This window comes from Pseudactinotalea sp. Z1732, from assembly GCF_049724975.1.
Taxonomy (GTDB): Bacteria; Actinomycetota; Actinomycetes; order Actinomycetales; family Beutenbergiaceae; genus CALKWS01.
The window spans coordinates 341,166-456,508 of record NZ_JBMPQC010000002.1 but is presented as its reverse complement, the minus strand read 5'-3'; the positions used below and the strand labels follow the sequence as shown (position 1 = coordinate 456,508).

94 protein-coding genes, 4 tRNA genes and 2 pseudogenes (2 of these 100 cut by a window edge) are annotated in these 115,343 nt (G+C 69.2%); 41 read left to right on the top strand and 59 right to left on the bottom strand.

All coding sequences use genetic code 11. From position 1 onward, the window contains the following. The 7 genes from ruvA to ACPL7H_RS05845 all read right to left on the bottom strand — a co-directional run. Positions 1-360, bottom strand: partial view of a Holliday junction branch migration protein RuvA gene (gene ruvA / locus ACPL7H_RS05875; RefSeq protein ID WP_424796114.1) — the 5' portion only. Its footprint begins 252 nt before the window's first position; only the first 360 of its 612 coding nucleotides appear in the window; its start codon is at positions 358-360; its stop codon lies beyond the left edge, outside the window. 33 nt (positions 361-393) lie between these two features. Further along, positions 394-1,017 (bottom strand): crossover junction endodeoxyribonuclease RuvC, encoded by a 624-nt coding sequence (ruvC, locus tag ACPL7H_RS05870; protein WP_424796113.1) that lies wholly within the window; start codon positions 1,015-1,017, stop codon positions 394-396. Positions 1,018-1,083: 66 nt separating this feature from the next. Beyond that, a complete protein-coding gene (locus tag ACPL7H_RS05865) occupies positions 1,084-1,839 on the bottom strand; it encodes a YebC/PmpR family DNA-binding transcriptional regulator (RefSeq protein ID WP_424786007.1) in 756 nt (251 codons plus the stop codon). Positions 1,840-1,856: 17 nt separating this feature from the next. Continuing rightward, complete coding sequence (gene pdxT, locus ACPL7H_RS05860; RefSeq protein ID WP_424796112.1) at positions 1,857-2,477, bottom strand: pyridoxal 5'-phosphate synthase glutaminase subunit PdxT; 621 nt, start codon at positions 2,475-2,477, stop codon at positions 1,857-1,859. Continuing rightward, entirely contained in the window at positions 2,474-3,046 is a 573-nt protein-coding gene (locus tag ACPL7H_RS05855; protein ID WP_424796111.1) for an NUDIX hydrolase, read from the bottom strand. Before ACPL7H_RS05855 ends, pdxT begins: the two co-directional genes overlap by 4 nt. Next, entirely contained in the window at positions 3,043-3,945 is a 903-nt protein-coding gene (pdxS, locus tag ACPL7H_RS05850) for a pyridoxal 5'-phosphate synthase lyase subunit PdxS (protein ID WP_424796110.1), read from the bottom strand. Before pdxS ends, ACPL7H_RS05855 begins: the two co-directional genes overlap by 4 nt. Before the next feature lie 108 nt (positions 3,946-4,053). Further along, a complete protein-coding gene (locus tag ACPL7H_RS05845; protein WP_424796109.1) occupies positions 4,054-5,442 on the bottom strand; it encodes a PrsW family intramembrane metalloprotease in 1,389 nt (462 codons plus the stop codon). A 293-nt stretch (positions 5,443-5,735) separates the two neighbouring features. Here ACPL7H_RS05845 and ACPL7H_RS05840 point away from each other — a divergent pair. Further along, a pseudogene (locus tag ACPL7H_RS05840) lies at positions 5,736-6,936 on the top strand (IS110 family transposase). A gap of 147 nt (positions 6,937-7,083) precedes the next feature. Here ACPL7H_RS05840 and ACPL7H_RS05835 read toward each other — a convergent pair. The 10 genes and pseudogenes from ACPL7H_RS05835 to ACPL7H_RS05790 form a co-directional block, all read right to left on the bottom strand. After that, a pseudogene (locus tag ACPL7H_RS05835) lies at positions 7,084-8,480 on the bottom strand (IS1380 family transposase). A 133-nt stretch (positions 8,481-8,613) separates the two neighbouring features. Further along, a complete protein-coding gene (locus tag ACPL7H_RS05830; RefSeq protein WP_424796108.1) occupies positions 8,614-9,183 on the bottom strand; it encodes a hypothetical protein in 570 nt (189 codons plus the stop codon). Beyond that, on the bottom strand, positions 9,180-10,346 hold the full coding sequence (locus ACPL7H_RS05825; protein ID WP_424796107.1) for a glycosyltransferase family 4 protein: 1,167 nt from the start codon (positions 10,344-10,346) through the stop codon (positions 9,180-9,182). The genes ACPL7H_RS05830 and ACPL7H_RS05825 overlap by 4 nt, the downstream gene beginning before the upstream one ends. Beyond that, the gene (locus tag ACPL7H_RS05820) at positions 10,346-11,443 is read right to left on the bottom strand and encodes a phosphatidylinositol mannoside acyltransferase (RefSeq protein WP_424796106.1); all 1,098 of its coding nucleotides are present in this window, start codon (positions 11,441-11,443) and stop codon (positions 10,346-10,348) included. The genes ACPL7H_RS05825 and ACPL7H_RS05820 overlap by 1 nt, the downstream gene beginning before the upstream one ends. Further along, entirely contained in the window at positions 11,440-12,057 is a 618-nt protein-coding gene (gene pgsA, locus ACPL7H_RS05815) for a phosphatidylinositol phosphate synthase (protein WP_424796105.1), read from the bottom strand. The genes ACPL7H_RS05820 and pgsA overlap by 4 nt, the downstream gene beginning before the upstream one ends. A gap of 4 nt (positions 12,058-12,061) precedes the next feature. Further along, positions 12,062-12,625, bottom strand: a complete 564-nt coding sequence (locus ACPL7H_RS05810; protein ID WP_424796104.1) for an HIT family protein — start codon at positions 12,623-12,625, stop codon at positions 12,062-12,064. A gap of 76 nt (positions 12,626-12,701) precedes the next feature. Next, entirely contained in the window at positions 12,702-14,675 is a 1,974-nt protein-coding gene (gene thrS / locus ACPL7H_RS05805; protein ID WP_424796103.1) for a threonine--tRNA ligase, read from the bottom strand. Positions 14,676-14,835: 160 nt separating this feature from the next. Next, a tRNA-Val gene (locus ACPL7H_RS05800) sits at positions 14,836-14,910 on the bottom strand. Positions 14,911-15,004: 94 nt separating this feature from the next. Then, a complete protein-coding gene (locus ACPL7H_RS05795; RefSeq protein ID WP_424796102.1) occupies positions 15,005-15,847 on the bottom strand; it encodes an aminotransferase class IV in 843 nt (280 codons plus the stop codon). Positions 15,848-15,954: 107 nt separating this feature from the next. Further along, positions 15,955-17,067 (bottom strand): chorismate-binding protein, encoded by a 1,113-nt coding sequence (locus tag ACPL7H_RS05790; protein ID WP_424796101.1) that lies wholly within the window; start codon positions 17,065-17,067, stop codon positions 15,955-15,957. A gap of 82 nt (positions 17,068-17,149) precedes the next feature. Between ACPL7H_RS05790 and ACPL7H_RS05785 the strand changes: the two genes are divergently transcribed. From ACPL7H_RS05785 to ACPL7H_RS05750, 8 genes are all read left to right on the top strand, one after another. Then, positions 17,150-17,222, top strand: a tRNA-Gly gene (locus ACPL7H_RS05785). 47 nt (positions 17,223-17,269) lie between these two features. Continuing rightward, positions 17,270-17,340, top strand: a tRNA-Cys gene (locus tag ACPL7H_RS05780). Between the two features lie 3 nt (positions 17,341-17,343). Then, a tRNA-Val gene (locus ACPL7H_RS05775) sits at positions 17,344-17,418 on the top strand. 83 nt (positions 17,419-17,501) lie between these two features. After that, entirely contained in the window at positions 17,502-19,637 is a 2,136-nt protein-coding gene (locus ACPL7H_RS05770; RefSeq protein ID WP_424796100.1) for a DEAD/DEAH box helicase, read from the top strand. Between the two features lie 19 nt (positions 19,638-19,656). Continuing rightward, entirely contained in the window at positions 19,657-21,828 is a 2,172-nt protein-coding gene (gene glgX, locus ACPL7H_RS05765) for a glycogen debranching protein GlgX (RefSeq protein WP_424796099.1), read from the top strand. After that, on the top strand, positions 21,828-24,317 hold the full coding sequence (gene treY / locus ACPL7H_RS05760; RefSeq protein WP_424796098.1) for a malto-oligosyltrehalose synthase: 2,490 nt from the start codon (positions 21,828-21,830) through the stop codon (positions 24,315-24,317). The genes glgX and treY overlap by 1 nt, the downstream gene beginning before the upstream one ends. Then, positions 24,314-26,077 (top strand): malto-oligosyltrehalose trehalohydrolase, encoded by a 1,764-nt coding sequence (gene treZ / locus ACPL7H_RS05755; protein ID WP_424796097.1) that lies wholly within the window; start codon positions 24,314-24,316, stop codon positions 26,075-26,077. The genes treY and treZ overlap by 4 nt, the downstream gene beginning before the upstream one ends. Before the next feature lie 80 nt (positions 26,078-26,157). Next, positions 26,158-26,586: an HIT family protein gene (locus ACPL7H_RS05750; RefSeq protein WP_424796096.1), complete on the top strand. Its 429-nt coding sequence runs from the start codon at positions 26,158-26,160 to the stop codon at positions 26,584-26,586. A gap of 34 nt (positions 26,587-26,620) precedes the next feature. Here the strand turns inward: ACPL7H_RS05750 and ACPL7H_RS05745 are convergent, their stop codons facing one another. Together ACPL7H_RS05745 and ACPL7H_RS05740 are read right to left on the bottom strand one after the other, a co-directional pair. Beyond that, positions 26,621-27,181, bottom strand: a complete 561-nt coding sequence (locus ACPL7H_RS05745) for a GNAT family N-acetyltransferase (protein WP_424796095.1) — start codon at positions 27,179-27,181, stop codon at positions 26,621-26,623. Beyond that, the gene (locus tag ACPL7H_RS05740) at positions 27,174-27,476 is read right to left on the bottom strand and encodes a thiamine-binding protein (protein WP_424786026.1); all 303 of its coding nucleotides are present in this window, start codon (positions 27,474-27,476) and stop codon (positions 27,174-27,176) included. The genes ACPL7H_RS05745 and ACPL7H_RS05740 overlap by 8 nt, the downstream gene beginning before the upstream one ends. Positions 27,477-27,529: 53 nt before the next feature. On the opposite strand from ACPL7H_RS05740, the gene ACPL7H_RS05735 reads away from it, so the two are divergent. Next, positions 27,530-28,012 (top strand): hypothetical protein, encoded by a 483-nt coding sequence (locus ACPL7H_RS05735; RefSeq protein ID WP_424786027.1) that lies wholly within the window; start codon positions 27,530-27,532, stop codon positions 28,010-28,012. A gap of 27 nt (positions 28,013-28,039) precedes the next feature. Here the strand turns inward: ACPL7H_RS05735 and ACPL7H_RS05730 are convergent, their stop codons facing one another. Next, complete coding sequence (locus ACPL7H_RS05730) at positions 28,040-29,350, bottom strand: carboxylate--amine ligase (RefSeq protein ID WP_424796094.1); 1,311 nt, start codon at positions 29,348-29,350, stop codon at positions 28,040-28,042. 83 nt (positions 29,351-29,433) lie between these two features. Here ACPL7H_RS05730 and ACPL7H_RS05725 point away from each other — a divergent pair, with 83 nt between their 5' ends. The 4 genes from ACPL7H_RS05725 to ACPL7H_RS05710 all read left to right on the top strand — a co-directional run bounded on the left by ACPL7H_RS05725 (position 29,434) and on the right by ACPL7H_RS05710 (position 34,615). Further along, entirely contained in the window at positions 29,434-30,009 is a 576-nt protein-coding gene (locus ACPL7H_RS05725) for a DUF3000 domain-containing protein (protein ID WP_424796093.1), read from the top strand. Continuing rightward, positions 30,006-31,304, top strand: a complete 1,299-nt coding sequence (locus ACPL7H_RS05720; RefSeq protein WP_424796092.1) for an HRDC domain-containing protein — start codon at positions 30,006-30,008, stop codon at positions 31,302-31,304. The genes ACPL7H_RS05725 and ACPL7H_RS05720 overlap by 4 nt, the downstream gene beginning before the upstream one ends. Positions 31,305-31,379: 75 nt before the next feature. Next, positions 31,380-32,585, top strand: coding sequence for a thiolase family protein (locus ACPL7H_RS05715; RefSeq protein ID WP_424786031.1), 1,206 nt, complete (start codon positions 31,380-31,382; stop codon positions 32,583-32,585). Further along, positions 32,582-34,615 (top strand): 3-hydroxyacyl-CoA dehydrogenase NAD-binding domain-containing protein, encoded by a 2,034-nt coding sequence (locus ACPL7H_RS05710; RefSeq protein WP_424796091.1) that lies wholly within the window; start codon positions 32,582-32,584, stop codon positions 34,613-34,615. The genes ACPL7H_RS05715 and ACPL7H_RS05710 overlap by 4 nt, the downstream gene beginning before the upstream one ends. Before the next feature lie 34 nt (positions 34,616-34,649). On the opposite strand, the gene ACPL7H_RS05705 is transcribed toward ACPL7H_RS05710, so the two are convergent. Both ACPL7H_RS05705 and dxs read right to left on the bottom strand, forming a co-directional pair. Further along, complete coding sequence (locus ACPL7H_RS05705; protein ID WP_424786033.1) at positions 34,650-35,627, bottom strand: ribose-phosphate diphosphokinase; 978 nt, start codon at positions 35,625-35,627, stop codon at positions 34,650-34,652. 45 nt (positions 35,628-35,672) lie between these two features. Next, positions 35,673-37,604, bottom strand: a complete 1,932-nt coding sequence (gene dxs / locus ACPL7H_RS05700) for a 1-deoxy-D-xylulose-5-phosphate synthase (RefSeq protein ID WP_424796090.1) — start codon at positions 37,602-37,604, stop codon at positions 35,673-35,675. A 109-nt stretch (positions 37,605-37,713) separates the two neighbouring features. Here dxs and ACPL7H_RS05695 point away from each other — a divergent pair, with 109 nt between their 5' ends. Then, on the top strand, positions 37,714-39,171 hold the full coding sequence (locus tag ACPL7H_RS05695) for a GuaB1 family IMP dehydrogenase-related protein (protein ID WP_424796089.1): 1,458 nt from the start codon (positions 37,714-37,716) through the stop codon (positions 39,169-39,171). A gap of 200 nt (positions 39,172-39,371) precedes the next feature. On the opposite strand, the gene ACPL7H_RS05690 is transcribed toward ACPL7H_RS05695, so the two are convergent. The 5 genes from ACPL7H_RS05690 to dut form a co-directional block, all read right to left on the bottom strand. Next, positions 39,372-42,215, bottom strand: coding sequence for an aconitate hydratase (locus ACPL7H_RS05690; RefSeq protein WP_424796088.1), 2,844 nt, complete (start codon positions 42,213-42,215; stop codon positions 39,372-39,374). Positions 42,216-42,338: 123 nt separating this feature from the next. Continuing rightward, positions 42,339-43,613 (bottom strand): class I SAM-dependent RNA methyltransferase, encoded by a 1,275-nt coding sequence (locus tag ACPL7H_RS05685; RefSeq protein WP_424796087.1) that lies wholly within the window; start codon positions 43,611-43,613, stop codon positions 42,339-42,341. Between the two features lie 78 nt (positions 43,614-43,691). Beyond that, positions 43,692-44,555 (bottom strand): DUF3159 domain-containing protein, encoded by an 864-nt coding sequence (locus ACPL7H_RS05680; RefSeq protein ID WP_424796086.1) that lies wholly within the window; start codon positions 44,553-44,555, stop codon positions 43,692-43,694. Continuing rightward, on the bottom strand, positions 44,552-45,349 hold the full coding sequence (locus ACPL7H_RS05675; RefSeq protein WP_424786039.1) for a DUF3710 domain-containing protein: 798 nt from the start codon (positions 45,347-45,349) through the stop codon (positions 44,552-44,554). Before ACPL7H_RS05675 ends, ACPL7H_RS05680 begins: the two co-directional genes overlap by 4 nt. Beyond that, positions 45,346-45,855: a dUTP diphosphatase gene (dut, locus tag ACPL7H_RS05670; RefSeq protein WP_424796085.1), complete on the bottom strand. Its 510-nt coding sequence runs from the start codon at positions 45,853-45,855 to the stop codon at positions 45,346-45,348. The genes ACPL7H_RS05675 and dut overlap by 4 nt, the downstream gene beginning before the upstream one ends. A gap of 89 nt (positions 45,856-45,944) precedes the next feature. On the opposite strand from dut, the gene ACPL7H_RS05665 reads away from it, so the two are divergent. Beyond that, a complete protein-coding gene (locus ACPL7H_RS05665) occupies positions 45,945-46,451 on the top strand; it encodes a DUF3093 domain-containing protein (protein WP_424796084.1) in 507 nt (168 codons plus the stop codon). Positions 46,452-46,482: 31 nt separating this feature from the next. Here the strand turns inward: ACPL7H_RS05665 and ACPL7H_RS05660 are convergent, their stop codons facing one another. Then, positions 46,483-46,782 (bottom strand): DUF4193 domain-containing protein, encoded by a 300-nt coding sequence (locus tag ACPL7H_RS05660; RefSeq protein ID WP_424786042.1) that lies wholly within the window; start codon positions 46,780-46,782, stop codon positions 46,483-46,485. A 323-nt stretch (positions 46,783-47,105) separates the two neighbouring features. On the opposite strand from ACPL7H_RS05660, the gene sepH reads away from it, so the two are divergent. Next, positions 47,106-48,308: a septation protein SepH gene (sepH, locus tag ACPL7H_RS05655; RefSeq protein WP_424796083.1), complete on the top strand. Its 1,203-nt coding sequence runs from the start codon at positions 47,106-47,108 to the stop codon at positions 48,306-48,308. A gap of 4 nt (positions 48,309-48,312) precedes the next feature. Here sepH and ACPL7H_RS05650 read toward each other — a convergent pair whose 3' ends face one another. The 4 genes from ACPL7H_RS05650 to ACPL7H_RS05635 all read right to left on the bottom strand — a co-directional run bounded on the left by ACPL7H_RS05650 (position 48,313) and on the right by ACPL7H_RS05635 (position 53,474). Next, complete coding sequence (locus ACPL7H_RS05650) at positions 48,313-49,005, bottom strand: thymidine kinase (protein WP_424796082.1); 693 nt, start codon at positions 49,003-49,005, stop codon at positions 48,313-48,315. Continuing rightward, a complete protein-coding gene (locus tag ACPL7H_RS05645) occupies positions 49,005-50,153 on the bottom strand; it encodes an alkaline phosphatase family protein (protein WP_424796081.1) in 1,149 nt (382 codons plus the stop codon). The genes ACPL7H_RS05650 and ACPL7H_RS05645 overlap by 1 nt, the downstream gene beginning before the upstream one ends. Beyond that, the gene (locus tag ACPL7H_RS05640; protein ID WP_424786046.1) at positions 50,150-50,731 is read right to left on the bottom strand and encodes a DUF5998 family protein; all 582 of its coding nucleotides are present in this window, start codon (positions 50,729-50,731) and stop codon (positions 50,150-50,152) included. The genes ACPL7H_RS05645 and ACPL7H_RS05640 overlap by 4 nt, the downstream gene beginning before the upstream one ends. Positions 50,732-50,810: 79 nt before the next feature. Continuing rightward, positions 50,811-53,474 carry a GNAT family N-acetyltransferase gene (locus tag ACPL7H_RS05635; RefSeq protein WP_424796080.1) on the bottom strand — a complete coding sequence of 888 codons (2,664 nt, stop codon included), beginning with the start codon at positions 53,472-53,474 and terminating at the stop codon, positions 50,811-50,813. Between the two features lie 72 nt (positions 53,475-53,546). Here ACPL7H_RS05635 and ACPL7H_RS05630 point away from each other — a divergent pair, with 72 nt between their 5' ends. After that, the gene (locus ACPL7H_RS05630) at positions 53,547-55,997 is read left to right on the top strand and encodes a DNA gyrase/topoisomerase IV subunit A (protein ID WP_424796079.1); all 2,451 of its coding nucleotides are present in this window, start codon (positions 53,547-53,549) and stop codon (positions 55,995-55,997) included. Positions 55,998-56,244: 247 nt separating this feature from the next. Here ACPL7H_RS05630 and ACPL7H_RS05625 read toward each other — a convergent pair whose 3' ends face one another. Beyond that, a complete protein-coding gene (locus ACPL7H_RS05625; RefSeq protein WP_424796078.1) occupies positions 56,245-57,279 on the bottom strand; it encodes a GNAT family N-acetyltransferase in 1,035 nt (344 codons plus the stop codon). Between the two features lie 109 nt (positions 57,280-57,388). Next, on the bottom strand, positions 57,389-59,563 hold the full coding sequence (locus tag ACPL7H_RS05620) for a DNA gyrase/topoisomerase IV subunit B (RefSeq protein ID WP_424796077.1): 2,175 nt from the start codon (positions 59,561-59,563) through the stop codon (positions 57,389-57,391). Positions 59,564-59,685: 122 nt separating this feature from the next. Between ACPL7H_RS05620 and ACPL7H_RS05615 the strand changes: the two genes are divergently transcribed. Continuing rightward, on the top strand, positions 59,686-59,910 hold the full coding sequence (locus ACPL7H_RS05615) for a DUF7455 domain-containing protein (RefSeq protein ID WP_424786051.1): 225 nt from the start codon (positions 59,686-59,688) through the stop codon (positions 59,908-59,910). Between the two features lie 147 nt (positions 59,911-60,057). Here ACPL7H_RS05615 and ACPL7H_RS05610 read toward each other — a convergent pair whose 3' ends face one another. The 6 genes from ACPL7H_RS05610 to ACPL7H_RS05585 all read right to left on the bottom strand — a co-directional run bounded on the left by ACPL7H_RS05610 (position 60,058) and on the right by ACPL7H_RS05585 (position 67,696). Further along, a complete protein-coding gene (locus tag ACPL7H_RS05610; protein WP_424796076.1) occupies positions 60,058-61,446 on the bottom strand; it encodes an RNA polymerase sigma factor in 1,389 nt (462 codons plus the stop codon). A 239-nt stretch (positions 61,447-61,685) separates the two neighbouring features. Next, positions 61,686-64,550: an aminomethyl-transferring glycine dehydrogenase gene (gcvP, locus tag ACPL7H_RS05605; protein WP_424796075.1), complete on the bottom strand. Its 2,865-nt coding sequence runs from the start codon at positions 64,548-64,550 to the stop codon at positions 61,686-61,688. A gap of 14 nt (positions 64,551-64,564) precedes the next feature. Beyond that, positions 64,565-64,936, bottom strand: coding sequence for a glycine cleavage system protein GcvH (gcvH, locus tag ACPL7H_RS05600; RefSeq protein ID WP_424786054.1), 372 nt, complete (start codon positions 64,934-64,936; stop codon positions 64,565-64,567). A gap of 19 nt (positions 64,937-64,955) precedes the next feature. Further along, a complete protein-coding gene (gene gcvT, locus ACPL7H_RS05595; RefSeq protein WP_424796074.1) occupies positions 64,956-66,050 on the bottom strand; it encodes a glycine cleavage system aminomethyltransferase GcvT in 1,095 nt (364 codons plus the stop codon). Between the two features lie 20 nt (positions 66,051-66,070). After that, positions 66,071-66,457 (bottom strand): universal stress protein, encoded by a 387-nt coding sequence (locus ACPL7H_RS05590; protein WP_424796073.1) that lies wholly within the window; start codon positions 66,455-66,457, stop codon positions 66,071-66,073. A 93-nt stretch (positions 66,458-66,550) separates the two neighbouring features. After that, complete coding sequence (locus ACPL7H_RS05585; protein WP_424796072.1) at positions 66,551-67,696, bottom strand: DUF4192 domain-containing protein; 1,146 nt, start codon at positions 67,694-67,696, stop codon at positions 66,551-66,553. Between the two features lie 226 nt (positions 67,697-67,922). Here ACPL7H_RS05585 and ACPL7H_RS05580 point away from each other — a divergent pair, with 226 nt between their 5' ends. Next, the gene (locus ACPL7H_RS05580; protein ID WP_424796071.1) at positions 67,923-69,035 is read left to right on the top strand and encodes a polyprenyl synthetase family protein; all 1,113 of its coding nucleotides are present in this window, start codon (positions 67,923-67,925) and stop codon (positions 69,033-69,035) included. A gap of 83 nt (positions 69,036-69,118) precedes the next feature. Here the strand turns inward: ACPL7H_RS05580 and ACPL7H_RS05575 are convergent, their stop codons facing one another. Further along, positions 69,119-69,511: an Rv2175c family DNA-binding protein gene (locus ACPL7H_RS05575; protein WP_424796070.1), complete on the bottom strand. Its 393-nt coding sequence runs from the start codon at positions 69,509-69,511 to the stop codon at positions 69,119-69,121. Positions 69,512-70,078: 567 nt separating this feature from the next. Next, positions 70,079-70,450 carry a hypothetical protein gene (locus ACPL7H_RS05570; RefSeq protein WP_424796069.1) on the bottom strand — a complete coding sequence of 124 codons (372 nt, stop codon included), beginning with the start codon at positions 70,448-70,450 and terminating at the stop codon, positions 70,079-70,081. A 7-nt stretch (positions 70,451-70,457) separates the two neighbouring features. On the opposite strand from ACPL7H_RS05570, the gene ACPL7H_RS05565 reads away from it, so the two are divergent. Together ACPL7H_RS05565 and pknB are read left to right on the top strand one after the other, a co-directional pair. After that, a complete protein-coding gene (locus ACPL7H_RS05565; protein ID WP_424796068.1) occupies positions 70,458-71,336 on the top strand; it encodes a lytic transglycosylase in 879 nt (292 codons plus the stop codon). A 38-nt stretch (positions 71,337-71,374) separates the two neighbouring features. After that, a complete protein-coding gene (gene pknB, locus ACPL7H_RS05560) occupies positions 71,375-73,318 on the top strand; it encodes a Stk1 family PASTA domain-containing Ser/Thr kinase (protein WP_424796067.1) in 1,944 nt (647 codons plus the stop codon). A gap of 43 nt (positions 73,319-73,361) precedes the next feature. Here the strand turns inward: pknB and ACPL7H_RS05555 are convergent, their stop codons facing one another. Then, on the bottom strand, positions 73,362-74,714 hold the full coding sequence (locus tag ACPL7H_RS05555; RefSeq protein WP_424796066.1) for a class II 3-deoxy-7-phosphoheptulonate synthase: 1,353 nt from the start codon (positions 74,712-74,714) through the stop codon (positions 73,362-73,364). A 42-nt stretch (positions 74,715-74,756) separates the two neighbouring features. After that, positions 74,757-75,992, bottom strand: coding sequence for a pyrophosphate--fructose-6-phosphate 1-phosphotransferase (locus ACPL7H_RS05550; RefSeq protein WP_424796065.1), 1,236 nt, complete (start codon positions 75,990-75,992; stop codon positions 74,757-74,759). A gap of 89 nt (positions 75,993-76,081) precedes the next feature. Here ACPL7H_RS05550 and ACPL7H_RS05545 point away from each other — a divergent pair, with 89 nt between their 5' ends. The 4 genes from ACPL7H_RS05545 to ACPL7H_RS05530 all read left to right on the top strand — a co-directional run bounded on the left by ACPL7H_RS05545 (position 76,082) and on the right by ACPL7H_RS05530 (position 80,828). After that, complete coding sequence (locus ACPL7H_RS05545; protein WP_424796064.1) at positions 76,082-76,564, top strand: hypothetical protein; 483 nt, start codon at positions 76,082-76,084, stop codon at positions 76,562-76,564. A 146-nt stretch (positions 76,565-76,710) separates the two neighbouring features. Beyond that, entirely contained in the window at positions 76,711-78,528 is a 1,818-nt protein-coding gene (locus tag ACPL7H_RS05540; protein WP_424786066.1) for an AMP-dependent synthetase/ligase, read from the top strand. Positions 78,529-78,657: 129 nt separating this feature from the next. Next, entirely contained in the window at positions 78,658-80,553 is a 1,896-nt protein-coding gene (locus ACPL7H_RS05535) for a DEDD exonuclease domain-containing protein (protein WP_424796063.1), read from the top strand. Further along, positions 80,547-80,828, top strand: a complete 282-nt coding sequence (locus ACPL7H_RS05530; RefSeq protein WP_424786068.1) for an Lrp/AsnC ligand binding domain-containing protein — start codon at positions 80,547-80,549, stop codon at positions 80,826-80,828. The genes ACPL7H_RS05535 and ACPL7H_RS05530 overlap by 7 nt, the downstream gene beginning before the upstream one ends. A 42-nt stretch (positions 80,829-80,870) precedes the next feature. Here ACPL7H_RS05530 and trpD read toward each other — a convergent pair whose 3' ends face one another. Together trpD and ACPL7H_RS05520 are read right to left on the bottom strand one after the other, a co-directional pair. Then, entirely contained in the window at positions 80,871-81,941 is a 1,071-nt protein-coding gene (trpD, locus tag ACPL7H_RS05525) for an anthranilate phosphoribosyltransferase (RefSeq protein ID WP_424796334.1), read from the bottom strand. Then, on the bottom strand, positions 81,938-82,378 hold the full coding sequence (locus ACPL7H_RS05520) for a hypothetical protein (RefSeq protein ID WP_424786069.1): 441 nt from the start codon (positions 82,376-82,378) through the stop codon (positions 81,938-81,940). The genes trpD and ACPL7H_RS05520 overlap by 4 nt, the downstream gene beginning before the upstream one ends. A gap of 254 nt (positions 82,379-82,632) precedes the next feature. Between ACPL7H_RS05520 and ACPL7H_RS05515 the strand changes: the two genes are divergently transcribed. The 5 genes from ACPL7H_RS05515 (at position 82,633) to ACPL7H_RS05495 (ending at position 87,780) form a co-directional block, all read left to right on the top strand. After that, positions 82,633-83,271: a cytochrome c oxidase subunit 3 gene (locus ACPL7H_RS05515; RefSeq protein ID WP_424786070.1), complete on the top strand. Its 639-nt coding sequence runs from the start codon at positions 82,633-82,635 to the stop codon at positions 83,269-83,271. A 46-nt stretch (positions 83,272-83,317) separates the two neighbouring features. Beyond that, positions 83,318-84,097: a c-type cytochrome gene (locus ACPL7H_RS05510; protein WP_424786071.1), complete on the top strand. Its 780-nt coding sequence runs from the start codon at positions 83,318-83,320 to the stop codon at positions 84,095-84,097. Further along, positions 84,094-85,164, top strand: a complete 1,071-nt coding sequence (locus ACPL7H_RS05505; protein ID WP_424796062.1) for a Rieske 2Fe-2S domain-containing protein — start codon at positions 84,094-84,096, stop codon at positions 85,162-85,164. Before ACPL7H_RS05510 ends, ACPL7H_RS05505 begins: the two co-directional genes overlap by 4 nt. Beyond that, on the top strand, positions 85,161-86,936 hold the full coding sequence (locus tag ACPL7H_RS05500) for a cytochrome b (protein ID WP_424796061.1): 1,776 nt from the start codon (positions 85,161-85,163) through the stop codon (positions 86,934-86,936). Before ACPL7H_RS05505 ends, ACPL7H_RS05500 begins: the two co-directional genes overlap by 4 nt. A gap of 223 nt (positions 86,937-87,159) precedes the next feature. Next, on the top strand, positions 87,160-87,780 hold the full coding sequence (locus ACPL7H_RS05495) for a superoxide dismutase (protein WP_424796060.1): 621 nt from the start codon (positions 87,160-87,162) through the stop codon (positions 87,778-87,780). Between the two features lie 174 nt (positions 87,781-87,954). Here the strand turns inward: ACPL7H_RS05495 and ACPL7H_RS05490 are convergent, their stop codons facing one another. The 6 genes from ACPL7H_RS05490 to ACPL7H_RS05465 all read right to left on the bottom strand — a co-directional run bounded on the left by ACPL7H_RS05490 (position 87,955) and on the right by ACPL7H_RS05465 (position 93,950). Then, complete coding sequence (locus ACPL7H_RS05490; RefSeq protein ID WP_424796059.1) at positions 87,955-88,422, bottom strand: cytochrome c oxidase subunit 4; 468 nt, start codon at positions 88,420-88,422, stop codon at positions 87,955-87,957. Continuing rightward, positions 88,419-90,185: a cytochrome c oxidase subunit I gene (gene ctaD / locus ACPL7H_RS05485; protein WP_424796058.1), complete on the bottom strand. Its 1,767-nt coding sequence runs from the start codon at positions 90,183-90,185 to the stop codon at positions 88,419-88,421. The genes ACPL7H_RS05490 and ctaD overlap by 4 nt, the downstream gene beginning before the upstream one ends. Then, entirely contained in the window at positions 90,185-90,946 is a 762-nt protein-coding gene (gene coxB / locus ACPL7H_RS05480) for a cytochrome c oxidase subunit II (protein WP_424796057.1), read from the bottom strand. The genes ctaD and coxB overlap by 1 nt, the downstream gene beginning before the upstream one ends. Positions 90,947-91,259: 313 nt before the next feature. After that, positions 91,260-92,180, bottom strand: a complete 921-nt coding sequence (locus ACPL7H_RS05475) for an FKBP-type peptidyl-prolyl cis-trans isomerase (protein ID WP_424796056.1) — start codon at positions 92,178-92,180, stop codon at positions 91,260-91,262. Positions 92,181-92,233: 53 nt separating this feature from the next. Then, positions 92,234-92,587, bottom strand: a complete 354-nt coding sequence (locus tag ACPL7H_RS05470; RefSeq protein WP_424786079.1) for a HesB/IscA family protein — start codon at positions 92,585-92,587, stop codon at positions 92,234-92,236. A 196-nt stretch (positions 92,588-92,783) separates the two neighbouring features. Continuing rightward, the gene (locus ACPL7H_RS05465) at positions 92,784-93,950 is read right to left on the bottom strand and encodes a glycerate kinase (protein ID WP_424796055.1); all 1,167 of its coding nucleotides are present in this window, start codon (positions 93,948-93,950) and stop codon (positions 92,784-92,786) included. Positions 93,951-94,077: 127 nt separating this feature from the next. Here ACPL7H_RS05465 and ACPL7H_RS05460 point away from each other — a divergent pair, with 127 nt between their 5' ends. Continuing rightward, entirely contained in the window at positions 94,078-94,677 is a 600-nt protein-coding gene (locus tag ACPL7H_RS05460; RefSeq protein WP_424786081.1) for a DUF3043 domain-containing protein, read from the top strand. A gap of 79 nt (positions 94,678-94,756) precedes the next feature. On the opposite strand, the gene ACPL7H_RS05455 is transcribed toward ACPL7H_RS05460, so the two are convergent. Genes ACPL7H_RS05455 through ACPL7H_RS05445 form a run of 3 tightly spaced genes read right to left on the bottom strand, consistent with a single transcriptional unit; the run spans position 94,757 to position 96,745 of the window. Beyond that, positions 94,757-95,932 (bottom strand): quinone-dependent dihydroorotate dehydrogenase, encoded by a 1,176-nt coding sequence (locus ACPL7H_RS05455; RefSeq protein WP_424796054.1) that lies wholly within the window; start codon positions 95,930-95,932, stop codon positions 94,757-94,759. A 25-nt stretch (positions 95,933-95,957) separates the two neighbouring features. Next, the gene (locus tag ACPL7H_RS05450; protein WP_424786083.1) at positions 95,958-96,392 is read right to left on the bottom strand and encodes a hypothetical protein; all 435 of its coding nucleotides are present in this window, start codon (positions 96,390-96,392) and stop codon (positions 95,958-95,960) included. Further along, complete coding sequence (locus ACPL7H_RS05445; protein WP_424796053.1) at positions 96,389-96,745, bottom strand: hypothetical protein; 357 nt, start codon at positions 96,743-96,745, stop codon at positions 96,389-96,391. Before ACPL7H_RS05445 ends, ACPL7H_RS05450 begins: the two co-directional genes overlap by 4 nt. 29 nt (positions 96,746-96,774) lie before the next feature. On the opposite strand from ACPL7H_RS05445, the gene ACPL7H_RS05440 reads away from it, so the two are divergent. The 4 genes from ACPL7H_RS05440 (at position 96,775) to ACPL7H_RS05425 (ending at position 102,663) form a co-directional block, all read left to right on the top strand. Further along, positions 96,775-98,256, top strand: coding sequence for a leucyl aminopeptidase (locus ACPL7H_RS05440; RefSeq protein ID WP_424796052.1), 1,482 nt, complete (start codon positions 96,775-96,777; stop codon positions 98,254-98,256). 121 nt (positions 98,257-98,377) lie between these two features. Next, entirely contained in the window at positions 98,378-99,763 is a 1,386-nt protein-coding gene (gene lpdA, locus ACPL7H_RS05435) for a dihydrolipoyl dehydrogenase (RefSeq protein ID WP_424796051.1), read from the top strand. A gap of 25 nt (positions 99,764-99,788) precedes the next feature. After that, complete coding sequence (sucB, locus tag ACPL7H_RS05430; protein WP_424796050.1) at positions 99,789-101,702, top strand: 2-oxoglutarate dehydrogenase, E2 component, dihydrolipoamide succinyltransferase; 1,914 nt, start codon at positions 99,789-99,791, stop codon at positions 101,700-101,702. A 64-nt stretch (positions 101,703-101,766) separates the two neighbouring features. Continuing rightward, complete coding sequence (locus tag ACPL7H_RS05425) at positions 101,767-102,663, top strand: TIGR01777 family oxidoreductase (RefSeq protein ID WP_424796049.1); 897 nt, start codon at positions 101,767-101,769, stop codon at positions 102,661-102,663. On the opposite strand, the gene ACPL7H_RS05420 is transcribed toward ACPL7H_RS05425, so the two are convergent. Beyond that, positions 102,664-104,085, bottom strand: a complete 1,422-nt coding sequence (locus tag ACPL7H_RS05420) for a serine/threonine-protein kinase (protein ID WP_424796048.1) — start codon at positions 104,083-104,085, stop codon at positions 102,664-102,666. 116 nt (positions 104,086-104,201) lie between these two features. Between ACPL7H_RS05420 and ACPL7H_RS05415 the strand changes: the two genes are divergently transcribed. Then, positions 104,202-104,912, top strand: coding sequence for a DUF4191 domain-containing protein (locus ACPL7H_RS05415; protein WP_424786090.1), 711 nt, complete (start codon positions 104,202-104,204; stop codon positions 104,910-104,912). A gap of 130 nt (positions 104,913-105,042) precedes the next feature. On the opposite strand, the gene ACPL7H_RS05410 is transcribed toward ACPL7H_RS05415, so the two are convergent. Continuing rightward, positions 105,043-105,423, bottom strand: a complete 381-nt coding sequence (locus ACPL7H_RS05410; protein ID WP_424796047.1) for an RDD family protein — start codon at positions 105,421-105,423, stop codon at positions 105,043-105,045. Positions 105,424-105,614: 191 nt separating this feature from the next. Between ACPL7H_RS05410 and glnA (ACPL7H_RS05405) the strand changes: the two genes are divergently transcribed. Both glnA (ACPL7H_RS05405) and ACPL7H_RS05400 read left to right on the top strand, forming a co-directional pair. After that, a complete protein-coding gene (gene glnA, locus ACPL7H_RS05405; RefSeq protein ID WP_424796046.1) occupies positions 105,615-107,039 on the top strand; it encodes a type I glutamate--ammonia ligase in 1,425 nt (474 codons plus the stop codon). A 142-nt stretch (positions 107,040-107,181) separates the two neighbouring features. Next, on the top strand, positions 107,182-108,645 hold the full coding sequence (locus ACPL7H_RS05400) for a dihydrolipoyl dehydrogenase family protein (RefSeq protein WP_424796045.1): 1,464 nt from the start codon (positions 107,182-107,184) through the stop codon (positions 108,643-108,645). A gap of 17 nt (positions 108,646-108,662) precedes the next feature. Here the strand turns inward: ACPL7H_RS05400 and ACPL7H_RS05395 are convergent, their stop codons facing one another. Next, on the bottom strand, positions 108,663-111,704 hold the full coding sequence (locus ACPL7H_RS05395) for a bifunctional [glutamine synthetase] adenylyltransferase/[glutamine synthetase]-adenylyl-L-tyrosine phosphorylase (RefSeq protein ID WP_424796044.1): 3,042 nt from the start codon (positions 111,702-111,704) through the stop codon (positions 108,663-108,665). A gap of 73 nt (positions 111,705-111,777) precedes the next feature. Beyond that, positions 111,778-113,112 (bottom strand): type I glutamate--ammonia ligase, encoded by a 1,335-nt coding sequence (gene glnA / locus ACPL7H_RS05390; protein WP_424786095.1) that lies wholly within the window; start codon positions 113,110-113,112, stop codon positions 111,778-111,780. Positions 113,113-113,218: 106 nt separating this feature from the next. Between glnA (ACPL7H_RS05390) and ACPL7H_RS05385 the strand changes: the two genes are divergently transcribed. After that, complete coding sequence (locus ACPL7H_RS05385) at positions 113,219-114,862, top strand: NAD+ synthase (RefSeq protein ID WP_424796043.1); 1,644 nt, start codon at positions 113,219-113,221, stop codon at positions 114,860-114,862. Between the two features lie 9 nt (positions 114,863-114,871). Next, a protein-coding gene (gene panB, locus ACPL7H_RS05380; RefSeq protein ID WP_424796042.1) for a 3-methyl-2-oxobutanoate hydroxymethyltransferase crosses the window boundary here: on the top strand, positions 114,872-115,343 show its 5' portion. The gene runs 383 nt beyond the window's last position; only the first 472 of its 855 coding nucleotides appear in the window; it begins with the start codon at positions 114,872-114,874; its stop codon lies off the right edge, out of view.

Sequence of the window (115,343 nt, the reverse complement as noted above, 5' to 3'; positions counted from 1 at the left end):
GGCACCCTTCTCCCCGATCCCGGGGACCTTCGTCAGGGCCTTGACGTCCTCGGTGGCCAGTGCGCCGCGCAGGCCATCGGGTGTGTGCACCGCGAGCATCGCCAGCGCCAACCGCGGACCCACGCCGCTCACGCTCTGCAGCCGCTCGAAGATATCCCGCTCGTCCGGCTCGGCAAACCCGTACAGCGTCATCGAGTCCTCCCGGACCACCATCGAGGTGGCCAGTTCGGTCTCGGCGCCGGTACGCAGGGTGGCCAACGTCCCGGGGGTGGCGTGCACCCGGTAGCCGACTCCCCCGGTATCCAGGACGCAGGACTCCAGCCCGATGTGGCGGACCGGCCCCCGCAGAGAGGCGATCATGAGGAACTTCCAGCGACGAACATGCGTACGAGGCTAACCGATCGCACCGCCGGCGGGTAGCCGACCCGCCGCACCGGCGCCGGTGCGCGGTGCGGCCGGTGTGCGACGGCTGCGTGCGGCGGCCTCGGTCCAGGAACGTTGGGCCGGGGTCATCGTGACAGCGGGCCGCGGCCCGGCGGCGCCCGCTCGCCATGCATGGGTGATCGCCAGTGCCAGGGCATCGGCGGCGTCGGCCGGGCGGGGTTTGTCGGCCAGGCGCAGGATCCGCCGAACCATCTCCTGGACCTGGTCCTTGCCGGCTCGTCCGCTGCCGGTGACCGCGGCCTTGATCTCACTGGGCGTGTGCGTGGCCACGGGAATGTCGGCGCGGGTGGCGGCCACCATCGCCAGACCGGCCACCTGCGCGGTCCCGGTAACCGTGCGCACGTTGTGCTGGGCGAAGACCTGCTCCACCGCCACCGCGTCCGGCCGTAGCCGGGTCAGCCACTGGGTCAGCGCCCGGTCCAGCGCGGTCAGACGGTGGGCCAGCGGGTCGGCGGCGTCGGTGCGTAGCACCTCGACCTCGACCAGTTGCACGCTGCGGCCCGGGCCCACGCTGATCACCCCGATCCCGCACCGGGTCAGGCCCGGATCCACGCCCAGGATGCGATAGGTCATGTCTGCACTGTGTCACCGCGCGCCCACACCGGGCCGCAGCGACACGGGTGCATTCCCGCCGCGGTCTCAGAGTTCGACGGCGGCGAGCACCTCATCGGAGGCGTCGAAGTTGGCGTAGACGTTCTGCACGTCGTCGGAGTCATCCAGCGCCTCGATCAGGCTGAGCACCTTCTTGGCGCCGTCGGCGTCGACCTCGATCTGGGTGGTCGGCACGAAGGACGCCTCGGCCGAGTCGTAGTCGATCCCGGCCTCCTGCAGCGCGGAGCGCACCGACACGAAGTCGGTGGCCTCGCTGAGCACCTCGAAGGCCTCTCCCAGATCGTTGACCTCCTCGGCGCCGGCCTCCAGGACCGCCAGCAGCACGTCGTCCTCGGTCAGGCCGTCCGCCTTGGGAACGATCACCACACCTTTGCGGTTGAACAGATAGGACACGCTGCCGGGGTCGGCGAGGGAGCCGCCGTTGCGGGTGAAGGCGACCCGCACATCGGAGGCCGCACGATTGCGGTTATCGGTCAGGCACTCCACCAGTACCGCGACACCACCGGGCGCGTACCCCTCGTACATGATGGTCTCGTAGTCGGCGGCGCCGGCCTCCAGGCCGGACCCTCGCTTGACCGCCCGGTCGATGTTGTCGTTGGGGACCGAGGTCTTCTTGGCCTTCTGGATCGCGTCGTACAGGGTGGGGTTCGCGGCCGGGTCACCACCCCCGGTGCGAGCAGCCACCTCGATGTTCTTGACCAGCTTGGCGAACAACTTGCCACGCTTGGCGTCGTTGGCTGCCTTCTTGTGCTTGGTGGTGGCCCATTTCGAGTGACCGGCCATATCTTCCTCTCCTGCGCTCAACCCAGGTGCGTGGCGACCATGTCGACGAATGCGCGGTGGATGCGAAGGTCCGATCCGATCTCCGGATGGAATGCCGTCGCCATCAACACACCCTGGCGGACGGCCACGATTCTACCGCCAGCAGGGCCGGCACCCACACGGGCAAGCACCTGCACCTCCGGACCGGCACGCTCGACCCAGGGCGCGCGGATGAACACCGCCCGCAGCGGTTCGTCGCTGTGCCCTCCGAGGACCTCCGGCGCGAGCAGCTCGGTCTCGAAGGAGTGCACCTGCGAGCCGAAGGCATTGCGGCGCACCGTGATGTCCAGGCCACCGATACCGTGCTGGCCGGCAACCCCGTCCAGGACCTCATCGGCCAGCAGGATCATGCCGGCGCAGGACCCGTACACCGGCATCCCGGCGGCGATCGCCTCGCGGATCGGCTGCATCATCTGCCGGTGCACCAGGAGCGTGGCGATCGCGGTGGATTCCCCGCCCGGCAGCACCAGCGCGTCGATGGTCCCCAGGTCGGCGCGGTGGCGCACCGTGCCCGCACGTGCGCCCACCGCCTCCAGGGCACGCAGGTGCTCGGGCACGTCCCCCTGGACGGCGAGCACCCCCACCCGTGGCGTGCTCACCGGCGGGGCGTGGTGGCGGCGTCGTCGGTCCCGGTGGCCAGGCCGAGGTGACGCACCCGGCCGTCCCACCCGCCCAACAGTTGCGCGGTCAACTCGGCGAGGTTCTCCGGAAACACCTCCACCTGCACCCGAGCCAGTTCGGCCAGACCCCACCAACGCGCCTCGTCCATGAAACTCCGCTCGACGGCGGTCCAGCCGTCCGTGCGGACGGCGCCGGCCCGCTCGATCCGGGCCAGGAAGAACTCCTCGTCCTGACGCACGTGCTCTCGTTGGAAGTCGAAGATCGCCGAGCGGGTCAGGACCGGGCCCACCAGGTCCGCTGCGCTCACGGCCAGTCCGGATTCCTCCCTGACCTCGCGCACCGCCGCCTCCCGCGCGCTCTCCCCCGGGTCGATGCCGCCGCCGACGGTGAACCACCAGGTGCGCTCGGGCTGGTCCACGTCATGGCCGCGCACCAGCAGTAACCGGTCGTGCTCATCAACCAGCAGCACCCGCGCGGCCCGGCGCCGGAACAGCCCGTCCTCGCCCAGGCTCCAGCCGGGGCCGAGGTTGGTTGCCCGGGGCCTCACCAGCCGCGTTCGGCCAGCCGGTGCGGGGCCGGGATGTCGTCGACGTTGAGCCCGACCATGGCCTCCCCCAGCCCGCGGGAGACCTTCGCCAACTCGTCGGGGTCGTCGTAGGCGGCGGTGGCCTTGACGATCGCCCCTGCGCGCTCGGCGGGATTACCGGACTTGAAGATTCCCGAGCCCACGAAGACGCCCTCGGCCCCGAGTTGCATCATCAGGGCCGCGTCGGCCGGGGTTGCGATACCCCCGGCGGTGAACAGCACCACCGGCAACCGACCGGCCTCGGCGACGTCGCGGACCAGGGGGTAGGGCGCCTGGAGCTCCTTGGCGGCCACGTATAGTTCATCGGCCGGCAGGGAGGCCAGGCGGGCAACCTCGGTGCGGATGGTGCGCATGTGCTGCACGGCGTTGGACACGTCCCCGGTGCCGGCCTCCCCCTTGGAACGGATCATCGCCGCGCCCTCGTTGATGCGCCGTAGTGCCTCACCCAGGTTGGTGGCCCCGCACACGAACGGCACGGTGAAGTTGAACTTGTCGATGTGGTGGGTGTAGTCGGCCGGGCTGAGCACCTCGGACTCGTCGATGTAGTCCACGCCGAGGGCCTGCAGCACCTGCGCCTCGACGAAGTGACCGATCCGGGCCTTGGCCATCACCGGGATGGAGACCGCCTCGATGATCCCGTCGATCATGTCCGGGTCGCTCATCCGGGAGACGCCGCCCTGAGCCCGGATGTCGGCGGGTACCCGTTCCAGTGCCATCACCGCCACCGCACCGGCGTCCTCAGCGATCTTGGCCTGCTCGGGGGTGACCACGTCCATGATCACACCCCCCTTGAGCATGTCCGCCATGCCGCGCTTGACGCGCGCGGTGCCGGTGGTGGGGGAAACAGGGACGTCTGCCACGGGTGTGAACCTCCGCGTGAGTTGATGTGGGGTCAGGTGACCACCTACTACTCTACTGCGCCCCGCCCGGGGCTCGCCGGGCGGGGCCGATCAGCGGTGGCGGACCGATCAGCGTTGGGCGCGGGAGACGAACGTGTGCCGGTCCTGCTGGAGTTGGTTGAGGATCTCGTGCTCGCTGCGGTGGGCTCGCTTCATTCCGCGCCCGGTGAGCACGTGCTGACGCAGATAGGCCAGTTGGGTGGCGTCGCGTTGGAAGGCCTTCATCGCCTGCTTGGCCGACTCACCGAAGGTCCCTGCCCACTGCCGGGCCTGGCTGCGGGTGCGCAGCGAGGCGAGCATGTCCACCTCGTGCCAGGCGAACCAACCGGCGTGGGCGTACTCGGACAACCGGGCCCGGACCACATCCGATTCCTGCCGTCGCAGCCACACCATGAGCACGATGGTCGCGATGAACAGCGGCACCTGCACCACGAAGTACAACAGCAGGAAGGTGTTGCCCAGGCTGGCGCTGCCGTTCCACAGTGCATGCAGGCCCATCGCGGCCACCAGACCGGCGGGGAAGGCGAGCCCGACCGCAACCGCGGTGGACCGGCGGGCCGCCAGTCCCAGGGCGATACCCACGCACGCGGAGAACAGCGCGTGCGCGAACGGCGAAGCCAGGCCCCGCATCACGAACACGAGCCAGACCACGTCCTCGCTCTGGGCGAAGTACAGGATGTTCTCGGTGAAGGCGAAGCCGGCACCGACGGTCGCAGCGTAGACCACACCGTCCACTGGGCCGTCGAAGTGTTCGCGGCGGAGCAGGAAGATCAGCAGGATGCCCAGGCCCTTGGTGATCTCCTCGACCACCGGGGCAACGACCACCGCACCCATGAGGGTGGCCTGCTCCGGATCGCCGGTAGCCTCGAAGATCCGGATGACCACTGCGGTGTTCAGCCAGTAAGAGGTCAGCGTGGATACGCCCGCACCCCACAACAGGGCCACCAGCAGCAGCGACTTGGGCTCTGGTTCCCAACGGTCCAGCCACACCACACCGGCGAGCACGATCGTCAGGGGAACCAACGCCAGCAGGAAGCCGGCCAGGGTGGCCGAGGTGCCGGTGTTGTACATGATGATCCCGATCAGGATCAGCATCATCAACCCACCGGCGGCGTAGGCCACCCAGTTGAAGACCCACCGGTTGCTCTCCGGCTGCCCGGACCACCACACCTGCTCCAGTTCCCCGGTGGTGTTCTGCGGCGGTGCGTGGCCGGCGGCCATGCTGCCGTACTGGGCCGGAGATGGGGCGAACCCACCGGGGCGTACCGCTCGGGGATAGGTGTGCCCGGTAGCGGCCGACCGTACCCCGCCCTGTTGTTGTGGCTGGGGAGTCTGCTGGACCGGCGGCGGCGGGTACTGCTGGCCGGTGGGCCCGGGCGCGGGGGCCGGTGGTGGGTAGGGCGCCCCGGCGGGCTGATCCCCGTGCTGATGCGCGGCCCCCGGGCGTGCCTCATGCATGCTCGGCGCATCATTCCGCGCCCCCAAGCCGTTCTGCCGGGGCGGCAGGTTCTCCGACATGGGGAATACCTTAGCCTCGATCCGTAAGTTGTTGGGTGGCCCGGGAGGGTCGGGTGTGGCTGAGCCTTGATCGCCTTTGGGGTGGCTCCGGTGGAATGGGCCGCCCGGCTCCTCCGGGGTGCCTTGGCTGCTGATTGAGATGCGCGTTTCGGTCGCTGTTTACGGATCTGCCAGCGAGGAGCCCCCTTCGGGCCGATGATGAAGTTGAGTCGGCGAAGGAGGGGTTGGTAAGGATGGAAGAGTCAGTTTCTCAGGGCTGGGCTGGAGTCGATGTCGGCAAGGGGCATCACTGGGTGTCTCTGAACGATGAGTCCGGTGAGATGTTGTGGTCGAGCAAGGTGATCAACGACGAGACCACGATCTGTGAGGTGATCAACGAGGTCCGCTCTCGTGCTGCTCATGTGACGTGGGCTGTGGACGTCACCGGAACGATGTCGGGCCTGTTGCTGGCATTGCTGGCCGCCCATGACCAGACGGTGAAGTATGTGCCGGGCCGGATCGTGAACAGGATGTCTGAGACCTACCGCGGTGAGGCGAAGACCGATGCCCGCGACGCCTACGTGATCGCTGAGTCTGTGCGCCAACGTGGTGATCTGAGCGAGGTGGAGGTGTCGGCGACGTTGGTGGCCCAGTTGCGGCTGCTGGTCACTCACCGCACCGATCTGGTTGCTGACCGAGTCCGCATGGTCAACCGGCTCCGTGACGTGCTCAGTGGCTACTTCCCTGCGCTGGAGCGGGCTTTCGACTATGCCCACAGCCGTGGTGCGCTGACCTTGTTGACCCGCTACCAGACTCCTGCGGCGATCCGGAAGATGGGTAAGTCACGGCTGCAGGCCTGGCTGGGCAAGCGCAAGGTCCGCAGCGCTGCGCAGATCGCTGCCGATGCCGTCGCCGCCGCAACTACCCAGCACACGGTGGTCCCCGGCCAAGACGTGGCCGCGACAGTCGTGGCCGACCTGGCCACCCAGTTGCTGGCGCTCGATGAGCGGCTCAAGGACCTTGATGCCCGGGTCACCGATACGTTCCGAGCCCATCCCCAGGCCGAGATCATTGGAGTCGTTGCCCGGCATGGGGCCGATCCTGGGCGCCGAACTCATCGCTGCAGCGGGCGATCTCAACGGCTATGCCAACGCTGGCCGTCTCGCTTCAGCCGCTGGGCTGGTCCCGGTGCCACGGGACTCGGGTCGGCGGACTCAGAACATGCACCGCCCGATGCGCTACTCCCGCAAGCTGCGGCGCGTGTTCTACCTCTCCGCCAACGCAGCGATGATGCGAGAAGGACCCAACCGGGACTACTACCTGAAGAAACGCAGCGAGGGCGACAAGCACGTCCAGGCACTCATCTGCCTGGCCCGTCGCCGGGTCGACGTGCTCTGGGCGCTACTGCGCGACAACCGCGTCTTCACGTCGAATCCACCGCTACGAACCGCTTGACAACTTCATTGAGATTCCACCGATGGGCCGATAAGGCGAGTTGATGCGGGTTGAGGTGCTCGAAACGCTGCAAGGGCAGGGGGAAGCCGCCGGTCTTTCCGGCTTTTCCACTTGGAATTCCTTGGTCGTCGGTGCAGGAGTTGGCGCTCAGGTGGATGGTGCTCGGGCCGGCAGGACGTGGTCGTAAAGGTTCGTCCAGGCCTGGTGCCAGGGCCAGTTCGTTGGCAGATGTAGCCGCAGGCGCCGGGCTGAGGAAGCCACCCGGGCGGGGATGTTGATCAACTTGCGCCGGATCGTGGCGGTGTGGGCCCGGGCCAGGTCGCTGTTCTTGGTGGTCGTGGCGGCGGCGCGGGTGAGGTTGAAGGCCATCACCGCGCAGACCAGCCAGGCGGCGTTGGCGTTGAACACCCCTGAGGGCAGGTGCGCCAGCGGCCCGGCCTTCAGATCGGCGTGGACGTTTTCGATGATCGCGTGGGCCCGGTGGACCTGATCAGCAACGACGGTATCGCGCTGGTCGGTGCTGCTGGTGGTGAAGAAGGCGTGGAAGCGCCAGGTATCGAACAACGTGCCCTGCCCGGTGTTCTTCTTCGGGTTCAATTCTGAGATGCGGCGCACCACAAGCGCCCGGGGATGTGCTGGGCCTTCTTCTTGGAAGTGAAAGCGGTGTAGTCGATCTCAGCAACTTCGGCCCGTGAGATCCACTTGCCGGTAGCTTCATCGAAGATCGCCTCGGTGTACTTGATCGTCTCCCACTCCTCGATGGCGGCGATGGCGCGCTTGATCGCAGGGTCCATCCGCACCGTGATCGACACCTGCGCTCCGGCCTTTTGGCAGGCGGCCACCAAAGATCGGGAGTAGAACGCCGCATCAGCACGCACCAGCACCGCCCGCCCGGCCAGATGGGTGCGGCCGATCAGCGCCAACGTATCGGTAGCCAGCCGTTTGGCCCCGCGGGGTGAGCCGGTTGAGCCTTTGCGTAGCCGCTGGGCGCCGATCACCGGGGCGAAGGACTCACCCGAGACGGTGGCCAGCAGTGCGTTCAGCCCCCGCACCCCGGAGTAGCCGAACCCCGCTCCCTGCTTGGCATAGCCATGGACTTCGATAATGGTGTCATCGATATCGACCATCACCGGTCCGGTATCGGCGCCATCGCCGAGCAGGTCGGTGTGCTGGGCCAAGTTGCCCAGAAACCGCGAGGCGATGGCATCGCCTTGGCGTACGTGTCCGAAGGTGAAGGACCGCAAGAACGAGCCCAACGTCGACGGCGCATAAGGGCGAGTGAAGATCTTGCCCATCGCCCCATGCCGTAACAGGGCCATGTCATCGATACTGTCCGCCCCGGCGGCCATCCCAGCCACCAGCGAGGACATCTTCGCCCCGGCGTTGGCGCCCTTGTCACCAGCGATACTCAACCGCTCCTGCGCCAGGGCGCCCAGGTCGGCTTTACGGGCCAGGGCCATCAACGGCACCAACCCAGCGGCCGACACGAGATTGGGATCATCGAACCTCGCCGAAACTACCGGCGACCTATGAGACAGTTGCATCTACGAGATGCCCTTCTTGCGTGGGATACGTACCTTGAACAAGTCGTATTTTCCCAGGTCAGGAGGGCATTCTCGCTCTTACGCGCCGCACCTGCGCCAACTCAATCGGTGGATCCAGGCTTAGAGGCAGAACTCACACACGCGCGTCATCCATCTCGAAGGTGACCGGCATCGGTGCGTGCCCGGGCAATCGGAAGATCCGGACCAGCGCCAACCGTCGGATCTGCTGGATCTGCACCACCGCGTCATTGTGGAACCGGCGCGCCAGTTGCACCCGGTTCTGCACCTGACGCATCCTGCCGACCAGGTCGGACTCATCCCCCGGCTGGGGTGGCACTTGCCGGGCGCCCTCTCCCTCGGTATCCAGGGCCGCCCGCAGCGTACGACTCAGGTCGCTCTCGATCAGCCCCCGTTCGGCTGCGGTGACCGCCCCACTGGCCTCCTCCTCCCCGACCAGGCGCACCGCCCCCATCGAGGCCAGCGCGGCGTCGGCCACCAGCACCGAACTCGCCGGATCCAACAGCCCGCTGGAAGCCAGTTCCGCGGCGGTATCGGCGCGGTGCACCAGTTGTGCCTCCAGGGTGGCGCGGGTCTGGAACTCACGGCGGTGCAGCCGATCCAGGCGCTGGGCCACGCTCCAGAGCAGGAGGGCGAGCAGGGCCGCGACCGCGAGGGCGACCAGGACGATCTCGGCGGCGCTCATCGGTTCCGGCCCAGCCAGTCGCGCAGGTTCGGGCGTCGGGAGGTGGCCTGGACCTGTGCGGCCTCGGCGACCATCTGATAGACCTCCCGGATCTGGGCGGTGACGGTGTCCCAGTCGTACCGGCGCACCGCCTCGCGCGCGTACTCGTGCCGCTGGAGGCGTCCGTCGGTGTCGGTGAGCGCCTCATCGATGACCTCGGACAGATGCGCGGCGTCCCCGGTTCGGAACAGGTACCCGCTGCGGCCACCATCGAGGACCCGCTGGAAAGCCAACAGATCGGAGGCGATCACCCCGGCGCCGGCACTGAGTGCCTCGATGATCACGATCCCGAAACTCTCCCCTCCGGTCTGCGGCGCGATGTAGAGGTCCACCGAGGACAGCAGCGCCGTCTTGTCCCGCTCGCTGATGCCCCCGAGGAACTGCACCGCGGACCCGTGGTGCGCCAGTTCGGCACGCACCGGTGTGGCATCGCCCTGCCCGGCGATCAGGAACCGGGCTCCCGGATGGCGCTGCAGCACCGTGGGTACCGCGGTGGCGAGCACCTGCAGGCCCTTGCGTGGCTCGTCCAACCGTCCCAGGAAGGCGATCGTGGGCTCCTGGGCCGTCCCCACCCACTCCTGCGCGCCGCGGGCCTGGGCGAACCGCCTGGTGAACACTCCGTTGGGGATGATCACCGCGTCCCCGCCGAGGTGGTCCACCACGGTGCTGCGGGCATCCTCGCTGACGGCGATCCGGGCCCGGATACGCTCCAGACCCGGGCGCACCAGGGGGTAGGCCGCCTGCAGTGCCCGGGACCGGGTCTGGGCGGAGTGGAAGGTGGCCACCACCGGGGCCTCCGCCTGGCGCAGTGCGATCAGGGAGACCGAGGGAGCGAACGGCTCATGGATGTGCACGACGTCGAAGTCGCCGCCGGCCAGCCACCGCTGCGTGCGGGCGGCGGCGACCGGCCCGAAACTCAAACGGGCCACCGAACCGTTGTAGCGCACCGGCAACGCCCCGCCGGAGGAGGTGACGTAGTCCGGGATCTCGGTCTTCTCATCCGCGGGGGCCAGCACCTGCACCGACTCGCCCTGCTCGAGCAACTTCTCGGCAAGGTCACGCACGTGGAACTGCACACCGCCTGGCATGTCGAAGGAGTAGGGGCAGACCAGACCGATACGCATCAGCGGCCATCCTCGCGGGATTCGGGCCGCTGCTGCGCCGGCCCGTCCTCCTCGGGCCTCGTGGCCGCCCCGGGCTCGCCGCCGTCGTCGGTGACCGTCGTCGCCCCCCGGCCGCTGACGTCGTCGTCCGCCACGACGCCGGCGAGCACGTCGTCGTCGGCCCCGGCGCGCGCGCGGGCCAGGCGCTGCGGGTCGAGATCAGCGGTGAAGACAGGCGCGAGCATGTGCCACTGGTCCGGATAGGCCTGGATGCGCTCGACGAGCACATCCACCCAGGCCTGGCTGATCGCAACCAGTTGCTCGCTCCCGCTGAGGTGGTGTGGAATCTCGATCGGAACGAACTCGATCACGGTCCCCCACGGTGAGCCTGCTGCCTTCCGGCGGCGCCCGCGCAACCGTTCGTGCCGGACGAAGGCCTGCACCAGCGGTGCTTTCAGCGCCAGCGCCAACGCCGCCGGGCCGGGGGCCACCCGCATCGGGTGCCCGGCGGCCCGGACCTCCACGCTGCGCCGGCTCAGGTCCCGGTCTGCCAGCAACGGCACCAGGTACGTGCGCTCGCGGGATCTGCGGATCAGGGTGCGCAGCACCGAGCCGTCCTTGGTCAGTCCGATCACGTCCATCCCCAGATCGGCCCGGAAGCGGAGGAACTCCTCGAACAATCCCCTCGGTTCCAGTACCTCGGCCACGGTCAGCACCCGGGCCAGGTGCTGTCCGCTCCAGGCTCCGGCCAGATCCCAGTTGCCGGTGTGCCCCAACGCCGCGACGACGCTCCGGCCCTGGTCGAGGTGGCGCCGGGCCACCTGGTCATCGACGGCGCGAACCCGGGCCGCGATCTGCTCGGGGCGCAATCCCCGCAGGGTGAAGACCTCACCGAAGTAACGAAGGTAGGAGCGCATCCCGGCCCGGCTCACCCGGCGCAGCGCGCGCCGGTCCAGGTCCGGGCGCAGCCGGGACAGGTTGGCCTCCAGCTGACGCACCGCCGGTATCCGCAGGACGTGGACCACCCGGGCCGCGACGTCGAACAACGTCCGGGTGCATACCTCCGGCAAGTACGGCAGCACCCGCCAGGCCAGGGCGAACAGACGTGCTGAGTTCACCTGGCCTCCCCCTGACGCCACACCGCCACGATTCGTTGGGTCACCGTGACCGCGCTGGCCAGCGCCAACAGGCCCAGCACCACCACGAGTAGCCACGGACTCAGTCCCAGCCCGACGGCGAGAGCGGCCGCCAGCGCTACCACGAGCCGGTCGGCCCGCTCGGCCAACCCCACACCGGCGGTCCGTCCCAACGATTCGGCCTTCGCCCGGGCGTAGGAGACGGTCATCGCCAGCGCCATGCACACCGTCGCGGCGACCACCCCGTAGCCGCTCACGGGTCCTTCGGTGAACCGTACGAAGTAGATCACCAGACCCAGGAACACCGCGGCGTCGGCCAGGCGGTCCAGGGTGGAGTCCAGGAAGGAACCGAAGTCGGTGGGTCCGGGGCCCTGACGGGCCATGATGCCGTCGAGCGAGTCGGTCAACAGGATCAGGCCGATCGCGATCGGCCCGATCACCAACCGGCCCGTTCCGAGCAGGGCCAGCGCGGCGACGATCGCTGCAACGGTGCCGGTGATGGACACGGTGTTGGGTCCGATCCCCCGGCGCAACAACCACTGCGCGACCGGTCCGAAGATCCGGCCACTCACTCCCCTGCCGTGTTTGCCCAGCACCGGCTCACCCGGTCCACGCCGCGGCCAGCGCCGCTCGGGTGTCGGCCAGCAGTTCGGGTACCGCCTTGGTGCGGGCGATGATCGGCAGGAAGTTCGCATCCCCCGCCCATCGCGGCACGATGTGTTGGTGGGCGTGTGCGGCGACCCCCGCCCCGGCGCTGTGACCGGAGTTCATGCCCAGGTTGAACCCGTCGGGCCGTTTCGCGGCGCGGAGCACCCGCATGGCGGTCTCGCTCAGATCCATCATCTCGTGTCGCTCACCGGTGTCCATCTCAGTCAGGTCCGGTACGTGCCGGTAGGGACAGATCAGCAGGTGTCCGGGGTTGTACGGGAACAGGTTCAGCACCACGTAGCAACGGTCACCGCGGTGCACGATCAGGGCGTCGGCATCCTCGCCCTCCGGTGCCCGGCAGAACGGGCAGTCCGCACCGGCGTCGGAACTACGGGGCTTGGCCTCACCGTCGATGTAGGCCATCCGATGCGGGGTCCACAGTCGCTCGAAACCGTCCGGGGTCCCCGGTAGCGGCGCACCGTCCTGCATCGGTGGCTGGTCTGGTCCGATCGGCATACCGGTGATCCTACGGACTGCGGGCGGGTTAGCCGGGTCCTCCGGCGCGTTCACGCCCGCGCCCGGGCGCGGGCGGTCAGACCTGGACCCGGTCCCGCACCGCTGCGGTGATCAGCGCGACCGCTTCGGCCACCGGCACCGTGTTGCGCTGAGAGCCGTCCCGGAACCGGAAGGACACCGCCCCGGCTTCCACGTCCTCGCCACCGGCGATCAGTTGGAAGGGGACCTTGGCCTTGGTGTGGGTCCGGATCTTCTTGGCGAACCGGTCATCGCCGGTGTCCACCTCCACCCGGATGCCCTCGGTGCGCAACGTTTCGGCCACTTGCTCCAGGTAGTCGTTGAACACTTCCGCCACCGGGATCGCGACCACCTGCACCGGCGCCAACCAGGGCGGGAACGCCCCGGCGTAGTGCTCGGTGAGGACACCGATGAACCGCTCGATGGAGCCGAACTTGGCCGAATGGATCATCACCGGCTGCTTCCGGGTGCCGTCGGCGGCCTGGTACTCCAAGTCGAAGCCCTCGGGCTGGTTGAAGTCCAACTGCACGGTCGACATCTGCCAACTGCGCCCGATCGCATCGCGGGCCTGCACCGAGATCTTCGGTCCGTAGAAGGCTGCACCACCGGGGTCGGGCACCAGTTCCAGCCCGGACTCCTCGGCCACCTGCTGCAGCACCGCAGTGGCCTCCTCCCACTGCTCGGAGGTACCCATGAACTTGTCCCCCTCGCCGCGGGTGGACAGTTCCAGGTAGTAGTCGGTCAGTCCGAAGTCGCGCAGCAGCCCGAGGATGAAGTCCAGCAGGTGGCGGATCTCACCGGGCACCTGCTCGGCGGTGACGTAGGAGTGGGAGTCGTCCATGGTCAGCCCACGCACCCGGGTCAGGCCGTGTACCACCCCGGACTTCTCGTACCGGTAGACCGACCCGAACTCGAACAGCCGCAGCGGCAGCTCCCGGTAGGAGCGGCCGCGCGAGCGATAGATGAGGTTGTGCATCGGGCAGTTCATCGCCTTGAGGTAGTAGTTCGAGCCCTCGAACTCCATCGCCGGGAACATGGTGTCGGCGTAGTAGGGCAGATGGCCGGAGGTGTGGAACAGGCCCTCCTTGCTCACATGCGGGGTGGCGACGTACTCGAAACCCTCCTCGATGTGGCGGCGCCGGACGTAGTCCTCCATCTCACGGCGCAGCACGCCCCCCTTGGGGTGGAACACCGGAAGGCCCGAGCCCAACTCTTCCGGGAAGGAGAACAGGTCCAACTCCACGCCCAGTCGGCGGTGATCGCGGCGCTCCGCCTCGGCGATGCGGTCCAGGTGTCCGCGCAGTTCGGCCTTGCTCGGCCACGCGGTGCCGTAGATGCGCTGCAGTTGCGGGTTCTTCTCACTGCCCCGCCAGTACGCGGCCGCGCTGCGCATGAGGGTGAAGGCGTTGCCGATGATCTTGGTGCTGGGCAGGTGCGGGCCGCGGCACAGGTCGCCCCAGACCACCTCGCCGGTGCGGTCGAGGTTGTCGTAGATGGTCAGTTCACCGCCACCGACCTCCACCGAGGCACCCTCGGCGTCGTCGGCGGCGCTGCTGCCCTTCAGCCCGATGAGTTCCAGTTTGTACGGCTCGGTCCCGAGTTCGGCGCGTGCCTCGTCCTCATCGACCACCCGGCGGGCGAAGGTCTGCCCGGAGTTGATGATGCGCTGCATCGCCTTCTCCAGCTTCTTCAGGTCCTCCGGGGTGAACGGCTCGGCGACGTCGAAGTCGTAGTAGAAGCCGTCCTTGATCGGCGGCCCGATACCCAGCTTCGCCTGCGGGTCCGCCTGCTGCACGGCTTGGGCCAGCACGTGCGCAGCGGAGTGGCGCAGGATGTCCAGGCCGTCGGGGCTGTCGATGAGCACCGGTTCGACGTCGGCGCCGGCGGGCACGCTGCGGAAGAGGTCCTGCAGCTCCCCGTTCACCCGCATCGCGACTACCTCGCGGCGATCGCCGTACAGGTCGGTTCCCGTGGTGCCCGGCTCGCCCCCGGTGTGCTGCTGGGACGGGGCGTGCACTGCGTCATCGGACACGGCGAACTCCTGGTTCAGGTGGGGTGCAGGGACCGGTTGATCCTACCCAGGGACGCCCAGGTCCTCACACGGCAAATGCCGGTACCCCCGGCTCGGAACCGTCGGTACATACCTGAAAAGGCTCCGTCCGCGGATTCCACCGGCCCGGAGCCTTTCGGTGTGGTGGGCGATACTGGGATCGAACCAGTGACCTCCTCGGTGTGAACGAGGCGCTCTACCGCTGAGCCAATCGCCCGGGGCGTCGTGTGGACGCAGTAAAGGATATTACCAGCACCGCGCTCGGGTTCTGCACACCGCGAGCGTGATCCGGACCGCAGTTGCCGCGCGTGCTACGGATCGATCTGCTGAACCGAGCGAGCGGTGAACTCCCGCCCGAGCATCGATGTGGCCGGGCCGGGGTGGAGTTCCCGTCGGTCCACCGCCACGACCGGCACCAAGCCTCGCGTGGAGGACGTCAGAGCCGCATGCTGCGCCTCGTGCAGCGCCGAGAGCGGCAACGTCTCCTCGCGCACCTCGATGCCGTAATCCCCGGCCCACTCCAGCACCAACGCTCGGGTGATCCCGGCCAGGCAGCCCGACTCCAACCGCGGGGTGATCAGCACCCCGTCGGACTCGAGGAAGATGTTCGTACCGGTGCCCTCGCACAACTCTCCCCGGGTATTGGCGAAGATCGCCTCCCCATCGCCCTGCTCGGCGGCGTAGGCGAGCGCGCGGGCGTTCTCGGCGTAGGACGTGGTCTTCAGCCCGGCGACGGCGGAGCGTTCGTTGCGGGTCCACGGCACCACCCGTACCCGCACGGGCCCGGGAGCCTTGCCGGGGGCAGCGGCGACCACCAGCGTGCCGGGGGTCTCCAAACGCTCCGAACCTAGCGGCCCGGGCCCGTCGGTCCAGGTGATCCGCAGCCGGCCCAACTCCTCCTCGCCCCGGGTGCGCCGCCACTCCTGGGCGACTGCCTCCACGGCCTCGCGCACCTGCTGCTCCTGCGGCGCCTTCAGACCCAACCCGGTGGCCGAACGGTGGAGCCTGTGCAGGTGCCGAGTCAGGGCGAAGACCTGTCCCTGGCGGAGCTCGCAGGTCTCGAACACCCCGTCACCCACGGTCAGTCCGTGGTCGAGGGCGTCAACGAGGCCGGCGCTGGAGGGGCGGATGGATCCGTCGAACCACACGATCATGGTCACCACTCTGCCAGAGGTGGTGGCGGCGCACCGCCACCCCGCTCCTCCCCGGTGGCCGCCACCCCGTACCCGGCGGCCGCCACCGTCTCGTCCCCGCGCTGGGGTCAGGACGAGGCCAGGCCCACCAATCGCGCGGCCTTGAGCTCGGTCTCGGCCCACTCTCCCTGCGGGTCCGACCCGTAGGTGATCCCAGCCCCGGTGCCGAAGCGCAGGATGCCCGACTCCCACCAGAAGGTCCGGATGCCCACCGCCAGGCACGCGGTGCCCGCATCGGCGTCGATCCAGCCGATCTGCCCGCAGTAGGGTCCGCGACGGGCCGGTTCCAGTTCCCCGATGATCTCCAGCGCGGCCGCCTTCGGCGCACCGGAGACCGATCCGGGGGGCTGGGTCGCCGCGAGCAGGTCCGACCAGCCGGCACCGCCGACGCTCAGATCCGTGGCCGAGAGCCGGCCCTGGACCCGGGACACCAGGTGCACCAGGCCCGGATGGTGTTCCAGTGCGAGCAGGTCGGTGACCGCCACCGTTCCCGGATCGCACACCTGGTGCAGGTCGTTGCGCACCAGGTCGGTGATCATCAGGTTCTCCGCGCGATCCTTCGCCGCGAGGAGTTCCGGCGCGGGTGCGGTGCCCTTGATCGGACCGGAGGTGACCATCCCCGCAGAGACTCCGAGACCCAGCTCCGGGGACGCGGTGACCACCCACGCGGGCGGAAGGCCCACTGCGCCGTCGGCGCCCGCACCGCCCGGGACGTCGATGTAGCCGGCGTACGGCGCAGGGTTGCCCTCGGCGAGCATCGCGGCCAGGGCGCCGGCGTCGGGACGTGCTGCCATGGAGGCTGCGAGTATCCGGCAGATGTTCGCCTGGTAGACCGCGCCGTCCCGGATGTAGCGACGCACCCGGACCACCGCATCCACATAGTTCTGCTGTGACATTGATGACACCCAGGACGACCCCGCCGGGCCGTGCCAGGCACCCGCGTCCGCCGTATCACCGTCGTCGGCCTCGCGAGCCCGGGCCGGCTCGCCGGAGCGGGCATGCCCGGGGGGTGCGTCCCGCCGCACATCGGCGAAGCGCCAGGCGTGCCAGGGCCCGTCGAACTCTGCCACCACGGCCCACCAGCCCCCACCGGCCAGGGCGCGGGCATCGGTGCGAAGATCGGCGTAGTCGACGGCCCGCCGAGCCACCACCCCGGCGAATTCCGCCCGACCGTGATTCATGCCTCAACCGTAACGGCGAGCCCGGTTGGACTCAGCCGAGGCCGGTGGGTTAAAGTTCTGGACGCACGCACAAGCGTGGCACGCGGACGTGGCTCAGTTGGTAGAGCATCACCTTGCCAAGGTGAGGGTCGCGGGTTCGAGTCCCGTCGTCCGCTCGGTGGCCCGGCCCACACGGGACTCATCGGGTCCCAGAAGCAGCACTGGTGGGTTGGCCGAGAGGCGAGGCAGCGGCCTGCAAAGCCGTATACACGGGTTCGAATCCCGTACCCACCTCACGGGCGATTGGCGCAGCGGTAGCGCGCTTCCCTGACACGGAAGAGGTCACTGGTTCGATCCCAGTATCGCCCACCAACGCACATCCGCACTCGACCAGCGGATGGGGCGTTCGGTGTACGCATTCCCAGATCCGCGCGCACCCATGCACTGGAGGACATGTGGCGACCACTACTCGGCGGCGCCCGTCGGGCCGTATCCGACCCGACGAGGACGCACCCCTGCTGCCGATCCTGGCGCGCCGCGTTCGGGAGGTGGAGGCCAAGGCCGCCAAGAGCGGCCGGGTGGGTCCGACCAACCGCACCAAGTTCCAGGTGATCGCCCTGTTGGTGCGCGAGGAACGCGCCCGGATCAAGGCCGATGAGGACCTCTCCTCAGCCACCCGCACCGAGTTGCTCAAGCGGCTGGATGGGGTGGCCACCATCCTGGCCCGCACCGCCGCCCAGGACACCAGCCTGCTGAATGTCCTCAAGGACGACGCCACCCCCTCCCCGGCCGCCCAGCGGATGCGTCGGGACTGGTTGCTGGACTCGGGCAAGGCACTCAGTGCCGACGAGATGGAGATCAAGGCCCCGCAGGTCCCCGAGCGGGAGACCGTGCCGGCCCAACTGGCGGAGAAGCAGGTGGTGCCGGCCTCGGTGAAGGCCCGGATCAGGGCGAACCCGTTCCTGGCCCCGGACCTGCAGCAGTTGCGCGCCGACTCCAGCCCCGGGTACCTGTCCGGATGGGACCTGATGGATCCCCTGTACCGGGCCTTCGAGCAGGGCTCCGGGGGCGGGGTGGCCACCATGGACCTGCCGCCGATGCCTCGTTTCGACCGGTTCTCCCCGCCCGGGATGGAACTGATGCCGCACCAGATCCGGCTCCTGGAGGCGGTGCGTCGCGGGCACCGCTCGTTCCTGCTCGCCGACGAGCCGGGGCTGGGTAAGACCGCCCAGTCGGTGCTGGCCGCCTCCGTCGCGGACACCTATCCGATGCTGGCGGTGGTGCCCAACGTGGTGAAGATCAACTGGGCGCGGGAGGTGCAGCGGTGGACGCCGCAGCGCCGGGTCACGGTGATCCACGGCGACGGTGATGACATGGACGCCTTCGCCGACGTGTTCGTGGTCAACTACACGGTGCTGGACCGGCACCTGTCCTGGTTGTCCACCCTCGGCTTCCGCTCGATGGTGGTCGATGAGGCCCACTTCATCAAGAACCTGTCCTCCCAGCGTTCCCAGCATGTGCTCAACCTGTCCCGCCAGATCCGCGCCGGCACGCCCGGCGGCAAGCCGCTGATGATGGCGCTGACCGGTACCCCGTTGATCAACGACGTGGAGGACTTCAACGCGATCTGGCAGTTCCTGGGCTGGACCGACGGGCAACAGCCCTGCACCGAGTTGATGCAGGGCCTCGAGACCACCGGGCTCACCCCGGCCGACCGGGCGTTCTACCCAGCGGCCCGCGCCGCGGTCATCGATCTGGGCATCGTGCGCCGCACCAAGTCCGAGGTGGCCAAGGACCTGCCGGCCAAGCGCGTGGCCGACCTACCGGTGGAGCTGGACGATGAGATCGGACGTTCGATCCGAGCCGCCGAGGCCGAGGTAGGCCGCCGACTGGCCGCCCAGTACCGCCGGCTGGAGGCGGCCCAGGAGGTCTCCTACGTCCCGCCCGGTCAGCTCGACGTGGCCCTGCTGCGCAAGGTGGCCCTGGCCGAACTGGAATCCTCCCGGAACGCCAAGAGCGGCGACAACGTGTTCACCATGGTGCGCAGGATCGGCCAGGCCAAGTCCGCCCTGGCCGCCGATTACACCGCCCAGCTGGTGCGCTCGGTGGGCAAGGTGGTCTTCTTCGCCAAGCACATCGACGTCATGGATACCGCCGAGGACATGCTCGCCGAGGCCGGCCTGCGCACCGTGTCGGTGCGTGGGGACCAGTCGGCCAAGGCCCGCCAGAACGCCATCGACGCCTTCCAGAACGACCCGGAGGTGTCGGTGGCGGTGTGCTCGCTGACAGCCGCGGGCGTCGGGCTGAATCTGCACGCGGCCTCCAACGTGGTGTTGGCAGAACTGTCCTGGACGGCAGCCGAGCAGGAGCAGGCGATCGACCGGGTGCACCGGATCGGCCAGGACGACTCGGTGACCGCCTGGCGGATCCTGGCCGCGCACACCATCGACACCAAGATCGCCGAACTGATCGACGCCAAGGCCGGTCTGGCCGCCCGGGCACTCGATGGCGCCGACGTCGAGGTCGGCACCGGTGACTCGGTGCAGCTCGACGCCCTGGTCCACCTGATGCGGGGCGCGCTCGAGGGATGAGCGTGAGACGCTAGTCCTCATGCAAACCTGGCCCGGCCGTCCCTATCCACTGGGCGCCACATATGACGGCTCCGGAACGAACTTCGCGATCTTCTCCGGAGCCGCCGAGCGAGTTGAGTTATGCCTGCTGGACGACGACGGCGCCGAGGAACGTATCGAGGTCACCGAGGTCGATGCGTTCGTGTGGCACGTCTATCTGCCCTCGGTGCGACCCGGGCAACGGTACGGATACCGGGTGCACGGGCCGCACGACCCCGACGCCGGGCACCGGTGCAACCCGGCGAAACTTCTGCTGGACCCCTACGCCTACGCCATCGACGGGCAGATCGACGGGAACGAGGCGCTGTTCTCCTACACCTTCGCCCAGGGTGAAGGTGGAGAACTCAGCACCAAGGACTCGGCCCCCCACACGATGACCTCGGTGGTGACCAACCCCTACTTCGACTGGGGCCACGACCGGCCACCCAACCACGAGTACCACGAGAGCGTCATCTACGAGGCGCACGTGCGCGGGCTGACCCGGTTGCATCCGGAGGTACCCGAGGAGATCCGCGGCACCTACGCCGCCCTGGCCCACCCCGCGGTGATCGGGCACCTGCAGGACCTGGGTGTCACCGCGATCGAACTGATGCCGGTGCACCAGTACGTGCAGGACTCCCACCTGCAGGAACAGGGGATGAGCAACTACTGGGGTTACAACACCATCGGCTTCTTCGCCCCGCACAACGCCTACGCGGCCTACGGCAGCCGGGGTGAGCAGGTGCCGGAGTTCAAGTCGATGGTCAAGGCCCTGCACGAGGCAGACATCGAGGTGATCCTGGACGTGGTGTACAACCACACCGCCGAGGGCAACCACCTGGGCCCCACATTGTCCTTCCGCGGGATAGACAACGCCGAGTACTACCGGCTGGTCGATGACGACAAGCGCCACTACTTCGACACCACCGGCACCGGCAACTCCCTGCTGATGCGCTCCCCGCACGTGCTGCAACTCATCATGGACTCGCTGCGGTACTGGGTCACCGAGATGCACGTGGACGGCTTCCGGTTCGACCTGGCCGCCACCCTGGCGCGGCAGTTCCACGAGGTGGACCGCCTCTCCTCCTTCTTCGATCTGGTCCATCAGGACCCGGTGGTCTCCCAGGTCAAGCTCATCGCCGAGCCGTGGGACCTGGGTGAGGGCGGCTACCAGGTGGGTGGGTTCCCGCCGCTGTGGACGGAGTGGAACGGCAAGTACCGCGACACGGTGCGAGACTTCTGGCGCGGCGAGCCGGGCACACTCGGTGAGTTCGCCAGCCGGATCGCCGGTTCCTCCGACCTGTATGAGCACACCGGCCGCACCCCGGTGGCCTCGATCAACTTCGTCACCGCCCACGACGGGTTCACGCTGCGTGACCTGGTCTCCTACAACGACAAGCACAACGACGCCAATGGTGAGGACGGCCAGGACGGCGAGGATCACAACCGGTCCTGGAACAGCGGCGCCGAAGGACCCACCGACGATCCGCAGGTCAACGCCCTGCGGCTGCGTCGGCAGCGCAACTTCCTCACCACCCTGCTGCTGTCCCAGGGGGTGCCGATGATCTCCCACGGCGACGAGATGGGCCGCACCCAGGGCGGGAACAACAACGTCTACGCCCAGGACAACGAGATTGCCTGGATGGACTGGGACCTCGACGAGGAGCAGCGCTCCCTGTTGGAGTACACCTCGCGCTTGATCGCGCTGCGCCAGGACCATCCGGTGCTGCGCCGGCGCCGGTTCTTCGACGGGTCCCACTCGGCCTCCAACGGGCTGCCCGAACTCCCCGACCTGGCGTGGTTCAACCCCTCCGGGGCACCCATGGATCCCGAGGCGTGGGAGGACGAGGATCAGCGTGCGGTCGCGGTGTTCATGAACGGGGAAGCGATCGAGGAGCCCGACGATCGGGGCCGGCGCGTCGTGGACGACTCCTTCCTGATGCTCATCAACTCCGGCAGCGAGGACCTCACCTTCCACCTTCCCGGGCCTGACTACGGCGGCTCCTGGGTGGTGGCGGTCAGCACCGACCCGGAGAGCGACCTCACGCACCTGCACGAACCGGACGCGGCGCTGACGGTGACCTCGCGCTCGATCGTGGTGCTCTCCCGGCCGCCCTCCCAAGGCACCGACGAGGGCGATGACCAGGAACCGACGCGCCACCAGGACCGCTGATGCCGCGCACCCCGATCAGCACCTACCGGCTGCAACTCGGCCCGGACCTGAGTTTCGATGACGCCGCCGTCAGGCTCGACTACCTGAGTTCCCTGGGCGTCACCGACCTGTACCTCTCCCCGATCCTGACCGCCGCACCCGGCTCCACCCACGGCTACGACGTCGTCGACCACTCCCGGATCTCCCCTGCTCTGGGCGGGCGGGACGGATTCGAACGACTGGTCGCCGCCGCCCGCGCCCGCGAGATGGGCATCGTGGTGGACGTGGTGCCCAACCACATGGCCGCCCCCACCCCTGCGAGTGAGAACACGGCGCTGTGGTCGATGCTCACCTACGGGCCGGACTCGGACTACGCCGACTGGTTCGACGTGGACTGGGCCGAGGACGGCCAGGTCCTGATGCCGGTGCTCGGGCGGCGGTTGGGGGCGGCGATGGCGGCCGGGGAACTCACCGTGGCCCATGTGGACGAACCCGAGCACGGCCTGGACGGCACGAGCCCGGTGCTGTGCTACTACGAACACCGCTTCCCACTGCGTCCGGGCACCGAGCACCTGCCGCTGGCGGAACTGCTCGAACGCCAGCACTACCGGCTGGCGTACTGGCGGGTGGCCGATGAGGAACTGAACTACCGACGCTTCTTCGATGTGGGAACCCTGCTGGCGGTGCGGGTGGAACGACCGGCTGTCTTCGAGGCCACCCACGCCCTGCTGCTGGAGTTGATCGAACAGGGCTTGATCGACGGACTACGGATCGACCACCCGGACGGGCTGGCCGATCCGCGTGGGTACTTCCGGCGCCTGCACGAGGCCACCGGTGGTCGGTGGAGCGTGGCTGAGAAGATCCTGGAACCGCACGAGACCATCCCCGCCGATTGGCCCACGGCCGGGACCACCGGGTACGACGCTTCGTGGCGGATCGGGCAGGTGCTCATCGACCCGGCCGGCTCTGCCCCGCTGGGCGCGCTGATGCACGAACTCACCGGCGATACCCTCGGCTTGCTCCCGGAACTGATCGCGGACGCCAAACGCGAGATCGTCACCACCTCCCTGCGCGCCGAGGTGGGCCGCCTGGCCGGGGTGATCTCGGAGATCTGCCACGACGACGTTCGGCTGCGCGATCACACCCGGGCCGCGATCACCGACTGTCTCACCGAGCTGGTGGTGGCCGCAGACCGGTACCGGGCCTACGTGGTGCCGGGCGAGCCGGCCCCCGCCGCCGCCCAGGCGGTGGTGGCCCAGTGGGCCGAGCAGGCCGCGACCCGGCTGTCCCCGGAACGGCTGGAGACCCTCGACGTCGTCACCGACCTGGTGCTGGGACGCGAAACCGGCAGCGCCGGACGACGCCACGAGGCCCGCCGCGGTGAGGTGATCACACGATTCCAGCAGGTGTGTGGAGCGGTGACCGCCAAGGGTGTGGAGGACACCGCCTTCTACCGGTGGACGCACCTGACCAGCCTGTGCGAGGTCGGTGGCGCCCCCGGCACCTTCTCGGTGGGGTCGGACGAACTGCACGCGTGGGCCGGTGCCATCCAGACCGCACGGCCGGCCTCGATGACCGCCGGATCCACCCATGACAACAAGCGCGGGGAGGACGTGCGGGCCCGCATCGGGGTGATCTCCGAGCACGCCGAGGCGTGGATCCACCTGGTGCACCAGCTGCGTGAGGTCACCGCCCCGGTCCGACCGGACCTGCACGGACGCACCGAGAATCTGACCTGGCAGACCCTGGCCGGCACCTGGACCGACAAGGGCCCGATCAACGCCTCCCGGCTGGGCGACTACCTGATCAAGGCGGCCCGGGAGGCCAAGGACTGGACCACCTGGACCTCCGTGGACGCCGAGGGCGAGCAGGCCCTGGCCGACTTCGCCGAGCACCTGGTGACCGACCCGGCAGTGCACGAACTGATGCAGGCCTGGGTGGCCCGCACCACCGAATCGGTGCGGGTGGCCACCCTGGCCACCAAGGCCCTGCAACTGACGGTGCCCGGCGTGGCGGATGTGTACCAGGGCAGCGAGACCACCCGGGTTGCCCTGGTGGATCCGGACAACCGCGGCCCCGTGGATCACCACGCACTCACCGAGATGCTCGCCCGGCTGGACTCCGGGGCCGGACCCTCCGGGCCGGCGGAGGAGAAACTGCGCCTGGTCGCCGCGGTACTGCGACTGCGCCGGCGCCGTCCCGAGGTCTTCGTCGGCGCCCGCGCCGGCTATCAACCACTGGCGACCTCCACCGGCCACGCGATCGCGTTCGCCCGCTCCGCCGACGAGCGACCACAGGCGGTTACGATCGCGACCCGGCTGCCGGTTGCCCTGGGCCGCCTGGGTGGGTGGGGTGAGCACACCGTGGTGTTGCCGCCGGGCCACTGGCGTGACGTGATCAGCGGCGCCGAGCACCCCGGGGGCGCCCAACCGGTGGGCGAGGTGCTGCGACACGGCCCGGTCGCCATCCTGGAGGTGGCCGACCGGCCCGCGGACCAGGAGGAGAGTTGAGCGTCCCCGCCCGAGTCTGGGCCCCGAACGCCGAACGGGTTGAGATCGACCTGCCCGGCCCCGGTGCCCGTGCGCCGATGCATCCCGGGGGCGAGGGCTGGTGGGCCAGCGACCCGGTACTGGAGGCGGGCACCGACTACGCCTTCAGCCTCGACGGCGGCCCGCTGCGCCCCGATCCCCGCTCGCCGTGGCAGCCCCAGGGCGTGCACGCCCACTCACGCTGGTACCACCCGGCCGACTTCGACTGGACCGACCAGGGGTGGGCCGGCAAGGACGTGCACGGCGCGGTGATCTACGAACTGCACATCGGCACCTTCACCCCGGGCGGGACACTGGACGCCGCGATCGAACGGCTGGACCACCTGGTGGCCCTGGGTGTGGACATCGTGGAGCTGATGCCGGTCGCGGCCTTCCCGGGTGAACGCGGCTGGGGGTATGACGGCGTCGGGCTGTACGCCGTGCAGCACTCCTACGGTGGACCGGCCGGGCTTGCCAGGTTCGTCGACGCCGCCCACAACGCGGGGCTGGGCGTGGCGCTGGACGTCGTCTTCAACCACCTGGGGCCCTCCGGTAACTACCTGGGCGAGTTCGGCCCCTACTTCACCGACCGCCACCACACGCCCTGGGGCGCGGCGGTCAACCTCGACGGCCCCGACTGCGCACCGGTGCGCGCCTTCATCATCGAGTGCGCCCTGCGGTGGCTGGATGACTTCCACATCGACGCACTGCGCCTGGACGCGGTGCACGAACTGAAGGACGACTCCGGTGAGCACCTGCTCGCCGAACTGTCTCGCGCGGTGGCGGACCTGAGCAGCCGGGTCGGCCGGCCCCTGGGGCTGATCGCGGAGTCGGACCTCAACGACGCCGCGATGGTCGCCCCCGTCACCGCGGGCGGGCGCGGCATGGACGCGCAGTGGGCCGACGACGTCCACCACGCGATCCACGCCTACCTCACCGGAGAGCGGCACGGGTACTACGCCGACTTCGGCGACGCCGCCACCTTGGCGAAGGCGCTCACGCGGGTGTTCGTGCACGACGGCACCTACTCATCCTTCCGCGGCCGCCACTGGGGTGCACCGGTGCCGCCCGAGGTCAGCGGGCATGCCTTCGTGGCCTCCCTCAACACCCACGACCAGGTCGGCAACCGGGGCCTGGGCGACCGTCCCAGTGCCACCCTGAGCCCCGGGCGACTGGCGATCGGGGCGGCGCTCCTGCTGGCCGGCCCCTACACCCCGATGCTGTTCATGGGCGAGGAGTGGGGTGCCACCACCCCCTGGCTCTTCTTCACCGACCACGCCGAGGAGGAGTTGGCCGAGGCGATCCGTGCGGGCCGCCAGGCCGAGTTCGGCGATCACGGATGGGCCCGGCTCTACGGCCGTGCCGACCTGACGGTGCCCGACCCCCAGGATCGGCGTACGTTCACCGCCTCGGTGCTGGACTGGTCCGAACCCGCCGGGGCAGACCACGCCCGGCTGCTCGCCTTCTACACCGACCTGGTCGCGCTACGCCGAGACCACCCGGACCTGGCCGGAGGCGACCGCACCGTGACCACGGTGGACTTCGACGACGACGCCGGCTGGTTGACGATGCGGCGCGGCTCCTCCGTCGTCGCGCTCAACACCGGCACCGCCCAGCAGGTCCCGCTTCCCGCCGGCACCGGGCGTGGTGTGCTGGCCGCCTGGGATCCGGACGGTACCTTCCTGACCGACGACGGCGCCCGGGTGCACCTGGGTGCGGATTGCGTCGTCGTCCTCGGCTGAGCCCTTCCGTCCGCTCACGGCCCTGCTGGGCGGATCCCTTCGGCAGGACCGGCCCCGGCCAGGACCGGTACCGTGGCGGAATGAGCAGCGTCTTCACCAAGATCATCGACGGGCAGATCCCGGGCCGGTTCGTCTGGTCCGATCCGGAGTGCGTGGCGTTCCTGACCGTGGAGCCCCTACGGCCCGGGCACACCATGGTGGTTCCCCGTGCCGAGATCGATCACTGGCTGGACGTACCCGACGACCTGGCCCAGCACCTGTTCACCGTGGCCCGGCACATCGGCCGGGCGCAGCGGAACGCGTTCGACCCGCGCCGGGTGGGCCTGCTCGTGGAGGGCTACGGGGTGGCGCACGTGCACCTGCACGTCTGGCCGAGCGTCTCCCCCGAGGACTTCGACCCGGGCAACGCCGAGCGCGACCCGGACCCGGCCGCCATGGACGCAGCCGCCGAACAGCTGCGGTCCCGGTTACGCGCCCACGGCCACGGCGAGTTCGTCCCGCAGGGGTGAGGTCACCTCCCGGTGGAGATGACCGGGGTGCGGGTCAGCCCGCGGGGCGGCGGAGCATGCGGACCTCGGTCATGCCGTCCCGGCGCTCCCGGCTGGCGCCGTCGGTGGTGAACCCCTGGCGGCGGTAGAACGCCACCGCGCGGTCGTTGCCACGGGCCACCCACAGGTAGGCCTCCCGGTCCCCCAGCCCCCTGCGCATCATCTCCTGCGCCAGTCCGGTCCCGTGGTGTTCGGGAAGCAGGTTCAGCGCCCACACCTGACGGGGGGCCGGGGCCTCGTCCTCGCGCGGATCACCGACGCTGATGAACCCCACCGGCACTCCCCCGTGCCTGGCGATCAGGATCTGCTCCCCGCCCGGGAGCGGTTCGTCCTGGGCCAGGAGTCGGGCACGCTCGGTCCAGGGGTGCACGAACGCCTCCGGCCTCAGTCGTGCCAGCGACTGTGCGGTCATCAACCCCGCGTAGGTGCTCTGCCAGGTACGGCGGTGCGCGGCCGCCAGTTCCTCCACCTCGGCCGGGCGCAACGGGCCGATCTCGTAGTCGCCCCAGGTGGTGGTGGCGGCCCGCTCCCCGGCGGCCGCCCCGGGATCACTCATCGAGCAGCTCCTCGACCCTGGTCACCTTGCCGGTCAACTCCCCTCGACGTCCCGGGCGCAGATCCGCCTTGAGCACCAGTGAGATCCGGTCGGAGTGGGCGGCGACGGCGTCACAGGCGGCCTTGATCACCGGCATGACCTCCTCCCACTCCCCCTCGATGGTGGTGAACATCGACGTCAGTTCATGCGGCAGCCCGCTGTCGCGGACCACCCGGACGGCGTCGGCCACCGCGGCGCTGACCGAGCCGTCCGGTGCGTCGGTGGTGGCTGGTGCGATCGAGAAGGCGAACAACATGCAGCCACGGTACTGCGGTGGCAACGTGCCGTCCCGTCCGTAGACTCGGAGCCATGCCAAGCACCGCCGTCCTGACCGCGCAAGCCCTGCGACCCCGGGATGTGCACCGGATCCTGCAACTGCACGCCGGAACCGAGCAGATGCAGTACCTGGTGCTGGTCCCCGTGGGGTCCGATGCCTCCACGGTGACCGAGGTGATCAACCATCTGAGCCTGGGAGACCTGCGCGAGGCATGGGACAGGATCACCGGCACCGAGGACGCCGGGGCGGACCGGGCGGCGGCCAGGGACGCGTTGGCCTCCTCCCTGGACCTGTTCGAACAGGCCGGGGCGACCGCCACCGGGGCACTGACGAGCGCCGATCCGATGGCCCAGCTGACAGCCGCCGCACGGGATCGCAGCATCACCGAGGTGATCGTGGTGACCGAGCCCCAGGCGGTGCAGGAGATCTTCAGTTCCGACTGGGCCAGTACGGCCAAGGACACGCTCGAGGTGCCGGTGCTGCACTTCTACTCCGGTACCGACCACGTCGGCTGACGGTCGCGGACACCGGGCCGCAGACTCTCAGACCCCCGGATGGTGCCGGGCCAGTTTCCGGGCGTAGTTCACCATCGCCATCGCGACGTAGAGCAGCCGCCGGGGGTGACGCTCGGCCCGGTAGTACAGCGGGTTCGTCACCGCCCCGCTGCGCCGTATCCGGTTCACCTGCCCGCGCCCGGGCGCGGGCAGGTAGCGGCGCAGCACCGGCCAGGGCACCACGGCGAAGAGGTGTTGGGCCGTCGCCACCGGAATGGGTTCGCCGCCGCCGGCCTGCGCCGTCATCTGGCGCACCGGGCCCGCGCGCTCATCCTCGCCCGGACCGAGGCCCAGGAAGGCCTGGCCGTACATGGCTGCGACGTTGTACCCGGAGGCGGTCACCGCGTACCCGCTGCGACCCACCCGTGGGTTGATCTCCAGCAGCTGGTAGTGCCCCTCCGGGCTCCGCTTCAGATCCGCGTTGGCGAATCCCCGCCATCCGATGGCCTGCAGCAGGTTCACCACCTGTGCCACCGCTCGGGCCTGAGCGCCCACCGGGTCTCCGGTGAGTTGTGCCACGGAGTTGCCGACCGCGCTGGGCGCATGTTCCTCCAGCAGCACCTGACCGAACTGGGCCAGGCGCACCCGCCCACCGGGATCGATGAAGACGTTCACGGCCGCCATCGCACTGTCCGGACCGTCGATGTACTCCTGCACCAGCATCGGCACCGCCACCCCGGCGGTGGCCATCGTGTGCCACAGTGCGCGCAGGTGCCCGGCGTCGGCGACGGTGTGCACCTTCGCCTTGCCCGGGTAGTCCACGCCCTTTGCAGCGGCGGTGCTGGCGGGTTTGACCACGACCGGGAAGTCCAGATCCCCGCCCGGTGGCTCCTCCTCGGCGGGCACACCCCGGGCGGTGCGGGGATGGGGCACGCCGGTCTCCTCGGCCATGGCCATCAGCACCGCCTTGTCCGCGACCTGCTCCAGCAGGTGGGCTCCGGGGTAGGGCACGACCGCGCCGGCGTCCTCGAGCCGGTCCCGGACCGCCACGATCGCGGTCACCAGCCAGTCCGCGCTGCCCAGCACCAGGTGGGTGGAATCCGGTTGCTCGGCCATCACCTCCAGGATCGTCTGGGCCAGGGTGTCGGTGTTGCTCAACCCGGCGCGGATCCGCAGGTCCACGATCGCGCTGTGGGCGACCGCGCCCACCTGCACCCCGGCCAGCACCACGCTGGAGACGCCATAGGCCTCATGGAAGGCCCTCGCGGTGGCATAGGCACCGATATCACCACCCACCAGGATGGGCCGGACCGCTGGGGCGCCCGGCGTATCGGAGGGTCGGGAGTCCTTGGTGCGCACCTGGCTACGTTACCCAACGGGCGGTGTCGTCGGGAGCGGCGCGCCCTACCGGCGCCACGTGCCACCCGGCATAACCTGGACGGGTGAACGCACCAGGTCCGGTCGCGCCCGAGGAGTTCGAGGCGGCGCTGTTGAGTCTGCGTGGGCACCGGCTGCGCCCGGAACTGCGCCTGGAGGAGGTGCCTCCGCCCACGCGGATCGCTCCCTATGCCCTCGCCCTGACCGGTGAGATCAACCCGAGCACCGACCCGGATGACTTCCTGGGCAACGGCCGCTTCGTGGTCCTGTACGACCCGGAGGGTCAGGAGGCCTGGAACGGCACCTTCCGGGTGATCGTCATGGCCAGGGCCCGCCTGGAGGACGAACTGGGCGCCGATGCGATGCTCGGGGAGGTCGGTTGGAGCTGGCTCACCGACGCCCTGGCCACCGAGGAGGCGGGTTACCACTCCCTGTCCGGTACTGTCACCCGGGTGCTCTCGGAGACCTTCGGGGGCTTGGAACTGCGGGGAGGCGAGGTGGAGATCGAGGTGCGTGCATCCTGGACACCCACCAGCACCGACCTGGCCCCGCACCTGCGCGCCTGGGCGCTCCTGGCCTGCCAGGCGGCCGGGCTGCCTCCGATGCCGGATAACGTCTCATCGCTGAACCGGCGCCGATGAACCAGCCGCAGCCCCTCACCGAGCCGTCCGGCGGCGTACCCGAGGTGGTCGCCACCGACGCGCAGTTGCGCGAGGTCATCAAGCGTCTGGCGCAGGGAACCGGACCCGTCGCCATCGATGCCGAGCGGGCTTCGGGGTACCGGTACGGTCAGCGCGCCTATCTGGTCCAGGTGCGCCGGGCCGGCGCCGGCACCGCCCTGATCGACCCGCTCGGGGTGCCCGACCTGGGCGAGTTGTCACGGGCCCTCGGCGGTACCGAGTGGGTGCTGCACGCCGCGAACCAGGACCTGCCGAGCCTGGCCGAGGTCGCCCTTCGCCCCGATTCGCTCTTCGACACCGAACTGGCGGGCCGACTGCTGGGACGGGCCCGGGTGGGCCTGGGTACCATGGTGGAGGCCGAACTCGGCCTTTCCATGGCCAAGGAGCATTCCGCAGCCGACTGGTCCACCCGTCCGCTTCCGCACGACTGGTTGCGCTACGCGGCTCTCGACGTGGAAGTGCTCATCGAGTTGCGCCAGATCCTGTCCCGCCAGTTGGACGAGGCGGGCAAGTTGGAGTGGGCCCTGGAGGAGTTCGAGTACGTCCGCACCGCGCCCCCGCCTCCCCCGAGGGTGGACCCCTGGCGGCGCACCTCCGGGACCCACCAGATCCGGGACCGGCGCGGTCTGGCGGTGGTCCGGGAGTTGTGGATCGCTCGTGATGCCGCGGCCGCGCAGGCCGACCTGGCGCCGGGCCGGGTGCTGCCGGACCGAGCGATCATCGCCGCCGCCCAGGCGCTGCCGAAGAACACCGATGACCTTCTGGCACTGCGTCCGTTCACCAACCGTGGTGCGCGCCGCCGGCTGCGCACCTGGGCGGGCGCCATCGAGACGGCTCTGGAACTGCCCGAGAACGAACTTCCCGCGCACCGGGCCCCGCACTCCCCCGACGCCCTGCCCCAGCCACGCTCGTGGAAGGACCGCAACCCCGAGGCCGCCGTCCGGCTCGATGCGGTGCGGCCCACGATCCGGGCCCTGGCGGACGAACTGGAACTTCCGCAGGAGAACCTGCTCTCCCCCGATACCCAGCGCCGCATTGCCTGGCGACCGCCGTCGTCGGCCACCGAGGAACTCGTCGCCCAGGCACTCCGCGACCTGGGTGCCCGACGCTGGCAGGTGGAGCAGGTCACCGAGCGCCTCACCCAGGCGCTGGCCACCGGAACGCCGGTCGGGGTGCCCGAGGTCGCTGACACCGCGGACGAGGCCACCGAAACGGCGGGCAAGGTCACCGAAACAGCAGGCGAGAACGCCTCCTGAGCGCTACCGCGCCGTCGTGAGATAAGGTGCGCATCAGTATCTAGTACTGACAGTCTCCCGCTTTGGAGGTAGACGATGACGTTGCACGGTCGTGATGTCGTCCTGGTCGATGCCGCGCGGTCCCCGTTCGGGCGTGCCCGCGAGGACGGCCTGTACGCCCACACCCGCGCCGATGACCTCGCGGTGGCGGTGGTGCGGGACCTACTGCGCCGCAACGCGGAGCTGCCGCCGGAGCGTCTCGGGGAGGTGGCCTTCGCCGCAACCACCCAGTCCGGGGACCAGGGCCTGACCCTGGGCCGGACCGTAGGCTTGCTCGCCGGGCTGCCCCAGCACGTGCCCGGGTACGCGATCGACCGGATGTGTGCCGGGGCGATGACCGCGGTCACCCAGGTGGCGGCCTCGATCGCCGTGGGGGCGATCGATGCGGCCCTGGCCGGTGGGGTGGAGCACATGGGCCGCCACCCCCTCGGCGGCGACGCGGACCCGAATCCGCGCTTCATGACCGAGCGACTGGTCTCCTCCGACGCCCTGGTGATGGGTGCCACCGCCGAGAACCTGCACGACCGCTACCCCGAACTGACCAGGGAGCGTGCCGACGCCTACGGCGCCGCCTCCCAGGCCAAGTACGCCCAGGCGCTCGCCGACGGGCACATCGGGGCCGATCTGGTGCCGATCGGGATTCCCGACCCCGAACGCGGGTGGGGTCTGGCCACTGCGGACGAACCCCCGCGCCCGGGCACCACCGTGGCCGCAATGGCAGACCTGCGCACCCCGTTCCGTCCCGGCGGACGCGTGACGGCGGCCACCTCCTCCCCGTTGACCGATGGCGCCACCGGGGCGGTGCTGATGGCCGCTGACACCGCAGCCGAACTGGGCCTGGCGCCACGGATGCGGATGGTCTCCTACGCCTATGCCGGCGTTGCCCCGGAGGTGATGGGAGTGGGCCCGGTGCCCGCGACGCAGCGTGCCCTCGAACTGGCCGGGCTGAGCATCGAGGACATCGGCCTGTTCGAGATCAACGAGGCGTTCGCCGTGCAGGTGCTGGCCTTCCTGGATGCCTTCGGGATCGACGACGACGACCCCCGCGTGAACCCTTACGGCGGTGCGATCGCCGTGGGTCACCCGTTGGCGGCTTCCGGAGTGCGCCTGATGGCCCAGCTGGCCCGGGCCTTCGAAACCCGCCCCGAGGTGCGCTACGGCATCACCACCATGTGTGTCGGTCTCGGCCAGGGCGGCACCGTGATCTGGGAGAACCCCCACCACATCGAGGAGAGCCGATGAGCGAACGCATCACCCGCGCCCTGGTGCGCGACATCGAACTGGAGGGTGTGGGCACCCTGGCCCTGGTCACCCTGGACAACCAGGCCGGTCCCACCAAGCCGAACACGCTCGGGCCCGGCGGGATGGCCGAACTGCGCACCGCGCTGGAGGGCATCACCGCCCGGGCCCGTGCGGGCGAGATCGTGGCGGCTGCGGTGACCGGCAAGATGTTCCACTTCGCCGCGGGTGCCGACCTGCACGGCGCCGCCGCCATCACCACCGAGGCCGATGCGCGCGGTATCGCCGAGACCGGGCACGAGGTGTACGCCCTGCTCACCGACATGCCGGTGCCCACGTTCGCCTACATCGGTGGCGCCGCCCTGGGTGGCGGGCTGGAACTGGCGCTGCACGCCACCTACCGCACGGTGGCCGCGCCGGTGCGCAACATCGGGCTCCCGGAGACCTTCCTGGGCCTGATCCCCGGATGGGGTGGCACGTTCCTGGTGCCGCACCTGGTGGGGATCGAGAACGCGGTGAAGGTGATCATCGAGAACCCGCTTCGCAACAACCGTCAGCTCGATGCCACCCAGGCGGTGCAGATGGGGCTGGCTGATGCGGTGCTGGACTCGGCGGACTTCCTGGCCCAGTCCCTGCGCTGGAGCGCGGCGATCCTGCGCGAGGAGGTACAGGTGAACCGGCCCGACCCGGTGGACCCGCAGGTGTGGCAGCAGGTGATCGAGGGCGCCAGGGCCAAAGTGGACCAGCGTCTGCACGGCGCCGCACCGGCCCCCTATCGGGCCCTGGACCTGCTCGAGGTGGCGTCCCGGGGTGACCGGGAGGTCTCCTATGAAGCCGAGAACGACGCACTAGCCGAACTCATCCTGTCGCCGGAGTTCTCCGCCGGGGTGTACGCCTTCGGGCTGACCACCGGACGGGCGAAGAAACCTGCCGGTGCACCCGATTCCGCACTGGCCCGCCCGGTGCGTTCGGTCGGACTCGCCGGTGCCGGGTTGATGGCCAGCCAGTTGGCGCTGTTGTTCGCCCGACGGATGAAGGTGCCGGTGGTCATGCGGGACCTGGACGACGAGCGTGCTCAGCGGGGCCTGTCGTTCGTGCACGCCGAGGTTGACAAACTCGCCGAGTCCGGACGTATCGGCGCCGATGAGGCCAACCGGCTGCGCTCGGCGGTCACCGTCACCACCGACCTGGCCGACCTGGCCGGGAAGGACCTGGTGATCGAGGCGGTCTTCGAGGAGTTGCAGGTGAAGAAGACGGTGTTCGCCGAACTCGAGCAGGTCATCGCCCCCGAAACGATCCTGGCGACGAACACCTCCGCGCTGTCGGTGACGGCGATGGCCGCCGGCCTGAACCATCCGGAGCGGGTGGTGGGCCTGCACTTCTTCAACCCGGTCGCGCAGATGCCGCTGGTGGAGGTCGTGCGTGCGGAGCAGACCGATGACGCCGCCTACGCGACCGCGTTCGCGGTTGCCAAGGAGTGCCGCAAGACGGCGATCGCGGTGGCCGACGCCCCCGGGTTCGTGGTCAACCGGTTGCTGGTGCGGTTGCTCGGTGAAGTCCTCGGCTCACTGGAGGACGGTACCGGCGTGCAGGTGGCCGATGCGGCGCTGCGTCCCCTCGGGCTGCCGATGGGACCCTTCCAACTGTTGCAGCTCGTGGGTCCGGCGGTGGCCGAACACGTGCTGGACACGCTGCGGGAGCAGCTGGGCGACCGGTACCCCACCTCGCCCGGCCTGCGCCGGATCGTGGAGGACCGCGCTCGCTTCGTGGAGTTCGAGGGCCGGCCCGGCGCCGGTTCCCCGGTGAACATGCAGATCGGCTCCTACTTCGGCTCCCGCGCCGAGCAGGCCGGCGCGCAGAGTGAGACCGAGTTGCTCAACCGGGTGCGCGACGCGCTGGCCCAGGAGGTGGACCTGATGCTCGCCGAGGGCGTCGTGGGAGACAGGGAGGACATCGACCTGGGCATGATCATGGGCGCCGGCTGGCCGTTCCACCTGGGCGGCATCACCCCCTACCTGGCGCGCACGGCCTGACCCCGGGCACCTCCCCAGCCCGGAGCGGCGAAAGTCAGAAAAGACCGGGCTGGGGCGGGGCGTAGGCGGGGTCCACGCCGTCAAAGAGGCTGGAGACGGACTCACCCAGGTGGATGCGATGGATCGCCTCGGCGAACAGTCCCGAGATCGAGCGCACCCGTAACCCCGGCCACCCCTCCGGCGCCGGAACGGTATCAGTGGTGACCACCTCGGAGATCATCGGATGCTGGCTCAGCCGCGGCACAGCCCGGCCGGTGAACAGCCCGTGCGTGCACGCCACCGCGGCCTCGACGCATCCCTCCTCCCGCAGCCGCTCGAGCAGTTCGACGATCGAGCCCCCGGTGGCGATCTCGTCGTCGAGCACGATGGCTCGCTTGCCGGCCACATCTCCCACGATGGCGTCGATCACCACCCGGTCATCGGTCAGGCGCTGCTTACTGCCGGCCGCCACCGGCACCCCGAGCAACCGGGCGAACACAGTGGCGGACTTCGCGTTGCCCAGGTCCGGTGAGACCACCACCGTCTCCTCGGGATTGATCCGATCCCGGAAGTGCTCGGCCAGTACCCCCAGCGCGGTGAGGTGGTCCACCGGAACGGAGAAGAACCCGTGCACCTGGGGTGCGTGCAGGGTCATCGTCAGCACCCGGTTCGCGCCGGCGGTGGTGAGCAGGTCCGCCACCAGGCGCCCACCCAGGGAGATCCGGGAGGCGTCCTTCTTGTCCGAGCGGGCGTAGGCGAAGTGCGGCATGACCGCGGTGATCTGCGCGGCCGAGGCGCCGCGGGCGGCGTCGATCATCAGCAACAGTTCCATCAGGTGCTCCTGGGTGGGCGGCACCAGGGGTTGGATGATGTAGACATCGCGCTGGCGGCAGTTCTCCCCCAGTCGGGCTTCCAGGCAGTCGTTGCTGAATCGTTTGACGCGTGAGGGTGCCACCTCCACACCCAGGTGTGCGCAGATCTGGCCGGCCAACCCCGGATGAGCGCTGCCGCTGAAGACCACGATGTTGCGCATACCCGCCCTAGAGGTTCGATCGAGGTGTGAAGGATCTTCCCGAGCCTAGCGATCCACCGCGGTGCGCGGAAACTGTTCGCGCCCCACCGTTGCCTGGTGGGTCAGTTCCACTGCCACCGAGGCCGCCTGCAACGCGACATCCTGGGCGCGCAGGCCCAGGTCCGCGACCAATTCGGCCCGGGCGGCGTGGCTCAGGAACCGCAGTGGAATCCCGTGCGCCTGCACCGGCATGTGCAGCCCGCGCTCGGCCAGGCGGTCCCGGATCGCCGAGCCGAGACCGTTGCTCACCAGACCGTCCTCGATGGTCACGACCAGGTGGTGGGCGCGGGCAAGTTCCACCAGGTCATCGGGAACCGGCAGCACCCACCTCGGGTCCACCACGGTGGCGCCGATCCCCTGGTCTGCCAACCGCTGCGACACCTCGATAGCGGTGCGTGCGAAAGCGCCGAATCCGGCCACGAGCACCCTGGCCCCGCCGTCACCGGCGGTCCTGGCGAGCACGTCCACCGTGCCCTGCTTGCCGATCTCGGGGATCGCCTCGGGCAGGGCACCCTTGGGGTAACGCAGCACCGTGGGGGCGTCGCGCACGTCGACGGCTTCACGCAGCGCACGCCGCAGAGTGTCCTCATCGCGCGGGGCGGCCAGGCGCAAGCCGGGCACACTGCGCAGCAGTGCCATGTCCCACATACCGTTGTGGCTGGCGCCGTCGTCTCCGGTCAATCCGGCGCGGTCCAGCATGAAGGTCACCCCGGCCTTGTGCAGGGCGACGTCCATCAGCACCTGGTCGAACGCACGGTTGAGGAAGGTGGCGTAGACCGCCACCACCGGATGCATCCCGGCGAACGCCAGCCCGGCGGCGGAGGTCACGGCATGTTGTTCGGCGATGCCGACGTCGAAAACCCGGTCCGGGAACTCCTCGGCCATCGGCGCCAGGCCCACCGGGCCCAGCATGGCCGCGGTGATCCCGACGACGTCGGAGCGCACCCGCGCGATCCTGCAGATCTCATCGGCGAACACCTTGGTCCACCCGAACCGGGAGGCCTGCACCGGTAGCCCGGTCTCGGGGTGGATTACCCCGACGGCGTGGAAACGGTCGGCAGCATCGGTCTCGGCCGGGGCATAACCACGGCCCTTCTGGGTGATGGTGTGCACGATGACGGGCGCACCGAAGTCCTTTGCCGCGCGCAGTGCGCGCTCCAGCGCGTGCACGTCGTGCCCGTCCACCGGGCCGAGGTACTTGATCCCCAGACCCTCGAACCAGCCCGAGGGCCGCAGCACGTCCTTGATGCCCTTCTTCATGCCGTGCAGGGCGTCGTAGGTCAACCGTCCGGGTGCACCGCCACGGTTCAGGGTGCGCTTCCCCCAGCCCAGGATGCGTTCGTAGTTGGGGTCGACGCGCATGGCGTCCAGGTGCCGGGACAGTCCCCCGATCGTGGGTGAGTAGGAGCGCCCGTTGTCATTGACAACGATCACCAGCGGTCGGTCCGGGCCGTCGGCGATGGTGTTCAAGGCCTCCCACGCCATCCCGCCGGTCAGCGCACCGTCACCGATCACGGCGACCACGTGGCGGTCGGTGCGCCCGGCGATGACGTTGCCCTTGGCGATGCCGTCAGCCCAGGAGATCGCGGTGGAGGCGTGGGAGTTCTCCACCACGTCGTGGTCGGACTCCGCCCGCGCGGGGTAGCCGGACAACCCGCCGCGTTTACGCAGCGCGGAGAAATCGGTGCGGCCGGTGAGCAGCTTGTGCACATAGGCCTGGTGGCCGGTGTCGAAGACGATCCGGTCCCGGGGCGACTCGAAGACCCGGTGCAGCGCGATGGTCAACTCCACCACGCCCAGATTCGGACCCAGATGCCCTCCGGTCTTGGACACCTCGGTGACCAGGAAGGTGCGGATCTCCGCGGCGAGGGCGCGCAGCCGCCGTGGACTCAGACCTCGCAGGGACGACGGGGAGGTGATGCGTTGAAGTTCACCCACTCGTTTCTCCTTCCCTACCCCAGCGACGCCGACTGGGGTGTCGTTGGTCCGCAGGGTAGTGGCACGCGTCGGTGCGCGCGCTTCATACTAAGCCACTTACCCTGGAACCATGAGATTCCTGCCCGGACACACCGTGCGTTCCGATCTGACCTACGGCGACGTCTTCCTGGTCCCGACCCGTTCCGACGTGGGCTCCCGGTTCGACGTCGACCTGACCCCGGTCGACCGCGCCGGCACCACGATCCCGGTGGTGGTGGCCAATATGACCGCGGTCAGCGGCCGGCGGATGTCCGAGACCGTCGCCCGACGCGGAGGCGTGGCGATCCTGCCCCAGGACCTGCCGTTGGAGGAGGTGGCACGCACGATCGCCTCGGTGAAGTCCCGGCACCCGGTGCTGGAGTCCCCGGTGGTGCTCTCCCCCACCGACACCGTGCACAACGCGGTCACCTTGATCGACAAGCGCAGCCACGGTGCGGCCGTGGTGCTCGATACCGACGACAGGCCCGTCGGTGTCCTCACCCGCGGGGACTGCCAGGGGGTGGACCAGTTCACGCAGGTGCGCGAGGTGATGACACCCGAACCCACCTGCCTCCCACTGTCGGTGCTCGACGGCGACGACGCGTTGCGGACCGCGTTCGAGACCCAGCACCGCTACCGGCGCCGGTTCTCTCCGGTCATCGACGACGACGGCGCCCTCGTCGGCGTCCTCACCCGCCTCGGAGCGCTGCGATCCTCCATCTACACCCCGGCCACCGACTCCTCGGGCCGGTTGCTCGTAGGGGCTGCGATCGGGGTGAACAGTGACGTCGTCGCGCGGGCCGAGGGGTTGCTGGCGGCGGGCGCGGACATGCTCGTGGTGGACACCGCGCATGGGCACCAGGTGAAGATGCTCACCGCGCTGCGGGCGGTGCGCGGCCTGGATCCTCAGGTGCCGGTGATCGCGGGCAACGTGGTCACCGCCGACGGCGTCAGCGACCTCGTCGAGGCAGGTGCCGACATCGTCAAGGTCGGTGTTGGTCCGGGGGCGATGTGCACCACGAGGATGATGACGGCGGTGGGCAGGCCACAGTTCTCTGCGGTGGCCGAGTGTGCGGAGCGGGCCCGCTCGCTCGGTGCCCACGTGTGGGCCGACGGCGGGGTCCGCTACCCGCGCGACATCGCCCTGGCCCTGGCGGCCGGTGCCAGCCAGGTGATGGTCGGATCCTGGTTCGCCGGTACCCACGAGTCAACGGGCGACCTGCACACCGACACCGATGGGCGCCTGTACAAGGAGTCGTTCGGGATGGCCTCGGCGCGGGCGGTCGCCGCCCGCGCGTCCGCTGCCGCCACCGCGTTCGAGCGGGCCCGCCGGGCCCTGTATGAGGAGGGCATCTCCTCCTCGCGGATGTACCTGGACCCGGACCGCCCGGGGGTGGAGGATCTGCTGGACCACATCACTTCCGGCCTGCGCAGCGCCTGCACGTATGCCGGAGCCACCACGATGGCCGAGTTCGCCGAGCGGGCGGTGGTGGGCCTGCAGTCGGCTGCAGGGTATGAGGAGGGACGTCCGCTGCCGGCGGGATGGTAGCCAGGGCCAACCGCGCTGCGGTGCCACCCCGCGGGTCGGCGATGGCGGCCGGGAAGAGGTCCAGTGGCTGAGCCGAGACAGGATCGGTGATCAGGGCATTCGAGGCCGGCGGACACGCCGCCGCGGCGGGTAGACGGGCCGACCCGCAGCCGGGTGTGTCCGGCTGCGGGTCGGAATGGTTCGGAGCGCGCTGTGTCGGTTCAGGCCGCCACGAGGGAGCGCAGCACGTACTGCAGGATGCCGCCGTTGCGGTAGTAGTCGGCCTCACCCGGGGTGTCGATCCGCACCACGGCGTCGAAGGTGACGTCCTCGCCGTCGTCCTTGGTGGCGGTGACCTTGACCGTCTTCGGGGTACGGCCCTCGTTCAGCTCGGTGATACCGCTGATGTCGAACGTCTCGGTGCCGTCCAATCCGAGGCTGTCGGCGCTCTCGCCCTCGGGGTACTCCAGGGGCAGCACGCCCATCCCGATCAGGTTCGACCGGTGGATCCGCTCGAAACTCTCGGTGATGACCGCCCGCACGCCCAGCAGCAAGGTGCCCTTGGCCGCCCAGTCCCGGGAGGAACCGGAGCCGTACTCCTTGCCACCCAGCACCACCAGCGGGATGTTCTCCTCGGCGTAAGCCTGCGCGGCGTCGTAGATGGAGGTCTGCTCGCCGGTGAGGAGGTTCTTGGTGAACCCGCCTTCGACGCCGTCCAGCAACTGGTTGCGTAGCCGGATGTTGGCGAAGGTTCCCCGAATCATCACCTCGTGGTTACCACGGCGGGAGCCGTAGGAGTTGAAGTCCCGCCGGGCCACCCCGTTCTCGGTCAGGTACCGGCCCGCCGGGGAGTCCGGCTTGATCGCACCGGCCGGCGAGATGTGGTCGGTGGTGACCGAGTCGCCGAGTTTGGCGAGCACCCGGGCCCCGGTGATGTCCTCGACCGGTGTCGCCTCGCGCTCCATGCCCTCGAAGTACGTGGGCTTGCGCACATACGTCGACTCCGGGTCCCAGGCGAAGGTGTCGCCCTCCGGGGTCTGCAGCGCGCGCCAGTGATCGTCACCGGCGAAGACGTCGGCGTAGTCGGAGGCGAACATCTCCCGGTTGATGTTCTCGTCGATGGTGCGCTGTACCTCGTCGGTGTCGGGCCAGATGTCCCGCAGGAACACCTCGTTGCCATCGCTGTCGGTACCCAGGGGCTCGTTGGCGAAGTCGAAGTCCATGGTGCCGGCCAGCGCGTAGGCGACCACCAGCGGCGGTGAGGCCAGGTAGTTCATCTTCACGTCCGGGTTGATCCGGCCCTCGAAGTTGCGGTTACCGGACAGCACCGAGACCACCGACAGGTCGTGCCGGTTCACGGCCTCGGTGACCTCCTCGTCCAGCGGACCGGAGTTGCCGATGCAGGTGGTGCAACCGTAGCCGACCAGGTGGAAGCCCAGCTTCTCCAGGTAGGGCCACAGCCCGGCCTTCTCGAAGTAGTTCGTGACCACCTGGGAGCCAGGTGCCAACGAGGTCTTCACCCAGGGCTTGGAGACCAGCCCCCGGTCCACGGCGTTGCGGGCCAGCAGGCCCGCGGCCATCATCACCGAGGGGTTGGAGGTGTTCGTGCAAGAGGTGATCGAGGCGATCGCCACGTGCCCGTGGTCCAGCTCGTACGTGGTGCCCTCCGGGGTGGTCACCTCGGTGGGGTTGGAGGCCCGGTGGTAGGACGCCGGTGGCGTCGGCGAGTGGGAAGGCGCCCCGGCCTGGGATGACTCCGCGTTGGCAGGCTGCGCCGTGGCGTCGGAGGCCGGGAACGTGTCAGCCAGGCGGCTGTCCACCGGGCTCTTCTCGATCCCCTCGCCGTTCACCGCATAGTTCTTCAGGTCCGCGAGGAACTGTTCCTTGGAGTTGCTCAGCGCGATCCGGTCCTGGGGTCGCTTCGGTCCGGCGATCGAGGGCTCCACGGTGGACAGATCCAGGGTGAGGTACTCGGAGTAGGCAGGTTCGATGTGCTCCTCGGCCGATGGATCCAGCCACATGCCCTGTTCCTTGGCGTAGGCCTCCACCAGCGCGACCTGTTCGTCGCTGCGGCCGGTCAGGCGCAGGTAGTCCAGGGTGACCTCATCGATGGGGAACATCGCCGCGGTCGAGCCGAACTCCGGGCTCATGTTCCCGATCGTGGCGCGATTGGCCAGCGGCACCTGGGCCACGCCCTCGCCGTAGAACTCGACGAACTTGCCGACCACACCGTGCTCACGCAGCATCTCGGTGATGGTCAGCACCACATCGGTCGCAGTCACGCCGGAGGGAATCTCCCCTTCGAGTTTGAACCCCACCACCCGCGGGATCAGCATCGATACCGGCTGGCCGAGCATGGCGGCCTCGGCCTCGATCCCTCCGACGCCCCAGCCCAGCACGCCCAGGCCGTTGACCATCGTGGTGTGGGAGTCGGTACCGACCAGGGTGTCGGGGTAGGCCCGCAGCACCGCGTCCTCGCCCTCACCGTGCTCGCGGGTCATCACCACGCGAGCCAGGTACTCGATATTGACCTGGTGGACGATACCGGTGCCCGGCGGCACCACCTTGAAGTCATCGAAGGCCGTCTGACCCCAACGCAGGAACTGGTAGCGCTCGTGGTTGCGCTGGTACTCGAACTCCACGTTGCGCGCGAACGCGTCCCGGGTACCGAAGACGTCGATCTGCACCGAGTGGTCGATCACCAACTCAGCCGGGGACAGCGGGTTGATCGAGGCCGGGTCCCCGCCGAGGTCGGCCACGGCCTCGCGCATCGTGGCCAGGTCCACCACGCACGGCACACCGGTGAAGTCCTGCATCACCACCCGGGCCGGGGTGAACTGGATCTCGTGCGAAGGCTGGGCCTGCGGGTCCCACTCGGCCAGGGTGCGGATGTGGTCGGCGGTGATGTTGGCACCATCCTCGGTGCGCAGCAGGTTCTCCGCGAGCACCTTGAGGCTGTACGGCAACCGCTCGGCACCGGGCACCGCGCTGAGGCGGTAGATCTCGTAATCGGTTCCCTGGACGGACAGGGTGGACTTGGACGAAAAACTGTCCACGTGGCTCACGGTGGCTCCTTGCGTCGACGGCGTGGATGTCCCTGGCACCATCCTGGCACTTCCGGGACACGAGCGTCCGATATTTATCTTGATGTCGAGATAATCCTACCGGGGTGCCGGCGGATGCGCCACTCACACGCCGGGGGCCAGCACGGCCACGCACTCCACGTGATGGGTGTGGCTGTACAGGTCGAACGCGGTCAGGCTCGCCAGTTCATACCCGACGTTCCTGGCCGCGGCAGCATCCCGGGCGAGCGCGGCCGGATCGCAGGCCACGTACACCACCCGTTCCGGGCCGGTCGCCACAAGAGCGCGCATCACCGCTTCCCCGGCTCCGGAACGCGGCGGATCCAGGACGACGACGTCGGCTCTCCCGTCGTCGCCACCCGCCTGGGCGTGGCCGGTGACGAATCTGCGCACGTCGGCATCGTGGAGATGGATCTGGTCCAGTCCGTGGGCGTTTCGGCGGGCATCGCGCACCGCCCCGGAAGCGCCCTCGACGGCGTCTACCCGCCCCTGCGCACCCACGGCCGCGGCCAGTGGCGCGGTGAATAGACCCGAGCCGGAGTACAGTTCCAGGACGCGCTGGCCCGGCCGGAGTTCTGCCGCCCGGAGCACTTCGGCCACTAACGCCGCCGGGGCTCCGGCATGGGCCTGCCAGAAGCCATCGGCACTGACCCGGTAGGTGTAGGTCTGCTCGCCGGTCCGGACCACCTCACGAACCCGGGCGGGTCTGTCCGTGTTCCCGGCGGCACGCCGTCCGCGTGATGTGGCCTCGCTCGGACGGCCGTCCACGAGAACCACCGGGGCCCCGGCGGAAGGTGCGACCGCCTGGATCCGCGCGCCGGCCGGCCAGGTGCGCCCGAGCAGGTCCAGCTCATGGATCCGCGCGTGGGCCAGCGGCAGGGAGCCCACCCCGAGCACCGCATCGCTGCGGTGACCGTGCATGCCGGCCCGGCCCTCGCCGTCGGCTATCAACGTGACCCGGGTGCGGTACCCGGTGCCCGGTACCGGGCTCGGCCCCTCGGGCAGCGGCACGTACTCGACCTGCAGCGGCGCCACCGCGGGGTGGTCGGGGCCGATATGCCCGATGCGACGCAGCGCGTCGGTGATCACGTCCCGTTTCCAGGCGCGCTGGGCCGGGAGGGCAACGTGAGCCAGTTCCCCGCCACCCACGCCACCGGGCCCGGCCTCGGGCCAGACGCTGGGGACCCGGTCCGGCGAGGGCTCCAGAACCTCGATCGCATCAGCGCGCCAGTAGCGGCTGGTGGCGTCGGTGACCCTGGCCCGGACCCGCTCGCCGGGCAGTGTGTGCCGCACGAACACCACCCGCCCGTCGTGGCGCGCCACGCAGTGGCCGCCGTGGGCCGGCGGGCCGATGGTCAGGTCCAGCAACTGATCGGGCATTGGTGCTCGCCTTCGCGGGTGTGAGTGACGTTCGAGCGTACTGGCCCTCGACCCCGGTCCTGACCCTCGAACGCAGGGCTAGCGCCGGGGGCGGGCGCCGTCCGTGCTCGGGCCACCGTCCGGGCCGGCCGCACCATCCGGGCCGGCCGCACCATCCGGGCCGGCCGCGCCGTCCGGGTTCGGCGCGCGATCGGGCCCGGCCACGGCGTCAGTGGTGGCCGGGCCGTCAACGGTGCTGTCAGCCTCGGGGGCGTCGACGATGGCCTCCTCCTGTGCCTGCCTCGAGGCCTTGATCAGCGGATGCACCAGCAACCAGGTCAGATACAGCACCACCGCCCACAGCGGCACCCCCATCACCAGCCGGGCGGTCCCCAACCAGCCAACCTGAGCATTGAGGTAGAGCGGCAACTGCACCCCCAGTCGCAGCCCGAACAAGAGCACCCACAGCGCCGTGGCCCAACTCAGGATCCGAACCGCGGCACGGTCCTGGCGCCATTGCCCGAAACCGGGCATCAACGCACCGACGAGCACTCCCACCAGTGGGCGCCGCGCAAGGATAGAGCCCAGCGACACCAGGACGCCGATCGCGTTGACGTACAGCCCCCATACGAAGAAGTCCTCGGCCTGCCCGGTCCGCCACGCCCAGACGGTCCCGATGCCGACCCCGACCAGACCGCCGAAGACGTAGTTCAACGAACTGCGAGAGACCAGGCGGCTCAATGCCGCCACCACCGCCAATGCTCCTGCGCCGATCAGCGACCAGGTCAGATCCCGGGTGGCCACGAAGACCACCACGAACACCAGGCCCGGTGCGATCGACTCCAGCAACCCGCGAACACCGCCGACAGAGGCGGTCAGGTCGAACCGCCCCTGACCCAGTTGTTGCACGCCGCGGCCGGGCACGGCCGGACCGGACCCGGCGGGGCGATCGGCGGAGGTCATCGCACCTCGGTGATCTCCGGCCCCCGCTTGGGCAGCCGGATCGTGAGCCGTTCTTCCTGGGCCGGTGCCTGGGGCTGCGCCGACTGGCCAGGCAGGTGCAGGCTGAGCAATTCACGCGGCGGACGCGGTTCATTGCCACGGTCCACCACGATCCCGGCGAAGATGTCCTCCATCACCTCGGCGGCTTGGGCCTCCACGGTCGCCTTCCCGGTGAGCACACCGCGCAGGAACCAACGAGTGCCGTCGACCCCCAGGAACCGCGCGGGTCTGGTCCCGCTGCGACCGTCCGGCATCCGCACCGGCAGGCGGGCCAGCAGTTCCCGACCGAACGCACCCGTGCGTTCGTCCGCGCTGCCGCCCTGCTTCTTGATCGACTCGGCGATCTCGGCCCGCAACTCCTCCCACAGCCCTTCGCTGCGGGGTGCAGCGAAGGGCTGCACCTGCAGCGCGGACCCCTCCAGGGCAAGGTTGACCGCCACGATTCGCCGGGTCTTCTTGTCCAGTTCCATCCGAACCTGCAGCCCGGGCCGCTTAGGGATACGAACCGCACCGAGATCGATCAGACCCTCCTCGGACGGAGCTTCGGCCACGTCCCAGGGACCATGGGCCGGTTCGCCACGGGCGTCGTCGGCCCCGGACCCGTCCTCGTCGGCATCGACGGCGCCATCGGGGTCCTCGAGGTCCGCGTCATCACGCTCGTCCTCGCTGGTGTTCCAGTGGGCGAGTTCGGACTCGTCGGGCCCGATCACGCCTCCGGCGCGGGTGCGCCGGTCCTTTCGTTTGAACCACCTCATGACTTGGCCTCTCCTCCGCTCCGGGTGGCCTGCTCCTGCGGGAGGAAACCACCGGTCGACCCGAACCCCGCGTCCCCACGCGCGGTTCCCGGCAACCGGTCCACCTGAATCAGGCGGGCCCTGCTCACCTGCTGGATGACCAGTTGGGCGACCCTGTCCCCTCGTTTCAGGTGGGCCGGTGCTCTGGTGTCCGTGTTGGCCAGGATAACGTTGATCTCCCCCCGGTAGCCCGCGTCGACGGTGCCGGGTGCGTTCACCACGGTGATCCCGTGCCGTGCGGCCAGACCCGAGCGCGGGTGCACGAACGCGGCGTACCCCTCGGGCAGGGCGATGGCGATTCCGGTCGGCACCTTCGCCCGTGCACCCGGAGGCAACTCGACGTCGGTGCGGGCGTGCAGGTCCAGACCGGCATCGCCGGGATGGGCGTAGGAGGGCAGCGGGAGGTCGGCGTCCAGTTGCTGGACCAGTACCGGTACCTGCGCGCCGGGATCATCAGGCTGTGTCACACGCTCGAGCCTACTCGGTGCATCGGCGTCCTCTCCGCGGTGTCCGTGGGGCGCGCGCCGGTGGCCGCCGGGCGTGGCAGGCTTGGAGCATGTCCGGCTCCGCTGCACCGCCGCCCGGGAACGCTCCCGCGGGCACCGATGAGGTCTACTCCGAACGTCTCCTCCCCACCCCGCTGATGTGGCTGCTCGCGCCCGCGGTGGGCCTTGCCCTGTGGTTCATCTTCTCCGCTGTGCACAACGTGGCCGGCACCGTGGTGGCGCTGTTGGGTGCCCTCGGCGTCGCCGCGGCGCTGTGGGCGGGCTCCCCGGTGGTCCGGGTCCGCGCGGCACCGGAGGGCGTGCGATGGCTGCACGCCGGCCGGGCCCGCATCGAGGCGGACCACCTGGGGCCGGCGCGCAGCCTGGACGTGGTCCAGATGCAACAGGCGATGGGGCCCCAACTGCGCAGCGACGCCTACGTGTGCCAGCGGCCCTGGGTGCGCACCGGGGTGCGGGTGCCGGTGATCGATCCGACCGATCCCACCCCGTACTGGCTGGTCGGCACCCGGTTCCCCGAGCGTCTCGTGGCCGCGCTCGGTCAGCAGCACGCGAACTGACCGAGCACTGGCTCGCTGGGACCGGCCTAACTCAGGCGGCGCACTCCGAGCAGACCGGCTGGCCACCCTCCTGGTAGGCCAACTGGCTGCGGTGGTGAACGAGGAAGCACCGGGAGCAGGTGAACTCATCGGCCTGCGGCGGCACCACGGTGACCGAGAGTTCCTCCCCGGACAGGTCGGCCCCGGGGAGTTCGAAACCCTCGGCGACCTCCGCCTCGTCCTCGTCCACCGAGGGGGAGTTCTTCTCTGCCCGACGGGCCTTCAACTCCTCCAGCGAGTCCTCGCTGAGGTCCTCTTCGGTCTTGCGCGGTGCGTCGTAGTCGGTGGCCATGGGGCGGGGACTCCCGTTCGTAAACAGTGATTCGGCAGGTCTGTAGCATGCTCAACGCACGCGGTCAGATTTTGTTCCGATCGGCTCTGGTGCGTGGAGGTGGCGATGGGATTGTGCCTGATCCGAACCGAAATTGCACGTCTGTTCGCCCATCGCGTGAACTCAAGTCCGTTCCGGCCCGGGCCCGGGCGCCCGGAGTCGGTCCGCGACGGCCGCGTGGAACGGGCGCGCGGGCCCAGAGTTCATGCGCCACACCGAGCAGAATCCGGGCGGAGCCGGACATCTGCTGGCAGGGTGAAGACCGCAGACCTTCTGGAGGTGCCATGGCTGATCTAGAACTCGTCGGGATCCACCCCGACGGGGATCACCTCATCCTGATCGACCCCGACGGCGATCGGCACCGGCTCACGATCGATGAGGCACTGCGTGCCGCCGTACGCCGGGACCGTCCGCACCTGGAGAAGGTGCGCTCCGAAGTCGCGCCGCGACCACGCCAGATCCAATCGATGATCCGGGCCGGCGCCTCGGCTGAGACCGTGGCGGCCGAAGCCGGCTTGCCGGTGGAGCAGGTGCGCCGCTACGAGGGCCCGGTACTGGCCGAGCGCGAGTACGTGGCCGGCCGGGCGCGCGCGCTGCACATCGGCCACTCCGCCGGCTCCCCCACCCTGGGTGAGGTGGTCCTGGACCGGCTGGCGGCGCGGGGCGTGAGCGAGGAGTCGCTGACCTGGGACGCGCGCCGTCAGAACACCGACCCCTGGCACGTGGTCGCCTCCTTCCATGCCGGCGACAAAGACCAGGAAGCGGCCTGGGAAGTGGATCTGACTGCGGGAACCTTCACCGCACTCGACGACGAGAGCCGCTGGCTCTCCGAGACCGACCTGGCCGGCGGCAGCCGGCACCTGAGTTCGGTACGCGGTGCCCGCCTCTACGACGTGGAGACCGACGCCGACATCGCCCCGGCGCTGCATGCGGTGGATGCGGTGATCCGGGACTCCCGGCCCCGGATCGTGCCGGACATCCGTCCCGCTGATCCCGAGGCCGACCACGACACCCCGGCCGGTTCGGCGGAGCACGGCGACGCCGACTCGCCGGCCCAGGAGGCCAGTACCGAGACCCTGCTGGCGGAGCTGAACGGCTCACGCGGGGTCCGCCAACGGGTGGAGATCGACGATGAGGCACTGGCCGAGCAGGTCCTGCGCGACGGCGAGCAGCAACCCACCTTGTGGGATGAGGCCCCAGGTGCCCATCCGGCCGCCTCGCGGCCGCAGGACGCCACCGACGCCACCATCCTGCCCGGCCCCGGATCGGCTCCGGACGCGGTGGCCGAACCGGCGAGCAACGACCGCAGTGCCGACAGCAACGGTCGCGACAGCACCGCAGGAGATGACGGCACCACCAGGCCCGGCGCAAAGCCGTCCGAGGCGTCCACCGGGCCGGACAAACGCGCCGGCCGACGTGCGCGGCGCAGTCGTCGCACCAGTGTGCCGTCCTGGGACGAGATCGTCTTCGGCGCCAAGAACGACTGAGCAGTCAGTCGCCGTCAACCCCGGGCAGGCCGCGGGTCTTGGCGTCCACGCCGAACCCGTCCAGACTGAGCGTGTCCGGTGACGGCGTGACCGCGCGCGCCGCGGCTGCTGTCAGTCGACGCACGTGGTGGCGGCGGCAGAGCACCTCGTAGGCGACCTGCGCACTGGAGCCGGTGTCGGCCACCACCACCTGCTCGCCGTCGATGACCATCCGTCCACCGACCGTCCGGGCGTTGTGGGTGGCGCGCCGCCCGCACCAGCACAGTGCCTGCACCTGCAGCGTCTCGACGCGGTCGGCCAGTTCCACCAAGCGGGCCGAGCCGGCGAACATCCGGGTGCGGAAGTCCGTCATGATTCCGAAGGTGAAGACGTCGATGTCCAACTCATCGACCAGGCGGGCCAGGTGGTCCACCTGTGTGGCGGAGTAGAACTGCGCCTCGTCGCAGACCAGGTAGTCCACCACCCAGCCGCGCATCCGGCGCTGGGTCACATCCGCCCAGAAGTCGGTCCCAGGACCCACTTCGATCGCGGCACGACTCAGCCCGAGCCGGGAGGAGATCTTCGCATCACCGGCCCGGTCATGCTGGGTATAGATCAGCCCCCGCCGTCCCCGGCGGGCGTGGGTGTAGTCCATCTGCATCGCCAGAGTCGACTTGCCGCAATCCATCGTCCCGGCGAAGAACACCAGTTCCGCCATCAGCCCAGTACCGCCACCAGGGGCACGTCCTGCTCGACTGCTGAGGTGGAGCCGTGCATCCCCACCAATCCCAGTGATGCGGCGGACTGTTGTGCGCTGTCCTGGATGGCGACCCGTCCCTGCGTGGCCACCACCACGTCCCCGATGATCTCCTCGGCATGCGGGGCCACCGGGCCGAAGTAGTCCGCCGCTATCGCATCCGCCCTGGTGAGCACCACCGCGCGCGTCCCGAGAACCTCGGCCCAGCGAGCGGCCACCACCTCCGGCTCACGGGTGTAGACGTGGCGGAAGCGGTCCTCTCCCCCGATCAGGTCCACCCCTCGGGAGAGTTCGGGGTGCGTGGCGGCATCGATCCGACCCGCCCTATCGTCCATCTCCTGCCGGGGGATATCGATCATGCCGTGGTCAGCGGTGACCAGCATGCCGGTACCCAGCGGGAGCAACCGCGCCAGACGCTCCAGTTCGGAATCGAGCCGGGCCAGTCCGCCGGCCCAGTCCGCGCCCTCCCAACCGTGCTGGTGGGCGATGGAGTCCAGTTCCCCCCAGTACAGGTAGACCAGGTCCACCCCGGGGTCACGCAACTGTGCGATAGCGGTGTCGACGCGGGCGGGCAACGATTCAGCCGGGTGGTACCGGGCTCCGCGCAGCGCGGCGACGGTGAGCCCGGAATCCTCAAACTGCCACGGACCGATCGAGACGGCCAGGCTACCGGAGGCGAGCATCTGCTCGAACACCGTGGGTTCGCGCTGCCACGTGCCCGGATCCGCGCCCCCGTTCCAGGAGATCAGGTTCAGCAGCCCGGCCGTGGCCGGGTTGCGCACGGCGTACCCGAGCATCGCGGTGGCGCCCGCGCGCTGAGCGGTGCCCAGGTAGGACAGGTTCGTGGCGGTGGAGGTGGGCAGCGTCGCGGCCAGTTTGGTCACCGGCGCCCCCGCGCCCGTCTGGGCGGTCAGTTGTCCGGTCAGGAACGGCGCGTGCTCGCCCCGGCCGGAGAGGTTGTGCCAGCCGAGGCCGTCGACGAGCACCACACACCAGCACCGCACCGACGGTAGCCCCAGGGACGCGCGGGCGCGCCCGGCGGCGTCGCTGAAGGGTTCACGATCACCCGTGGCGGCACCGAGCAGGACGTCGCCCAGCACCGGGATCATTGCGTGGTAGCCGCCGAGAGCGCGGCGGCGAACGCCAGCGCCGCGGCCGTGGCCTCGCGGCCCTCCGCGGCGGCACTGATCCGGACCACGAGGTCATCGGGGACTGCGGTACCGGCGTAGCCGTGGTCCGCTTCGCAGTCGGGGTCCGGGCAACTGGCGGGCTCAAGGTCCAGTCGCTGCACCGAACCCCAGTTCAGGGCGAGGGTGATCTCGCTGGCCCCTGTGCCCGGGGTGTAGGTGGCCGGGTCGGAGACGACGTGGGTCAGTGCCACCGACCGGATCGAGGACAGCGCCACCGACTCGGTGGTAGCCGCAGCCGAGTGCCCGTCGTCGGGGCTGGAGCCGGGTACGTCGTCGACGTGGGCGATGATCAGCCGGGTCGGGGTCAGCGTCAGCGCGGTCACATGACGGCGCACCTCGGAACGGTCGAACACCGTCTCGGGGTGGACCAGGTGGGCCACGATCTCCTCATCGGCAAGGGCGATTTCCAGGACCTCGGCAACCAGTGCCGGGTAGTACCCCGCACGGTCGATGTCGGACCGCAACTGCCGCAATTGCTGTGTGTGTGACTTTGGCACGCCTCTAGTGTCCCACTTGTTGCCAACCCTCGGTGTCCGTACACCTGATTCACTGCCGGCACCCGGCCGTCCGCCGTCGTCAGGCCGGCAGGAACCGCCGGGCCGCATCCCCGCGGCCGGGGTGGGCCACATCGATGCGCGCACCCAGCACCGTGATCGTGGTCTCGGTGACCAGCACCGGGTGCAACGCCACCGCGGACACCTCGGCCAGTTCCTCCTTCAGCACACTCACCCGCGCCAGCACGTCCTCCACCCCCGCCATGTTCAGCGCGGGCAGGCCGCCCCCGCCCAGCAGCCGGGCGGACGCCCCCAGCGAACGCACCATGGAGGCCACGTCCACGTTCGTCAGCGGAGGCACCCGATAGGAGACGTCGCCGAGGAGTTCACTGGCGTCCCCGGCTAGCCCGAAACTGATGATCGGGCCGTACATACGGTCCTCCACGGCCTCGATCACGGTCGCCGTCCCACCCGGGGCCATCGCCTGGATGTCCAGGGTGGTCTCGTGTCCCAGTACCGAGCGCACCCGCTGCTGAACGCTGCGGTAGGCCTCGGCGAGTTCGGTCGGGGACCCCAGGTCCAGCCGCACGCCACCCAGATCCAGCCGGTGGCGCAGCAACTCATCGGAGGTCTTCAGCGCCACTGGCCAGCCGATCTGCTCGGCTACCTCCAGTGCCTCAGCCAGGCTGCTGACGGTGTGCTGGCTCCACAACTCGATCCCGTACATGCGGAGGAGGTCGGTGGTCGCCTGCCCGGCGAGCCGTCGGGTACTTCCGGTCGGCAGAGAGGCCAGTTCGGCCTGGACGAGCGCCTTGGCCCCGGTCCGGTCGACACCCGCAGGGTCCACCCTGGCCCCCCGGTCCGCCTCGCGCCAGCGCACGTAGCCTGTCGCTTTGGCCAGTGCCGTGGTGGCGGTTCGAAGGGTAGGGAACGCCGGGACCCGCACCGGCCCGTCGGGGCCGGAAGCACGAAGGTGGACGTCCAGGCCGCGCATCCCGTCGATCACCGCAACGGTGGTGCGCCCGGACGTCGCGCTCAGACGCGCCACCTGCCCGGCCACCCCCACGCCGTCGTCGGTCAGCAGCGGCACGTACCCCACCAGGGCGGCGTCCCAGTCGTCGCGGCCGGCGAAGGCGCGTACCTGCTCGCTGTAGGCCTCAACCCCGGCGGTGGGCGAGAGGGTGTGCACTTCCCCGGTGAGCGCGGGCTCGGCGCCACGCAGCAGTTCGGTGATCATCGCGGCCTGTGCGCCCGAGTTGGTCAGCACCAGCACCCGGTCACCGGCCGGGAGCGGTTGTTCGGACAGCAACAGGGCCAGGTCCAGGGAATCATCGACGGTCTCGGCCACGAGTACCCCCGCCTGGCGCATCAGTTCATCCAGCGCCCGCCGGGGCAGCGCACTGGTGGCCACCTCGTGGCCGGGTGGGTTCAACTGGCCGGTGGTGCCCGCGATCGTGGTGACCACCGGGCCCTCCTGGGACAGTCGGCGGGCCACGCGGGAGAACTTGCGGGGGTTACCGATCGACTCCAGTCGCAGGCAGGCCACCGCGGTGGACTCATCGCCCACCCATCGCTGCATCACATCGTTACCGGATACGTCTACGCGATGCCCGGCCGAGACGAACGAGGCCACCCCCATGTCCCGGGCCGCCGCGCCGGACAGTAACGCCCGGCCGGCTGCGGCGGACTGGCAGAAGACTCCCACCGAGCCCGGCCGCGGCGGGCTGGGGTACAGACTCGCCTCGATCCGCGGCGCCGGCCCGTCCCGGTCGGCGGCGCTGGTGATCAGCCCGTAGGACCTCGGGCCAACCAAGCGCAGCCCGTGCCGGCGCGCACGACGACGCAGGATGCGTTGGGAGACGCGTTCCGAGCCGGCCTGCGCGGCGAACCCACCGGTATAGAGGACCACCCCGCGCACCCCGAGCCCGGCCAGGGGCTCCAGCAGGTCCAACACCTGCGCGGGCGGGGCCGCGAGCAGCGCCAGATCCGGTCCGGGCCGCACCTGGTCCAACGAACTCAGCGCCCCCGGCGCCCCGTCCAGGCCGACCACCTGCACCCCCGGGGCACCCTCCTGGGTCAATGATCCCAGCAGCACCCGTCCGAACGCCTGTCCCTCCTGGCCGGCACACACCAGCAACACCCCGGCCGGACGCATCAGTGCCGCCATGCTCAGGGCCTCGGAGCGCTGCTCACGCTCGGCCAGCACCGCCAGGGACTTGTCGGTCGAGGTGATGGTGAAGGAGACCGCGAGGATGCCGTCGTCCATCGTGGACTGCACGTCATACCCAGCATCTGCGAACACCCGCAGCATGCGCGCGTTCTGCGGCAGCACATCGGCAACGAACCGGCGCACCCCGAGCTCGCGCCCGGCTGCGGCCAGGTGCTCCAGCAGCACCGACCCCAGACCCTTCCCCTGGGCCGAGTCGGCGACATTGAACGCGACCTCGGCGTCACCGCCGTCCAGCCGCTCGAACCGGCCGACGGCCAGGATGGCCTCCCCGTCCACGAGCACCAGGGCCACCCGGTCGCGGTGATCGACCTGGGTGAACCGGGCCAGCATCTCCTCGCTGAGACGGGCCATCGGAGCGAAGAAGCGCAAGTACGTGGAGCGTTCGCTCTGGCTCATGTGGAAGCGTTGCAGCGCCTCGGCGTCCTCGGGGCGGATCGGTCGGATGCGCATGGTGGATCCGTCCCGCAGCACCACGTCGGCTTCCCAGTGCGCTGGGTAGTTGCCGCTGTGCGCCATCTGACGATCCTATGCGGGCACTCACGGTGTGTGGGCCGGACCGACCGGTCCAGATGGGCGACAATAGCCACCATGGCCCGTCGTTCCACCCCAGATGATGCTGCCCAGAGCACGATCCTCGACGTCGACGTCTCCACCGAGATGCGCGGTTCGTTCCTGGAGTACGCCTACTCGGTGATCTACGCACGCGCACTGCCCGACGCCCGCGACGGGCTCAAGCCGGTGCAGCGACGAATCCTGTTCCAGATGTCGCAGATGGGTCTGCGCCCGGACCGTGGGCACGTGAAGTCCGCCCGCGTGGTCGGGGACGTGATGGGCAAACTGCACCCGCACGGTGACGGTGCCATCTACGACGCCCTGGTGCGGATGTCCCAGCCGTTCTCGCTCCGGCTCCCGCTGGTGGACGGGCACGGGAACTTCGGGTCCCTCGACGATGGTCCGGCCGCCGCCCGGTACACCGAGGCCCGGCTGGCGCCGGCCGCGATGGCGATGGTGGCGGACCTGGACGCCGACGTGGTCGACTTCGTCCCGAACTACGACTCCCAACTCACCCAACCGGAGGTGCTACCCGCGGCACTGCCGAACCTGCTGGTCAACGGTGCCAGCGGGATCGCGGTCGGGATGGCCACGAACATGCCCCCGCACAATCTGGTCGAAGTCGTCGCCGCCCTGCGGCACCTGCTGGCCAACCCCGACGCCGAACTCGCCGAACTGATCCGGTTCGTGCCCGGCCCCGACCTGCCCTCGGGGGGCAAGGTCGTGGGCCTGGAGGGCATCCGGGACGCCTACGCGACCGGCCGCGGCTCCTTCAGAACCCGGGCCACGGCCCGGATCGAGAACATCACCGCCCGGCGCAAGGCCATCGTGGTGACCGAACTGCCCTATCAGGTGGGCCCAGAGCGGGTGATCGAGAAGATCAAGGACGCTGTGCAGTCCAAGAAGGTGCAGGGCATCACCGCGGTGACGGACCTGACCGACCGAGAACACGGGCTCCGCATGGTGATCGAGGTAAAGAGTTCGGTCAATCCCGAGGCGGTGCTGGCGGCGTTGTACCGGTACACCCCCCTTGAGGAATCCTTCGGGATCAACAACGTCGCGCTGGTGGAGGGCCAGCCTCGCACGCTGGGGCTGCGGGAACTGCTGCAGGTGTACCTGGCCCATCGGATCACGGTGGTGCGCCGACGCACCGACTACCACCTGAACAAGAAGTTGGAGCGGGCTCACCTGGTGGAGGGCCTGCTGGTCGCGATCGCGGACATCGATGAGGTCATCCAGGTGATCCGCACCAGTGAGGACATCCAATCCGCCCGGGACCGGCTGATGACGGTGTTCGACCTGTCCGAGGCCCAGGCGGACTACATCCTGGCGCTGCGCCTGCGCCGCCTCACCAAGTACTCCCGGCTGGAGCTGGAGGCCGAGCGCGACGAACTGGCCACCGAGATCGAGAACTTGCGGATGATCCTCGACGACGAGGCACTGTTGCACCAGGTGGTCGGTGACGAACTCGCGCAGGTGGCCGCCGAGCACGGCACGCCCCGGCGAACGGTGCTCCTGGAGTCGGCCCCCGATGCTGCCGTGGAGACCGGCGCGGTGCGTCGGTCCAAGGCCGAAGCGATCCCGCTGGAGGTACCCGACTCCCCCTGCTACGTGCTGCTCTCGGCCACCGGGTTGCTGGCCCGCACGGCCGATGACGCCGACGTGGTCCGGGCCGGTGCACGCAGTGCCCACGACGCCCTGACCGCCACGGTCCGCACCACGGCACGCGGCCTGGTCGCCGTCCTGACCAACACCGGCCGCTTGGTCCGCCTCAGCGTGGTGGAGATCCCCGCGCTGCCCCCCACCGATGGGCCGCCGAGCGCTTCGGGCGGTGTCCCGGTGGCGGAGATGGTGATGCTTGAGCGCGGTGAGCGCGTCGTCACGATCACCAGCCTGGAGGCAGCGGGCCCACCGCTGGCGCTCGGTACCCGGGACGGGGTGGTCAAGCGCGTCACGCCCGAGCAGTTGCAGCGCGATTCCTGGCCGGTGATCACCCTGAAGGGCGGCGACGAGGTGGTCGGGGGCGCCCATGCCGGCGACGACGACGACCTGGTGTTCGTCACCGACAGCGCCCAGTTGCTGCGGTTCTCCGCCGGTGCGGTCCGTCCCCAGGGACGCGCAGGTGGCGGTGTCGCCGGTGTGAAACTGCCCCAGGGTGGGCGGGTCATCCACTTTGCGGTGGTGCCCCAGGGCACGGACGCCCAGGTGGTCACCGTGGCCGGGCCGGTCGACGCACTTCCCGGGACGGTGCCGGGTAGCGCCAAGGTCACTCCGTTGGCCGCCTACCCGGCCAAGGGACGCGCGACCGGTGGGGTGCGCGCCCACCGGTTCCTGCGTGGGGAGGACGCGTTGTACCTGGCCGGGGTGGTTCCGGCGCCGGCACGGGCGGTGGGCTCCGGTGGTCAGGCGGTGGACCTGCCGGAGGTCGACGAGCGCCGGGACGGTTCCGGACGGACGGTACCCGCCCCGATCGCCGGTCTGGGCTGACCAGGCCTGGTCAGGTCGCGGCACCAGAGGGGCGTGCCCACGCCGGTGCGGTACTCTCCCGGACCAGCCGGCGCCCGATTCCGAGCACCGTTCACCCCGGCGTCGGGAACCACGAACACCACCGCGGTGCCGCCGAGTCGGGCGACCAGGTGCACCACGGTGGAGCCTGCCAGGAGCAGGCGGCCGGTGATGAGGAGACCTCGTCGCTGCCCCATCGGTGGGGTCAGACCTCCACGGCTCGGTGGGGTCAGATCTCCACGGCGTACATGGTGGAGTGGCGGAACCGTTCGAAACCGAGTTTGTCGAAGAGCCCGAAGTCGGCCGGGAGCGCCGGCACGTCCACCCCGAGGCCTGCGTACTGCATGCCGTCCGCGGCGTAGGCACGCAACGCCTGCGCCATCAGTGCCGTCCCGACACCCCTGCCGCGCCACGCCTCCCGGACCCCGAGGATGTCGATGTAACCCTCGGACCCGCCAACGGCCTCCCAGTCCTGCTCGTACCGGCCCGAGTACAGGTAGCCGGCCACCTGGGCCCGGTCGGTGGTGCGGTCCAGCACCAGGAAGCTCCAGGACGGCACGAAGTAGGTGCGGCCGTCGGTCCAGGTCTCCGGTGTGTGCGGCTCGGAGCCGTCGTGCTTGGCGAACGCGTCGTTGTGGGCCAACCGGACCTGATCGTCCAGTTCCTCCCGCCAGGGCACGAGTTCGAGATGATTGGGCAGGGGGCCCTCCGGGATGGGCTGGCTCAGATCCCGGCGCATCTCGGTGTAGTGGCGGATCGGGCGGAAGCCGCGCTCGGTGAGCATGCTGGAGGCGTCGGCCATGCCCTCCTCCACGTGCACCAGGATTCGTCCGGGCACATCCTTGCCCGAGGCAGCCAGGAGTTGACGGGCCCTGGCCATCTGCCAGTCCACCAGCGCCGATCCGATCCCAAGGCGCCGCCATTGCGGATCCACCCCGCCCTCCAGGAAGGCGCGCACCACGCGGGTGTCACCCGGGTGCACCACAACGGTGCCGTAGGCGCAGATGGTCCCCTCGTCGTCGAACCCGGCCAAGGAGTTGTTCAGCGGATCCTTCCACTCCCCGGAGAAGTTCTCCCGGGCTTCTTCCAGGGTGGTGCGGTACGGCGGGTTGTCATGCACCTCGATCCGGCGGAAGAGGCGGTGCAGGGCCGGGGCGTCCTCGACCTGCAGCGCGCGCCAGGTCAGGCCCAGTTCGGCCGACGGCATCGGCAGCAACGTGGGCGCCTGAGCCCGCTCGGGCAGTGACGTGGGGTTCTCACTCACCGCAGCCTCCTCGGGCGGACCGGGTCAACACGCAGCGGGCAGATCACATCGAGAGGGTATGCGTCCGGGGCCGTTCGAGCAAAAAACTCCCGAGCCGCTGCCGGCGGTCTCATGCATCGATCCGCTCCAGATCCAGTGCACCGGCCCCCGCCACGATGAAGTCCTTGCGCGGGGCCACGTCGTTGCCCATCAGCAGTTCGAAGACGCTCTCGGCCTCCTCGATCGCCTGCTGGTCGGCCATGGTGATCTTGCGCAGCGTTCGCTTGCCCACGTCCATCGTGGTCTCGGCGAGTTGGTCCGCGTCCATCTCCCCCAGGCCCTTGTACCGCTGGATCGGTTCGACGTAGCGTCGTCCGGTGCGCTCGAGTTTGGCCAGGTACTTGCGCAGTTCGGCCTCGGAATAGGTGTAGGTGACCTCACCCTTGCGCGAACCCTGGGCCATCGTCTGCACCCGGTGCAGCGGCGGGACCGCTGCGAACACCCGTCCGGCCTCCACCAGCGGGCGCATGTACCGGAAGAACAGGGTCAGCAACAGGGTGCGGATGTGCGCGCCGTCCACGTCGGCGTCGGTCATCAGGACCACCTTGCCGTACCGCACCTGATCGAGGTCGAAGGTACGCCCCGAACCTGCGCCGAGCACCTGAATGATCGAGGCGCACTCGGCGTTCTTCAGGATGTCGGCCGCCGAGGCCTTCTGCACGTTGAGGATCTTGCCCCGGATCGGCAAGAGCGCCTGGAAGTCAGAGTTCCGGGCGAGTTTGGCCGTGCCCAGGGCGCTATCACCCTCAACGATGAACAGTTCCGAGCGCTCCACCTCGTCGGTGCGGCAGTCGGCCAGTTTCGTGGGCAGGGTAGAGGTCTCCAGGGCGTTCTTGCGCCGGGACAACTCCTTCTGCATCCGTGCCGAGACGCGGGCACGCATCTCCCCCACGACCTTCTCCAGCACCGCGGAGGCCTGGACCTTGTCGGCCCGCTTGGTAGCGGTGAGCCGCTCGGTCAGGTTCGTCTCCACCACCTTGGCCACGATTGAGCGCACCTGGGAGGTTCCGAGCACCTCCTTGGTCTGCCCCTCGAACTGGGGTTCGGGCAGACTCACGGTGACCACGGCGGTCAACCCGGCCAGCACGTCGTCCTTCTCGATCCGGTCCTTGGAACTCTTCGCCGAGATCTTCAGCCGGCGGGCATTGGCCTCGATCTGCTTGCGGATCACCTTCACCAGGCCGTGCTCGAACCCGGCGAGGTGTGTTCCACCCTTGGGCGTGGCGATGATGTTGACGAAGGAGCGCACCTCGGTGTCGTACCCCACGCCCCACCGCAGGCCGATCTCCACCTTGCAGGTCCGCTCCACCTCGTGCGGCCGCAGGTGCCCCTTGCTGTCGAGTTGCTGGACCGTCTCGGTGAAGGTGCCTTCGCCCTGCACGTGCCAGATGTCGCTGACGGGCCCGTCAGTGGCCAGGAAGTCGACGAAGTCCAGCACCCCGCCGTCATGGCGGAACACCTCCTCCACCGTTCCCTCTGCGCCGGGGGTACCGGGCAGCCTGCGCTCGTCCCGCACGGTCAGGGTCAGTCCCGGGACCAGGAAGGAGGTCTGCCTGGCCCGCGTGATCAACTCGTCGTAGGAGAACGTGGCGCTGGCCGGGAAGATCTGCCGGTCGGCCCAGTACCGCACCCGGGTTCCGGTGCGTTTGCGCGGCACCTTGCCCACCACCGCCAGTTCGGAGGACTTCACGAACGGGGTGAACGGAGCGGCCGGGTCCAGCCGGCCGTTGTCGGCGAACACTCCTGGTTCGCCCCGGTGGAAGGACATCGCGTGGGTTCTCCCACCGCGATCGACCTGCACCTCGAGCCGCTCGGACAGCGCGTTGACCACGGAGGCGCCCACGCCGTGCAGACCACCGGAGGCGGCGTAGGAACCGTTGCCGAACTTGCCGCCGGCGTGCAACTTGGTGAAGACCACCTCCACCCCGGAGATGTTCAGGGCGGTGAGGTTGTCCACGGGGATGCCGCGGCCGTTGTCGCGGACCTCCACCGACTCATCCTGGTGCAGGATCACCTCGATGGCGTCGGCGTGACCCTCCAGGGCCTCGTCGACGCTGTTGTCGATGATCTCCCACAGGCAGTGCATCAGTCCGCGCGAGTCGGTGGAACCGATATACATGCCCGGACGCTTGCGCACCGCCTCCAGCCCTTCCAGGACGGACAGGTGCCGGGCGGTGTAACTGGAGTCAGTACGTGCCACACCCCCATCGTAGAAGGCACAGGGGCCCGTTCGCGGGAGCGCCATGCGGATCGAGGCCGGTCCTGGTGTCGGCCACGGCACACCCCGGGTGGGGAATAGCGCTACGCGGTCAGCGAACCACCCCGCCCGGATCTGACTTTGAGCCCGGCGGGTGATTACATAGCAGTGTGACTGCCTTAACCACAGAACATGCCACTGCCGAACTGACCGGCGCCGACCGTTGCGACGCCTGCGGAGCCCAGGCCTACGTCCGGGTCCACCTCGAGGCCGGCGAGCTTCTGTTCTGCGCGCACCATGGGCGCAAGTACGCCGAGCCGTTGGCCGACGTGGCCACTCACATCCAGGACGAGAGCGAGCGCCTCCTGACCGAGGATCAGAACGAGCGCGTCTGATCCTGCGAGCCGCGGTGCCGTCGTCCGCACATGCGTGACGACGGCCGGGGACACCACCGCGAGACATGACTGTGGCCGGCAGGGAAACCTGCCGGCCACAGTCATGTCTGCTGGGCAACGGATCCTCCGGAACTCCTCCGGCGAGGATCAGTCCAGGTAGTCGCGCAGCACCTGCGAACGGCTCGGGTGCCGCAGTTTCGACATGGTCTTGGACTCGATCTGGCGGATCCGCTCCCGCGTGACGCCATAGACCTTGCCGATCTCATCGAGGGTCTTCGGCTGCCCGTCGGTGAGCCCGAACCGCATCGAGACCACGCCGGCCTCCCGTTCGGACAGCGTGTCCAGCACCGCGTGCAGTTGCTCCTGCAGCAGGGTGAAACTGACCGCGTCGGCCGGGACGACGGCCTCGGAGTCCTCGATCAGGTCGCCGAACTCGCTGTCGCCGTCCTCACCCAGCGGGGTGTGCAGCGAGATGGGCTCACGCCCGTACTTCTGCACCTCCACGACCTTCTCCGGGGTCATGTCCAGCTCAGCGGCCAGCTCCTCCGGCAGCGGCTCACGGCCCAGATCCTGCAGCATCTGGCGCTGCACCCGGGCGAGCTTGTTGATGACCTCGACCATGTGCACCGGGATCCGGATGGTGCGGGCCTGGTCGGCCATGGCCCGGGTGATCGCCTGGCGGATCCACCAGGTGGCGTAGGTGGAGAACTTGTAACCCTTGGTGTAGTCGAACTTCTCCACCGCGCGGATCAGGCCCAGGTTCCCCTCCTGGATCAGGTCCAGGAAGAGCATGCCACGGCCGGTGTAGCGCTTGGCCAGGGAGACCACCAGGCGCAGGTTCGCCTCCAGCAGGTGGTTCTTGGCGCGCTTACCGTCATGGGCGATCCACTGCAGGTCGCGGTACATCCGCCGCTCCTCCGCCTTGGCCTTCGCCCTGTCCCAATCCGACCCGTACGGGGGGTTGGCCAACTTCTCCTCGGCGAACAGACCCGCCTCGATCCGCTTGGCCAACTCCACCTCTTGCACGGCGTTGAGCAGCGCGACCTTACCGATCTGCTTCAGGTAGTCCTTGACCGGATCGGCAGTGGCACCGGCGGTGACGACCTGCTGGGCGGGTGCGTCGTCGTCGTCGGCGTCGGAGAAGACGAACGCGACCCCCTCGGTCTCGGTCTTCTCAACGTCGTCCTTGCCCGTGACCTGCTCATCGGTCTCCCCGACCACGGTCAGGTTGGCCTCGGAACCGTTACCACCGGGCTTCTTCGCACCCGCCTTCCGGGTGCTGGTGGACTTCGCAGCGGCCTTGGTCGCCTTCTTGGCGGTACCGGCGCTCTTGGGTGCGCTCTTCGTGGCAGGCTTGGTGGTGGACTTGGCAGCGCTCTTCGCGGGTGGCTTGGTCGCGGTCTTGGTGGCCGACTTCTTCGTGGTGGCCGACTTGGCCGCAGGCTTGGTGGCCGCAGTGCCCTTCGCCCCGGTGCCGCTGGTACGACGGGAGCGAGTCGACGTCGCGGGATTGTCCTCGATCGTGGTGTCCGGCATCTCTTCGGAAATCTCCTTGTCGCGGGGTCATGTCAAGGCAACGAACAGTGCGGTCTGGGTCGGACCGGTGATGTGTTGCCCTGGGCATCGACGCCGGTGACGCTGCATGCGATCCTGTGTCGATCGGGTCCCCGCCGATGGTCAAGCGGTGGCCTGCCACTGCGGCGCGGTGTCGGTGCCTTTCCATTATAACGTCAGCGGGCGCCAGACATTCCCAATTCTTCCCGGCGAGGCCCGGTTCAGCCGTCCTGGTAGGCCTCCACCGGTGGGCAGGTGCAGACCAGATTGCGGTCCCCGTAGGCCCCGTCCACCCGGCGCACCGGCGGCCAGTACTTGTCCGCAGCCACCGCCGGTACCGGGTGCACCGCCTGCTCCCGGCTGTAGGGGCGGTCCCAGTCACCGAGAACACTGGCCGCGGTGTGCGGAGCGTGCACGAGCGGGTTGTCCTGGCGGGACCAGGTTCCCGCGGCCACCTGCTCTGCCTCGTCGTGGATGGACCGCATCGCCTCGATGAACCTGTCGATCTCGCCCAGGTCCTCCGACTCGGTCGGTTCGACCATCAGCGTCCCGGCCACCGGGAAGGACATCGTGGGGGCGTGGAAGCCGTAGTCGATCAGCCGCTTGGCCACGTCCTCCACCGAGACCCCGGTCCTGGCGGTCAGCGGACGCAGGTCCAGGATGCACTCGTGGGCGACCAGGCCGTTCTCACCGCGGTAGAGCACCGGGAAGTACGGATCGAGGCGGGCGGCGATGTAGTTCGCCGACAGCACCGCCGCCGCGGTGGCCTCGCGCAACCCGGCGCTGCCCATCAGCCGGATGTAGGCCCAACTGATCGGCAGGATCGATGGCGACCCGTACGGGGCGGCGCTGACCGCGGCGCCACTTCCGAGTTCCTCGGCCATCGGGTGCCCGGGCAGGAACGGCACCAGGTGCTCGGCCACGGCCACCGGCCCCACGCCCGGTCCCCCACCGCCGTGCGGGATGCAGAACGTCTTGTGCAGGTTCAGGTGGGATACGTCCCCACCGATGTCCCCCAGGCCGGAGTAGCCGACCAGCGCATTGAAGTTGGCGCCGTCGATGTAGACCTGGCCCCCGGCGGCATGGACCAGGTCGCACACCTCGGTGATGCCGTGTTCATACACCCCGTGGGTGGAGGGGTAGGTCACCATGAGCGCCGCGATCCTGCCCTCGTTCTCGGCCAGGACCCGGCGCAGGTCCGCGGTGTCGATGTCGCCGTTGTCGGCGCTGGCCACGATCTTCACCTGCAGGCCGGCCAGCACCGCGGAGGCGGCGTTGGTGCCGTGCGCACTGGCCGGGACCACGCAGATGGTGCGTTCGGTGTCACCGTTGGCGCGGTGATAGGACCGGATCGCCAGCAGCCCGGCCAACTCCCCCTGGGAGCCGGCATTCGGTTGCACGCTCACCGCGGCGTACCCGGTCAAGTCCGCGAGCCAGGTGTTCAGCGACTGGATCAGCTCGTGATACCCGGCCACGTCCCCGGCCGGGGCGAACGGGTGGATCCGGGCGAACTCCGGCCAACTGATCGCGGCCATCTCGGTGGCGGCGTTGAGTTTCATCGTGCACGAACCCAGCGGGATCATCCCCTGGTCCAGTGCGTAGTCCTTGTCGCACAGGCGGCGCAGGTAGCGCATCATCGCCGTCTCGGAGTGGTAGGAGGAGAACACCGGGTGCGTGCAGAACTCCCTGGTGCGGGCCAGTTCGGAATCGACGGCGAACGGTTCGCCCGTCTCGGCGTCGTCAGCGCCCGCGTCGTCCGCTGCGGCGACCACTGCCTCGACCAGATCGTCCAGGACCTCAGCGGTGGTGGTCTCGTCGCAGGCGATAGCGACTGTGTCGGCGTCCTCCCGCCAGAGGGTGATGTTTCGTTCCAGGGCGGCGGCCAGCACGGCGTCGGCACGGCCGGGCACACGGATCTGGACGGTGTCGAAGAAACTGGCATGGACGACGGCGACACCCGCCTCGCGTAGCCGGGTCGCCAGATCCGTTGCGTGGGTGTGCACCCGGGCGCCGATCCGGCGCAGCCCCTCGGGGCCGTGGTACACGGCGTACATCGCGGCCATCACCGCCAGCAGCACCTGAGCGGTGCATATGTTGGAGGTCGCCCTCTCCCGCCGGATGTGCTGTTCGCGGGTCTGCAGGGCCAACCGCAGTGCTGGTGCGCCGTCGGCGTCCTTGCTCAAGCCGACCAGTCGGCCGGGCAGCTGTCGTTGCAGTCCCTGGCGCACCGAGAGGAAACCCGCGTGCGGCCCCCCGAAGCCCATCGGCACCCCGAACCGTTGCGCGCTGCCGGCCACCATGTCCGCGCCCCAGGAGCCGGGCTCGCGCAGTTGGGTCAGGGCGAGCAGGTCCGCCACGACCGCCACCTGTGCACCGGCCTCGGCGGCCGCGTGGGTCCAGGCCTGCAGCTGGCGCAGGGCCGGAACCCGGCCGCTGGCCTGGGGGTAGGACAGCAGGATCCCGAACGCGCCGGCCAGTCCGGCCGGATCGGCGGTCACGTCGAACTCGGCCAGTTCGATACCCACCGCACGGGCACGGGTGGCCAGTACCGCCTTGGTCTGGGGCAGGGTGTCGGAGTCCACCAGGAACACCGACCTGTCGGTGTCGCGCACCACCCGGCGCGCGAGCAGCATCGCCTCGGCCACCGCGGTGGCCTCATCGAGCATCGAGGCCCCGGTGATGTCCAGGCCGGTGAGGTCGGAGATCATCGTCTGGAAGTTCAGCAGGGCCTCCAGCCGGCCCTGGGAGATCTCCGGCTGGTAGGGCGTGTAGGCGGTGTACCAGCCCGGGTTCTCCAGCACGTGCCGGGTGATCACCGAGGGGGTGTGGGTGTCGAAGTATCCCCGGCCGATCATCGAGGTGCGCACCGTGTTCTTGGCCGCGATCGCGGCCAGCTCTGCCAGGACCTGGGCCTCGGTGTCCGCGAACGGCACCTCGGTGAGATCGTCGGTGCGTATCGCCGGCGGCATCGCGGCGTCGATCAACGCCTCGAGACTGTCCTGCCCGATCGCGGCCAGCATCGCGTCCCGGTCGGTCGCGGACAGGCCGATATGACGGCGCAGGAACTCCGGAGCGTGCTCAGTCAAGTCGATCCGCCCGGTCAGTCCGCGATCAGGGCGTCGTAGCCGGCGGCGTCCAGGAACTCCCCGGTCCCGGTGACGCGCACGGTGAACAGCCAGGCCTCGCCGTACGGATCGGAGTTGACCACCTCGGGGTTGTCCACCGCCTCGGAGTTGATGCTCAGGACCTCACCGGAGACCGGCGCGTAGAGCTCGGAGACGGACTTGGTGGACTCGATCTCACCACAGGACTGCCCCGCGGTGATCTCGGCGCCCACCTCGGGCAGATCCAGGTAGACCACGTCCCCGAGGGACTCGGCCGCGTAGGCGGTGACCCCGACGGTGGCCACATCCTCGTCCATGACCACCCATTCGTGTTCTGCGGTGTACTGCCTGTCGGTAGGGGTGCTCATCAGAAGTGCTCCTCGGGTTTCAAGCGGGCCGTGTGTAGAAGGGTCGTTCGGCCACGGTCATCTCCTGCAGGTTACCGCGCACGTCGACGCCGACCACCTGGCCGGACTCGTAGGCAGACGTGGTGCGGGCAAGGGCGATCGGGTGCCCCAGGGTGGGCGAGAGCACCCCGGAGGTGATCTGCCCGACCACCTCCTCACCGTCCAGGACGTCGTAACCGGTGCGGGCGGCCCGCCGACCGGTCCCGGTCAGCGCGGTCAGGAAACTGCGCGGCCCTTCGGCGGCTCGATGGGTGAGGGCGGTGCTGCCCACGAACTCCCGGTCGGTGTGGACCAGCCGGCCCAAACCGACTTCGTACGGGGTGACCTCGGTGCCCAGTTCCTGGCCGTACAGGGGCATACCGGCCTCCAGGCGCAGACTATCCCGAGCGGCGAGCCCGCAGGGTTCGAGCGTGCCCTCACCGGCCGCGGCCAAGCGCTGCCAGACCCCGACGGCGGCGTCAGCAGGCAGGCTCAACTCGAAACCGTCCTCTCCGGTGTACCCGGTGCGGGCCAGGAGCACCGGCACGTTCCCGAGGTTGGTCAGCACAGCGGAGTAGTAGCGCAACTCCTCCAGGTCCACCGGGAACTGACCGGCCAGGATCCCGGCGGCCTGCGGGCCCTGCACGGCGATCAGAGCCCGGTGGGGTGTTCGGTCCACCACCGAGGCCGCGAACCCCCGGCTGCGGTGAGTGATGCTGTCGAGTACGGTGATCCGGTTCGCTGCGTTGGCGATGACCAGGAACTCCATCTCCCCGAGCCGGTAGACGATCAGGTCGTCGAGGATGCCGCCGTCGGCATCGACCAGCATCGTGTAGCGGGCGCGCCCGTTCTTCAGCCGGGAGCAGGCCGAGACCAGCGCGTGGTCCAGCGCCTGGTCCGCTTGCGGGCCACTCACCTCGATCTGACCCATGTGGGACAGATCGAACAGGCCGGCGTGCTCCCGCACGGTGTGGTGCTCGGCCAGGTCCCCGGTATACCGCAACGGCATCGACCAGCCCGCGAAGTCGGTCATCCGAGCGCCGGCGTCGAGGTGAACCTGGTGCAGTGGGCTGGTGTGCAAGGTGCCCTCGCTCATGGGGTCCTCCCCGGAGTTGGTCACTCCTGCGGCTTGGCTGCCAGTACGTGGCAGGGCGACTCGAGCAGAATGCGTTGCGCGTTGGAGCCCAGGATCAACTTGCCCAGGGGCGAGCGGCGCCGGATGCCGATCACGATCAGTTCGGCGTCGGTATCGATCGCAGTGTGTACCAGTGCCTCGGCCACGTCCTTGCCGCGCTGCAGATGGCGAACCTCGTAACCCACACCACTGGGGTCGATGGTGCTCCGGGCTTCGTCCATCGCTTCCTCGATCGCATCCGGTTCGGCGTCCCGCCCGCCGTGTACCAGCACCAGGAGACGTTGGGAGCGCAACTTGGCTTCCTCTATCGCTGCCTCAAGGGCCGCGCGTCCCTCCGCGGTGGCGATGAAACCCACAACAACTGCCATGTTGACTCGCTCCTTCATCGGCCTCGACTGTTCCCCCGAGACTATCGCGGGAGCGGGACCGGCGTGACCGGAAGCGGCTCGGACCTCCACGGTTCAGGCAACACTGCGGGCCCGCGCCCAGCCGGGAGGTATTCCGTGATCCACCGCGCGCCGGATCAACGACGCCAGCCGATGCTGAGGGTCCTGCTCCAGACACTGGTGCAGGCACAGGTCGGCGCGCGCACCGTTGCCCTCGTACCAGGCAAGCCAGGCCAGGACCGCCCACACCTGCGCGGTACGTCCACGGGCGGCCACCGCGACCAGATGGTGCAGCACATCGGTGGCCCGTGCGGCCAGATCGCGCTCCGGAGGCTCCCCGCCCGGGCTGAACACCTGGGCCAGCAGGGCCTCGCCGTCGTCGTGCAATACCTGTAGCACGGGTGCTCCGGAGGCCACCGAGAGCAGCACCGCATCGCGCACCAGGGGTTCCTCCAGCCCCACCAGCAGCGCGCCCAGGTCCGCCCCCGTGGCACGGTCGAGGGGACCGGTGCTGACCAGCGCCTGGTCCCAGCGTGCCGCCAGCGTGCTCAACCAGGCCATCCGGCTGCCCCCGGCCCGGACCTGCTTGCGACGCCACCGGGCTGCGGCTCGGACCGCGGAGGCCCGCAGCGCGGCACCGACCTCGACGTGGCGCAACAGGTCGGCCCGGCTGGGGGCATAGGTCATGCCGCCGAAGACCATCTCGGCCCCGATGCGGCTCTGCCGGATCCTTGCCAGTGGATGTCCCCCGGGTGGACAACACGGCTGGGCGTCGCACTCCAGGCAGCGGTATCGCTCCCCCGAGACCAACCAGACCCGGGAGGGGTCGGCACCGGACCCCTCGCGCAGCCACCACCGCGTGACGGTTCCCGCCGGACCAGTGGGCCATCGGTCACCGGCCTCTGCATGCGCGGGTGCCGCACCGGTATAGAGCACCATGAAGACGATCTCGGCCCCGTCTGCCCGCAGGTGTCCGAGCATGTCTCGGCGCAACCGGGCACCACCGTCCGGAGCGGGGTCGGCCAGATCCACCAGGTCCACCCTGGCCACCAGGCCCGGGCGCCATCGCACCTCCGGGTCCGGCTCGTGTGCTGCGGAGCGGACCGCGAAGAAGACTGCGGACTCCTCGGGCCAGAACCCGAGCCGGTAGGGCAGATACGCCAGCAGCTCTACGGGGTCGTCCAGGCGAAGCACGACGGGGGTGTTGTTCGCGGTATCCATAACGCCACATGTCAGCGCAGCACCTCACGATCGCGGGGGCCCCGGGCCATCCGGTGTTGACACAGGATCGTCCTGAGATGGTGCTGTGGATGCCGGGTCGGCAGCGCCGGGCCCTGTGGGGGTGCGGCGGGCCGCTCGATCCTGGTGACGGGGCAAGGCACGGCCCGAGCGCTCGGGTCGGACGCAAGCAGGCGGGCTCAGTGGCACACGTGGGTAGGGTCAGGTGGTGACCACAGCGCCCCCTTTGCCCCATGATGATCCGGCCGCGACGTTGTCCTGGCTCCGCCAGCAGGTGTCGACGGAGTTGACCTCGGCCCTGCAGCACCGGCGCAGCGGCACCGCCCACATCGGGCCGGAGACCGCCGAGGCGTTCGAGGTCGCTGAGCGACTGGCCGCCGGGGGCAAACGGCTGCGCGCGGCGTTCGCCTACCTGGGCTGGACCGGGTACACAGACACACCCGACCCGGCCCAGGTGCTGCGTGCCGGTGTGGGGTTGGAACTGTTCCACCTGGCGGCGCTGGTGCACGACGACGTCATCGACGCTTCCCACCAGCGCCGTGGCCAGCCCGCCGCGCACCGCCAGTTCGCCCGGCACCATGAACTGGCGCAGATGATCAGCGATCCCGAGGACTTCGGTACCGCCGCAGCGATCCTGCTCGGCGATCTGCTCGTGGCGATGGCGGGCGGCGAGCTGAGCGCGGCCGCCGCGCCGCTGCCGGCCCAGGCGGGCGCGCGCGTGCGCGATCTCGTCACCGAGATGATGTCGGAGGTGACGATGGGCCAGTACCTGGACATCTACGCCCAGTCCGCGGCGTGGTCGACGGATCCGGAACAGGATCTGGAGCGGGCGCACCGAGTGGTGCGATCGAAGTCGGCGCGGTACAGCGTGGAGCACCCGATGCTGCTGGGAGCGGCCATCGCCGGAGCGGGCCCGGAGGACTTGTCCACCACCAGCGCCATCGGCCTACCGATCGGCGAGGCCTTCCAGATGCGCGACGACCTGCTCGGGGTGTTCGGGGACCCGGAGGTGACCGGCAAACCGAGCAGCGATGACCTCCGCGAGGGTAAACGCACCGTCCTGATCACCACGGCGCTGACCCTGGCCGAACCGGATCAGGCGGACCGGATCCGGCGATCCCTGGGCGGGCCCATCAGTGAGGATGACATCACCGACATCCGCCGGATCCTGACCTCCTGCGGTGCGGTCGACGCGGTGGAGAGCCTGATCGCCGCCCGCGCGGAGCAAGCACTGACCGCGATCCAGCAGTCAGGTTGGCCCTCTGCCGCCCGCGACCTCGCCCAGCACTTGGCCGAAGCGGCAATCACCCGCAGCACCTAGGGATCCGGGGCCGCCGGTTCGCAGACCCGCAGCCACCGACCGGTCAGCGGAACGGGTCCTCAGCCAGCCGTGGTGAGCGACTGCTACCAGGCCAGCACCTGCGCGGCACGGCGCACCGAGTGAACTGCCCCGGTCCGGAGCACGCTTATCGGCGCAGTGCCCAGTTGCTCGTTCCGGGTGTGCAGCCATGCCAACGCCTCTTCGCTGTTCATGCCGGCGTCGGCGAGTTGGATCAGGGTGCCGCGCAACCCGGGCACCGGCTGAGGCCCCTCACCATCGGCTGCCTCGGTGAAGAACGTGGACGGGACCGTCCACACCGCTCCGGGGAGGCGGCGTACCGCCAGCAGTCGCTGCTCGGTGAGCATGCCGCGCACCTCGCGCAACTGCACCCCGAGCAATTCGGCCACATCGGGCAGCGGTAACCACTGCACCTCGACGTCGGTTCCGGACCGTCCGTTCTCTTCCACTGCTGCCACGTGGCCAAGGTTAACGTGCGCAGCCCGGCACCCGGGGCGCGCCCGTGCGAGCAAGCCGAGATGCCCCTACTTGTGGGAAACGTTCACATCACGCTACTGTCACAGTGTTCACATCTATCACAGTGCTCACAGTATGAACTTGTGACACACCGATCACGGGAGAAACCGAGGAATGAGCCCCAGGACTACCCCGAACCGGGCCGCCCGCCGGCTGAATCTGACGACCGTCGGCGCGCTCGGAGCGGCCACCGCAGTCGGCCTGGCCGGCGTGCCGGGCCCGGCCCAGGCGCAGGCAGCGGCCTCCGCCGACCCACTGGCGGCGCTGCGCGCTCCTGGGCACCTCAGCGCGCAGGCACAGTCCGGTCTGGCCGCGAGCCGGTCGGGATCGGCCCTCGGAGTGGCGCCCGCCCCGCAACGCAACAGCGACACCCTCTACACCGTGCGTTCGGGCGACACCGTCGGTCACATCGCCGCGCGCTACCGAACCTCGGTCTCGGCGATCGTGTCGGAGAACAACCTGAATTCGAGGGCCTTCATCCGCGTGGGCCAGGTGTTGCGGATCCCTGGTCAGTCCGGTTCGGGCAGTTCAGGGAACTCGAACTCGTCGTCGTCGTCGAACGGTTCGTCCTCGAGCAGCTCGTCCTCGTCCGCGGGTACCACGCACACGGTGCGTGCCGGGGATACGGTCTGGGCACTGGCGAATCGCCACGGCACCAGCGTGAGCAGGATCATCTCTGCGAACAACCTGAACTCCAACGGCCTGATCCGCATCGGCCAGCGCCTGACCATCCCCGGGTCCTCCTCGAGCGGTTCGTCCGGATCCTCCTCCGGCGGTTCCTCCTCAGGTGGATCCTCCTCAGGTGGATCCTCCTCCGGCTCGACCGGGTCCTCCGCAGGAGGTTCCTCGTCGAGTTCCTCGGGCTCCTCCTCATCCCGCACGCACACCGTGCGCGCGGGTGAGACCGTCAGCCACCTGGCCGCCCGCTACGGCACCAGCATCAGCTCGATCGTCTCGGCCAACAGCCTGGGCTCCAACGCCCTGATCCGCATCGGCCAGCGCCTGACCATCCCCGGGTCCTCCTCGAGCGGTTCGTCCGGATCCTCCTCCGGCGGTTCCTCCTCAGGTGGATCCTCCTCCGGCTCGACCGGGTCCTCCTCGGGTTCCGGCAACGCCACAGCCACGACCTACACGGTCAAGTCCGGGGACACCCTGACCAGCATCGGCCGTCAGTTCAACATCTCCATCGGTCGCCTCGTCTCGGCCAACAACCTGACCGGCTCCATGATCCGGGTGGGCCAGCGACTCACCATCCCGGCGCCGACGTCGTCCGGAGACGACCTCATCCCGAACACCTTCCTGCACTACACCTACTCCGATGACGTGGTCGCGGCAGCGAACGAGAACAAGCGCTCGCTGCTGGCCATGAACGTGCCGAGCCGAAACGAGATGGAGCAGATCGTGCGCCAGACCGCCCGGGACATGGGCGTGGACCCGGCCCTGGCGCTGGCCATCGCCCACCAGGAGTCCGGCTTCGACGCCCGCGCGGTCTCCCCCGCCAACGCGGTGGGCACGATGCAGGTGATCCCCTCCTCGGGGCTGTGGGCCAACGACCTGGTCGGACGCAACCTGAACCTACTGGACCCCCGCGACAACGTGGTGGCCGGTGTGGCCATCCTGCGCGCGTTGCAGCGCACCAGCGATGATCTGCCCACGGCCATCGCCTCCTACTATCAGGGGCAGGGCTCGGTGCGGAACAACGGGATGTACTCCGACACCCGCCGGTATGTGGCCAGTGTGCAGACTTTGATGACACGCTTCGGCTGATTCCCGCGGCACAGCGCGCCCGCGCTTAGACTCCGGCCATGGCCACCACCCTGACCGACCCGATGCTCGGGCGCATGGTCGACGGCCGGTACGAGGTGACCTCCCGCATCGCTCGCGGCGGGATGGCCACCGTGTACCTGGCTCTCGACCGGCGCCTGGACCGGCAGGTCGCGATCAAGGTGATGCACCCCCACCTGGCCGAGGGCCACGACGTCGCCGCCCGGTTCCGACGGGAGGCCCGCGCGGCGGCCCGGCTCACCCACCCCGGTGTCGTGGGTGTGTATGACCAGGGCAGTGAGGGTGAGACCAGTTACCTGACCATGGAGTACGTGCGCGGACAGAATCTGCGCAAGGTGTTGCGGGCCGAGGGTGCCCTCGCTGTGGGCGACGCACTCGACGTCGTCGGCGATGTCCTGGACGCCCTGGCCGCGGCCCACCGCGCCGACCTGGTCCACCGCGACATCAAACCTGAGAACGTTCTCGTGGCTGACGACGGGCGGATCAAGGTCGCCGACTTCGGGCTCGCTCGAGCGGTCACCGAGGCCACCGCGGCCACCACCGGCACGCTGCTGGGCACGGTGGCCTACCTGGCCCCGGAGATCGTCACCTCCGGGATGGCCGACGCCCGGGCCGACGTCTACGCCGCCGGGGTGCTGCTGTACGAGTTACTCACCGGTTCCCCGCCCTTCTCCGGCGAGACCCCCATCCAGATTGCCTACCAACACGTCAACGAGGACCTGCCCGGTGTCCGCGAACGGGTACCGGGCATCCCTGTGCAGGTCGAGGAGCTCATCGGTGCGCTGAGCGCCCGGGACGTCCAGGAGCGCCTCCCCCACGCCGGCGCCGCGGTGGCGATGCTGCGCCACGTGCGCGCCGGGCTGAGCCCGGAGGAACTGACGATCAGGGCCGACGTACCCGGCGCGGAGCCGGGACCGTGGCCGGACAGCGATGACGCCGCAACGTCCGATCACGGCGCCACCGCTGCAACACGCTCGGTGCGCCCGACCAATCACTCGGGAACTATCTCGCTGCCGATCGGTGCGGTGACGGCCGCCCAGCCCCGAAGTGAGGTGGACCGGCCCCGTCGACGCCGCAGACGACGGCGGGTGACCGCGGTGGTGATCACGCTGCTGCTACTGCTCGGGGCCGGAGCCGCGGGGTGGTGGTACCTCATGCTCGGCCCGGGGTCCTATACGCCGGTGCCCGATGTGGTGGGTCAGGAACAGGCCCGGGCGCTGAGCCAGATCGAGACCGCGGATCTTCGCCCGGTGAGTGCCACGGCCCATCACGACGATGTCGCCGAGGGCCACGTGATCAGCGTGGACCCCGAGGCGGGTGCCGAGTTGGCGCGGCAGAGCACCGTCACGGTCACGGTTTCCCTCGGCGTCCGCACGGTCACGATGCCCGACGTGGCCGGAATGAGCCAGGAGGAAGCAGTCGCCGCGATCACCGACGCGGGCTTCAGCACCGAGACGCAGGTGAGCACCGACTACTCCGCCGATGTGGATCAAGGCGAAGTGATGGAGGCCTCCCCCGAACCCTTGGCCCAGGTGGAACACCACACCCCTGTCACCCTGACCGTCTCCAACGGGCGCGAACCGATCACCGTGCACTCGGTGGTCGGTGCGGCCGAGGACGAGGCGATCGCCGAACTCGAGGCCGCCGGTGCGGTGGCGGAGGTGGGCGAGCGGGTGCACTCCGACGAGGTCTCCGAGGGCCTGGTGATCTCCCAGGACACCCAGGGGGATGCCCTGCGGGGGGACACCGTGGCACTGGTGGTCTCGCTCGGCCCGGAACTGTTCGAGGTGCCCGATGTGGTCGGGACCAGTTACCGCGATGCGGCGCAGACCCTGACCGAGGCTGGTTTCGAGGTGGCCCGCGACGACGTGTTGGGTGGGTACTTCAACACCGTCCGGGCTCAGGATGTCGAGCCCGGGTCGATGGTGCCGCGCGGAACCGTGATCAGCCTCACCGTGGTCTGATCCTCCCCTGCCGCACGGTCCACGACCGCCGCGCCGAGCGTGCTCAGGAGACGCGCAGCATGTCCGCGACCAGGAACGCCATCTCCAGGGACTGCTGGTGGTTCAGCCGCGGGTCCACCAGGGTCTGGTAGCGCCTGCCCAGGGAGTGGTCGTCAATGTGTTCGGCGCCGCCGAGCACCTCGGTCACGTCGTCGCCGGTCAATTCCACGTGCAGGCCACCGGGAACGGTGCCCAGCTCGCGGTGCACGTCGAAGAAGCCGCGCACCTCCTCGATCACATCGCTGAAGCGACGGGTCTTGTATCCGTTGGAGGAGGTGAACCCGTTGCCGTGCATCGGGTCGCACACCCACGTCACCGGGCGACCGTCCGCCCGGACCGCCTCGATCAGGTCCGGAAGCAACTCGCGCACCTTCGGCGCACCCATCCGGGTGATGAAGGTCAGCCGGCCAGCTTCGCCGTCCGGGTTGAGCGAATCCATCAGATCGATCGCGTCCTGGCCGGTGGCCGTCGGTCCAAGCTTGACGCCGATGGGGTTGCGCACCCGGGAGAAGAAGTCCACGTGCGCGCCGTCCAGCTCCCGGGTGCGCTCCCCGATCCACAGGAAGTGGGCCGAGCAGTCGTAGGCGTCACCGGTGCGTGAGTCCACGCGGGTCAGTGGCCGTTCGTAGTCCAGCAGCAGGCCCTCGTGGCTGGAGAAGAACTCGACCGTACGCAGACCATCGAAATCGGCACCGGCGGCATGCATGAAGCGGATCGCCCGGTCGATCTCGGCAGCGAACGCCTCGTACTGGGCGTAAGCGGGATTGCGCAGGAAGCCCCGGTTCCACTCGTGCACCAGGCGCAGGTCGGCGAAACCCCCGGAGGTGAAGGCCCGGATCAGATTCAATGTGGAGGCCGAGTTCCGGTAGGCCTCGAGCAGCCGCCGGGGATCCGGGGTGCGTGAGGAGGGGGAGAACTCGAACCCGTTGATGATGTCACCGCGGTAGGCGGGCAGGCTCACCCCATCACGGGTCTCGGTGCCCGAACTGCGCGGCTTGGCGTACTGCCCGGCCATCCGGCCCATCTTGATGATGGGCATCGAGGCACCGTAAGTGAGCACCACCGCCATCTGCAGGATCGTCTTGATCTTGTCCCGGATGTTGTCCGCGGACAACTCGGAGAAAGTCTCGGCGCAGTCGCCCCCCTGGAGCAGGAACGCCTCACCGCGGGAGGCAGCCGCCAGCCGCTCCCGCAGGGTGTCAGCCTCACCGGCGAAGACCAGCGGTGGCTGGGCGGCCAGGTCGGCGGTGACGTCGGCAAGCGCGTCGGCGTCGGGCCACTCCGGTTGCTGCTTGACGGGCAGCCGGCGCCACGCGTCCAGGCCTTCGGGGGCGAGGGGTTCAGACAGAGTGCTCACCCGCTCAGGATACGCCCGGTCACCGCCGCCGGGCTCCGGCGCTCAGTGCTCGGACGGCCGGGCCGGCACCAGCTCCTGGCCGATGCCACTGAGCACGGCGCCGAACCAGTCGACGGAGACATCGAATGCCTTGCCACCGGCGATGCGCGGGAAGGCGATCACGGACAGTTCGTCGTCTGCCTCCTCGTCGTGCCCGACCACACCGGATTCACCACGCTGGGCGGCCTGCACGGCCAGCGCCGTCATCCGCTCGATCAGGTCCAGGTCCTCGGGATTGGAGGCGGCGGAGCGAGAGAAGTACCCGGACTTCTGGACCATGGTCTTCTCCGCCCCGATCAGGTCGGCGAACTGCTTGGCGAACCACGCCCCGGGGTTGATGGTGTCCAGCTTGACGTGGCCGAAGGGGTCGCGCTCCACCGTCTCGCCGGCGGCCTCGAGTTCGGCGACGATCTCCGGCACTCCGGCGCCTTCGGACAGGAAGATGTTGACGTTGCCGATCTCATCCATGATCCCCCGCAACCGCTGCGCCTCAGCCGGCAGGTCGATCTTGAGTTCGGGCAGGAACACCGCGTGCACGTCCCAGCGCTCCCGGGACAGGCCCAGCGCCGGGTTCCAGTCCTGGGCGTCCAGCCAGGTCCGGTAACGCGCGGCCGCGGCGGCGGTGAGCCAACCACAGTGCCTGCCCATGATCTCGTGCACGATCAGCATCCGCGGGTTGGAGCGGTGTTCGCCGATGATGTTCTGGGCGAACACCGAGGTCTGCTCGGCTGCGGTGTGGGCACCGAGGGACTGGACGATCGGGATGATGTCGTTGTCGATCGTCTTGGGCAGGCCCACCACGGTCAGGTGGTGACCGTTCGCCTCCAGGTAGGCGGCCAGGTCAGCGGCTGTGGTGTTCGTGTCGTCCCCGCCGATGGTGTGCAGCACATCCACCCCATCGGTGCGCAACTGCTCGGCCGCCACGGTCAGCGCACTCTGGCCTTGCTGGATCAGGCCGCGATTGACCAGGTCCTCGGAGTTGGTCAGCTTCACCCGTGAGTTGCCGATCGGGCTGCCCCCGAAGTTGTACAGCACATCGATCTTGGCGCGGGCCTCGTCATCGATGACGATCTTGGTGCCGGTCAGCAGGCCGTGATAGCCGTACTGGTAGGCGATGATCTCCGCCTCCGGCAACTCGTCGCTGTAGTGCTTGACCAACCCGGCCACCGCCGAGGACAGGCACGGCGCAAAGCCGCCAGCGGTGAGCAACGCGACCCGTCGGATGGGAGTGGTGGACATGCGTGTGGCCTTCCTTCGGATGAGAAGTACAAGGACGGAGCCGAGAGCGACCGGCGCTGCCCACTCTAGTGCGCACTAGAGTGGCGGTCATGGCCGGCACGGAGGATGGACCACCGGATCCACCGGATGACCTCGACGCCCAGTGGGCCGACCTGACGGCCAGGCTGGGACCGCTGGACCCTGGGTTGCCGGCCGAGTTCACCGAGCCCGGGACCGATGACTCGCCGGGAATCCGGGAGGCGACGGAGCCCACACCTCCGAGGTGGGCCGCGTCTGCACCGGCGCCCCTTGGCCCCCGCGATCACGACGGCCCCGGCCCCGAGGACGACGACGGTGACTTCACCGCACCCGACCCCGGCCCGGTCCTGGGTGCTCCGACGCGCAATACGCTGCCCTGGGCCGGCGCCGTCGGGGGCCCGATCGCGGTGCTGCTGATGTTGGTGCTGTGGCCAGGCGCACCCCCGGCGGCCTACCTGACCGCGATGGCGGTCACGATGGCGGGGCTGCTGACCCTGTGGTGGCGGCTGCCGGTACACCGGCGAGACGATGACGACGACGGCGCGGTCGTGTGAGCCTGTGCCGAGCCCGTCGACTCCGGTGACCATGGGGACACCGGCGACCCGATCGTGACGTGATCGCCGCGCCGTTACCGGCGCGGCACGTCGATGCGGGCCGGTATGCTGGTGCCAGCAATCCCGCCACTGCCACAGGAGCCAGCATGGACGAATCCACCACTCCCCTGCTCGTCGAGACCCCGGCCGAGATGTCGATCCCGGATCTGCTGGTGGACTGGGCGAGGAAGGAGCCCAACCGCACCCTGCTGGAGACCACCACCGACGGCAACGTGTGGACCCCCATCAGCGCCGCCGCAATGCACGAGCGGGTCAGCGCCATCGCCAAGGGACTGATGGCCTCGGGGATCAACCCCGGTGACAGTGTTGCGCTGATGTCGCGCACCAGCGCGGACTGGACCATCACCGACTTCGCGATCTGGTACGCCGGCGCCGTGACGGTACCGGTCTACGAGACCTCCTCGGCCGATCAGACCGCCTGGATCCTCAGTGACGCCGCCGTCAAGGCCGTGATCGTCGAGCACGCCGACCACCGCGGCGTCGTGGAGGAGGCCCGCAAGGAGGCCGCCGCCGTCGAGCACGTGTGGACGATGACCGACGGCGGTCTGGACGCCCTGGCCGAGGCCGGCAAGGACGTCTCGGATGAGGATCTGCGCGCCCGCTACGACGCACTGCGCACCTCCGACCTGGCCACCATCATCTACACCTCCGGCACCACCGGCCGGCCCAAGGGTGCCGAGCTCACCCACGGCAACTTCGTGGAACTGAGCCGCAACGGAATCGCCGCCCTGGGTGAGAAGATCCTGGCCGATGGCGCCCGCACGCTGCTGTTCATGCCGCTGGCGCACGTGTTCGCCCGGTTCGTGGAGGTGCTGTGCATCGCTGCCGGAGCACCCGCCGGGCACACCGCCGACACCACCCAGCTGATGCGTGACATCGCCGGATTCCGGCCCACGTTCATCCTCTCGGTGCCCCGGGTGTTCGAGAAGGTCTACAACGCGTCCGAGCAGAAAGCCGCCGCCGGTGGCAAGGAGAAGATCTTCCGCTGGGCAGCCGGTGCCGCCCAGGCCTACTCCGAGGCCCTGGACACCGGGAAGGTCCCCTTCGGCGTGCGGATGAAGCACAAGGTCGCGCACAAACTCGTACTGCACAAGATCCAGGACGCGCTGGGGGGCCAGGCCGAGTACGCGATCTCCGGTGGGGCCCCGTTGGGTCCGCGACTGGCGCACTTCTTCCGCGGCGTGGGCCTGACGGTTCTGGAGGGCTATGGGCTTACCGAGACCACTGCCCCGGTGTCGGTGGGCCTGCCCGAGCGCACCAAGATCGGCACCGTCGGCAAAGCACTTCCCGGCGTGAGTCTGCGGATCGCCGAGGATGGCGAGATCCTGACCAAGGGCATCGCCAACTTCGTGGGCTACCACAACAACGACGAGGCCAACGCCGAGGCGATCAGTGACGGCTGGTTCCACACCGGAGACCTGGGTGCTCTGGACTCCGAGGGCTACCTGACGATCACCGGACGCAAGAAGGAGATCATCGTCACCGCCAGCGGTAAGAACGTGGTGCCATCGCAGTTGGAGGACTCCCTGCGGGCGCACCCGCTGATCAGCCAGTGCGTGGTGGTCGGAGACCAGAAGCCGTTCGTGGCCGCGCTGATCACCCTGGACGCGGAGATGCTGCCCACCTGGTTGGCCAACAACGACTTGCCGGAGATGGACGTCACCGCGGCGGCGCAGCACCCCAAGGTGCGCGAGGCGTTGCAGCGGGCCGTCGATGGCACCAATGCGAAGGTCTCCAGGGCCGAGTCGATCCGCCGGTTCGAGATCCTCACCGATGACTTCACGGTGGAGAACGAGTACCTCACGCCGTCGATGAAGGTCAAGCGCGCCGCCGTCCTCAACGACTACGCCGCCGAGGTCGAGGACCTCTACGCCAAGGCCCGCGCCGAGCGCGAAGCCATGTGAGTCCCGGCCGGGCTGGGCGGCTGCCTGGCCCGGCCGTTCAGCGGCGCCCGGTGACCTGCCTGCCGGGACCACGCCCGGCTAGGTGTCGCAACCGGGCGCTGTCGGTGCTGCGGCCTAGCCTGGGCGGTGATGGCCGAGAACCTGTCGCACCACGCGATCCCGGGACGCCGCTTGCTGGCTGCACCGACCCACGGTGCGCCGGTGCAGCCCAGTTTCGCCGACCTGGGTGTGCCCTTGCACGAGGTGACCTTCGTGGTGGTGGACCTGGAGACCACCGGCGGATCGCCGTCGTCGTCGGCCATCACCGAGATCGGTGCGGTGAAGGTCCGCGGGGGGCGCGTGCTCGGCGAGTTCCAGTCCCTGATCAACCCGGGCGTCCCGATCCCCCCGGTGATCACCGTGCTGACCGGCATCACCACCGCGATGGTGATCACGGCCCCACCGGTCACCCAGGTGCTGCCCGCGTTCCTGGAGTTCGCGCACGGCGCGGTCCTGGTGGCCCACAACGCCGGATTCGACGTGGGCTTCCTCAAGGCCGCCACCCGGTCGATGGATCTGGTCTGGCCCGCTCCGCAGGTGGTCGATACCGTCCGGCTCGCCCGCCGGGTGGTGACCAAGGAGGAGGCGCCCAACCACAAGCTCGCCACACTCGCCGGACTCTTCGGCGCCGCGACGGAGCCGACGCACCGGGCCCTGGACGACGCCCGGGCCACGGTCGACGTGCTGCACGCGCTCCTGGGCCGGATGGCCTCCCTGGGCGTGACACACCTGGAGGATCTGGCCACCGCAGCCGACCCGGTGCCTCCGGCGCGACGGCGAAAGGCCCACCTCGCCCAGGACCTACCCACCGGTCCGGGGGTGTACCAGTTCATCGGACCGAACCGACAGGTGCTCTACATCGGCACCGCGACCAGCCTGCGCCGCCGGGTCCGCACCTACTTCACCGCTGCGGAGAAGCGCGCCCGGATCGGGGAGATGGTCGACCTCGCGGTGGAGGTGGACGTGATCGAGTGCGCCACGGCCCTGGAGGCCTCGGTGCGGGAACTGCGACTGATCGCCGAGCACAAACCGCCCTACAACCGTCGATCCCGCGCGCCTGAGCGCCAGCCCTGGCTCCGGCTGACCAGCGAGGCTCATCCACGCCTGTCGATCGTGCGCGCCGCCCCCACGGCCGGTCCGGCGATCGGGCCGTTCCCCTCCCACTCGGCGGCCCGCCAGGCACAGGAGGCGATCGTGGCGGCGGTGCCGCTACGCACCTGCACGCTGAGACTGCCGGTGACGCCCCCGGCCGGGGCGAGTGCGTGCGTGCAGGCCGAGCTGGGCCGGTGCGTGGCCCCCTGCGCCGAGATCGACACCGGCTATGAGGCGATCACCGAGACTGCCCGGCAGGTGCTCGGTGGCAGCGTGAGTGTGGTGGTGGCCGGCGCGCACCGCACCATCAGCGCCCTGGCCCACCAGCAGCGCTACGAAGAAGCCGCACAGGTGCGGGACCGTCTGTCCGCGTTCCTGCGCGGGGCCGCCCGTACCGAGCGGCTGGCACCCCTGCAACGCGCCGCCGAGATCGTGGCCGCCCGGCGCCCGGGCGGACCGGGGTCGGGGTGGGAGGTCCTGGTGGTCCGGTACGGACGGATGGTCGGATCAGCTCGCAGCCGGCCGGGCGAGGACCCCCGGCCCCTGATCGAGGCGTTGCGCGCCACCGGTGCCGCGGTGCCCGTCCCGGAGGATCTCGGGGGTGCGGCCAGCGCCGAGGAGACCGAACTGCTCGCCGCGTGGCTGGCCCAGGACGGAGTGCGACTGGTGGACTGGCTGGATGCCCACCACCGGCCCGGAGGGTGGTCGATGCCCGTGGCCGGTGCCTCGGCCTATCTGCAGGACCTGGGCGCGGCGGCCTTCCGCGATCCACGCGAAACCGAGCACCGCTCCCTGGGCGTCGGCGTGGCGGATCCGGCATCCCGGTCCGGGATCGAAGCAGGCATGATGGACCTACCCTCGCCACCCCGCACCGCTCTGGAGGAAACATGCTGACCTCGATCGTGATGATCGACACCGAAGCCGACCGGATCCCCGAGGCCGCCGCCGAGGTCGCGGAGATCGAAGGCGTCTCCGAGGTCTATTCCGTCACCGGGGACATCGATCTGATCGCGGTGGTGCGCGTGCGCCGGCACGAGGAACTCGCCGGCGTCATCGCGGACCGGATCAGCAAGGTCGCGGGCGTGCGACGCACGCAGACCTACATCGCGTTCCAGACCTACTCCCGCCACGACCTGGAATCGGCCTTCTCCCTGGGCATGCAGGACTGAGCCGGACCCCCCTGGCACGCCACGGGTGGATCAGGTCGTGGGTCAGGCGTTGGAGGCCCGCACCCAACGCTCCAGGACGCCGGCCGCGGCGGCCTGGTCGATCGACTTCTCAGCAAGGGCCATCCCGGCACGCAGCCGATCGGTGAGGTCTCCGGTGGCGGTGCCCGGCATCTGGGCCGCGGCCACCAGGGTGGCAGCGGCGTTGAGGACGACGGCGTCGCGCACCGCCCCGCGCTTGCCGTGCAGCAGGTCGCGGGCAACCTGGGCGTTGTACGCCGCGTCCGCACCGCGCAGATCCGCCAGAGTGGCCGGGGCCAGACCGAGGTCTGTCACCGGGTCCAGTCGGTGTTCGGTCACCGCGCCATCCCGGGCCTGCCAGATCACCGCCGGTGCCGTGGGCGAGAGTTCGTCCAGGCCGTCCTCGCTACGGAACACCAGGGCCCGGTCGCCGCGCTCGGCCAGCACCCCGGCGATGACCGGAGCCAGTTCCTTGTGCCCGACGCCGATCGCGGAGGCCTCCGGGCGGGCCGGGTTGGTCAGCGGGCCCAGCACGTTGAAGGCCGTGGGCAGCCCCAACTCCCGGCGGGCCGGAGCGGCATGCCGGAAGGCGGGATGGAACACCTGGGCGAACAGGAAGGTGATGCCGGCCTCGCCGGCGATCTCGGCCACCCGGCGCGGCGGCAGGTCCAGGCGCACCCCGAGTGCCTCGAGGACGTCGGCCGATCCCGATGAGGACGTGGCCGCCCGGTTGCCGTGCTTGACCACCAGGGCACCGGCGCCGGCGACCACCAGGGCGGCCATGGTGGAGATGTTCACGCTGTGGTGCCGGTCCCCACCGGTGCCCACCACATCCACGCATGGCCCGGGCACCTCGATCGTCACCGCGTGCCGCAGCATCGAGGCGGCGAGCCCCCGGATCTCCGAGACCGACTCCCCCTTGGCGCGCAAGGCCACCAAGAACGCCGCCAACTGCACCGCAGTGGCGTTGCCCCCCATCACCTCATCCATCGCCCACTCGGCTTCGGCCAGCGAGAGGTCCTCGCCGCTGATGAGCCGGGAGATCAGCGCAGGGAAAGTAAAGGCTGCCATCGCCTGGACCGCCGGGCCGGTCAGCCCTGGGTGGCGGTGGCGTGCTCGCGCAGCAGGTCGGCCACCGCCTCCTGCACCACGAACGGGTCCAGGGGGTATCCGACCACGCCCTCGGCTTCGGACCACGAGGCCAACCAGGCGTCCTGCGCCCGGGCGATCAGCAACAGCACCGGGGGGCAGTTGTACACCTCGGACTTGAGGGTGCGGCACAGCCCCATCCCACCGTGTTTGGGCGTCTCGCCGTCCAGCACGAGCAGGTCGAAGTGGCGGTTGTGCACGTACTCCTGGGCAGCCTCGTGGGTGGCCACCTCGGTCCACTCGATCAGCGGTGTGTCGACCGAGGCCCGGCGCCCGATCGCGGTCCGCACCTTGCCGCGGGTGGTGTAGTTGTCGCTGTAGAGCAGGATCTGGGCCCGCGGCTGCGGACCGCTCCGCTGGCTGTCCTGTGCAACGACGGTCATCGAGATCCTCCCGTGGTCGGTGAGCCGAACAGCGGCCCGTGGTCACCCCACATCGTAGTGCGTCGGGTCCCGGTGCGCGGCCCACGGGGACGGCCCGCCGGACCAGCAGATGGTGACGGTTACCGGGCCCTTCGTCACGACGTTCCCGCAGGTCAGGCACCGCACGGGCGGATTTCGCGCGCAGTCATGCGTAAAGTCCCAATTCGGGGGCGTGTGTGTCGCCACGCAGCTCCCGGCTCGGCCATAATGACAGGGTGTCGTCTGCAACTACCGCTTCCTCCACCACGCATGTGAGCGTGAAGCGTCCCAATGTCGTCGTCATCGGTGTCATCGTCTGGCTTGCCAGCGAGTTGATGTTCTTCGCCGGCCTGTTCGCGATGTACTTCACGCACAGGTCCGTCGCGGGCCCCGAGATGTGGGCCGAGGGCACCGGCTTCCTGGACGTCCCCTACGCGCTGACGATCACGATCATCCTGGTGTCGTCCTCGTTCACCTGCCAGTTCGGCGTCTGGGCTGCCGCGGAACATCGCCGCACGCGGACCGGGAAGATCTGGCAGCTCACCAAGTGGGGCATGAACGAGTGGTTGATCATCACCTACGTCCTGGGCGCCGCGTTCATCGCCGGGCAGATCCTGGAGTACGCCACGCTCGTCGACCACGGGCTGACCATGGCCAACTCCAGTTTCGGTTCGGTCTTCTTCATCGCCACCGGCTTCCACGGACTGCACGTGCTCGGCGGGCTGGTGGCCTTCTTGTTCGTGCTGGGTCGCTCCTACGCCGTCAAGCGCTTCACCCAGGCCGAGGAGACGGCCATGCACGCGGTGTCGTACTACTGGCACTTCGTCGACGTCGTCTGGATCGCCCTGTTCATCACCATTTACTTCATCAGGTAGCAACACCCCATCTGGCACTAGAAATACGTCGAAGGAATCACACATCGTGAAGGCACTCGCGGCGAAGAGAAGGCACCGGGCGGCTCCCGTTGTCCTCATGATGCTTGCGCTCGTGGTCATGGGCGGTCTGTTCACCGTCTTCGCTCCACAGGCAGCCGAAGCAGAGGAGGAGATCAACGCCGACGCAGCCAACGGGGAACGGATCTTCATCACCAACTGCGCCACCTGCCACGGCATGGACGCCGAGGGAAGTGACGAAGTCCCCTCGCTGATCGGCGTGGGTGCGGCATCAGTGCACTTCCAGATCGTCACCGGCCGGATGCCGATGGCGGCCAATACCCCGCAGGCGGAGGCCAAGCCCCCACAGTTGACCGAGCAGCAGGCATTCGACGTGGCGGCCTACATCGCCGCCATGGGCCCGGGCCCGGCGATCCCCAGCCCCAGCCAGGTCGACCCCGAACTCGGTGACGCCCCCAACGGCATGCTGCTGTTCCGCACCAACTGCGCCATGTGTCACAACGCCGTCGGCGCCGGTGGAGCCCTCACCGAGGGCAAGTACGCCCCGGCGCTGTGGGAGTCCACCGGCGTGGAGATCTACGAGGCGATGCTGACCGGTCCCCAGTCGATGCCGGTCTTCAACGACGCCACCCTGACGCCGGAGGAGAAGCGTGACATCATCGCCTACCTGTACGCCCAGCGTGAGCCCAATCCCGGGGGCCTGACCCTGGGATCGCTCGGCACGGTGCCCGAGGGTGTCTGGGTCTTCGTGGTCGGGATCGGAGGCCTCATCGGCTTCGCTATCTGGATCGGAGCACGGTCCTCATGAGCATCGAGCAAAAGCAGTCGCGCGCCGAGGTCGTCCCGGCTGATCACGGCACCATGCCGGAGAGGTTCGAGAACCCCGGGATCGAGCCGCACCGCCCACGCCTGGGCGATGAGGACCCGGTCGCGGCGAAGCGGTCCGAGTGGCAGGTGGTCCTGATCTTCGGGATCTCGATCCTGGCCACCATCGGCGGCGTCGTCGGGTTCTACGCCTTCCCCGTGGACGAGGGCGTGTCCCTGGGCGGCATCCGCCTGTCGAACCTGAGCCTGGGCCTCGGTCTGGGTGTCGGCATGCTCGGCATCGGCGTCGGTGCGATCCACTGGGCCAAGTCGCTGATGTCGGACGTGGAGCAGAGTGAGCCCCGCGAGGAGCAGCGCAGCGACGAGGAGACCCGCGCGACCATCGCCGGCATGCTGCGCGACGGTGCCCGGGAGTCCAACATCGCCCGCCGGCCCCTGTTGAAGGGCACCCTGGCCGGGGCGGTGCTGTTGGCCCCGCTGACCTTCCTGGTCCCCTTCATCGGTGGTCTGGGGGGTGACTGGAACATCGACCGGTTCCGCCGTACCGCGTGGGCTCCCCGCACGAACGACGCCGGCGGGACCGAGTTCGTCTACCTGGCCCACGACCCCGGTGGCGGCCGAATCCGCGCCGCAGACATCACCGAGGGCTCGATCGTGCACGTGATGCCGTACGAACTCACCGAGAACTACGAGCACTACTTGGACGAGAAGGCCAAGGCCGTGGCGATCCTGGTGCGCGTGGACCCGCGCGAACTCACCGAACCCGAGGATCGTCAGGACTGGTCCTACGAGGGCATCGTGGCCTACTCCAAGATCTGCACGCACGTGGGTTGCCCGGTGGCGTTGTACGAGCGGCAGACCCACCACGTGCTGTGCCCGTGCCATCAGTCAACGTTCGACATCACCGACCAGGCCAAGGTCGTGTTCGGACCGGCGACCCGGCCGCTCCCACAGTTGCCGATCGCCGTCGACGACGAGGGTTATCTGTACGCGGCCGATGATTTCCCCGAGCCGATCGGCCCGAGTTTCTGGGAGCGTGACCGAGTATGAGCACCACCACCGCCCCCACCGGTGTGCCGAAGAAGCCCTCGCGCGCCGCTGCCGCCGGAGACCTGCTGGACAGCCGGGTCGGCGCGGCGAAGATCGGTAAGGGCCTGCTGCGCAAGATCTTCCCCGATCACTGGTCCTTCCTGCTCGGCGAGATCGCGCTGTACAGCTTCATCGTGCTGATCATCTCCGGCGTCTTCCTCACCATGCACTTCGTGCCCTCCATGGCGCACGTGTACTACCCCGAGGACGCGCTCCCGGAGACCATGCAGGGCGTGTACATGTCCGAGGCAATGGCCTCCACGACATACATGTCCTTCCACGTCCGCGGCGGCCTGTTGATGCGCCAGATCCACCACTGGGCGGCGCTGCTGTTCATGGCGGCGATCGTGGTGCACATGCTGCGGGTGTTCTTCACCGGCGCGTTCCGGAAGCCGCGTGAACTGAACTACCTGATCGGGTTCACGCTGCTGATCGTCGGGTTGCTGGCCGGCCTCACCGGATACTCCCTGCCCGACGACGTGCTCTCCGGCAACGGGCTGCGCATTCTCGAGGGCGTGGCGCGCAGTATTCCCGTTCTGGGTGCCTACCTCTCGATGATGATCTTCGGCGGGGAGTTCCCGGGTGTGGACATCATCCCGCGCATGTTCACCTTCCACGTACTCCTGATCCCAGCGCTCATCCTCGCGCTCGTCTCGGTGCACCTGTTCCTGGTGTTCTGGCACAAGCACACCCAGTACCCCGGTCCGGGCCGCACGAACAAGAACGTGGTCGGCTACCCGCTCTTCCCGGTCTACATGGCCAAGGCGGGTGGCTTCTTCTTCATCGTCTTCGGGTTCCTGTCGCTCATGGGCGCCACGATGGGCATCAACGCGGTCTGGAACTACGGCCCGTATGATCCCTCTCTGGTCAATGCGGGCGCTCAACCCGACTGGTACATGCTCTTCCTCGAAGGCGCGCTGCGCCTGATGCCCGGGGTCTGGGAGATCTCTGTCTTCGGATACCTCATCCCGCTGAACATCCTGATACCAGGGGCCATCATTCCTGGTCTGCTGTTCACGTTCTTCGCGCTGTACCCGTTCATCGAACGGTCCGTCACCAAGGACGACAGCGAACACCACGTGCTGGACCGGCCCCGCAACGTCCCGGTGCGAACCGGTCTCGGGGTCGCCTTCATCACCGCCTTCATGGTGTTGAACTTCGCCGGCGCCAACGACCTGATCGCGACGCACTTCGACCTCAGTCTGAACACGATCACCCATGTGCTCCGAGTGGCGTTCTTCGTCGCCCCGGTGCTCGCCTTCATCATCACCAAACGCATCTGCCTCGCGCTGCAGCGCAACGACCGCAACCTGGTGCTGCACGGTCACGAGACCGGGCAGATCGTCCGGTTCGCCTCCGGTGAGTACATCGAGGTGCACAGGCCCCTCGACGAGCACGAGCGCTGGATCCTGGTGGGCCACGAGCCGGGCCGGCCGTTGGAGATCGACCCGCCGGAGGACTCCGCCGGAGTACGCCGCCCGGGCTACCACAAGGACCGGCTGCGCCAGCGGATTTCCCGGTTCTTCTACGAGGACCGGGTGGAGCCGGTCACGCCCGCCGAACTCGCTGCGGCAAACCGCCACCACGACCACCACGCGGCTGTGGACGCCGAGGAGATCGCCACGGAGCAGGGCATTGAAGCAGCCGAGCGCGCCGGGCACGAGCGGGACGAAGAAAGCGTCGGCAGTGGCATCACCAGTTCCGGCCCTCCCGGGTCCAGCACGCACGGCTGAAGCACGCTCAACCACCCTTCGCGAGCCCGCGGCCGGCGCGCACTACCCGCGCACCGGGCCGCGGCTTCGAAGTCCCATCGTGGACCCTGTTCCTGCTCGAGCACACGGCAGGCTCAGGCGATACGGTGGAGGAAGGGCCGCGGAACCCGCACTCGGCGGGTGATCCGCAGTCGCCACCAATCGGTGCGGAAGGGCCGCACCGACCACCACCAGGAGGTAATTCATGGCGCAGTACACGCTCCCAGACCTTCCCTACGACTACGCAGCGCTCGAGCCGCACATCTCCGGCAAGATCATGGAGTTGCACCACAGCAAGCACCATGCGACCTACGTATCCGGCGCCAACACCGCGCTGGAGAAGATGGCCGAGGCGCGTGAGTCCGGTGACCTGGCCACGGTCAACATGCTGGAGAAGAACCTGGCATTCAACCTCGGTGGCCACATCAACCACACCGTGTTCTGGAACAACCTCTCCCCCGACGGCGGTGGCGAGCCCGAAGGCGAGCTGGGCGAGTTCATCAAGGATCAGTTCGGCTCCTTCTCCGGGTTCAAGGACCACTTCACCGCCAACGCCACCGGCATCCAGGGCTCGGGCTGGTCCATCCTGGGCTGGGACGACCTGGGCCAGCGCGCCCTGATCTTCCAGCTCTTCGACCAACAGGGCAACATCCCCGTGGGAATCACTCCCCTGCTCCAACTCGACATGTGGGAGCACGCCTTCTACCTGGACTACCTCAACGTCAAGGCGGACTACGTCAAGGCGTTCTGGAACATCGTGAACTGGCAGGATGTGGCCGCTCGCCTCGAACGCGCCAAGGCCAACAGCGCCGGCCTGACTGGCTGACCCGGGCCGGACGGCACGACGCGCGAGCCAGACACGAGCGCGCACACGACGAGGCCGCAGACCCTGCCCCGGAGGCGGGGTCTGCGGCCTCGTCGTAGATGCCTATTGTCGTCGTAAGGTGCCGTCGGTGCCACGTACCGGCAGCGGGGGCGGCGACCTACCGCCTGCCGGTGATCAGTGCGCGTGCGGGCCGCGGCTGAACTCGAATACGTGGCCGATGAGGCCCACGACGGCGACGGCCACCCCGAGGCCGAAGACCCACCAGCCGGCCGCCAGGCCGAGGAAGACCAGCGAGACGGCGATACCGAGCACGAACGGCCACCAGCTGTAGGGCGCGAAATGACCGTAGTCGCCGGCCGGGTTGTCCTCGATCGTGGCGCTGGGATTGTCCTCGGGCCGCGCATCGATCTTGCGGCTCTGCAGCACCAGGAAGAACCCCACCATCCCCCACATGCCCATCAGCAGGGCCAGGGCGGTGGTGCCGACGGGCTCCCAGTCCGACCAGAGGCCGTAGACGACGGACACGGGAAGGAAGAAGACCGCCAGCGCAATGAACGACCACATCTCCACGCCCATCGGGCGGCGGGTGTTGGGCCGGTTCACGGTGGAGCCGGCCGCGTCCCCGGTGTGGGTATCGGTCATCGGGCGTCCCCTCTCTTCACGGAGGTCTCCGCCGAACTCTCGGCGTCACCGTAGATCTTCTCCAGCACATTCGGGTCCGGTTCGATGTGGTCCATCGCGGCAACCTCCGGGTGGTGCAGGTCGAACGCAGGACGCTCGGAGCGGATTCGCGGCAGCGTCACGAAGTTGTGCCGTGGTGGCGGGCTCGACGTGGCCCATTCGAGCGAGGCGCCGTGGCCCCACGGGTCATCGAGGGTGACCTTCGGGTGCTTGCGCCAGGTCTTGTAGACGTTGTAGAGGAACGGCAGCGTCGACAGCGCCAGCACCACGGCCGAGATCGTCGACAACTGGTTCATCCACACGAAGTCGGCCTCAGGCAGGTAGTCCGGGATCCGCCGCTGCATGCCCATCACACCGAGCCAGTGCTGGATCAGGAAGGTGCCGTGGAATCCGAAGAAGAGCAGCCAGAAGTGGACCTTGCCGAGGCGTTCGTCCAGCATCTTCCCGGTGAACTTGGGCCACCAGAAGTAGAAGCCCGCGAACATCGCGAACACCACGGTGCCGAACACCACGTAGTGGAAGTGCGCCACCACGAAGTAGGTGTCGGTGAGGAAGAAGTCCAGCGGCGGGCTGGCCAGGATCACGCCGGTGAGCCCACCGAACAGGAAGGTGGCCAGGAAGCCGAGCGACCAGAGCATCGGCGTCTCGAACGTCAGTTTCCCGCGCCACAGCGTGCCGATCCAATTGAAGAACTTCACGCCTGTCGGAACCGCGATCAGCATCGTCATCACCGCGAAGAACGGGAGGAGCACCTGCCCGGTGGAGTACATGTGGTGCGCCCACACCGTCACCGACAGCCCCGCGATGGCGAAGGTGGCGAAGACCAGGCCCTTGTAGCCGAAGATCGGCTTCCGGGAGAACACCGGCAGCACCTCGGAGACGATGCCGAAGAAGGGCAGCGCGATGATGTAGACCTCCGGGTGGCCGAAGAACCAGAACATGTGCTGCCACAGCAGTGCACCGCCGTTCTCGGCGGCGAAGACCTGTGACCCGAGGATCCGGTCCGAGGCCAGCCCGAACAGCGCAGCCGCGAGCAGCGGGAAGGCCATCAGCACCAGGATCGAGGTGAGCAGCACGTTCCAGGTGAAGATCGGCATCCGGAACATCGTCATCCCCGGCGCCCGCATGCACAGGATGGTGGCGATGAAGTTGACTGCACCGAAGATGGTGCCGAATCCGGTCATGATCAGCCCGGTGACCCACAGGTCCGACCCGAGTCCGGGCGAGTAGGTCTCCAGCGACAGCGGCGTGTAGGCGAACCAACCGAAACTGGCCGCACCACGTGGGGTGAGGAACCCGGACACGGCGATCAGTCCACCGAAGGTGAACAACCAGTAGGAGAACATGTTCAGCCGCGGGAACGCCACGTCCGGGGCGCCGATCTGCAACGGCATGATGGCGTTGGCGAACCCGGCGAACAGGGGTGTCGCGAACAGCAGCAGCATGATCGTGCCGTGCATGGTGAAGTACTGGTTGAACTGCTCGGCACTGGTGACCACCTGGATGCCCGGCGCGAACAGTTCGGCCCGGATCACCAGGGCCAGCAGGCCCCCGAAGGCGAAGAAGATGAAGGAGGTCACCATGTACAGGTTGCCGATGACCTTGTGGTCGGTGGTGGTGATCCACTTGACCACCGAGGTGCCCAGGCTCTGACGGTCCGGAGTGAGTCCCGGCACCGCGTCGACGGCATGCCCGGTGCTGGTGTCACGTTCGTCGATAGCCATCAGTCATCCTCTCCCTGGCCAGGGGTCCGCTGACCGGACGGAATCGAGATCCGGTCCAGGCTGGAATCCAATTGACCGGTCTGCCCGGCCTCACGCAGCGCGGCGATGTGCTCCTCGAACTCCGCTTCGGAGACGACCTCGACGTTGAAGAGCATGTTCGCGTGGAACTCACCGCACAGTTCGGCGCACTTGCCGATATAGGTGCCCTCCACCCCGGGGGTGATGTGGAAGACGTTGCGCTCGCCCGGGATCATGTCGAGTTTGTACAGGAAGGCCGGCACCCAGAAGGAGTGCGCGACATCGCGCGAGAGCACCACGAACTCCACGGTCTGGTCCACCGGAAGCACCAGGGTCGGCACCTCCTCCGGAGCGCTGGTCACCACCTCTTCGGGGGTGAAGTCGTTGTCCCACGGGTCCCCGGTGTCCCAGACGTCCTCGTCGACGTAGTTGAAGTCGAACGCCCATTGCCGTCCGATCGCTTCGATCTGCAGGTCGTACTCACCGGTCACGTCGGTCTGCTCGTCCTGGATAGCGGCCGTGTAGTAGAACAGCACGCCCACCATCACCAGCGGGACGAAGGTGTAGAGCAACTCCAGCGGCAGGTGGTAGCGCAACTGCACCGGCAGGGTGTTGTCGTGCTTGCGCTTGCGGTACACGATGACGCACCAGATCAGCAGCCCCCAGACCAGCACACCCACCAGGAGGGCCGCGATCCAGGTGTCCACCCAGAACTGCACCAAGGTGTCGGTGTGTTCGGTCATACCTTCAGGGCCGGGCAGCCAGCCACGCTGGACCTGTTCGGTCGAGCAGCCTGCCAGAACGAGCAGGCCGATCAAGCCCAGTACCACTGGCCTGGCTCTGCGTGACGGTGATCTCCGTACAGGAGGGACGGACACGATGCGGACGCCTTCCGATCTCATGGATGAACTGCCCCAAGCCTAGCCCCTCCGCCGGGATGCGAGCACGCCAACTCGCCCCATCCCCACCTGCGAGAACACATCCGAGGTGACATGCTGTCAGGTTCTGACACGGCCCCGGTTGAGCGTCGTGTCATCGGCTCCGAACGGGGCCGGATCAGGCTCCGTGGGTCAGAATGATGTCGGTGAGGATCGCCACACCCGGGGCCCCCTCGCCCTGCGGCATCGTGATCAGCACCCGGGAGCCTTCCGGGACGTCAACGAGCAGGTCGGCCCACTGTCCCTGACCGATCCGGGCGACCCACGGACCGTTTTGGGAACCTTCGTGCTCGGGCCAGGTGCTGTCCCGTTCCTCGTTCGTCCAGGACACCACCGAGTAGGCGAGGGCCACGGTGTGCCCCGGCGCCAGTACGTCACCGTCACCCTCGGCGATGACCTGCACCGTCGCCTCCGGCGGCTCCGGTGCGTCCTCACGCACGGTCGGCAGGGCCGGCGAGCCGAGTTCGCCCTCGATGGTCACCGGCAGGTCCTCAGGCTCGGCAACCGGGGTGGCATCGGCGGCCCCGGCGGCATCAGGCCCGGCGGTGTCGATGACGTCGACCACGAACACGATGGTGTCCTCACCGCCGATCCCGGCGTCGGGGTTGCCGGAGGCCCCGTAGCCGAGTTCCGGAGGTATCGAGATCAGCAACCGCGATCCAACGGGGTGGCCGGGTATGCCCCGGGACCAGCCCTGCACCACCGAGCTGAGCGCGAACATGGCCGGGGCACCCCGTTCGAAGGAGGAGTCGAATGGCTCGGCCTGTCCCCACACGTGCCCGGCGTAGTCGGCGAGCACCGGCGCCTCCTCGGCGACCACCTCACCGTCGCCCTCCTCGAGCACCTCCACCCGGAGGCCCGCCGGAGCGCCCGAATCGGGGAACGTCATCTCCGCGGAGGAGCCGAACTCGGCCGACACCTGCGGCATCTCATCGCCGGGCGCACCGGCGTCGTCGTCGGTCTGCGTCGTTCCGGGATCGCCGTCGGAACCCTCCTGCGATCCTGGATCAGGGTCGCCGGCGCAGCCGACCAGAAGCACCAGCGCAGCACCTATCGCCGCGGCGCCGCGCAGGCCCCGCCGCCACTGCGCGCTCAGTGGAAGGAGTCCCCACAGGCGCACGATCCCCCGGCGTTGGGGTTGTCGATGGTGAACCCCTGCTTCTCGATCGTGTCGGCGAAGTCGATGGTCGCCCCGCTCACGTACGGCACGCTCATCTTGTCCACGATCACTTCGACGCCGTCGAAGCCGCGCACGGCGTCTCCGTCGAGGAGGCGCTCGTCGAAGTAGAGCTGGTAGATCAGCCCGGAACAACCACCGGGTTGCACGGCCACCCGCAGGCGGAGGTCGTCCCGACCCTCCTGCTCCAGCAGGGCCTTGACCTTGGCCGCTGCAACGTCGGTCAGCAGCACCTCGTGGGTGACATCGTTTTCGGTGGTCTGGCTCATCGTCGTCTCTCCGGCTCGGGGTTGTGCTCGGTCGCCTCGCGACTTCTGCGTCAACTGTAACCCGCACTGGCCCAGATTCCGATCCCGGGTTCTGCGCGATTCGGGTGCGCGGGACGGTTCGGCACGTGGGCGGTGACCCGTCCGCTGAGGCCCGGGCGCATCCGACGGCGGTGGGCAGCCTCGGCGGCGGGTGACCTCAGGCGGTCGCCCAGTTGCGCATCACCCGCACCGAACGAGCGCCCAGGGCCTGCACCGGATCGGCCGGGTGGGCAGCCGCGGGCCGGTTCCCGGGTACCAGTGGCTGGTCGATCAGCGGATACGCGGCGCTGATCCCGACGGTGGCCATCTCCCGGCGGTTGACGTAGACCTCGTGAGCCACTGCCACCACCGGTAGCCCGCGTTCGGCCGCCAGTGACCCGACCGTGGCCACGACTCCTTCATGCATCGCGTCGGCGTCCAGCGAGGCAGTCCCGGTCAGGACCAGGTCCGCCCGTGACATCAGATCGCGCAACCCGACTTCCTCGCCGACGACGGCGGCACCGGGCAGCACCCGTGCGCCGAGCAGTCCCAGTGCGAAGGCCGCGCCTCCCCCGGCGCCGGTGTGCGAACTGCTCGGTTCCAGCACGTGCGCATGTCCCGCCAGGACCGGCCGCAGCGGGGTCAGGGCCCGGGCGTGGCCGGCGGCGTCATGAGCGAAGACGGACGTGGCGGACTCGATCTGCTGCGCCTCAAGGGCGTTGATGCCGAACCGTTGCAGTCCTGCACCCGCCCCGTGCAGCCCCACCAACGGGGTGTCCGTCGCCGCAGCCACGACCAGATCCACGCCGGCCAGGTGCTCGCGCAACCCGGCGAGTGCAGACCAGGCAGGCGCGTCGGTGCCAGTTCCGAGGCCGGTCAGTTCGGTCAACCTGCGCAACAGGCCGGCGCCGCCGTCATGGGTGGGGCTGGGACCCAGTCCGATCACCACCCGGGTGGCGCCACCGGCCACGGCTGCCTGCAGGAGGTCGGCGAGCCCGGCGCTGGAACCCTCGACGGCCCGGGCGCGGGCGTCCTCGGGGCTGCTCCCGTCAGCGCTGAACCCCAGGAGGGCCGCACCGTCGATGTAGGCGGTGCCGCCGCCGTCCCCACCCACGTGCAGCACAGCGGCCGGTACCGGGCTGCCGAGCGAACCACGCACCTCGATCGGGGTGAGCGTGCCGCCACGGGCGGCCTGCACGGCGTCGATAAGGCCGGTGCTGCCATCGCTCATCGCGGCCGTGAGAACTTCGTGCCCGCCCCCGTCCCAGGGGCGGGCCAGGACCTGCCCGGCCTGGGCAGCGGTCAGGGTGCCACCGAAGTGGTCCGGGGCGATCAGCACACGCACGCTGCCATTGTCCCCCACCACCGCAGTTGGGTGTCACGCCCGGCTGGTGCGGCGGTGCCGACCGCGGTGCCGGTGCCGACTGTGGGGCGGGGCCGGGCGCCGGTGACGGAGCGGCTACCCTGGTGGGGTGTTCGGACGCCAGAAGAATCCTCCGCAGCCTCAGCCCAGCGAACCGGAACCGCCGACGTCGGTGGACGGCCGCAAGGGTCGGCCCACGCCCAAGCGCAAGGACGCCGAGGCCGCCAACCGGCGACCCCTGGTCCCCAACGATCGCGGCGCTGCGCGGCGCAGCCAGCGGGAGAAGTTCGCCAGGGCCCGCCGTGAACAGCAGGAGGCGATGCTCTCCGGCGACGAGGACAGAATGCCCCCGCAGCACCGCGGACCGGCACGCCGGTTCATGCGGGACTACGTCGATGCCCGCTGGTCCCCGGGTGAGCTGTTCCTGCCGGCGGCGATCCTGATCATCCTGGTCCTGCTCGCCGGAAACCTGTTCCCGGCCTTCATCGAGGTCATTATCACCGCGATCCTGGTGGCCTACGTCTTCGTGCTGCTGGCGATCATCGATGCGGTGATCCTGGCGGTGCGGGTGCGCAACAAGGCTCGCGCGAAGTTCGGCGCGGACAGACTCGGCCGTGGGCCGCTGATGTACGTGGTGTTCCGCGCCTTCTACCTGCGGCGCATGCGGCTGCCCCGCCCGGTCGTCAAGCGCGGCCAGTTCCCGGTCTGAGCCGACCGCTGCCGCTGGGGACGCGGCTGCCTGGCCGGGCCGGTTCGATGCCGGTGTGACCCAGCGGGTACGGCGTGGCTCAGCGCTGCAGCAACGACCGGTTCATCCAGGCCGCCCAGGTGGGGCCGGCGTAGATGAAGGCGGTGTAGGCCTGGACCGCGTCGGCGCCGGCCGCGAGATAGGCGCGCGCGTCGGCCGGTGAACTGATTCCGCCGACGCCGATGATGACCTGCCCGGGGGCGCATCGTCGCCGCAACCTGGCGACCACCTCCAGGCCGCGGGCACGTACCGGTATTCCGGACATGCCACCGGGGCCGTGGTCGTGATCAATCGTGGTGTTCACCGCCACCACACCATCCAGGCCCAGTTCGGCGGCCAGGTCCGCCACCGCATCGACGTCGTCATCGGCCAGATCCGGGGCGATCTTGACCAGTACCGGTACCGGGCGGGCCGCACCGGCATCGGCGGCCTGTTGCACGGCCGTCAGGATCGGGCGCAACGAACTGATCTGCTGCAGGTCCCGCAGGCCCGGGGTGTTCGGCGACGAGACGTTCACCACCAGGTAGTCGGCGTAGCGGGCGAGCATGCGCGCGCTGTAGGCGTAGTCGGCGACCGCCTCGGCGGCCGGGGCCAGTTTGGATTTGCCGATGTTGACACCCAGCACCACGCGCCGCCCGGCCGCGGTGCGACGCAACCGGTGCAGGCGCTCGGCCACCACGGCGGCGCCGTCATTGTTGAACCCCATCCGGTTCACCAGGGCGGCCCGCTCGGGAACGCGCCACAAGCGCGGACGTTCGTTGCCGGGCTGGGGGCGTGCGGTGACGGTACCGATCTCGACGAACCCGAACCCGAGGGCCGCCAATCCGGCGACCATGGTGGCGTTCTTGTCGAAACCTGCGGCCAGACCCAGCGGGCCACCGGTGGCTCTGCCGAACAGCGTCGGTGCGGGCTGCGGTACGGAGCCGCCCGCCGTGGGCGCCCGGCGCCGGAGGCCATCGGCGGCCGCGGCGCGCAGTGCCCGCCGATTCGCCGAAGCGCCGCTGAGCAGCGACACCGCCGTCCGCACGGGACCCAGCCGGCCGGCGAGCCCGATCGCGGTGGCCGCCAGGTGGTGGGCCCGTTCCGGGTCGCTCCTGGCCAGCACGCGGGCGAAGACCGCCCGGTAGGCGGCCGCGGCCGGGCCCGGGCGCGGCACAGTCCGTTCCGGGGGCTCGAGGGCTCGGCCGGACCACGGATCCGGTGGGCGCGTCGTCATCGGGTCCACCCTCGCACGTGGGCGGTCACTGCGCCGCGACCCGGCCCGGTCGTGACCACCACAGCCAGCTCAGGCCGAGGAACGGCAGCACTGCGGGCAGGTAGCCGTAACCCGCCCCGAAACCGGACCACACGGTTTCCCGTGGGAACAGTCCGGGATCGGTCAGGGTCAGCAACCCCACCAGCACCACTCCCACCAGTTCGATCAGCACCGCGAGCCAGCCGACCCGCCGCCACCGCCGGCCGTTGTGCGCCAGTGCGATGGTCGCGACCAGGTAGACCACCGCGGCAAAGGCGGACAGGCCGTAGGCCAGCGGTGCCTCACCGGCGTCCCTGATCAACTGCACTCCCGAGCGGGCGGTCGCCGAGATCGCGAAAACGGCGTAGACGACGATCAAAGCGCGCCCGGCGCCGTAGGCGGGTCGGCGGGTGTCCTCAGCCGGGGTCAGTGCCGTGTTCACCCGATCACCCAGATCTGCCAGATCCGCAGTTGCAACACCGCGATCGTGAAGGCCGCCACCACCAGCACCACCGAGGACCAGCGGGATCGGTCCAGCACCGCCCACCAGCCGGCGGCCGGCAGCAGCACCAGCGCCGTGATCAGGTAGCCCCACAGCAGCACGGTGTCGACCGTGTGCTCCGCCGACCCCAGGGCGATGCCGGTCACCACCATCTGCGCGATGATCGCCAGGACCACCAACGCGCCGCCGATCAGTTGGATGAAGATCACCGGACGGTCGCGGAGGCCGCGAATGCCCGCCCACCCGGCGAGAACCAGGGAAGCGCCGATGATGCACCATGTCAGGATCAGCACAGGCAGCACAGTAGTCGCTGGTCGGTACCATGACGTACGTGACTGAACTGACGCTGACTTCCAAGAGCCCTGTCCGCCTGCCTGCCGACGCCCTGGTGATCCCGGTGTACGAGAATGGCGGATCCGCCTCCCTGCTGGCCAACCCAGCCCTGGATGACCAGGTGCGCGCCGCGCTCGCCGGCACCATCGAACTGCTGGACATCTCCGGGGAGCCGGGCAAGGTGACCCGCGTGCCCGCCCCGGAGCAGCTGGCGGCAACCACCGTGGCGTTCACCGGACTGGGCGAGGTGGATGGGCAGCCCGATGCCGAGCAGATCCGTCGCGCCGCCGGTTCCGCGGTGCGCGAACTGGAGGGCGCCAAGAACATCGCCCTCCTCTTCGGGCTGGAGGACGCCGAGTCCACCGGCGCCGTCACCGAGGGGGCCCTGCTCGGGGCCTACCGCTTCACGCGGTACAAGAAGGACGTGCCGACCCCTGCCCAGATCGTGGTGATCTGCGGAGCCGCCAAGCAGAAGGCGGTCAAGGACGCGGTGGAGCGGGCACGGATCCTCGCCCAGGGGGTCAACGCCACCCGGGACCTGGTCAACACCTCCCCGAAGGACCTGTACCCGGAGTCCTTCGCCGAGACCGCCCGCGGCCTCGTCAAGGGCACCAAGGTGGGGATCGAGGTGCTGGATGAGAAGGCTCTGCGGGCCGGCGGCTACGGCGGGTTGCTCGGCGTGGGCCAGGGCTCGGACCGCGGGCCCCGGCTGGTCACCCTGACCTACAAGCCGGCCAAGGCCAAGACCCACTACGCCCTGGTCGGCAAGGGCATCACGTTCGACTCCGGCGGTCTGTCGATCAAGCCCGCCAAGGGCATGGAGACCATGAAGTTGGACATGGCCGGCGCCGCCGCCGTGCTGCACACCGTGCTGGCGGCCGCCGAGCTCAAGTTGCCGATCGCCGTGACCGGTTACCTGGCGCTGGCCGAGAACATGCCCTCAGGCACCGCCCAACGGCCCTCGGACGTGATCGAGATCCGCGGCGGTAAGACCGTGGAGGTCCTCAACACCGACGCCGAGGGCCGGTTGGTGCTTGCCGATGCGCTGGTCGCCGCGACCGAGGCCAAGGCGGATCTGATCGTGGACATCGCCACCCTCACCGGTGCTCAGATGGTGGCCCTGGGCAACCAGGTCAGCGCCGTGATGGGCACCGACGACGCGCGCGAGCAGGTGGTGGCCGCAGCCAGCACCAGCGGTGAGCAGTTCTGGCCGATGCCGTTGCCGGGTGAGTTGCGCCCGTCGCTGAAGTCGACCGTGGCCGACCTCGCCAACATCGGGGACCGCTTCGGTGGGATGCTCACCGCCGGGCTGTTCCTGCAGGAGTTCGTCGGCGACACCCCGTGGGCGCACTTGGACATCGCCGGACCGGCCTTCAACGAAGCCTCTCCCCGCCACTACGTTCCCAAGGGCGGCACCGGGGTGGGTGTGCGCACGATGTTGCGCCTGCTCGAGGACGCCGCGAACGCCTGAGCCGGCCCGGGGCGCATCCGATCGGACCGCACCGGCCGGCTCGATTGGGGCGAAGGCCCAACCAGTGCCAAGATGGTGGCACCCCGCGCCATTCGGTACCGACGCGATCGAGGAGCAGCCCGTGAACGACGAGGAGTCCGTCCCGTACGACCTCATCGTGCTCGGCGCCGGTAGCGGCGGTTACGCAGCGGCTCTGCGCGGAGCCCAACTCGGACTGTCGGTAGCCATGGTGGAGGTCGACCGGGTGGGCGGAACGTGCCTGCACCGCGGCTGCATCCCCACCAAGGCGCTGCTCCAGTCGGCGCACGTGGCCGACGTGGTGCGCCAGGGCGAGGACTTCGGTGTGCTCGCATCGCTCCAGGGGTTGGACATGGCCGTGATGCAGCACCGCAAGCGGACCGTGGTGGACCGGATGTACAAGGGGCTGCAGTCGCTCGTGTCGGCCCGCAGCATCGAGCTCATCCCAGGTCGGGGCATGCTCACCGATGCCAACACCGTGATGGTCAACGACGCGCCCGTGCGGGGCCGCCATGTCGTTGTCGCTACCGGTTCCCGGCCAGCCAGCCTGCCCGGGGCCTCCCTGAGCGGACGGGTGCTGAGTTCGGACCAGGCGCTGGAACTGGAGTGGATCCCCAGTTCGGCGATCGTGATCGGTGGCGGGGTGGTGGGTGTCGAGTTCGCCAGTATGTGGCGCTCGCTCGGCACCGAGGTCACGGTGGTGGAGGCCCTGCCCCACCTCCTACCCGGTGAGGACGAAGACCTGAGCAAAGGGCTGCGGCGGGCGTTCAAGAAGCGCGGGATCACCGTCCGGACCGAGGCCCGGGTAGAGCACGTGGACGATCAGGGCGACCAGGTCTCCATCACCTTGGCCGACGGCACCGAGGTCACGGCCGAGGTGCTGCTGGTCAGTGTGGGCCGGACACCGGTGACCGCTCACCTGGGGCTGGAAGACGCCGGGGTGGACCTCGCAGACGGTTTCGTCGCCACCGATGAGCGACTGCGCACGAGCCGCAAAGGGATCTACGCCGTCGGGGACGTGGTGCGCGGCGCGCAACTAGCCCATCGCGCATTCGCCCACGGCATTTTCGTCGCCGAGGAGATCGCGGGTTTGCGCCCCGTGCCGGTCGCGGATGACACCATTCCCCGGGTGACCTATTCCGACCCCGAGGTTGCCGCCGTCGGCCTGACCGAGACACAGGCCCGGCAGGAGCACGGCGAGGAGTCGGTGCAGACCGGTGAGTTCAACCTCGCCGGCAACGCACGCAGCCAGATCCAGGGCGTACAGGGGCTGGTCAAACTGGTGCGGGTGAACGATGGACCGATCGTGGGCGCCCATCTGATCGGTCAAGGTGTGGGCGAACTCATCGGTGAAGCGCAGTTGATGGTGGGCTGGCAGGCATACCCTGAGGACGTGGCACCGCTCATTCACGCTCACCCCACACAGAACGAATCGCTCGGCGAGGCGGCGCTGGCTCTGGCCGGTCAACCCTTGCACTCGAATCACTGACCCGACGAAGGAGACTGAGAAGGTCATGTCCGAATCCGTGCAGATGCCCGCTCTGGGCGAGAGCGTTACCGAAGGCACTGTCACTCAGTGGCTGAAGTCCGTCGGTGATGAAGTTGAGGTGGACGAGCCCTTGCTGGAGGTCTCCACCGACAAGGTCGACACCGAGATCCCCTCGCCCGTGGCCGGAGTGCTGGAGAAGATCCTGGTCGAGGAGGACGAAACCGTCGAGGTGGGGGCCGAACTGGCCGTCATCGGCAGCGGTGAGGGTGCCTCAGGCGGGGACGACGCCGAGGAGGGCGCCTCCGACGACGAGGGTGCCTCCGAGGAGGAGAGCCCGGCCGACGCCGGGTCCGACGAGGATGAGGCCCCGGCCGCCGAGGAAGAGCCGGAGCCCGAGCCCGAGCCGGAAGCCGACGACAAGGGTGGGGAGTCCGACTCCGCACCCAAGTCGCAGGACTCCGGTGGCGGCGGTGAGCGCACCGCCGTCAACCTGCCCGAACTGGGCGAAAGCGTCACCGAGGGCACCGTCACCCAGTGGCTGAAGTCCGTGGGCGATGAGGTCGAGGTGGACGAGCCGCTGCTGGAGATCTCCACCGACAAGGTCGACACCGAGATCCCCTCGCCCGTGGCCGGCACACTGCTGGAGATCGTGGTCGAGGAGGACGAGACCGTCGAGGTGGGCGCTGCGCTGGCCTACGTCGGCTCCGGTGACGCCGGCAGCGACTCCGGGGCCGAGGCGCCCAGTGAGAGCGCTGAGCAGCCCAGCGAGCCCGAGCAGGACGAGAAGCCCAGCAAGCCCGAGCAGGGGGTGGACGCCTCCGGGGGTTCCGACGCCGCGGAGGCCGAGGGTGAGGAAACACCGGAGACCGGTCAGGCCCAGATCCCGGAGGACGTCGAACCCGAGCCGGAGAAGTCCGAACCCGAACCGGAAACGCCCGAACCAGCCAAGTCCGAGCCGGCGCCCAAGCAAGAGGACGCTCCCACGGCGGACTCGGGCGATGAGCCGGTCGCCTACGTGACCCCGCTCGTGCGCAAACTCGCTGCCGACAAGGGCGTGGACCTGGCGGACGTGAGCGGCAGCGGCGTCGGTGGGCGCATCCGAAAGCAGGACGTGCTCGACGCCGCCGAGGCGGCGGCCAAGGCCGCCCAGGCCAAGGAAGAGGAGCCGAAGGAGGCCCCGGCGGAGAAGAAGGCCGAGCCGAGCGCGGCTGGGGAGGTCTCGCCGCTGCGCGGCACGCGGGAGAAGATGTCCCGGTTGCGCAAGATCGTGGCCAAGCGGATGGTGGAGTCCCTGCAGGTCTCGGCCCAGCTCACCACCGTGGTGGAGGTGGATGTCACCAGGGTGGCGCGACTGCGGGACAAGGCGAAGGCGGAGTTCCAACGCCGCGAGGGCGTCAAGCTCACCTACCTGCCGTTCTTCACGCTCGCGGCGACCGAGGCGCTCAAGACCTACCCGAACCTGAACGCCTCGATCGAGGGTGAGGAGATCGTCTACCACGGCGCCGAGAACGTGGGTATCGCGGTGGACACCGAGCGCGGCCTGGTGGTGCCGGTGGTCAAGGACGCCGGTGACCTCAACATCGCCGGGATCGCTCGCAGCATCGCGGACCTGGCAGACCGCACCCGGGCGAACAAGATCACCCCGGACGAGTTGTCCGGCGGGACCTTCACCATCACCAACACCGGGTCGGGTGGTGCGCTGTTCGACACCCCGATCCTGCTGCAGCCGCAGGTGGGCATCATGGGCATCGGCACGATCGTCAAGCGCCCCGTCGTGGACGTGATCGACGGTGCCGAGGTGATCGCGGTGCGGTCAATGGTCTACCTGTCGCTGTCCTACGACCACCGACTGGTCGATGGCGCCGACGCCGGGCGCTTCCTGACCGCCGTGAAGAACCGGTTGGAGGAGGGCGCGTTCGAGGCCGCTCTCGGTCTCTGACCGCCCAACCCAGATGCCGGCCCAGCCGGCCGCCGAGGGCCCCGACCGGAAAGGACGCTGAATTGTGAGCGTAACCGTCCTGGCCGGGGCCTCCGGCTTCCTGGGCTCGGCACTGGCCCACGCCCTGACCGAACAGCGCCACACGATTCGCCAACTGGTGCGCCGCCCCGCCCGCGGCCCCGACGAGGTGCAGTGGGATCCCGACGCGGGCGTCCTGCCGCAGGCTGCCTTGGAGGATGCCAGCGCCGTGGTGAACCTGGGTGGGGCGGGCATGGGCGATCGTCGTTGGAACGCCCGCTACCGGCGGCTGATCATCACCTCCCGGGTGCATGGCACGGCACTACTGGCCAACGCCCTCGCCGAGCGCGCGCGCGGTGGGGAACGGATCCGGTTCCTGCAGGCCTCCGCGGTGGGCTACTACGGCGACGGTGGAGAGCAGGAACTCACCGAGGACTCCCCCAACGGGGAGGGATTCGTGCCGAGCGTGTGCCAGGCGTGGGAGGCAGCGGCGGACCCGGCGGTGCGGGCCGGGGTACCGGTCGCGTTCCTGCGCACGGGGCTGGTGCTGGACCCCGCCGCGGGGGCGCTGGCCCGAATGATGCCGCTGTTGCGCCTCGGACTCGCCGGACCGTTGGGCTCGGGACGCCAGTGGTGGGCATGGATCACCCGCGCCGACCATGTCCGGGCGATGGTGCACCTGCTGGGCTCGGGGGTGACCGGACCGGTGAACGTGTCCGCGCCCACGCCCGAACGCAACAAGAACGTCACGACGACGCTGGCCCGCCAGCTCGGCCGGCCGGCGTTCGTCCCGGCACCGGCCTTCGGGATCCGATTGGTGCTGGGTGAGTTCGCCCGCGAGATCACAGCATCGCAGCGGATGGTACCCCGCGTCCTGGTCGACGACGGATTCACGTTCACCGCTCCCACGATCGCCCTCGCTGCCGAGCAGCTGCTGGGCTGATCAGCACCGGCCCACCTGCGCCACCTGCCAACCGTCGCTCCCGGCTCGCAGATCCAAGACCACGCAGGTGCGTTCGGCGCGGACGGTGGCGGTGCCCTCCGGCGTGGTGAGCCTGTGCTCGCGCGTGTGCAGAACCGCCCGTACCGACGCCGATGCCGCGCCTTCGTCGTCGGCCGGTCCCGGCCACGGGCTCGAGGCGTCCCCGGCTTCCTGCGCCCCGGCACCCCCGGTCGCGGGAGTGGTGATCTCCTCGGCACGGACCACCTCGGTCGCCAGCCCCGTCACCTGCACGTCTCCCTCATTCAGCGCATCGGCCAGGGCCGAGTCCTGGGCGGCTGCGGGCGACCCGGGGATGGTCAGCCTGGTGAGGGCGCGGGAATCGGCGGTGTTCAGGGCCTCGTCCCGTGCCAGGGTCAGCGCCCGGACGGCCGCGACCGGATCACCCGCTGCCTCGACACGATCGATGTGCTCGCCGGGACGTGCCGCCTCTTGCGTGGTCGTGGACATACCGATGGGGGTGACCGTCTCCTCCGCATCCGCCCCGGGCAGGGTTGTGGTGCGCGGCAGCATCCAGACCAGGCCCACGGCCAGCACGACGGCGAGCAGCACGGCGACCACCACCCGGCGGCTACCGGTATCGGCCCGGTGGCGCGGTCGGTGATCGTGTCTGCGGCGGGTCACGTCTCGCTGGGCGTGCTCCCGCACGCTCACGCCGGCCAGGGAACGCAGGTCCGGGACGCTGACGGGTGCGACGGGATAGTTGCCCAGGGTCGCGTGGAGCTCCTGCGCGGTGCAGCGCTGGTGCGGCTCGGCGGCCAATGCCGGGGCGAGCCGTTCCCGCACGTGGGTCTGGTGGTGCTCGGGCACCAGCCAGGCCACCAGCCTGGCCAGGGCGTAGATGTCGGCAGCCGCGGTCGGTACCTCGCCCCGATCCTGTTCCGGGGCGGCGAAACCCCCGGTCCCGATCTCTCGGGAGGGTTCCCCGGCCAGATCCACCAGGACGGCTCCCTCCCCGGGGCTCAGCACCACGTTGGCCGGGGAGACATCACCGTGGATGATCCCGGCTTCGTGCAGCGCTACCAGCGCCGAGGCGAGTTGTGCACCGATGCCGGTGGCTTCGTCCACACCGAGGCCACCCCGCCCCACTCGCAGGGTGGCCAGGGTGGGTCCTGGGACGGCCTCGGTGACCAGGGCTGCCTGCGCAGGCCCGGTGCTGATGACTTCCCGCAATCTGACCAGGTGCGGGTGCTCTACCCCGGCCAGCCGTTCCAACCGGTCCAGCCGGTGGCGGTGCCGCTCGGGAGGTACCTGCGCCAGCATCCGTACGGCCACTGCGTCCCCGTCATCATTGCGTGCCAGCCAGGTGGCGCCGTCGGCGCCGAAGCCGATCGGGCCGTTCATCCGGTAGCCGGGGACCTGCATGCTGCTCAGGCAACCACAATCGGTGCCGTCCCCGTTCCGGTTATCCACAAGTAGTGAGCGGACCTCACTAGCGCCGCGCCCGGCCGGGCTCCGCGGAGCACTAGGCTGGGGGCATCATGGCCAAGAAAGACGCATCCGATAAGACGCCGAAGGTGAAGAAGCGGCGCTGGTACCACCAGCTCTGGGAGATCTTCACGATGGTTCGCAAGGCGCGACCGTCGATCACCTGGTGGATCCTGCTGATCATCGTGGGCGGCACCGCCGTCGGCGCCGTGCTGGGGCAGTTGATCGGATTCCCGATCTACGTCCCGGTGCTGGTGTTCCCCTTCACCCTGCTCGGGGCGATGTTCCTGCTCTCCAGATGGGCCGAGTCGGTGGCCTATGGGCGGATCGAGGGCCGGCCCGGCGCGACCGGCTCCGCGCTCGGCACCATCCGTCGCGGCTGGAACATCGAGGAGGAGCCGATCGCGGTGGATCCGCGCAGCCAGGACCTGGTCTTCCGCGCCGTAGGCCGTCCCGGTGTGGTGCTGATCGGAGAGGGCCCGCCGCACCGGCTGAAGCGGCTGCTCGAGGCCGAGCGCCGCAAGGTGGCCCGGGTGCTGCCGAACGTCCCGATCATCCTGCTGCAGTGCGGCCGCGAGGAGGGCCAGATCCCGCTGCCCAAGATCGCCAAGAAGGTCCAGCGGCAGAAGCCGAAACTGACCAAGGTCGAGGTGGCGGAGGTGTCCAAGCGGCTGCGGGCACTGCGCTCAGGCCGCCTGCCCATACCCAAGGGCGTCGACATCACCAAGATGCGGCCGGACCGCAAGGGGATGCGAGGCAGATAACATCGCGCAGGCGGCCGGGATCACCAGCGAGGCGACTCCTCGTCGTCGGTCCTGGCGCGCTACCTGTCCGGACTTCGCCTGCGACCCGCCGGCCGTTCCCCCCTCGGTCGCGCACCTGTTGGCTGCGACCTCAGCGCAACGGCACGATGTGGGTCCCGGACCAGCGTTCGTGCAAGCCGCGGCCGTGCGCATCGGTGACGATCGGCGGGAACAACAGGCAGAGGGCCACCGTGCGGATCAGGGCGCGCCGGAATCCGGGTGTGGTCCCCTGCTCGGTCCGGGTGGCCACGCCCACCAGTCGGTGCCCGATGGTGGTGCCCAGGGTGGCCTGCAGCACCCACGTGGTGACGGCGAAGATCACCAGGTTCGCCAGCGGATCCCCTGCGAAGAACACCAGCGCGACGGCCATCGAGGCGAACCAGTCCACCAGGATCGCCAGCACCCGACGGCCCCAGAAGTTCCGCGCCGGGGGGCGCTCCAGGTTCTGATGCTCAGTAGGCTCGCTCGTCACCGCTCCACGGTAGTACGACCCCTCCGGCTACCTCCTCCACCTGCACGGACCCGGCAGATTGACCCGACCAACCTCAACGCCACGCCTGCTATACCTAAACACCGCACCATGTGAATATAATGCCCAAGCCATAACACTCGCATTGCCGTAAAGCACCCCGTATGGGTCTCATCAATCAAGGAGAAGCCCGCATGTTCAGCAGCGCTGAAGAAGCCATCGCATTCACCAAGGACGAAGGCGTGGAGTTCGTCGACGTCCGGTTCTGCGACCTGCCGGGGGTGATGCAGCACTTCAACATCCCGGTGGAAGCGTTCGAGGAGGGCGCCTTCTCCGATGGCCTGATGTTCGACGGGTCCTCCATCCGTGGGTTCCAGGCCATCCATGAGTCCGACATGAAACTGGTCCCGGATGTCTCCAGCGCATTCGTGGACCCGTTCCGGACGCACAAGACCCTGGTGGTCAACTTCTCCATCGTGGACCCGTTCACCGATGAGCCCTACTCCCGCGATCCCCGCAACGTCGCCGCCAAGGCCGAGGCCTTCCTGAACTCCACCGGAATCGCCGACACGGTCTTCTTCGGGCCGGAGGCGGAGTTCTACTTGTTCGATGACATCCGCTACGGCACCACCCAGCACTCCGGCTTCTATCACATCGACTCCGTCGAAGCAGCGTGGAACACCGGTCGCGAGGAGGAGGGCGGCAACCTCGGCTACAAGACGCGCTACAAGGGCGGGTACTTCCCGGTGCCGCCGAACGACCAGTTCGCCGACCTGCGTGACTCCATGGTCTCGATGCTCCGCGAGGTCGGGTTGGTCCCCGAACGCGCCCACCACGAGGTCGGCACCGCCGGACAGCAGGAGATCAACTACAAGTTCAACACGCTGCGTGCTGCAGCCGATGACCTGATGAAGTTCAAGTACATCGTCAAGAACGTCGCCTGGCACAACGGTAAGTCCGCTACGTTCATGCCCAAGCCCCTGTATGGGGACAACGGGTCCGGTATGCACTCCCACCAGTCGCTGTGGAAGGACGGCGAACCGCTGTTCTTCGACGAACAGGGATACGGCGGCCTGTCGGACACCGCCCGCTGGTACATCGGCGGGCTCCTGTCCCACGCACCGTCGTTGGTGGCCTTCACCAACCCGTCCACGAACTCCTTCCGCCGCTTGGTCCCCGGCTTCGAGGCACCGGTGAACCTGGTCTACTCGGCCCGCAACCGCTCGGCCTGCATCCGCATCCCGATCACGGGTAGTTCCCCGAAGTCCAAGCGCGTGGAGTTCCGCGTGCCCGATCCCTCAGCGAACCCGTACCTGGCGTTCTCGGCGATGCTGATGGCCGGTCTGGACGGCATCCGCAACCGCATCGAACCCCCCGAGCCCATCGACAAGGACCTGTACGAACTGCCGCCGGAGGAGCACAACGCGATCGCCCAGGTTCCAGCCTCCCTGGAGGGCGCCCTCGCCGCACTTGCCGATGATCACGACTACCTCACCGAGGGCGACGTCTTCACCCCGGACCTGATCGAGACCTGGATCGAATACAAGCGCACCGAGGAGATCGATTCGTTGCGCCAGCGCCCCCACCCCCACGAGTTCGCCCTGTATTACGACCTGTGAGGAGTGAGCGCAGCGAGCCCCGCACACAGGTCGCGACCAAGCACCACCTGTGAGGAGTGAGCGCAGCGAGCCCGCTGCCTGACCGCGCGGAGCGCCGTGACCTGGACCATCATGGGGTGGGAGCACCCCTTGGAGGCTGGCGATGCCAGAGCACAGAACCTACGACGTCGTCGTGATCGGGGCCGGCCCGGTCGGTGAGAATGCCGCCGACCGGGCAGCCCGGTCCGGCTTGAGCGTGGCCGTGGTGGAACATGAGTTGGTCGGCGGCGAGTGCTCCTACTGGGCGTGTATGCCGTCCAAGGCACTGCTGCGACCGGGTGCGGCGCTGGCGGCTGCCCGATCGGTCCCGGGGGCCACGGAGGCGATCACCGGCGGGGTGGACGTGCGGGCAGCGCTGGCCGGCCGTGATGAGTTCACCCAGCACTGGGACGATGCGGCCCATGTGCAGTGGCTTGCCGATGCCGGGCTGGATCTGGTCCGGGGGCACGGCAGCATCGACGGGGTCCGCCGGGTCCGTGTCGGTGGCAGCGGTGGTGCGGATGACCTCATCCTGCAGGCCAACCACGCCGTGGTAGTCGCCACCGGCTCCGGTCCTTTCGTCCCGGATCTCCCGGGCCTGCGGAGCGCCGGTCCGTGGACGAATCGGGAAGTCACTGAACTACGCGAGGTGCCCGACTCCGTGGCGGTGATCGGTGGGGGCGTGGTCGCCGCCGAGATGGCGACCGCGCTGGCGGATCTGGGTTGCCAGGTCACGATGCTGGTGCGGGGCGGCCGGCTGCTGTCCGGTACCGAACCGTTCGCCGGCGCCGCAGTCGCGGAGAGCCTGGGCGCTATGGGTGTACGGGTGCATCTGGATACCTCCGTGACCGGTGTGCAGAGAACCGACGACGGCGTGCTGCTGGATACCGATGCTGCCGGGCGGGTCCGGGCTGCTGAGGTTCTCGTAGCCACCGGGCGCCGGCCGCGCACCGGTGGCCTGGGCCTGGACAGCATCGGGTTGGCCGAGCACGAGACACTCGCCACCGATGAGACCGGGCGGGTTCGCCGCATCGAGGGCGACTGGCTGTACGCCGCCGGGGACGTCACCGGCGCCACACACACCACCCACCAGGGCAAGTACGTCGCCCGGGTGGTCGGAGACGTGATCGCCCACCGGTTCGGTGCCGCCGAGCCCAGCGGCGCCGGCTCCGACGCCGAGCCGGTCGCTCCATGGAGCCCGCTGCGGGCCAGATCCGCCGGCGCAGGGGAGCCCCAGGTGATCTTCACCCGCCCGGAGGTGGCCGCCGTGGGGTACACCGAGGAACAGGCGCAGCGAGCAGGCTTGACCACCGAAGTGGTGACGGTGGGGATGGACCAGGTCGCCGGAGCCTCCCTGGCGGGTGCGGGCCAGGCCGCAGGCAGCGGTGCTGCCCGCCTGGTGATCGATCCGGAGCGCCGAGTGGTGGTGGGCGCGACATTTGTGGGCCCGGCTGCGTCCGATCTCCTACACGCCGCCACCATCGCCGTGGTGGGACAGGTGGGGCTGGATCGGCTATGGCATGCGGTCCCCGCCTTCCCCACGATCAGTGAGGTGTGGCTGCGGCTCCTGGAGGAATACGGGCTCTGACCGCGACGGCGGCCGGCTCAGCCGAAGAAGAGGCGCTCCACCACCGTGCGGCATCGTCGGGAGGCGCGTAGCCAATCGGCTTCCAGGTCCGTCGCGTGACCGGGGCTGTATCCCATCAATCGAGAGGCCACGGTCAGCTCCTCACCAGCGGGAAACACGTCGACCCGCTGCAGATTCGGCCGGCCGGTGGCCAGCACGTTCGCGTTGCGCAGGCGTGAGGCCAACTCCCAGGCCTCGCGCATCCTGGCTTCATCGCCAGGGCTGATCAGGTCCGCGTCCCGGGCGGCCCGCAGCGGCCCGAGCGTCTCGGTCTCGCGCAGGCCCGAGACAGCGTGGCCGTGCTGGAGTTGGAACAACTGCACCGTCCACTCCACGTCGGACAGGCCACCGCGGCCCAGTTTCAGGTGGTGGGCGGAGGAGACCCCCCGGGGCATTCGCTCATCCTCCACCCGGGCCTTGATCCGGCGCAGTTCGCGCACCTCGGACCCATCCAGGCCTCCCTCGGGATAGCGCAACGGGTCGATCATGTCGGTGAAGGCTCGCGCGAGCTCGCTGTTGCCTGCCACCGGGCGGGCGCGTAGCAGCGCCTGGCGCTCCCACCCCTGGGCCCAGCGCTGGTAGTACTCGGCGTAGGAGGACAGTGTGCGCACCATCGGCCCGTTCTTGCCCTCCGGGCGCAAGGCGGCGTCGACCGGTAGTGCTGGTTCGGACTCGGTTGAACCGAGCAGGCTGCGGACGCGACCGGCAACGGTCAGGGCCCACTTCTGGGCCAACTGCTCATCGACGCCCGGGTGCGGCTCGTGGACGAACAGTACATCGGCATCGGAGGCATACCCCACCTCCTGGCCACCGAGGCGGCCCATCGCCACGATGAGGAATTCGCCGGGGTCGGTCTCCAGGCCCATCTGCGGTGCGGTTTCCAGTGTGGCGATCCGTAGTGCACCTCGAAGGGCGAGATCCGCCGCGGGGGCGATGATCTCACTCATCGCCTCTACTCGTACGCCGTGCAACACGTCCGCGATCGCGCCCCGGGTCAGCTCCCGCCGACGGATGTAACGCACCGTTCTGGTGGCGCCCTCCGGGTCCTCCCGTCGCTGCAGCATCGCGTCCAGGCTCTGCCAGAGCGACTCCAGTGAACGGGGGCGCAACTCGGCGTCGTCGCCCAGCCAGGCCACCGAGTCGGGTGAGCGGATGAGATTCGCGGCCACGTACTTACTACCCGAGAGCAACTGGGCCAGGCGCTTACCGGCCACGCCCGAATCGCGCAGCATCTTCAGGTACCAGTGGGTGGCACCCAGTTCCTCGGAGAGTTTCCGGAAGGACAACAGTCCCTGGTCCGGATCGGCGCCCTCGGCGAACCAGCCCAGCAGCACCGGCAGCAATTGCCGTTGGATCTTGGCGCGACGGGAGTACCCGGTGGACAGCGCGGCGATGTGCCGTAGCGCACCGGCAGGGTCGCGGTAGCCGATCGCCGCCAGGCGGGCCGCGGCCGACTCCGGTGAGAGCCCCGCCTCATCGGCCGACAGCCGTGCTGTGGCCGGAAGCAGCGGCCGGTAGAACAACTCCTTGTGCAGTTGTCGCACCCGCACCCGCGTGGTGCGCCACCGCTCGGTCAACTCCTCCACCCCGGTGCCGCCGTGTCCCAGCGACCGGGCCAGCCGGCGCAGATCCTCCTCCGCAGTGGGAAACAGGTGTGTTCGTCGCATCCGGTGCAACTGGATCCGGTGCTCCAGGAGCCGGAGGAAGCGGTAACACTCCCCCAGTTCCACAGCGTGATCGCGGCCCACGTACCCAGCCGCGGACAACTCGGCCAACGCCTCCAGGGTGTTGGCCGAGCGCAGGTCGGGATCCAGACGCCCGTGCACCAACTGCAGCAACTGAACGGTGAACTCCACGTCCCGCAGCCCCCCGCGGCCCAGCTTGATCTGCCGGTCCGCCTCCGCGGCAGGTACGTGCTCCTCCACCCGGCGACGCATCGCCTGGGAATCCTCCACGAAGTTCTCCCGGTTCACCGCCTCCCACACCATCGGTGCCAGGGCCTCCACGTACGCCCGGCCCAGCTCGGCATCCCCGGCCGCCGGGCGTGCCTTGAGCAGGGCCTGGAATTCCCAGGTCTTCGCCCACCGTTCGTAGTAGGTCACGTGCGAGGCCAGCGTGCGCACCAGCGGCCCGTTCTTACCCTCCGGCCGCAGGGCGGCATCAACCTCCCACAGAGGTGGCTCCTTCGCCGGCCGCGAGCACATCTTCGCCAGCGCGGCGGCCAGTTTGGCGCCGACCCGCACCGCGTCGTCCTCGGTGCGGTCCCCGGCCGGTTCCACCACGTAGATCACATCCACGTCGGAGACGTAGTTGAGCTCGCGCCCCCCGGACTTTCCCATTCCCAGCACCGCGAGGCGGACATCGCGGGCCTGGTCCCCCAGTTCGGCCCGGGCCAGCGCCAGCGCGCCTTCCAACGCGGCGGCGGCCAGGTCGCTCAATGCCGCTGACACCTGGGGCTGCAGGGCCTCGGGATCCGGCGCGGTCAGGTCCTCGGACGCGATCAGCATGAGTTCGCGCCGGTAGGCACGCCGCCAGGAATCCAGTGCCCCCTCCCCCGGGCTGGCGCCCACGGGGACCGCATCGTCGGGGTCGGCGCCGGCTGCGGTGAGTAGTCGCCGTCGGACCCGCTCTGCGGGCATCTGCAATCTCTCACCGGCGCCGCTGAGCATCTGCACCGCCACCGGGTGCGCCACCAGCCAGTCCCCCAGAGCCGCCGACCCACCCAGCACGGCGAGCAATCGCGATCGCACCGGCGCTGCCTCCGAGAGCAGCTCATACAACGGTTCCCGCTCGGCCGCCGCCTCGACCAGCCGCACCAAACTGAGCAGGGCGAGATCCGGATCCGCCACCCTGCCCAGTTCGGCCACCAAATCAGCCAGGGCACCGGCGTCGGGCGCGGAAGGTTCCGCGCCACGCTCCAGCAGCGGTGCCAGTACCGGGTCTGCGAACAATTGCCGGGCACGCCCGATATCGGTGAACCCTGCACGCGCCAGCAGCCGCGTGGGCGACTCCGTGCGCATCACATCTCCTTATCCACCGGGGCAGGCGATCGGTCCCGTGGCGATGACGCCGACGAGCCGATACTGCCCCCGGTCAGATCAGCCCGATCCGGGACAACTCGAACGGGCTGACCTGGGCCCGGTAGGCATCCCACTCGTGGTACTTGTTCTCCAGGAAGTACTGGAACACCGACTCCCCGAGTGTGTCGGCCACCAGTTCGGAGGACTCCATCACCCGGCAGGCCTGCTCCAGGCTGCCCGGCAGCGGATCGATCCCGAGGGCTCGGCGTTCCCCGTCGGACAAGGCCCAGACGTTGTCCTCGGCCTCCTCGGGCAGCTCGTACTTCTCCTGTACCCCCTTCAGGCCCGCGCGCAACAGCACCGCGAAGGCCAGGTATGGGTTGGCGGCGGCGTCCAGGCCGCGGTACTCGGTCCGCACCGACTGGCCCTTGAGGGGTTTGTACATCGGCACCCGCACCAGCGCCGAACGATTGTTGTGACCCCAACAGACATAGCTGGGTGCCTCGCGCCCACCCCAGAGGCGCTTGTAGGAGTTCACGAACTGGTTGGTCACCGCCGCGATCTCGTGACTGTGCCGCAGCAGTCCGGCCATGAAGGAGCGCGCGGTGGGCGAGAGCTGGTACTCGGCCCCCGGGGCGTGAAAGGCGTTCACATCGTCCTCGAACAAGGACAGGTGCGTATGCATCCCGGACCCGGGCTCGCCCTGAAGCGGTTTGGGCATGAAGGTGGCCTGGAAATCTCGTTCCAGGGCCAGTTCCTTCACCAGGGTCCGAAACGTCATGATGTTGTCCGCCGTGGACAGGGCATCGGCATAGCGAAGGTCGATCTCGTTCTGACCCGGGCCGGCCTCGTGGTGGGAGAACTCCACCGAGATGCCCATTGACTCCAGCAGCGAGATCGCCTCACGTCTGAAGTCGTGCCCCTTCTGGCCGCGCGCCACGTGGTCGAAGTACCCGGCAGTATCCACCGGCACCAGCGGTGCGGTCTCGTCCTCGTTCAGGTGGAACAGGTAGAACTCGATCTCGGGGTGGGTGTAGAAGGTGAATCCGTCCTCGGCGGCCACGCCGAGAGCGCGCTTGAGGACAGCTCGTGGGTCGGCCGGCGCCGGCTCCCCCTCCGGGGTGAGGATGTCGCAGAAGATCCGTGCGGTGTGCGGGCTGTCCCTGCCGGGAAGCAACTGGAAGGTCGAGGCATCCGGCCTGGCCAGCATGTCCGATTCGGAGATCCGGGCCAGGCCCTGGATCGAACTGCCATCGAATCCGATGCCCTCGCTGAAGGCGTTCTCCAACTCCGCCGGCGCGATCGCCACCGACTTCAACGTGCCCAGCACGTCGGTGAACCACAACCTGATGAATCGGACGTCTCGTTCCTCCACCACCCGCAGGACGTGCTCGGCTTGCTGGTCCATCGTTGGGGCACCTCCACTCGGATCGGGCCGCCCGCCCGGGTCGGCCACCGTGCGGGTTTACATCATGGCAGGTCATCGCGGGTTCATGCGTTCTACGATGGGCCGCATGAGTGCACTACGCGTCGCTATGGCCCAGGTCAATCCGACTGTGGGGGACCTGGACGGCAACGCCGCCCTGGTGCGTGCCCACACCGCCACGGCCGCCCGCCAGGGCGCCACCGTGGTGGTCTTCGGGGAGATGGCCCTGACGGGTTACCCGATCGAGGACCTGGCGCTGCGCACGTCCTTTCGCGAGGCTGCCCAGGCCGGCGCGGCCGAGTTGGCCCGGGACCTGCAGGCCGACGGTTTGGGCGAGGTCGCCGTCGTCGTCGGGTCCCTGGGCTCCGCCCCCGACGGCCGGCCTACGAACACCGCCCTGGTGCTGCATCACGGCGGGATCGAGTACACCTACACCAAGCAGCACCTACCCAATTACGGGGTGTTCGATGAGTACCGCATCTTCGCACCCGGGACGCAGGCGGGGATCATCCGGGTCGGTGCGCACCGGCTCGGTCTGGCGATCTGTGAGGACATCTGGCGCGACGGCAACGTCATCGGGGACCTGGCCGGAGCGGACCTGGCCGGGTTGCTGGTGCTCAACGGCTCCCCGTACGAACGGGGCAAGACCGATCAGCGCGCCGAACTGGTGGGCCGGAGAGCCGGTGAGCTCGGCTGCCCGGTGGTCTACGTCAACCTGATCGGCGGTCAGGACGACCTGGTCTTTGACGGCGGCTCCTTCGCTGTGGATGCCGGTGGGCAGGTCCTGTCCCGGGCCTCGATGTTCCGTGAGGAGGTCGTGACCGTGGATCTGGCCGGGGGTCCGGGGCAGGCTGTGGCGCCCGCAGGTTCGGACCCGGATCAGATGTACCAGGCTCTCGTGCTCGGCCTGGGTGACTACGCGCGCAAGAACAACTTCGCCTCGGTGGTGCTGGGCCTGTCCGGCGGCATCGATTCGGCACTCGTGGCCGCGATCGCAGCCGATGCACTCGGCCCTGAGGCGGTGGTGGGGATCTCGATGCCCTCGGCCTACTCCTCGGAGCACTCCCGCGACGACGCCGCCGACCTGGCCCAGCGGTTGGGCATGCCGGAGCAGAACTTCCGCACGGTTGGCATCGTCGACCTCTTCGATGCCTTCCAGGCTCAACTGCGCCTGGAGGGGGTGGCCGAGGAGAACCTGCAGGCCCGCATTCGGGGACTGATCCTGATGGCGGTGTCCAACAGCGAGCATCATCTGGTGCTCGCGCCGGGGAACAAGAGCGAGCTCGCGGTGGGTTATTCCACCATCTACGGCGACGCGGTGGGCGGGTTCGCGCCGATCAAGGACGTATCGAAGTCGCGGGTGTGGGAACTGGCCCGCTACCGCAACGAACGTGCCCGCCGGGACGGGCAGGTGGAACCGATCCCGGAGAACACCATCACCAAGGAACCCTCCGCCGAATTGCGCCCCGATCAGCGCGACACCGACTCCCTGCCCGACTACGCCGTCCTCGACGCGGTGCTGGAAGCGTATGTGGAGCGGAACCAGAGCCGTGCCCGACTCGTGCAGGAGGGATTCGCGGTCGAGGTGGTCGACCTGGTGGTCAGGCTGGTGGACCAGGCGGAGTGGAAGCGCCGTCAGTATCCCCTGGGACCGAAGGTGACCTCGATGGCCTTCGGCCGGGACCGACGGTTGCCCGTCACCGGCGGCTTCCGGGAGCAAGCACCCCGGTAGGCTGGCGTCATGCCTGAGCCGACCGAGCCCACCTCTGCCCTGCCCGCGGTGAACGCCCGACGCCCCAGGCGGGTGCGGGTGCAGCATCTGGAGGCCGCCAAGGCAGCCGGTGAGCGACTGACCATGCTGACCGCCTACGACGCGATGACTGCTCGGATCTTCGACGAGGCCGGGATCGACATCCTGCTCGTGGGTGATTCCATCGGCGACAATATGCTCGGCCACCCCAATACGATCCCGGTCACCATGGACGAACTCATCCCTGCCGTCCGGGCGGTGACCCGGGCCACCGCGCGCCCCATGGTGGTGGCCGATCTGCCGTTCGGCTCCTACGAGGCCTCTCCCACGCAAGCGTGGGAGTCCGCCGTGCGCATGCTCAAGGAAGGCGGAGCACATGCGGTGAAGATCGAAGGAGGACGACGGGTCGCCGCCCACGCCAAACTCCTCACCGACGGCGGCATCCCCGTCTTCGGGCACCTGG

What these genes read in the sequence shown, in the direction of transcription:
- ruvC (WP_424796113.1), bottom strand. Translation starts at nt 1,017, where the DNA reads ATGACCTATCGCATCCTGGGCGTGGATCCGGGCCTGACCCGGTGCGGG.
- ACPL7H_RS05865 (WP_424786007.1), bottom strand. Translation starts at nt 1,839, where the DNA reads ATGGCCGGTCACTCGAAATGGGCCACCACCAAGCACAAGAAGGCAGCC.
- ACPL7H_RS05845 (WP_424796109.1), bottom strand. Translation starts at nt 5,442, where the DNA reads ATGCATGAGGCACGCCCGGGGGCCGCGCATCAGCACGGGGATCAGCCC.
- ACPL7H_RS05830 (WP_424796108.1), bottom strand. Translation starts at nt 9,183, where the DNA reads ATGAGCGCCGCCGAGATCGTCCTGGTCGCCCTCGCGGTCGCGGCCCTG.
- ACPL7H_RS05825 (WP_424796107.1), bottom strand. Translation starts at nt 10,346, where the DNA reads ATGCGTATCGGTCTGGTCTGCCCCTACTCCTTCGACATGCCAGGCGGT.
- ACPL7H_RS05810 (WP_424796104.1), bottom strand. Translation starts at nt 12,625, where the DNA reads ATGCCGATCGGACCAGACCAGCCACCGATGCAGGACGGTGCGCCGCTA.
- ACPL7H_RS05795 (WP_424796102.1), bottom strand. Translation starts at nt 15,847, where the DNA reads ATGATCGTGTGGTTCGACGGATCCATCCGCCCCTCCAGCGCCGGCCTC.
- ACPL7H_RS05790 (WP_424796101.1), bottom strand. Translation starts at nt 17,067, where the DNA reads ATGAATCACGGTCGGGCGGAATTCGCCGGGGTGGTGGCTCGGCGGGCC.
- glgX (WP_424796099.1), top strand. Translation starts at nt 19,657, where the DNA reads ATGCAAACCTGGCCCGGCCGTCCCTATCCACTGGGCGCCACATATGAC.
- treY (WP_424796098.1), top strand. Translation starts at nt 21,828, where the DNA reads ATGCCGCGCACCCCGATCAGCACCTACCGGCTGCAACTCGGCCCGGAC.
- ACPL7H_RS05750 (WP_424796096.1), top strand. Translation starts at nt 26,158, where the DNA reads ATGAGCAGCGTCTTCACCAAGATCATCGACGGGCAGATCCCGGGCCGG.
- ACPL7H_RS05745 (WP_424796095.1), bottom strand. Translation starts at nt 27,181, where the DNA reads ATGAGTGATCCCGGGGCGGCCGCCGGGGAGCGGGCCGCCACCACCACC.
- ACPL7H_RS05740 (WP_424786026.1), bottom strand. Translation starts at nt 27,476, where the DNA reads ATGTTGTTCGCCTTCTCGATCGCACCAGCCACCACCGACGCACCGGAC.
- ACPL7H_RS05735 (WP_424786027.1), top strand. Translation starts at nt 27,530, where the DNA reads ATGCCAAGCACCGCCGTCCTGACCGCGCAAGCCCTGCGACCCCGGGAT.
- ACPL7H_RS05720 (WP_424796092.1), top strand. Translation starts at nt 30,006, where the DNA reads ATGAACCAGCCGCAGCCCCTCACCGAGCCGTCCGGCGGCGTACCCGAG.
- ACPL7H_RS05715 (WP_424786031.1), top strand. Translation starts at nt 31,380, where the DNA reads ATGACGTTGCACGGTCGTGATGTCGTCCTGGTCGATGCCGCGCGGTCC.
- ACPL7H_RS05710 (WP_424796091.1), top strand. Translation starts at nt 32,582, where the DNA reads ATGAGCGAACGCATCACCCGCGCCCTGGTGCGCGACATCGAACTGGAG.
- ACPL7H_RS05705 (WP_424786033.1), bottom strand. Translation starts at nt 35,627, where the DNA reads ATGCGCAACATCGTGGTCTTCAGCGGCAGCGCTCATCCGGGGTTGGCC.
- ACPL7H_RS05695 (WP_424796089.1), top strand. Translation starts at nt 37,714, where the DNA reads ATGAGATTCCTGCCCGGACACACCGTGCGTTCCGATCTGACCTACGGC.
- ACPL7H_RS05685 (WP_424796087.1), bottom strand. Translation starts at nt 43,613, where the DNA reads ATGCCCGATCAGTTGCTGGACCTGACCATCGGCCCGCCGGCCCACGGC.
- ACPL7H_RS05680 (WP_424796086.1), bottom strand. Translation starts at nt 44,555, where the DNA reads ATGACCTCCGCCGATCGCCCCGCCGGGTCCGGTCCGGCCGTGCCCGGC.
- ACPL7H_RS05675 (WP_424786039.1), bottom strand. Translation starts at nt 45,349, where the DNA reads ATGAGGTGGTTCAAACGAAAGGACCGGCGCACCCGCGCCGGAGGCGTG.
- ACPL7H_RS05665 (WP_424796084.1), top strand. Translation starts at nt 45,945, where the DNA reads ATGTCCGGCTCCGCTGCACCGCCGCCCGGGAACGCTCCCGCGGGCACC.
- ACPL7H_RS05660 (WP_424786042.1), bottom strand. Translation starts at nt 46,782, where the DNA reads ATGGCCACCGACTACGACGCACCGCGCAAGACCGAAGAGGACCTCAGC.
- sepH (WP_424796083.1), top strand. Translation starts at nt 47,106, where the DNA reads ATGGCTGATCTAGAACTCGTCGGGATCCACCCCGACGGGGATCACCTC.
- ACPL7H_RS05650 (WP_424796082.1), bottom strand. Translation starts at nt 49,005, where the DNA reads ATGGCGGAACTGGTGTTCTTCGCCGGGACGATGGATTGCGGCAAGTCG.
- ACPL7H_RS05645 (WP_424796081.1), bottom strand. Translation starts at nt 50,153, where the DNA reads ATGATCCCGGTGCTGGGCGACGTCCTGCTCGGTGCCGCCACGGGTGAT.
- ACPL7H_RS05635 (WP_424796080.1), bottom strand. Translation starts at nt 53,474, where the DNA reads ATGGCGCACAGCGGCAACTACCCAGCGCACTGGGAAGCCGACGTGGTG.
- ACPL7H_RS05630 (WP_424796079.1), top strand. Translation starts at nt 53,547, where the DNA reads ATGGCCCGTCGTTCCACCCCAGATGATGCTGCCCAGAGCACGATCCTC.
- ACPL7H_RS05620 (WP_424796077.1), bottom strand. Translation starts at nt 59,563, where the DNA reads ATGGCGCTCCCGCGAACGGGCCCCTGTGCCTTCTACGATGGGGGTGTG.
- ACPL7H_RS05610 (WP_424796076.1), bottom strand. Translation starts at nt 61,446, where the DNA reads ATGCCGGACACCACGATCGAGGACAATCCCGCGACGTCGACTCGCTCC.
- gcvH (WP_424786054.1), bottom strand. Translation starts at nt 64,936, where the DNA reads ATGAGCACCCCTACCGACAGGCAGTACACCGCAGAACACGAATGGGTG.
- gcvT (WP_424796074.1), bottom strand. Translation starts at nt 66,050, where the DNA reads ATGAGCGAGGGCACCTTGCACACCAGCCCACTGCACCAGGTTCACCTC.
- ACPL7H_RS05590 (WP_424796073.1), bottom strand. Translation starts at nt 66,457, where the DNA reads ATGGCAGTTGTTGTGGGTTTCATCGCCACCGCGGAGGGACGCGCGGCC.
- ACPL7H_RS05585 (WP_424796072.1), bottom strand. Translation starts at nt 67,696, where the DNA reads ATGGATACCGCGAACAACACCCCCGTCGTGCTTCGCCTGGACGACCCC.
- pknB (WP_424796067.1), top strand. Translation starts at nt 71,375, where the DNA reads ATGGCCACCACCCTGACCGACCCGATGCTCGGGCGCATGGTCGACGGC.
- ACPL7H_RS05550 (WP_424796065.1), bottom strand. Translation starts at nt 75,992, where the DNA reads ATGTCCACCACTCCCATCCGACGGGTCGCGTTGCTCACCGCTGGCGGC.
- ACPL7H_RS05545 (WP_424796064.1), top strand. Translation starts at nt 76,082, where the DNA reads ATGGCCGGCACGGAGGATGGACCACCGGATCCACCGGATGACCTCGAC.
- ACPL7H_RS05540 (WP_424786066.1), top strand. Translation starts at nt 76,711, where the DNA reads ATGGACGAATCCACCACTCCCCTGCTCGTCGAGACCCCGGCCGAGATG.
- ACPL7H_RS05535 (WP_424796063.1), top strand. Translation starts at nt 78,658, where the DNA reads ATGGCCGAGAACCTGTCGCACCACGCGATCCCGGGACGCCGCTTGCTG.
- ACPL7H_RS05530 (WP_424786068.1), top strand. Translation starts at nt 80,547, where the DNA reads ATGCTGACCTCGATCGTGATGATCGACACCGAAGCCGACCGGATCCCC.
- ACPL7H_RS05520 (WP_424786069.1), bottom strand. Translation starts at nt 82,378, where the DNA reads ATGACCGTCGTTGCACAGGACAGCCAGCGGAGCGGTCCGCAGCCGCGG.
- ACPL7H_RS05505 (WP_424796062.1), top strand. Translation starts at nt 84,094, where the DNA reads ATGAGCATCGAGCAAAAGCAGTCGCGCGCCGAGGTCGTCCCGGCTGAT.
- ACPL7H_RS05500 (WP_424796061.1), top strand. Translation starts at nt 85,161, where the DNA reads ATGAGCACCACCACCGCCCCCACCGGTGTGCCGAAGAAGCCCTCGCGC.
- ACPL7H_RS05495 (WP_424796060.1), top strand. Translation starts at nt 87,160, where the DNA reads ATGGCGCAGTACACGCTCCCAGACCTTCCCTACGACTACGCAGCGCTC.
- ACPL7H_RS05490 (WP_424796059.1), bottom strand. Translation starts at nt 88,422, where the DNA reads ATGACCGATACCCACACCGGGGACGCGGCCGGCTCCACCGTGAACCGG.
- ctaD (WP_424796058.1), bottom strand. Translation starts at nt 90,185, where the DNA reads ATGGCTATCGACGAACGTGACACCAGCACCGGGCATGCCGTCGACGCG.
- coxB (WP_424796057.1), bottom strand. Translation starts at nt 90,946, where the DNA reads ATGACCGAACACACCGACACCTTGGTGCAGTTCTGGGTGGACACCTGG.
- ACPL7H_RS05470 (WP_424786079.1), bottom strand. Translation starts at nt 92,587, where the DNA reads ATGAGCCAGACCACCGAAAACGATGTCACCCACGAGGTGCTGCTGACC.
- ACPL7H_RS05455 (WP_424796054.1), bottom strand. Translation starts at nt 95,932, where the DNA reads ATGACGACGCGCCCACCGGATCCGTGGTCCGGCCGAGCCCTCGAGCCC.
- ACPL7H_RS05440 (WP_424796052.1), top strand. Translation starts at nt 96,775, where the DNA reads ATGACGTACGTGACTGAACTGACGCTGACTTCCAAGAGCCCTGTCCGC.
- sucB (WP_424796050.1), top strand. Translation starts at nt 99,789, where the DNA reads ATGTCCGAATCCGTGCAGATGCCCGCTCTGGGCGAGAGCGTTACCGAA.
- ACPL7H_RS05420 (WP_424796048.1), bottom strand. Translation starts at nt 104,085, where the DNA reads ATGCAGGTCCCCGGCTACCGGATGAACGGCCCGATCGGCTTCGGCGCC.
- ACPL7H_RS05415 (WP_424786090.1), top strand. Translation starts at nt 104,202, where the DNA reads ATGGCCAAGAAAGACGCATCCGATAAGACGCCGAAGGTGAAGAAGCGG.
- glnA (WP_424796046.1), top strand. Translation starts at nt 105,615, where the DNA reads ATGTTCAGCAGCGCTGAAGAAGCCATCGCATTCACCAAGGACGAAGGC.
- ACPL7H_RS05400 (WP_424796045.1), top strand. Translation starts at nt 107,182, where the DNA reads ATGCCAGAGCACAGAACCTACGACGTCGTCGTGATCGGGGCCGGCCCG.
- ACPL7H_RS05395 (WP_424796044.1), bottom strand. Translation starts at nt 111,704, where the DNA reads ATGCGCACGGAGTCGCCCACGCGGCTGCTGGCGCGTGCAGGGTTCACC.
- glnA (WP_424786095.1), bottom strand. Translation starts at nt 113,112, where the DNA reads ATGGACCAGCAAGCCGAGCACGTCCTGCGGGTGGTGGAGGAACGAGAC.
- ACPL7H_RS05385 (WP_424796043.1), top strand. Translation starts at nt 113,219, where the DNA reads ATGAGTGCACTACGCGTCGCTATGGCCCAGGTCAATCCGACTGTGGGG.